The sequence below is a fragment of the Ochrobactrum teleogrylli genome (genome assembly GCF_006376685.1).
Taxonomy (GTDB): Bacteria; Pseudomonadota; Alphaproteobacteria; order Rhizobiales; family Rhizobiaceae; genus Brucella; species Brucella teleogrylli.
This window is the reverse complement of the sequence record NZ_VEWL01000011.1, coordinates 1-115,343: the sequence shown is the minus strand read 5'-3', so window position 1 is coordinate 115,343 and position 115,343 is coordinate 1. Positions and strand designations below refer to the sequence as shown.

Genomic DNA, 115,343 nt, shown 5'->3' with positions numbered 1-115,343 from the left:
AGGATCTTTTGCGTACACTGATTGTGGAATAGTAACCACCCGCTGCTTCCGCATGTGCGTTATCTCCATTCTGCGTCTAAAAAAATTCAATTTAAATCAATGGTTTGATTGGCTTTCAGTGCTGAGCTGAATACAATTGTGCGGTCTGCCCGGTCACCGGATTGACGTTATCCGAATACTGTGATCTTTTGATCAAAATATTCGAGGTCTGAAATGTCTGACTATTTCCTCTATCATTCGATCGGCACTTTCCCCGGTAAGGCGAAAAAGATGGCGGAAGCTTTGTCCGCTTTCTCAGCCGTTTGGTCTGCTGAGGATGATGGTCAATGGCCAGCCGCACTCGCTGCACGTCAGACTTTCATCGATGCCTGGCGGAATGTGATCGATGCGCCAGCGGGTTCGCTGACGACAGCCGAGAATGTTACAACCGCGCTTTACAGCATCATAGGCGGCCTGCCAGCGGAGCGTCTGCGCGGTAAGCGGCTGCTTGTGGCCGCCGATTGTTTCCCGAGCCTGCATTTCATGCTGGCAGGCATCGCGCAGCGCTTTGGTTTTACGCTGGACACTGTGCCGATGCGTCCCGGCGAGGCATGGGTGCGTGATGAGGATTTCATTGCGCGCTGGCAGGACGATGTGGGCGTTGCACTGCTGACATTCGTTTCATCCACCACCTCGCATAAGGTGGATGTTGAAGCCCTTTGCGCCCATGGCCGAGCGATGGGAACACTCGTCGGTGTCGATATCACGCAGGGCGTCGGCGTTCTGCCGTTCTCGGTCAAGACGACCGGGGCTGATTTCGTCGTTTCCACCTCGCTGAAATGGCTGTGCGGCGCTTCGGGCGCCGGGATCATACAGGTCACACCATCGTTGCTGGCCGATTTGCGCCCAGAGCTTCGGGGTTGGTTCAGTCAGGAAAACCCCTTTTCCTGGGATCTCGACGGGTTTTCCTTTGCAGCTGATGCGCGGCGCATGGATCATGGTACGCCAGCGATTCTGGCTTCGGTCGCGTCTCTGCCAGGTATCCAATGGGCAATGGAGCAAGGTGTCGACAACATCCGCGCGAACAATCTCGCTAGCGCCCATGCAATCATTGCGCGCGCACAGAATCTGGGTTGGAAACTTGTTTCCCCGGTCGACGATGCACGGCGCGGCGGCAGCGTGATGCTGACGCTGCCAGCTGATGTCGTTCCGGCAGCGGTTGTATCGGCGCTGCGCGAGCAGAAAATCTATTGCGATGCGCGCGGCAGCACGATGCGGCTATCGCCAGGTTACGTCACGTCCACCGATGCGGTCGACCACCTATTCACCGCGCTTGAACGCATTGTGCCGAAACGAAATGCCTGATGCAGATTACAGGCACGATAAACTATCGATCATAATCAGAGACACGAAGTCCAGAGAGGAACCATGTTTAAAAAAGTCGCTATTCTGACAGCTGCGGCGTTGTCGTTTATGGTTTCGTCCGCCTTTGCGGACGGCAAGATTGTTGTCGGCTCCTATGCGGCCAACCCGCCATGGGAATTCAAGAACGAGAAGGGTGTCTTCGAGGGCTTTGAAGTCGATGTCGCGACCGAAGCCGCAAAGCGGCTCGGCATGGACGTTGAATTCCAGCCTCTCGGTTTCCAGGCGCTGTTTGCCGCCACCAGTTCGGGCCGTATCGATTTCGCCATTTCGTCCATTTCGGTCACGAACGAACGCCTGAAGACGCAGTCTTTCACGCAGCCTTATTACGACAGCGACGGCACAATCGTCGGCAAGGCCGATGCCCCGGTCAAGACGCTGGAAGACCTCAAGGGCAAGGTGATCGGCGTCGTCGCTGGCACCACCGGCGAGAGCTGGGCAAAGGAAAACGCCGAGAAGCTTGGCGTTGCCGAGGTCAAGAGCTATGCGGCTCAACAGGATCTGCTGCTCGACGTGCAGACGGGTCGAATTGTCGGTGGCGCCGGTGAACTGGCCGGCTTCCAGTACGCGATCCAGAAAATGCCAGCCTTGAAGGTTCTCGTTCGTATCCCGACTGGTGAACGCTTTGCCATGATGGCCAAGAAGGATCTCGAAATCCTGCCGAAGGTCAATGATGCGATTTCCAAGATGAAGGAAGATGGCACTCTCGCCGCCATCCACAAGAAGTGGTTCGGTGTTGAACCGGATGCCGGTACTTCGACCGTCAAACCGATGCCGGTTCCATCCGCGCAGTAAACGCGAGCAGCTGCGTCGGAGTGTCTGACGCAGCCGCCTCTCAAACCATCTCAGGATTTCCGGATTGATGCCATGGGTCTGATCGAAACGTTTTTCAATTGGGACATTCTCGTCCGGTCCTTTCCAATTCTGCTGCTCGGGCTCGGGAATACCCTGCTTCTGGGCGTGACCGCCATTTTCTTCGGCAGTCTTTTCGGTCTGCTTCTTTGCTTTGTGCGCCTCTATGCGCCCAAACCGTTTCAGTATATCGCCATCGGCTATATCGATATCTTTCGGGCGTTGCCGGTTCTGGTGGTGCTGATCCTGATCTATTATGCACTGCCTTTCGTCGGCATTTCGTTTTCCTCTTTCACCTCGGCGACGCTGGCGCTTTCCATGGTGCTCGCCGCTTTTACGGCTGAAGTTTGCCGCGCGGGCATCGAGAATGTGCCTAAGGGGCAGTTCGAAGCAGCGGTCTCGCTGGGCCTGCCTTTCTGGCAAGCGATGCGCAAAATCATTCTGCCGCAGGCACTCAAGGTCATGGTGCCCCCACTGACCTCCAATTGTATCTCGACGTTCAAGGATACAGCGCTCGCCTCGGTAGTTGCCATGCCAGATCTGCTCAAGCAGGCCAACGACACGCAAGCGCTGATGGCCAATCCCACGCCTTTGATTGGCGCCGCAATCATCTATTTCGCGTTCCTCTGGCCGATGGTTCGTCTGGTAGGCTATCTCGAAAAGCGCAGCGCCACCGCAAAGACCGCCCGCTGACCTCGCCAGAACTGGTTTCCCCCGATGACCGATAGTATCTCCGTAAACACGTCCGACCGCCCGGCCATCATTATGCGTGGCATCAACAAGTGGTACGGTAATTATCACGCGCTACGCGATGTCACCCTCTCGGTTGCGAAAGGCGAGCGCATCGTGATCTGCGGGCCATCGGGCTCGGGAAAATCGACAACCATCCGCTGCATCAATCAACTGGAAAAGCATGAAAGCGGCTCGATCGTCGTCGACGGCATAGAGCTTAACGGCAAGGGTCCGCAGCTGGATGCCATCCGCCGCGAGGTTGGCATGGTGTTCCAGCATTTCAACCTATTTCCGCATCTGACGATCCTTGAGAACTGCACCATCGCCCCGATGACGGTGAAGAAGATTCAACAAAAGGAAGCCGAAGACCTCGCCCGCAAGTATCTTGAGCGCGTACGCATTGGCCATCTGGCGGATCGCTATCCTTCGCAGCTTTCGGGAGGACAACAGCAGCGCGCAGCAATTTCGCGGTCGCTTTGCATGCAGCCTAAGGTGATGCTGTTCGACGAGCCGACCTCGGCGCTCGACCCCGAAACTGTGGGCGAAGTGCTCGATACGATGATCTCGCTGGCCGAAGACGGCATGACAATGCTGGTCGTGACCCATGAAATGGGCTTTGCCCGTCGGGTTGCCGACCGGGTGATCTTCATGGATCACGGCGCGATTTGCGAGGAAGCCAAGCCGCAAGATTTCTTCACTGCGCCGAAGAGCGAGCGGGCCGCCGCCTTCCTTCGACAGATCATGCACTAGAGCGGTTTCAGTGAAAGTTGAGTCGTTGTAACCGCTCTAACCTTTTGTTTATATGCACATCTTATCCGAAAACCGCTTTGCACTTTTCGGGATGTGCTCTTGCCGCGAAAGCGGTACAGACATTCGTTTGGGAGTATCTCGATGCCCACAGCTTTTGAAAGCGCCGGAGCGTTTCCGGTGGACCGCGTGCGCGCCCATTTTCCGGCTTTATCCCTGCCGGGCAATCCGGTCTTCTTCGACAATGGTGCTGGTGCGCAGGTGCCTCAGGGCGTTATCGACGCTGTTAGCCACCACATGCTGCACCGCATGGTGCAGCGCGGAGGGCGCTATGCATCGAGCCGGGCGGTGGATCAGGCGATAGACGAGGCGCGCCAAAGTGTTGCCATTCTCGTCAATGCCTATGATCCGGTTGAAATTTCCTTCGGTATGAATGCGACCTCCTTTATCCGGCTCGTCAGCCTCGGCATCGCCAGGATGATCGATGAACGCAACGAGATTGTCGTTACCGACATGGATCATGACGCCAATATCTCGACCTGGCTGGCGCTCGAAAGCCAGGGGGTGAAATGCGTCTGGTGGCGGATGCGCGAGGACGGTAACCTGCATGTCGATGATCTGAAGCCGCTGCTCAACAGGCGTACACGTTTGGTGGCCGTCACGGTCGCCTCACATTCCATCGGCTCGCTTGTCGATGTGCGTAGCGTCGCGGAACTGGCGCATGCTGCGGGAGCGGAAGTTTTTCTGGATGCCGTCCATTATGGGCCGCATGGTCTGATCGACGTTCAGGCTTGGGATTGCGACTATTTGGTCTGCTCGGGGTACAAGAATTTCTCACCGCATATGGGCTTTCTCTGGGGCCGGTTCGACCTTCTCAAGGCCTTGCCGACATTCAAGGAAGACTTCATCCCCGACGTGCCTCCACACAAGATCGAAGTCGGCACCTTCACCTATGAAAATGCTGTCGGCATGGGCGCTGCAGTTGATTATCTGGAATCGCTTGGCCGCAACTTCGAGGCGTCGTCTGAAAAATCGCGCCGCGCCAATCTGGTGGCTGGCATGGCGGCTATCAGGGCCTATGAAACGACGCTGTCGCTTTCTTTCCTCAAGGTTCTGAAATCACACGGCGCCATCGTCTACGGCATTGCGGACGAAGCGCGCATTGCCGAACGTGCACCCACTTTCTGCTTCAACCTTCCGGGCAAGCAGCCAGCCGATATTGCTCAGGCCATGGCGGATACGGGTATCATGATCCGCGATGGTCACCTGTTTGCGCCGCGGCTGATGGCACGGCTGGGGCTCAGCATGGAAAGCGGTGCGCTCCGGGCAACCCTGGTGCACTACAATACGGTGGAAGAGATCGCACATTTCGACAGGGTGCTGGCATCAATTCGGAATTGAAATCCGCCTCTGTATAAAGTGGTTGGGAATCTGGTGCGTCTGATCCCGCGACGGTGATAAGCACTGTAAGGCCGCCGCCTTCATTCAACGGCGGCCTTTTCGATTGATTATGCGTTATTTATCTAATCGCTTTCGCCGTGCGAGCATGTTGAGTGCCTCGACGAGCGCCGAGAAACCCATGGCGGCATAGATGTAGCCTTTCGGCACATGGAAGCCCAAACCGTCGGCGATCAGCGTCATGCCGATCATCAGCAGGAAGCTCAGCGCCAACATTACAATGGTCGGATTGGCGGCGATGAAGCGCGATAGCGGATCGGCAGCCAGCAGCATTACCGCCACAGCGGAGAGAACGGCGATGACCATGATGGCGATTTCGTCGGTCATGCCAACGGCGGTAATAATCGAGTCGACTGAGAAAACCAGATCGAGAATGAGTATCTGCACGACGGCAGCGCCCATCGTCAGTTCCGCGACTTTACCACCGATATTTTCCTTACCGTCATTCGGATCGACCGTGTGATGGATTTCCTTGGTCGCCTTCCAGACAAGGAAAAGACCACCCGCAATGAGGATGATGTCGCGCCACGAAAAGCCGTGGCCAAACGCTTCGAAGATCGGTTCTTTGAGCTGCACGATGATCGAGATCGTGAAAAGTAGCGCCAGACGCAATATAAGCGCGGCACCAATGCCGATCCGTCTTGCTTTTGATTGTAAATGAGCGGGGAGTTTGTTCGTAAGGATCGAAATGAATATCAGATTGTCGATGCCGAGGACGATTTCCATCGTCACCAGCGTTATCAGTGCAGCCCAGCCGCCCGGGCTGGATAGAAACGCCAGATGCTCAGTAAGCAATTCCATGTAGACGACCCTTTGCGAAAAACTCGGTCGCACAGAAATAAGCATCCCGGATCGTTGTTCAACTACGCGTGATCAAAGATTTTCCACAACGTTGCCAATTGGCCATTCAAAAGCGCGGCGCGTCGGGCTGGAGGAGAGGTTTGCCTCAAGGTCGCTGAGCGGAAACGAGCGGACATTACGGAAGATTAATTTTACTTTACAGTAAAGTAAAATATGTTGGAAGCGTATATTTGGCTATCGTCCCCTATCAAGTCGGGGTCGGATCTTACGGCCTCGACGGATGAAAAGGCACCGACATATGAAATCTGGGAAACGCGGTTTACTGCTATTTATATTGGGGCTGTTCCTCGTCGGAGCTTATTTCGCATGGCAGGGCATGCAAAAGACCTCAGCTGAGGCGACGACGGCAGCGGCTGCAACAACTCCAGCAAGAGCGACAGCTGTCGAAGCTGCAACCGTGGAAACACGGGATCTGGACAGCATCATCTCGGCAGTCGGCAGCCTTCGCGCCAAAGAATCCGTTACGCTGGCATCGGAAATCGGCGGGCGCGTGGACAAGATTCTGTTCGAAGAAGGCCAGCGTGTTCAAGCGGGCAGCGTCCTCTTCCAGTTAGATACCTCGATCCTGAGCGCTTCCGTACAGTCAGCCCGGGCGGCAAATGTGCTTGCCAAATCCACCTTTGACAGGACGGAAGCCCTATCGAAGCGCGGTATCAGCGCGACGCAGGCTCTGGAGGAAGCGCAGGCAAATCTGCGCAACACCGAAGCTGCTTTGGCACTGGCCGAAGCGCAGCTAGCGCAGACTTCGATCAAGGCGCCCTTCGATGGCGTGGTCGGTCTGCGCTCCGTCAGCGTTGGCGCTTATGTTACGGCTGGATCCACCAATCTGGCCAAGCTGGATCAGATCGATCCGCTTGTGGCTGAGTTCACCTTACCGGAAGTGGCGCTGGCGGATATTACGCCCCAGCAGCAGGTTTCGGTGGTTGCGGACGCGCTGCCAGACCAGCGGTTTCAAGGTCAGGTCTATGCCATCGAACCGTCCATCGACGAAACCGGTCGTTCCATTCGTATGCGTGCGCTTATCGCAAATCCTGATCTGAAGTTGCGACCGGGCCTTTTCGTGCGCGTCAATGTCACGACTGGCACCAAGGCAGATGCCATGCTGGTGCCGGAAAGCGCCATTGTGCCAAGCGGCGAAACACAGACCGTCTATCGGATCAAGGATGACGATACGATCGAGATCGTTACGGTAACTTTGGGCCAGCGTCTGGATGGGAAAGTGGAGATTGTATCCGGGCTTGATAACACGGCGCGGGTGATCACGGCTGGGCAGCAAAAACTGCAGAATGGCAGCAAGGTCAGCGTTCAGGAAGCGCTGGCGGAGGGCTCGGTCTAATGTCCATATGGGAAATGTGTGTCCGCCGACCAGTCTTCGCGACTGTTCTGAGCCTTGTTCTCGTGCTGCTCGGCATCGTATCCTATGAGCGGTTGAGCACCCGCGAATACCCCGATGTTGAAGAACCGACGGTTTCGGTTTCCACGACCTATTCCGGCGCCAATGCCGAAATCGTGGAAAGTCAGGTGACGCAGGTTCTGGAAACGCAGCTTTCCGGCATTGCCGGTATCGACGTGGTGTCATCGACAAGTCGCGCCGAAACCAGCGCTATCACGGTGCGCTTTACCCTGGGGACAGACCCCGAAGTCGCGGCTGCAGAAGTCCGCGACCGCGTGTCCCGCGCAAGGCGCAATCTCCCGGATGAGATTGACGAGCCTATCGTGGCCAAGGTGGAGGCGGATGCCCAGCCCATCGTCTATGTAGCTTTTACAAGCGACCGCCATTCCGGCCTTGAAATCACCGATCTTCTCAACCGCTCGATTGTTGATCGCATCCAAAATTTGCCCGGCGTCTCGGAAGCCCGTGTTTTGGGCGCGCGCGAATATGCGATGCGCGTCTGGATCGATGCTCGCAAGCTGGCGGGTTATGGCTTGACGGTTCAGGATGTCGAAACGGCTCTTGAAAACCAAAATGTCGAAGTGCCCGCCGGGCGTATTGAAAGCAAGGACCGGGAGTTCACGCTTCTCGCCAATACGGCGCTGACGACGCCTGAAGAATTCGCGGATATCATAATCAATGTCGTGAATGGTTATCCGGTGCGTCTGCGTGATGTCGGAAGGACCGAATTGGGCGCCGCCGACGAACGGCGCGCCACCACCAAACAGGGGCAAACGGCGATATCCATCGGCGTTGTCAAGCAGGCGACAGCGAACCCGCTTGATGTCGCGAATAGCCTGCGCGCTGTTCTCCCCGGCATCCAGGAGAGTCTGCCGGATGGGATGCAAGCCGAAATTACCTATGATACGTCGATCTTTATCGACCGTTCCATTGCAGCAGTGTTCACTACGATTGGGGAGGCGATAGTCCTCGTCATCATGGTGATCTTCTTCTTCCTGCGTTCAGTGCGCGCGAGCCTTATTCCCATCGTGACAATACCGGTTTCGCTCATAACGACGCTGGCAATCATGTTTGCCTTCGGCTTCAGTATCAACACACTGACCTTGCTCGCCATGGTACTGGCTATTGGTCTGGTGGTGGATGACGCTATCGTCGTTCTGGAAAACGTGCACAGGCGTATCGAAGAAGGGGAAACCCCGGTACAGGCAGCCATTGCCGGTACGGGAGAAATCGCCTTCGCGGTCATCGCGATGACGCTTACACTGGCTGCTGTCTATGTGCCGATTGCGTTCACGGAGGGCCGGACCGGGCAATTGTTCATCGAGTTTGCCCTGACACTCGCGGGTGCAGTGCTGGTCTCCGGTTTCGTGGCTCTGACGCTGACACCCATGATGTGCGGCAAGCTGTTGCGTCACAATGAAAATCAGGGTCGGATTTCACGCGCCTTGGAGGGGTTTCTCGACCGTCTCAACGAGTATTATCGGCGCGCGCTCGGCCTTGCCATGCGACACAAGCTAATTGTGCTCACGAGCGCTGCGGCAACGGCTGCCTTGGCGGGTTTCCTTTATGTCAATCTGCCAAGCGAACTTGCTCCGGTGGAGGATAGAGGTGTCATCCGCATGGCGGGCACTGCTCCGGAAGGTTCAACGCTTCAGTTTACGCAGCGTTATGGTCAGGTCAGCGAGGAGATCCTTTCCAACATACCCGAGATCAGTACCTATTTTGCCATTTACGGTTTTCCGCAGGTGACCAATTTCAGCGCCTTTGGGCTGCTGAAGGACTGGGACGAGCGTGATCGCAGTCAGCAGGAAATCATTCAGTCCATCGGTCCGCAAATGACGGCGATCCCGGGCGTTCGTGGCTTTGCCTTTAATATGCCATCGCTTTCGACCGCACGTGGCAGCGGGGCAGGCGCCAATAATCCGGTCCAGTTTGTGATCCAGTCTTCCTCAAGCTACGAGGATCTCAATACGCTTGCGAACGCATTTGTCGATAGGATCAAGGAGAATCCAGGACTGGTGAACGTTGAATCGAACCTCGATCTCAACAAGCCTCGTATGGAAATCAACATGAACCGCGAGAAAATCCGCGAGGCGGGTCTACAGGTTTCCGATGTCGGGCGTACGCTGGAAACGATGTTCGGCAGCCGTCAGGTAACACGCATCGACCGGGATGGCGAGCAATCGGATGTTCTTGTCCAGCTTGACGCCAGCGACCGTGCTACACCGGATTCCATCAATATCGTCAATGTGCGTGGCTCGTCCGGCCAGCTTATTCCGTTGTCCAATCTCGTGACCGTCAAGGAAAGCGTCGAACCAGCTAATCTCTATCGTTTCAACCGGCTGCGCTCGGCAACGATCAGTGCGGGTCTGGCTCCCGATTATTCACTGGGCGAGGCGCTGACTTATCTGCAAAATACCGCGAATGAGACCTTTCCAACCTATGCGCAGTACGATCTGGAAGGGGAGTCTCGTGAATTCACCAGCTCCAATTCAAGCATTCTGTTCGTGTTCGGCCTGGCTATCCTGTTTATCTATCTGGTTCTGGCAGCGCAGTTTGAAAGCTTTGTCAGCCCATTCATCATTCTGCTCACGGTTCCGCTGTCGATTGCGGGCGCTTTGCTGGCGCTGTGGCTCGCAGGCGCGAGCATGAATGTCTATAGCCAAATTGGTCTGGTCACACTCGTCGGACTGATTACCAAACACGGTATTCTGATTGTCGAGTTCGCCAATCATATGCGTGACCAGGGGCGGGACGCTGCCGAAGCTGTGGTGGAGGCGGCGGTGATGCGCCTGCGCCCGATCCTCATGACCACAGGGGCAATGGTGCTTGGCGCTATCCCGCTTGCCATCGCGACCGGGGCCGGTGCGCAAAGCCGTCAGGCCATCGGCTGGGTGATTGTTGGCGGTATGTCCTTCGGCACCTTGTTGACCCTCTTCGTGGTGCCTGTGGTCTACACTCTTGTGATGGGCAGGGCCAAATATTCGCAGGAGATACCGAGCAAAGCGTAAACGATGGTGGGCGGATATTTGAGCGCGCTCAGGAAGGAATGAGCGCGCCGGAATTTAGTGTCGGATTCGTCCCGTTCAATGGCTTTGTGCAGCGCGCGTCGGCTCGCGCCGATGAGGCGCTCGCTCTTGTCCCTAATGAGCCAAGGTACCGGAAATTAGCTGTCAGGCGAGTTGCTCTGTAAGGTATTTTGAAACGAAATCCACAAAAGCCCGTACTCGCGCCAGTGGATAGCGGCTTGCAGGCCAAAGAAGATAAAATATCCCGGTATTGTTGGCCGCGCCCGGCAGAACATCGACCAATGAACCATCCCGTATTCTGCTTTTAGCGGAAAAGCTTGGCAGCATGGCGATGCCGTTTCCATCCAAAACCAATTGTATAATGGAATCGACGGTGGTTACGGTGAATGTTTCCGGCGCCCTCAAGGTCTCGTCGTCCTGACCGGCCAGTTCCCAGGGAGCAATCTTACCGGTTTCCGAATAACGGTGCCTGAGGCAGCGATGGTTCTGGAGATCGGCAATGGACTTAGGCGCGCCGCATCGTGCGATATAATCCGGTGAGGCGACGAGACACCACGAAAACTCACCGACCTTCCGGTAAAGCAGGCGACTATCCTTCGGTTTTCCGGTGCGGATCACCACATCGAACCCTTCGTCAATGACATCGGCAAAGCGGTCGCTGATATCCAACTCGAGATCAACTTCCGGATAGGCCTTCATAAAAGCGCTGACGGCTGACACCAGCAGCGTGGATGAAATGGGCAAGCCGATTTTCAGGCGTCCGCGGGTGCCCTGAGATGACTGGGATAACTCTGCCTGCGCCACTTCGAGTTCGCCTAGAACGCGGCGGCACCGTTCAAGAAACAGTTTTCCTTCGGTGGTAAGTGCGATTGAGCGCGTCGAGCGATGAAACAGTCGCACACCGAGTTGCTCTTCAAGCTTTTGCACCGATTTACCAACAGCAGAAGCCGACAGGCCTACAATCTGGCCCGCCTCACGAAAACTTCTCTTTTCGGCAGCATGTACGAATGTCTGGAGTGCGCCGATATTATCCAATTTCAATTTCATTCCGGAAAATCCTTCCACAATGATCCGAATTCAAGCGCTATTAAGCTATCTCGTCAACGCCGATACAAAGGCTGTCAGAAAATTGATGAATGCCAGTTCAGGAGAACCAGAACATGAGCAGCCTTTTCAAGCCGTTTAACCTTTCGGGTCTTGCACTACCCAACCGCATTGTCATGGCGCCAATGACTCGTTCGCGGAGTTTTAGTGGCGCGGCTGACGAGCTGGTTGCGCTCTATTACAGCCAGCGCGCGACAGCGGGGCTGATCGTCACCGAAGGTACGCCGATTTCGCGTGAAGGGCAGGGATATCTTTTCAATCCTGGAATTTTCAGCGAAGAACAAATCAAGGGCTGGCGTCTGGTTACCCAGTCTGTTCACAGCGCAGGCGGTCGTATTTTTGCCCAGCTCTGGCATGTTGGCCGCATTTCCAACCGGTCCATTCAGGAAGACGGCAAGGCACCCGTTAGTTCAACAGGCCGAGTGGCGTCAGGCGCTATGTCTTTTGTTCGTAATGCGAATGGTGAGCCCGATTTCGTGCCGGTCTCGGAGCCGCGTGCCCTTACGACTGAAGAAGTGAAGCGGGTTATCGGTGACTTTGTGCAGGCAGCACGCAATGCCGTCGATGCGGGCTTCGACGGCGTCGAACTGCATGGTGCCAATGGCTATCTGCTGGAACAGTTCATCAACCCACTGGTCAATGACCGCGACGATATCTATTCCGCCAAAACCATCGAAGGGCGCCTGCGCTTTGTGCTCGAAACCGTCGATGCGGTATCGGAAGCCATTGGTGCCAGCCGCGTCGCCATTCGCCTGTCGCCATATGGCACCATTCACGACAATCCACTGTTCCCGGACCTCGAAGAGACTTATGTCGCACTGGCAGCGGAACTGGGCAAGCGCGGCGTGGCCTATGTTCATGTCATGGATCAATCTGGGCAGGTCAAGCTGCCTTATGGCGAACGCCCTGTCAGTGATGCCATTCACGGCTTGATGGAACAATGGCGTCCGTTGTTGCCGAATACGGCACTCATCCTGGCTGGCGGTCTGGATCAGGCGCGTGCTCAGCGTCTGCTTGATGCCGGATTGATTGACCTTGCGGCGTTCGGCCAGCCATTCATCGCCAATCCTGATCTGGCCGAGCGGCTGCGCAACAACTGGCCTCTGGCAGAGCCTGATCGCGCAACATATTACGGTGGCGGACGCGCGGGCTATGTCGATTATCCGCCCTATGCTGGACGTTCGCTGGTCGCCTGATCGTCAGGTTCCCTCCCTTTGGCTTCGGCGTCGCACTCATGAAGCAACTGTAGGCGCACCGGGTCATTCTGCCCGAGATCATTCGTGTCGGGCTTTTTCAAGAAAGGACGAAACCGTGTTTTCCAAAATCCTGTCTGCTGGTGCTTTGCTGAGCGCCACGATGCTATTTTCATCGCCAGTCCTGGCGCAAGAAAACGTTTTGCCTTCCATCAACACGCCGCCGGAAGTTTCCAAGGCGAACCTGGCCAAAGTCAAAGCCGAAAAGCGCGGTCAATATGCCGTTCCTGAGGGGTTCGAAAGCGGCATGGTGGAAACCGACGGTATCCGCCTCCACTATGTGCGCGGCGGCGAAGGCAAGGGCGATCCGATCATCTTCGTGCACGGCTTCGGCTCTACCTGGAAAATGTGGCAACCGGCTCTGGAGAAATTCTCTGCCAACCATCAGGTCATCGCAATCGACCTGCCGGGTTTAGGACAGTCGGAGCCATCGGCCAAGCGATATGACGCAGAGCAGATGAGCGCCTATCTTCTGGGCGCGATCAAAAGCCTGACCGACAATCAACCTTTCACCTATGTCTGCCACGACCTGTGTAACTCGGCATCCTATCCGATGGTCGCTAACAATCAGGATATCATCAAGAAGGTCGTGTTCATGGATTCGCCGATCCCTGACAAGGCGATGTGGAGCTATCCAGGATTGACGCCAAATGGTCCGGGCCTCGGCTGGCATTTCGGCTATTTCTCCTTCGGCGATATTGCCGAGAAAATGGTCTCCACAGATCCGGTGCTGTTCATGAGCTACTTCATCAAGGAATATGCGGGCAAGAGGGACGTCTTCACACCGGAACTACTGGATGAGCTGATCGAACCCTATTCGACCCGCGCCAATCTGCGCGCCGCCTTTGGCTATTATCAGTCACATTCGGACAGCGCCCGCCAGAACGAAGCGCTGCTTGCCGCCGGCAAACAACTGACCATCCCGGTCTATTCGATCAGCGGTGCCAAGGGCGTAAACGACGTTCTGCCGAAGCAACTGGCAGCCCGCTTCGTAAAGGACCCCAGCAAGCTTGGTTCGACCATTCTCCCAGACACCGGCCATTGGCTGCTTGAAGAATCGGCAACTGAAGTCAACGCGCTGCTTGCCGACTTTATCGACCAGTAAGCCAAGGTAATCCTCACCAACGGTTTCGTGATTGCGGCAGCCCATGCAGCGGTCACGAAACCATGTTGGTATTGCAAATGGCGAATATCGTGACTTTGGCTGTTGAAACGAGCAATTGGAGACCCAAATGACTGTATCACTCACAATCCCGATGATGATGGCAATCGCATTGGGAATTGCAACACCTGCCATGGCGGACCCTTTGCTTGGTGATTTCGATTATGGTTGGCCGGTCCAGCACCAAACCATTCTCAGTCAGAACGAGGCCATGACGATGGCCTATATCGACGCCCGCCCGGAAAATGCCAACGGCCAGACGGCCGTTCTTCTGCATGGCAAGAACTTCTGCGGCGGCACATGGGAAACAACCATCAAAGCCCTGACCGGTGAGGGGTACAGAGTGATTGCTCCCGATCAGATCGGGTTCTGCAAATCAACGAAGCCAGCGCGCTATCAGTATGGTCTGCACGCGCTTGCTGACAACACGCGCCAACTTCTGACTGCACTTAACATCGAAAAGCCAGTTCTGGTCGGGCATTCGATGGGCGGTATGCTGGCCATACGCTACGCGCTGCAATATCCGGATGAACTCCAGAAGCTGGTGGTGGTTAATCCGTTGGGGATGGAAGATTGGCGTGCCAAGGGCGTTCCGAATGCGACCATCGATCAACTATACGCCACTGAACTGAAGGTGACGCGGGCAAGCATCAAGGCCTATCAGCAATCGACTTATTATGCTGGCACGTGGAAGCCGGAGTTCGACAGTCCGGTCGATATGCTGGCGTCCATGTATGAAGGGCCGGGCGGAAATATCGTAGCCTGGCATCAGGCTTTAACTGCTGACATGGTGTTCAACCAGCCTGTTGTCCATGAATTCGACAAGCTGCGTGTGCCGACAGTGCTGATGATCGGCCTGAAAGACAATACGGCGATGGGCAAGAACCGTGCGGATCCCGAACTTGCGGCAACGCTTGGCAATTATCCGGTATTGGCAGAGGAGGCTCAGGCGCGCATTCCCAATTCGCAACTGATCACCTATCCTGATTATGGTCACAGCCCGCAGATGCAGGATCCGGAGCGATTCAATGCCGATCTAATAAAGGCGATTGGCTCGCCACGATAGACCGCCGGAGCCTAGGCGGTTCCGTGGTCACCTATCATACGCTGGCCATGATTTTTTACTTGCCGTGGTCTCGGCCGTTATAAGACGCGTATGAAAGCTAATCCGGTTGCGAGGTCTGTTGCGGAAGACGTTCGTGCGCCACCGCGTATTTGCGGTGGCATTTAGAGCCGCAGAGCCCGAAACATCATGAACGCATCAGTATAGATGAGGTTGGCCGCGGGCCATTTCCGTTGTTCATCTTCTCACATATAGAGGGATTCCGTTCCACGGACGCCCGTGACTTTGGAATAGCTGCCTTTGATACTTTACTAAATCCATAGACAATAGGATCTCCAAGGAGTGATTGTATGAAGGTTTTAGGCATCTATGGCAGCGTCAAGCGACCGTCGCGGACGGCACGACTGGTTGACGATATTCTCGCGGGCATCGCCCGCGGCGCGAGTGTCGAGATAGACAGAATTGATCTGGTCGACGCCGCGCCGGTTCTGTTCCGTGCATTGCGCGCCGATCAGCTGGATGCTGCTGGCCGTGCTATCATCGACGCTGTCGAAGCTGCGGATGTGCTTGTGGTCGGCTCGCCCGTCTATCGCGCATCCTATACCGGTGCGCTGAAGCATCTCTTTGATCTTGTTGATTTTCGTGCCTTGCAGGGACGGCGCGTTGTTCTTGCCGCGACGGGCGGCTCACCGCTGCACGGGCTGATGTTGGAACATCAGTTTCGCCCGTTGTTTGGGTTTTTCGGTGCCGTCACCATTCCAACAACGGTCTATGCCGTCGAAGCGGATTTCACTGAATATATTCTTTCCAATCCAGCCGTTGAGGCGCGCATTGAGCGGGCTGTTTCGGAACTATTCGATCTTTCACCTGCCATACCCCGCACCGTTGCGTCGTCGGAAACGGGCGACCGGACGCTTCGCGTCGTGCTGGGCGAAGCCAGTGCGAATTGATGATCACCTAAGGAGTTAAACCATGACAGAACGCAGCAGAAATCCCGTGAAATTTGCCTATTGGGTGCCGAATGTCTCTGGCGGCCTTGTCATTTCGAATATTGAACAGCGCACCAGCTGGACGATTGATTATAACCGCAAGCTGGCGCAGATCGCCGAGGCAAATGGCTTCGAATATGCGTTGAGCCAGATTCGCTTCACGGCGGGCTATGGTGCGGAATTCCAGCATGAATCCGTATCATTCAGCCACGCACTTCTTGAATCCACCAAAACGCTGAAGGTGATTGCAGCCATTCTGCCCGGACCATGGAATCCGGCGCTTGCTGCCAAGCAGATCGCGACGATCAACCACCTCACCAATGGTCGCGTTGCGGTGAATGTCGTCAGCGGTTGGTTCCGTGGCGAGTTCCACGCCATTGGCGAGCCATGGTATGACCACGATGAGCGTTACCGCCGCTCGGAGGAATTCATTCGAGCGCTGCGCGGCATCTGGACCGAAGACAGCTATTCATTCCATGGTGATTTCTATCGCTTCAACAACTATTCGCTGAAGCCAAAGCCCATTGATCCACAACCTGAGATCTTTCAGGGCGGCTCGTCGCGTGCTGCGCGCGATATGGCATCACGGGTTTCCGACTGGTATTTTACCAATGGCAATACGCCGGAGGAAATCGCCAAGCAGGTCGATGACATTCAAACCAAGGCGGCGGAAAACAACCATTCGGTTCGCGTCGGCGTCAATGCCTTTGCCATCGTTCGTGACACGGAAGAAGAGGCAAAGGCCGTTCTCGCCGAGATCATTGAAAAGGCCAATCCCGAAGCGGTCAATGCTTTCGGTCACGAGGTGAAGAATGCTGGCAAGTCCTCGCCCGAAGGCGAAGGCAATTGGGCAAAGTCCAGCTTTGATGATCTTGTCCAGTATAATGACGGTTTCCGCTCCAATCTGATCGGCACGCCGCAGCAGGTGGCTGAACGCGTGGTCAAGTTGAAACGCGCCGGTGCCGATCTTATCCTGCTCGGTTTCCTGCATTTCCAGGAAGAAGTCGAATATTTCGGCAAGCACGTCATTCCGCTGGTGCGCGCGCTGGAAGAAGCGGAAGACAACGCGGCCCTCGCCGCCGAATAGACCAAACCGAATGATGGAAGCGACGGTTATCGCCGTCGCTCCAGCTTAACGCGGACGCAATCGTGTTCGCGAACGGACGGTTACGTCCGTTTATCCGCCAGAATGCCCTGATTGAATTCGAGTAAAACACGGAACGCACAATGTCGGCATTGCATTTCCTGATTGCAGATACTGATGCGGAAGCGAGCGCAGAAACGCGGGCGGCGGCTGAAGCTGCCCCCACATCGCTGCGACGCGATCTTGCACTGGAGCTGCGCGGCATCGGCCTGTCGTTCGGGGGCGTTGTTGCCTTGCAGGATGTTGACCTCAAGGTCCGACAGGGAGAAATTCGTGCGATCATCGGACCGAACGGTGCCGGAAAAAGTTCACTCATCAATGTCATTTCAGGCGTCTACCGGCCCAGTCGTGGGCAGATCGCCATTGGTGGTAAGAGCTATGATCCGGTGCCGATCCAGAAGCTGGCGCATCTTGGCGTTGCGCGTACCTTTCAAAACCTCGCTTTGTTCAAGGGCCTGAGTGTTCTCGACAATGTCGCGTCGGGACGCGCCTTTGCCAATCGTTCGAATTTTCTGAGCCAGATCGTGGGGTTGCCACAGGCTCGCCGCGCGCAGGCGGATGCCTGCGAACGGGCAAGTCGCGTCATCGATTTTCTGCATCTGTCGTCCTATGCCGACCGGCTGGCAGGCACTTTGCCCTATGGTCTGCAAAAGCGGGTTGAACTTGCCCGTGCATTGACCGCCGCGCCGCGTATCCTGCTTCTTGATGAGCCGATGGCCGGTATGACCGCCACCGAAAAGAACGAGCTTGCCGATTACATCCGCCTGGCGCGGGACGAATATGACATTACCGTCGTGCTGATCGAGCATGACATCGGCGTGGTGATGGGCCTCTCCGACCGCATTGCAGTGTTCGATTACGGGCGCAAGATTGCCGATGGCACGCCGCCGGAGATCGCATCCGATCAGCATGTCATTGATGCATATCTTGGCGTGGCGCCGGAAAATGAAGATGGGGAGGGCATCTGATGGCTGATTTTGATTGGATGTTCTTCACGGAAGTGCTGATTGGCGGGCTGTTGTCCGGCGTCATGTATTCCCTTGTCGCGATCGGGTTTGTGTTGATTTATAAAACGTCCGGTGTGCTGAATTTCTCGCAAGGGGCGTTGCTGCTTTTCGCGGCGCTGACTTTCGTCAGTCTCACGGAACGGGGCGTGCCGTTCTGGGCAGCCTTTGTCGTTACGTTTGCCGCCATGGTGATCATCGGTATCGCCATTGAACGCAGTGTACTGCGGCCTCTTACCAACAAGCCGCCGATCACGCTCTTTATGGCGACACTCGGCCTGTCCTACATCATTGAGGGCGCGGCCCAGCTCCTATGGGGCACACAGGTACATGCTCTTGACCTCGGGATCGAAGATGTGCCCTTCGATGTTGGAGGCATTTTCATCAGCCAGTTCGATATTTTTGCCGCCGTTGTTGCGGCTGGCATGGTAGCGCTACTGTCAGCATTCTTCCGCTATACGCGGATCGGCCTCGGCTTCCGTGCTGTCGCTGACGACCAGTTCGCAGCCCTGGCTATCGGACTCAAACTGCCGTGGATATGGGCCAGTGTCTGGGCCGCTGCCGGTCTGGTCGCGCTGGTCGCAGGCCTGTTGTGGGGCGCGCGCCTTGGCGTGCAATTCTCGCTGTCACTGGTCGTGCTGAAGGCTTTACCGGTTCTGGTACTCGGCGGCTTCGATTCCATTCTTGGTGCGATTGTCGGCGGATTGCTGGTGGGAGCGTCAGAGAAGCTAGCGGAGGTTTATATCGGAGAATATTTCGGTGGCGGCATTGAGAGCTGGTTTGCCTATGTGGTGGCACTTGCCTTCCTTCTCATTCGCCCTTCAGGTCTGTTTGGTCAGAAGCTTGTGGAAAGGGTCTGACCATGGCCATTATAGCAGCCAGTTCCTCCAGTCCTGTTGCATCGCCGCGTTACGCCGCTCCGCTTGCGGTGCTGGTGGTTGCCTATCTCATCATACCTTTTATCGGCACGAGCTATCTTTTTGAGGCCATTCTCCTGCCGTTTCTGGCCTTGAGCCTCGCCGGTGTTGGGCTCAACCTTCTGACCGGCTATGCGGGGCAGGTTTCACTTGGCTCGGCGGCATTCATGGCAGTGGGCGCTTTCGCGGCCTATAATTTCAATCTGCGCATGGATGGATTGCCGCTGCTGGTTTCCCTCGTTTTTGCGGGACTAGCGGCGGCGGCGATTGGCGTTGTCTTCGGCTTACCGAGCCTGCGCTTGCGCGGTTTCTACCTCGCCGTTTCTACACTCGCAGCTCAGTTCTTCGTGCAATGGGCGCTGACCAAGTTCGGATGGTTTTCTAACAATTCCGCCTCCGGCGTCATCGATGCTCCGGCGTTGTCCATCGGGGGGATTGCCTTTGAGGGGCCAGTCGGACGCTATCTCTTCGCACTGACAATTGTGGTGGCGGTCACGTTCCTCGCCTATCGCCTGGTGTCGTCGCAGACCGGACGGAATTTCATTGCCGTGCGCGACAATGAAACGGCAGCGCGGATCATCGGTGTGCCGGTGTTGCGGACCAAGCTGCTTGCCTTTGCGGCTTCCTCTTTCATCATCGGGGTGGCGGGTGTGCTATGGGCCTTTGCCTATCTGCGCACGGTGGAACCGGCGGGTTTCAATCTCGACCGCTCGTTCCAGATATTGTTCATCATCATCATTGGTGGCCTCGCATCGATACGTGGCGCCTTTTTTGGCGCAGCACTGATCGTCGTTTTCCCGCTGATCTTGTCGAGGGTTGGGGGACTGTTGCTCGGCGACGTGTTCGATTCCGGCGTGCTGGATATGACGCAGCGCATTGTCGTCGGCGTCTTCATCATCCTGTTTCTGGTCCTTGAGCCCGACGGGCTTGTGTCGCTCTGGGACCGACTGAAAGCGAACTTTACGGCAGTTGTCCGACGGTCGTGATATCCGGAAGCGCCTCACAAAGCTTCCAACAAAGTCCATAAATCCTGAACGAAACCGGGTGGTGATTATCTCACCCGATAGATGGAGTGCGTCCAGAAATGACCCTATACACGAAAATCAAAATCGCGGCTCTCGCCGCTGGTATCGGCCTTGCCTCTTTTGCGCTTCCGGCGCAGGCAGACGAGCAGTATTTCCCGCTTCAAAGCTATCGCGTCGGCCCTTACGCTGCGGGTGGTACTGGCTTCTTTGGTGGTTTCATCGATTACCTCAATTTGATCAACACCCGCGATGGTGGAGTCAATGGGGTCAAGCTGACGTGGTCGGAAGCCGAAACGCAATATGAGGTTGAACGTGGTGTGGAAGCCTATGAGCGTCTGAAAAGCAATCCCGGCATTGCCGCGTGGAACCCGCTTTCCGTGGGTATCGCCTATGCGATGATCGACCGTATCACGCAGGACAATGTACCGTTGATCACCATTAATCACGGGCGCACGGATTCCACCAATGGACGTGTGTTCCCTTATGTCTTTCCACTATTGCTCAATCCCTATTCTGAAACGTCCGGTATCGTGAACTACATCGCCTCCAAGGAAGGTGGTCTTGATAGACTCAAAGGTAAAAAGATTGTGGTACTCTACCACGGCTCGCCTTATGGCAAGGAAACCATCCCGATTTATGAACTGCTTGCGGAGAAATATGGTTTCGAGTTGCAGCAAATCGAGGTTCCTCATCCGGGTAACGAGCAGCAATCACAATGGCTTACGATCCGCCGCGCCAAGCCGGATTATGTCGTGCTGCGCGGCTGGGGTGTGATGAATCCCGTGGCTCTGAAAACAGCAGCGAAAACAGGTTTTCCGGTCGATCGCATCATCGGCAATGTGTGGTCCAACTCGGAAGAAGACGTCATTCCTGCAGGCGATGCGGCCAAGGGTTATACCGCCATCACCACACAGGCATCGGGCGCCGACTACCCAGTGGTCAAGGAAATCGTCAAGACCGTCTATGATGCGGGTAAGGGTAATCTGGAAGACAAGAACCGTATCGGTTCCGTCTACCACAATCTTGGCATTGTCAATGGCATCCTGAACGTCGAAGCTATACGCATTGCGCAGGAGAAATTCGGAAAGAGAACCTTGACGGGCGATGAAGTACGCTGGGGTTTCGAACATCTGCAACTCGATCCAGCGCGCGTCGAAGCTTTGGGTGCTAAAGACCTGTTTCACTCCATCAATGTCACTTGGGATAACCACGAGGGTAACGGCTACGTAACCTTCCAGCAGTGGGACGGCAAGAAGTGGAATGTCGTTTCTGATTGGATCGCGCCTGACTGGGCCTTGCTACGCCCGATCATCGAGAAGTCTTCGGAAGCCTATGCGAAAGAAAAAGGCATCAAGCTTCGCACTGCTGCCGATGCGGATGTTGCGACCAACTGAGGCCATGGGTGGAGCGGGCGGCAACGATGTCGCCCGCCCAGTGACGGCTATGCGGGGTTGGCCCGCCAGAGGAGTTTGGCATGACATTGGAAACCCACAGACTCAAAGCAAACTCGGGAGAAAACGGGCTTCTGTCCGTTGAGGGCCTCCACGCGACCTATAATCATTCCATCACGGCGCTGCATGGGGTCGATCTTTCTATAGATCGGGGGGAAATCCTCGCCATTCTCGGCGCCAACGGCGCAGGCAAGACGACCACATTGAAAGCCATCTCTAACCTGCTACCCGCAGAACGTGGGCAGATCAATGCGGGGCGCATTTTCTTCGAGGGGCGGGATGTCACCCGCGAAACGCCGGCCGGCCTCGTACGGCTCGGTCTGGTGCCGGTGCTCGAAGGACGCCATTGCTTCAAAAGCTTGAGCGTCGAGGACAACCTCGTCACGGGCGGGCTCGGACGCAGCGGTTCGCGGTCTGAAATCGCGACGGACCTTGAGCGAGTCTATACCTATTTTCCACGGCTGCGTGATAAGCGCCGGGCGCTTTCCGGTCTCACTTCCGGCGGGGAACAGCAGATGACTGCCATCGGACGCGCCTTGATGTCACGCCCCCGATTGCTGGTGCTCGACGAGCCGTCGATGGGGCTGGCGCCGCTTGTCGTACAGGATATTTTCCGCACATTGCGCAAGCTTAATCGCGAAGACGGGCTTTCCATTCTTGTCGCAGAACAGAATTCGGCGGTGGCGCTTACCCACGCCGACAAGGCCGTCATTCTTGAAAACGGTGTCAGCGTACTCTCCGGCAGTGCCGGCGATCTCAAAGCGCGTGACGACGTGAAGGCTTTTTATCTCGGACAGAAACCGGTCTCGGGTTCTGTGGCGCTCGCCCATTGAAATTCAACGAAAACGAGGAGACATGCGATGACCATTTCCAATGTGAATACGAAGGACGTGAGCCAGGGCGTGCCCGCTGTACCACGACCGGGCAAACCCGCCTATGTCATTAAAAGCGATGCGGAGGCCATCGAGATTGCGAAGAAGCTGGCGGCAGAAATCGCTCCGGGTGCAGCCATCCGCGACCGCGACCGTATCTGGCCGGTCAAGGAACTGGATTCCTTTTCGCAAAGCGGCCTGTGGTCGATCAATGTGCCGAAGAAATTCGGCGGACCGGAGGTTTCCTATGCTACGCTCGCCCGGGTGATCGAGATCGTCTCGGCTGCGGATTCGTCCATCGGTCAGATTGCGCAGAACCATCTCGGTGTAGTGGCTGCCATCCGCACGGTCTCGGACGAGGCGCAGCAAAAACTGCTCTTTGGCGAAGCCTTGCGCGGCACGCGTTTCGGCAATGCATTTTCCGAATTTGGGTCCAAGCGTGCCGCCGATTTTGAGACGAAATTCGTCGATGCCGGGGATCATGTCGTGGTCAATGGACAGAAGTTCTATTCGTCTGGTGCTTTGTTGGCGCATCTGGTGCCAATCGTCGCGCTCGATGAACAGGGCCGAGCCTGGTATGCAATTGCCGAGCGGGATGCTCCGGGTCTGACCGTTATCGACGATTGGTCATCCTTCGGCCAGCGCACAACCCTGTCGGGCACCGTCATCCTCAATGATGTGAAGGTCCCGAAAACCCATCTGGTGCCGGGTTATAAGGGTTATGAAGTGCCGACTGCCGATGGGGCCATTTTCCAGATCATTCAGGTCGCCGTGGATACGGGTATCGCCAGTGCGGCTATCGCCGAAACGATCTCTTTCGTGCGGACCAAAAGCCGTGCATGGGTGGATAGCGGTCTCGAACGCGCTTCGGACGATCCTTATACGATCCACGCTATCGGCGATCTCACGCTTCGCCTTCATGCGGCTCAGGCGCTGCTCGAAAAGGCGGGTTATGCCATCGATCGCGCCATTGAGAACCCCAACGCAGAGACCGTAGCAGAAGCGCAGATTGTGACGGCTGAGGCGAAAATATTGTCGACGGAAATCGCGATCGCTGCGACCAACAAACTGTTCGAACTTGCGGGTACGCGCTCGACGCTCGCCGAACATCAGCTCGACCGCCATTGGCGCAATGCCCGGACGCATACGCTGCATGATCCGGTGCGGTGGAAATATGCTATACTTGGCAATTATTTCCTGAACGACGAAAAGCCGCCGCTTCACGCCTGGAGTTGATAATTTAGCCCGACGCGTGGAACGCGGTTAGAGGCGTTCCACGCGTTTGGTGTCGAAATGCGACGGCTATCGCACGCCACAAACGTCTGCTCAGTTTCTTATCGTGGTCATGACAATTGAGTTCTGCAGCCTCCTCGCCGGACTGCCAATAACCAGCTTTTCCAACATCTAATCAAAAAACTGCGACGAGCCTCGGCAAGGGCTCAGACATATTTTCACGTAGTCCTTGCAAGTGTATCGCAACTTGTATACTAGAATATATCAGGTCGGAGGGAGTGCTGGCCGTTGTCTGGGAGGAGTGATTTCAATGAAAAAGTTGCTATGGGCAGTTGTGGCCGCCACAGCTATGAATATGGTGTCTCTGCCTGGCATGGCGCAGGCGCAGGAAGTTCCAGCACCCGGTAAGAGTGCGCGTATCGACGCCATCAAGAAGTCGGGTGAATTGCGTGCCGGTGTTCTGGCCAATCCGCCATGGCTTGTGGAAGATACCACCGGTTCCGGCCAGCCATGGCGCGGACCGGCCTGGACGCTTGCGCAGACCTATGCCGAAAAGCTTGGCGTCAAACTGGTTCCGGTTCTCGTTTCCCACGAAACCAAAGTGCCCGTTCTGGCCGCCAATCAGGTGGATATGACGATTTCGCCACTCTCCATGACCAAGCAGCGGCAGGAAGTTGTTGATTTCGTCACCTATTCGCGCACGGCTTTGTGCGTGTTCGGAAAGGCGTCCAACCCCAAGGTTTCGGGTGCCAAGTCGGTTGACGATTTCGACAAGCCGGAAGTGACCATTGCCTATTTCACGGGTGGCGGCGAGGAAAACTGGGTCAAGGAACGTTTCCCCAAGGCCACGCTGCGCGGTGTGACGAGCGCTGGAACGGCGGCTCCGATGGAAGAAATCATGGCGGGGCGCGCAGACGTGGCGCCGATCAATCGCATTCCCTTCGTGGCCCTCAGCCGCAATGTGAAGGGCCTAGAAGCGTTGCCGCGTGAAAATAACTGTCAGGACAGCACTGAGGCCGTCAACGAGATTGGTCTGGCTATCGATAAGAACCAGCCTGAATATCTCGCATGGCTGAAAGCCGTGGCTGAGCCAATGCTTCCAGAACTTCTCAAGGAAGAAGAAGCCGAAGTCTCCAAAATGTAAGCCATATGGACTTTGCGCGCGCTGAATCCGGCGCGCGCAGATCATGTTCTGTTCAGGCAGAACTTTCAGGGTCCCGGATCTCTGGATATTGACACATGGAATTCAATTTCAGCGCTATTTTTGATAGCTGGCAGTTCCTGCTCAGCGGCTTGGTGGTGACGCTTCTGCTGGCCGCCAGTGTGAGCGCGTTGAGCTTTTTTCTGGGGCTGCTGCTCACCGTCGCCCGCCTTTATGGTCCCAACTGGCTGAGCGGCATCACGATCTTCTATATCGATACCATGCGCGCCATTCCGGTTCTGGTGGTTCTTGTCTGGGTTTATTTCGCGCTGCCAATCGCAACGGGGATCAATCTGCCGCCATTCTGGTCGGCGCTGTTCTCGCTGTCGCTGCATCTCGCCGCTTACGTTGCCGAGGTGATGCGCGCTGGCATTCAGTCCGTGCGCCCCGGTCAGGTTCGCGCCGGTCTGGCGCTCGGCATGTCGCAGGCACAGGTCCTGCGCAAGATCGTGCTGCCGCAGGCTTTCGTGCGCATGCTGCCATCCTTCGGCTCGCTGCTGTCGCTCGCGGTCAAGGACACGGCTATTGCCACCGTGATCGCCGTGCCGGAACTCATGCGCCGCGCCGAAGCTATTGCCGGGCAGAAATATGCGCCTGTCGAGGCCTACACCACCGTCATGATCCTCTACTTCATCATCATCTTCCCGCTCACCCGAGGCGTCGACATGCTCTATCGCCGCATTTCCTTCCTGGGGCGCTCATGAGTTTCGACTGGTCTATCATCTGGAAAAGCCTGCCCGCATTGGGGCATGGCGCCTTGATCACCATCGCGCTGACCGTGCTGACAATGCTGTTTGCCACGCCGCTGGGTATCCTGATCGCGGTCATGCGGGAATCGCGCTTCAAAATCGTCGCGCTGATTGCGACCTGTTATGTGGAACTGCTGCGCAATCTGCCGATCATACTGGTCGTCTATTGGGCGTTCTATGTGCTGCCCATGATGAGCGGTCTTGCACTTTCGCCATTTCTGACTGGGCTTCTCGCGCTGGTGGCCAACAATGCCGCCTATAATTCGGAAACGTTCCGCTCTGGCATCCGTTCAATCCGCAAGGGGCAGACCGAGGCAGGGCTGGCGCTCGGAATGAGCGAATGGACGGCTTTCCGCAAGATCGTGCTGCCGCAGGCTTCGCGCCGTGTTTTACCGGTGCTGGCAACCACATGGGTCACGCTGTTCAAGGACACCTCGCTTGTGTCGGTGATTGCGGTTGGTGATCTGGCGCATACGGCGCTGCAAATCCGCTCGCAGACTTTCCGCGTAATCGAACTTCTGACCGCAATGGCCGCGATTTACTGGCTGCTGGGCTATCCGCAGGCCAAAATTGTTGACTGGATTCACCGCAAATACGGGGTTACCGAATGACATCTTCCAACACAGCACCCGTAAAGACCGGCGATGTCGTCATTGAATATCGCAATGTCTGCAAATCCTATGGCACATTTGAAGCTCTCAAGAATGTCAGCCTGAAAGTGCATCGCGGACAGGTCGTGTGTCTCATCGGCCCGTCCGGCTCCGGTAAATCCACACTGCTTCGCTGCACCAATGGTCTGGAAGCAATCAATAGCGGCGAGATCAGGATCGATGGCACCGTGCTAACGCAGGATCCCAAACAGGTTCGCGCCATGCGCCAGCGCATGGGCATGGTGTTTCAGAATTTCGAGCTGTTTCCGCATAAGAATGCGCTTGGCAACATCATGATGGGGCCGACCACCGTTCTGGGCCTTTCGGTAAGGCAGGCAAAGGAACGCGCTCTGGCTTTGCTTGCCAAGGTGGGGCTTTCGGACAAGGCGGAAAATTTCCCGTCCAACCTGTCCGGTGGGCAGCAGCAGCGGGTCGCCATCGCCAGAGCCCTTGCAATGGAACCGGAAGTCATGCTCTTTGACGAACCGACATCGGCGCTCGATCCCGAAACCATCGGCGAGGTGCTCAATGTCATGAAACGGCTGGCGGATGACGGAATGACCATGATTGTCGTGACCCATGAAATGACCTTCGCCCGGCGCGTTGCCGATCAGGTCGTGGTCTTTGCCGATGGGCAGATCATCGAACAGGGACCGCCGGAGCAGATTTTCGAAAATCCGAAAACTGCGCGCACGAAGGATTTCCTGAGCCATCTCGGCTGGGATGGCTGACGCATGGCAGTGCTTCCCGGATCGACCCATAATTCCGAAAAGCCGGTGCCTGGCGCGGGCGCTCCCCCCACAGTAGGGAGCATTCTCGACGCCATTCGTAACGATATCATCACCCTGCGTCTCATGCCGGGCAAACGGGTTTCGGAAAACGAACTCGCCCGACATTTCGGGACGAGCCGCACGCCGGTGCGTGAGGCCCTGTTGCGGCTGGTCGATCAGGGGCTTGTCGAGGTCTGGCCGCAGCGCGGCACCTTCATCATGCCGATTTCACTGGCCGCAGTGCAGCGCGCGCGTTTCGTGCGCAATGCGGTGGAAGTTGCGGTTTTCAAACGTGCCGCCGAAGAAGGGCTTGTTGCATCTATAACGGATGAACTCGACGCCATTATCGCGATGCAGGAAGGCTCAAAGGACTCTCCTGAGAATTTCACCATCGCCGACGATGCCTTTCATCGCACTGTCGCCAATGGAATCCGGATGGGCGACATATGGAGCCTGTTGGAACGCGAAAAAGCCCAGTTTGATCGGTTGCGCTTTCTGAGCCTGCCCAATGTTACCCCCGTGGAATTGCTCATCGAGCAGCACAAGGCCATGCTATCAGCGGTTAAGCGTCGCGATCCGATTGCGGCGGAAGCCGCCGTGCATGTTCACCTTTCGGAAGTTTTGAAAGTCACCGAACATCTGGCCCAGCGTTATTCCGATCTCATTGTCAATGATCTTTGAACGGCCCGATCAACAGGTCTCCGCTTCATGATGTATGGCTGCGACTATGCTATCGGCAAGCATTCGATTGAGACGTGAAACCACCTGTTCGGCAAATAGCCCTTCTTTCAGCTTGGGCGGCATAAGACCCGGCAACGCGGCATAAGCCGCAAATATATCCGATGCGGACTTTGCATTGGCCAGTGCTGCGGTGATTTCGTCACCACGAGGATCATTCAGCGGATATGGCTGGCCATTCTCATGCCGACCCAGACCGTAACGCATCCACGCCGCTGTGGCGAACGCGAAGGCTGTAGTGTCACCGCCTTGTTCCAGCAATTCGACGGCTGGCGCAAAGATGCGCTGCGGCATTTTTTCGGTGCCGTCCATGGCAATCTGGCGTGTTTCGTGCGCGATGGCCGGATTGGCAAACCGGTTAGCCAGAGCCTGCGCATAAGCGTCCAGATCGGTATCCATCGCGGTCAAGGTCTGTGCTGCCGCATGCAAATGGCGCCGCACCAGCCTGTTGAGCGCCGCGTCCGCCATTACATCGCGTACATAGGTCTTGCTCGAGAGAAACCCGGCATAGGCCAGCATTGAATGACTGCCATTGAGCATGCGCAGTTTCATTTTTTCAAAGGGGCGGACGTCTTTCGTAAAGGTGGCACGCATCGCCTCCCATGCCGGACGCCCGGCAGGAAAGTGATCCTCGATCACCCATTGCGAAAACGGTTCTGTCTCGATTGCAGCTTCGTCTTCGCAGCCGATAGCGCGCGCGGCGTCGGCGCGGGTCTGGTCGGTTGGTTGCGGTGTGATCCGGTCCACCATGGTTGCCGGAAACGCGACCTCTTGCGCGATGCGTTTCGCCAGTTCAGGGCCATGCGCGCGCGCCGCAAAATCGATGACCGCAGCGCGTAACAACGCGCCATTGTCCGGCAGGTTATCGCAGCTTAAGACGGTAAATGCGGGCAAGCCCAATTCGAAGCGTCGTTTGAGACCCAATGCGATGAGGCCGAGTACGCCTCGTGGCTGGTCCGGCTTTTGCAAATCGGCCATGACCGCGGGATGTGCGGGATCGCAACCACCGCTGCGCAAAAGGCCATAGCCTTTTTCCGTCACGGTGATGCTGACAATCCGGCAGTTGGGTTCTGTCATAAAAGACAGCGCTTCAGCGCAAGCCGTCGGCCCGGCAAGCACCTGTCTTACTGAGCCGATGACGTGGGCGCGGCTTTCCTCGTCACGCACGATCAGTGTGTAATAGCCATCCTGCGGATTAAGCGCCTCGGCCACGTCGGTTCCACGCAGCGAGACGCCGACGATCCGCCAGTCAGACGGTGTTTGTGTCAGGGCTGCGTCGGTATAGGCGGCCAGATGAGCACGGGCAAAAGCGCCCAGACCCAGATGCAGGATACCTGCATCAAGAGCCTGTGGATCATAAGCGGGCCATGTGGCTCCATCCGTTGGGCTGCTTTTGGCCGACAGTCTCATCACGCGTTTCCTGTCGTCAGGGGATGCTCCAGCGCGGTCATGATTCCCCGCAGTTCCGCCAGACCTTTCAGGCGACCGATGGACGGATAGCCCGGCTGCCCGCGTCGTCCAAGATCGTCCAGAATATCCTGCCCATGGTCGGGGCGGAACGGAATTTGCCAGTCTTTGCGACCTGCTGCCTTGCGGCGGCGTTCTTCGGCCAGAATGGCAGCGACCATCGCAACCATATCCGTGCCGCCTTCCAGATGGCCTGCCTCGTGGAAAGAGCCATACCGGCCCGCATCTTCAATAGTGACATTGCGCAGATGCAGGAAATGGACGCGGTCGCCCAGACGCTGCATCATTCCGGGCAGGTCGTTGTCGCGCCGCGTGCCAAGCGAGCCGGTGCAAAGCGTGATGCCGTTGGCTGGAACATCGACTGCCTCGATGATCTGACGGTAGTCGTCCTCGGTGGACATGATGCGGGGCAGGCCCAACAGTGGGAAAGGGGGGTCGTCCGGGTGGCAGCACAGACGCATACCGAGTTTCTCGGCTAGCGGAGACACTTCCGATAGAAAATCAATAAGATGACGACGCAGCCTGTCCGCGCTGATATTGTCATATTTTGCCAGTTGGTCGCGCACATCGGCAAGGGTAAAGTTTTCGGCTGCACCCGGCAGACCGTAAACGGTATTGGCGGCGAGTTCCTCGCGCCGCGCATCGCTCATCGTTGTAAAGCGCTCTTTTGCGGCAAGCGCCACATCGGCAGGGAAGCTTTCCGCTGCGCCTTTGCGTTGCAATATGTAAATGTCGAAAGCGGCAAAATCGACGAGATCGAAGCGCATGCATGTCGCGCCGCTGTCCAGACGGAAGGCGAGATCCGTGCGCGTCCAGTCCAGCACCGGCATGAAATTATAGCAGATGACCTCTATGCCAGCGCGGCTGAGATTGGTCATGCTGGTTTTCCAGTTGGCGATATGGGTCTTCCAGTCACCAGACTGCCGTTTGATATCTTCAGATACGGGCAGGCTTTCCACCACTTCCCATGCCAGGCGGGAGGGTGCGCCGTCATTCATGCGTCCAATCTGAGCCTGCCGCAGCGCAATTTCGTCCGCAGTCCATACCTCGCCGGTCGGCATGTGGTGCAGGGCCGAAACGACACCTTCCACGCCGGCCTGCCGCATATCGTCAATTGACGTCAGATCCTTTGGACCGAACCATCTCCAAGTCTGTCGCACGTTTTGCCTCCATAGATTATCCTTTAACTAGCAGATGGTAGACTAGTATGGAAGATGAAATGCATCAACGCGAAGCGTGAATCGAGGAAAGTTCTCTGTGGCTGCATGTGAGGGGGCGGTGTTTTGGTGCAGATCAGCCGTCGACCCTGATCTTGTGGGGGCCGCAGGATGGCTATATGCCTGCAGACTCTGCGCGCGCCTATCGAAGCGATCTGCCGGAGACTGAGGTTAATTTTCTGGAACAAGCAGGCCACTGGTTGTTGGAAACCTATTGTGACGAAGCGCTGCCGATCATCCGCGGTTTTCTCGCTCGAACGATGACGGCTGAGAAGCTGTGGCATATTGGTCCCAGCATCACTAAATAAGGTGTTCAGGCGCGTTGATGCTACGAAACTCTTCCTCGGAGGGCCAGAAAGTCGAGAAGTGCCCTCACGCGGGAGGGCAGTGGGCCGCCCTGACCGATATGTATGGCGTGGAAGGATTCCCGATCCCCGGGATTAAATTCCTCCAAAACCGGTACGAGACGTCCACTTGCAATGTCCTCCCGTACGGTGAAGTTCGGCGCGCGGACAAGGCCCACGCCGCTCAGCGCCAGTCGCCGCAGAGCTTCGCCGTCGCTGGCTTGAATACGTCCAACGGTAGGTACGACGACGGTCTCCCCATTCCGCATGAGAGGCCAGCCATCCCCAGAGCGGACATAGCCAAAGCCGAGCCTGTTGTGGCCTTCAAGGTCTTCGATTGTTTTCGGTTCGCCCAATTGGTCGAGATAGGCTGGGGCGGCAACAATCAGCATGGCGGAGTCGCCCAGTTTTCGCGCAACAAGGCTCGAACTCTTCAGCGGTCCCGCACGCACCGCTACATCGGTTCTTTCGGCAAGCAAATCCACGACGGTGTCAGTTTGTATCAGATCAAGCGAGACACCGGGAAATTGCGCCAGAAACTCCGGAAGAATAGGAGCGAGGATATGGGTGGCATAGGATGCGCTGGTGTTGAGGCGGATGCGACCGACGGGCTCTTCGCCTGTGCCTGCGCTCCTCTCGGCGTCGGCGATATCTGCGAGAATTCGCATGGCGCGTTCGTAGAACACGCATCCCTCCGTGGTGAGTTGGAACGCTCGTGTAGAGCGGTTCACCAATCGTGCGCCAAGGCGGGTCTCTAACCGTGTTATCAACTTGCTGACTGCGGACGGCGTCATGCGACAGGCGCGTGCCGCCGCCGAAAATCCGCCCCGCTCGACCACGCAGACAAACACTTCCATTTCACCCGAGCGATTGATTTCAGCGCGCGCCATTTTCTTTCCTTAGATACGTCGACTAGCTGATGAGGGAAGCGCGACGACGGTGGTGCTGGAATTGGTCTTTGAATTCACAAATGATATTACAATGAGCAATCTATATCACTATCGTAACACGATCTATTCTCTCGCGAACGAAACATCGCGAGCAAAATGCATCGCCCAAGCGATGCGCTCGTAACGAGAGGATAAGAAGATAATGTCGCTTCGACTAAACAGCGCGAGCACTGGCCGTCGAGCTGGTCGGAAATTCCTATTTACTGGCTGGATTGCAAGCGCCCTGGCTATGGGGGCCATCCTTCTCGGCCCAGTGCCCGCGATCGCCGATGATGGGCAGTGGGTCGGCACGTGGACGGCCAGTCCACAACCGGTCTGGGGAGGGGATTTCGCCTTCCCGACAAAAATCCCTGCAAGGGTGAAAGATCGTACTTTCCGCCAGATTGTTCGAATTAGTCTTGGAGGCATGAGACTGAGGTTCGTTTTCTCAAACATCTATGGAAAACAGCCTTTGAAAATTGGCGCAGCCAGCGTTGCCCCCGCTGGTCAGCAGGCGGCAGTAGCCCCGTCGACTATCCGAAAGCTCACTTTTGGCGGTAAATCGAGCGTCGTCATGCTGCCCGGCGCACCGGTGGTTAGTGATCCGGTGGATTTGCAAACCGATGCGCAATCGCGGCTCGCGGTTTCCATTTTTCTGCCGGATGAAACGGCTCTGGACACCTTTCATTGGGATGGCCGTCAGACAGCATGGTTCGGCAATGGTAACCTTACTGCGGCGGGCGACTTCCCGGCATTTGACACGACCGATGCACGCATTCTTTTAACAGACGTTCTGGTCGATACCCCTAACGAAGGTGCAGTCGCCATCATCGGCGATTCCATTACCGATGGTAACGGAGCGACAGTGGATGCAGACTCGCGCTGGCCCGATTTTCTTGCAAAGCGGCTTGCGCCCCGACGCATCGCCGTCCTTAACGCGGGTATTTCCGGCGCCCGCCTGCTCGAGGACAAAATGGGTGTTAACGCAGTTGCCCGTTTGGAGAGCGATGTACTGTCCAAGCCCAACGTGAAGGCGCTCATCGTATTCATCGGCATCAACGATATTTCGTGGCCAGGCACTGCCTTTGCTTCGAACTCCAAGCGACCGAGCGTTGAGGCTATGATCGAGAGCTACGGGCAGCTGATCGCGTTGGCACACGCGCACAACATCCGTGTCATTGGCGCAACACTGACACCATTCGAGGGTGCGCTTTCTGGGACCCCACTCGAGGGCTACTACAACGCCGACAAGGACGCGCTTCGCAACGAGATCAATCAGTGGATTCGCAAGAGCGGTGCGTTCGACGCGGTGGTCGATTTTGATGCGCTTCTTCGCGATCCAGACAATAACGCCCGCATCGCGCCAGCTTTCGATTCCGGCGATCATCTTCACCCCGGCGATAAGGGCAATCTGACAATGGCCGAGTCGATTAATCTCGAAACGCTGCTCGGGCGCTGATCGTCAGTGGGGTTCGGGCAGTGCTTCGCGCTCGAGCCACTCCGGGTCGATTTCCGGCAGTGGGATCGCGTCGAGCAGCGCGCGGGTATAGGCTGACTTCGGATCAGCGAAGACTTGTTCGCACGCCCCTGCTTCGACGACCTTGCCGAAACGAAGCACATAGACGCGGTCGCAGATGGCCCGAATGACGCTGAGATCGTGACTGATGAAGGCCATGGAAAGGCCCATATCACGCGACAGGTCTTTCATCAGGTTGAGTACCTGCGCCTGCGTCGAAACGTCAAGGCCGGAGACGATTTCGTCAGCCAGAACGAAATCCGGTTCGAGAAGGGCGGCGCGGGCGATGCCCACTCGCTGGCGCTGACCGCCCGAGAGTTCGTGGGCATTGCGGTCAAGCACGACCTCGGGCAGGGTGAAGCGGTCGAGAATTTTGAGAACCTTCGCCTCGGCCTCAGCGGCGTTGGCCGCCAATCCGTGCAACAGCATTGGCTCCACCAGAATGCGGCGAATGGAATGGCGCGGATTGAGCGATGCCATCGGGTCCTGGAAGATCATCTGCATACGTCGGCGCAGCGGTCGCATCCTGTTATCGGGCAGACTGGTGATATCCTGACCGTCGAACCGGATTTCGCCGGCGGAGATGTCGACGAGGCGCAGCAGCGCCCGACCAAGCGTTGTCTTACCCGAGCCGGACTCGCCGACGATGCCGATCGTTTCGCCGCGCGCGATGTCGATGTCGATGCCATGCAGTACCTTGTGGCCAGCAGACTTGCTGAAAAGGCCACCCGCACCGTAAGCGACTTCTATGCCGCGAGCTGTGAGAAGCATGTTGGTCATCAGCTTTTTCCGATCTCGGCGCGCAGTTGCTCGAATACCGACTGTGGCACCGGCTCCAAGCCACTATTGGGGCGGTCGTAACGCGGGCCAGCCGCCATCAGCGCCTTGGTGTAGATGTGCTTGGGTCGCTGCAGGACATCGGCGGTGCTGCCCTGCTCGATCACCTTGCCGGAGTAGAGCAGCGTTACGCTGTCACAGATTTGGGCAACGACGCCCAGATCGTGCGTCACGAATATGACGCCCGTGCCATGAGCGCGCTGCATGCCGCGAATAAGGCGCAAAATCTGCTTTTGTACAGTCACGTCGAGCGCGGTTGTCGGTTCGTCGGCAATCACCAGCTTGGGTTCGAGCGCAAATGCCGAGGCAATCAGCACGCGCTGGCGCATGCCGCCCGATAGCTCATGCGGATAAGCGCGCAAAACCCGCTCCGGATCGCGGATATGCACTTCCTCCAGCAGGGTCAGCGCGCGCTCACGGGCCGCCTTGCTCGACAGGCCGCGCTTGAGGCGCAAGCCGTCGGTCAGTTGGGCCTCGATACGACGGCCTGGATTAAGCGCCGTCTGCGGGTCCTGCGGGATGAGCGAGATTTCACTGCCCATAATCTGGCGTAATTGGGGAGCCGGTATGGTCAGGAGGTCGCGGCCCTCGAAATTGATGGTGCCGCGGGTAATGCGGACCGTGCGCGGCAGGATACCAAGCAGCGCCTTGGCGATGGTCGATTTGCCGGCGCCGCTCTCACCGACGAGGCCGCGGACCTCGCCGCGCCCGAGTGTCAATGCGACATCACGAAGAATGGGCGAGCCGCCATCCCGATCCGAGACCGCCGACAGGCTGTTGATGGAGAGAAGGGGTTCGGTCATCGGCGCATCATCGGGTCAAGGGCGCGGCGCAGGCCGTCGCCGAGCTGGTTGAAGGCAAGAACGGTCAGGAAAAGCATCACGAGAGGCGCCACCAATACCCACCATCCCTGATAGATGATCTGTCGGCCCTGCGCGATCATGCCGCCCCAGGTTGGCGTGTCGGACGAGACGGAAAGACCGACGAATGAGAGAATAGCCTCGACGATGACGGCGATACCCATTTCCAGGCTGATGAGCGCGATCAGGACCGGGGCGACATTCGGCAGGATCTGGCCGATCAGGATCTTGAAGCGGGAGAAGCCTAGAACTTGCGCTGCCGTTACATAGTCCATCCGCGCCTGCGCCATCGTTTCCGAACGGACGACACGACAGAAACGCGTCCAGTCGATGATGACGATGGCTGCGATGACCGAATGCACGCCCGCGCCGAAGACTGCCACCAGCAGGATCGATAGCAGTACCGGCGGGAACGCCATCCAAATATCGACGAGACGCGAGATGACGGCGTCCACCCAGCCGCGATACCAGCCTGCGAGCAGCCCGAGTGCGGTGCCAACCAGCGCCGCAAGACCTGCGGCGATGAAGGCGACCAGCAAGGCGACGCGCGTGCCGTGGATCAGGCGCGAAAGCACGTCGCGACCAAGATCGTCGGTGCCGAACCAGTAACCGGGTTCGGTGCCAGCATAGCCCGCTGGTGGCAGCGTGGCGAGCATCAGGTCCTGTTCGAGCGGATCCTTGGGCGCGAGCCACGGCGCAAAGATCGCGACCAATATAAGGCAGAGGATAAAGCCGCCGCCGAGAATTACCTTGGGTTCAGAAAGCGCCGCGCGCAGTGACTTAACCATGGCGCAGCCTCGGATTGAATGCGGCGACGAGGACGTCAACCACAATATTGATAACGATGAACAGGGCGCCGAAGACGAGGACAAGGCCCTGAATGAGTGGCAGGTCGCGGTTGATGACAGCGTCGATTGCCATATTGCCGATGCCGGGATAGGCGAAGATACGCTCAACGATGACTGTGCCGCCGATCAGGAAGGTGAACTGCACTCCGGTCAGCGCGATGGTGGGGCCAACGGCATTGCGCAATGCCTCTTGCAACACCAGCCGTAACGAGGACATGCCCTTGAGCTTGGCGAGCAGCACATAGTCCTGCACCATGGCTTCGAGCAGCGCCTCCTTCAGCACGCGGGCGATAATCGCCGCGAGCGGCAAACCGAGCGCCAGTACTGGCATGGTCATATGGGCGGCGATGTCGGCGAACTGCGCGAAGCGCAGGCGTAGCAGGCTTTCGAACAGATAGAAGGGGGTTGCAAAATTGCTCTGCACGCTCGGATCGATCCGCCCGGACAGAGGTAATATGGGGAAGAACACACCCAACACCAACACAAGCGCCAGTGCCCAGACGAAGTCGGGCACAGCCAGCACCACGCCGTTGACGGTATCGATGACGGGTTCGGCAGGGGTGCGGCGCACGAGCGCGCCAGCAATCGCCACGGCAGCGCCGAGCAGAATAGCGAAGATCAGTGCGATGAAGGCGAGCTCAAGGGTTGCTGGCAGGCGTTCGGACAACAGTTCCAGAACATTGCGGCGCAGCGAAATGGAGGTGCCGAAATCTCCTGAAAGCAGTGACGTCAGCCAGATACTGAACTGGCTGAAGATACTGCCATCGAGTCCATAGTTCGCGCGAAGCTGCGCGATCTGTTCGGGTGTAGCGCCCGGCGAAATCATCATTGCGATAGGGTCGCCGGGAACGACGCGCAACAGGACAAAAACCACAACTGCGACCCCAAACAGGGTCACCGCCGCGAGAACCAGACGGTTCAGGATAGAAAGAGCAAGCAATTGCATGGTTATGGAGTCTCGCGCAGGCAGACGTAGACACTATACTGGTGTGTCCGGCCAAGCAGGCCGGACATCAATCAAGCAATGGAAGGCTGGCACAGCGCGTGCCCGGCCAACATGCTATCAAGCCTTTGATACCAAGGTTGGTTGCAGCGCGCCCGAAACGTTCGGGGTGACCTTCAGCATTGATTTATAGACAATCGGCTGTGCGTACTGCAGCAACGGCAGCACGTAACCTTGCTCCGCAATATACTTGCAGACGGCTTTCCAGCCAGCGATGCGCTTGGCCTCGTCTTTCTCACCCCAAAGCGGAGCGATCATGCCGTCCAGATCATCGGTGTTCCATACCGAGTGTGGCGAAGGGCCGAACATGGCGAAGCCCGTTGACGTGGTCGGGTCGCCAATCGCATTGCCCCAGTTGTAGAATGCGGCTGGTGCAAGCTGGTCGGCGGCGCGCAACTCATAGTGCTTGGCTATCTCATAGACCTCGATTTCGGCTTCGATGCCGACCTTGCGCCACATGCCCACAATGGCCTGAACCATTTCATAGTCCTTCGGCTTCAGGCCACGGGTGGTCTGAATCTTGAACTTCACCGGTTTGTCGGTCGAATAGCCGGAGTCGGCCAGCAGTTTTTTGGCGAGTTCGGGATCGTAAGGAACCTTGATTGATGGATCATAGGCCGAATATTCCGGCGCTTCGAGCGTGTCGATTGGTACGCCGTAGCCACGCAGCAGGCGCTTGACGATAGCTTGCTTGTCAACGGCGTGACAGGCGGCCAGGCGCACGTTCTTGTCGTTCATGACTTCGATATTGTTAAGGAAGATCATGCCGATATCCGAGATCGGAGTCGCGACGCCTGCCAGACCGTTCTTTTCCTTCAGGCGGTCGAATTCTTCATACGGGATTTCAAGCGTGACGTCGGACGAGCCGGATTCGATCTCGGCAACCCGGCTGGTGCCATCCGGCACGAACTTGAAGATCACAGTTTCGAAAGCTGGCTTGCCGCCCCAATAATTTGGGTTGGCCTTCAGGCGCAGGAAGGCGTTGCCTTCATAGGCGTCAACCATATAGGGGCCTGTGCCGACAGGCTTCTTCTCGAAGCCCTCCGCGCCCACTTTCTCATAATAGGCTTTGGGCAGGATGTAGCCTGTGAGGAAGGCCATCCACATGAAATAGGTGGGTTCGAAGCGCAGCACATCGCCAGTGATCTTGTTGCCTTCGATCTTGTAGTTGCCGACAGTGGACCAGACAAACTGGATCGGGTTGCCGGTCTTTTCGTCGGCGGCGCGCTCCAGCGCCCAGACCACATCTTCCGGGGTGAACGGCGAGCCGTCATGCCAGGTCACACCCTCGCGAACATCCATCCAGACCTTGGTCTTGTCGTCGTTCCAGCCCCAGCCTGTCAGCAGGCCCGGAACGAATTTGAGGTCGGGGTCCTGGCCGATATACTGGTCGAAAATCGAGCGGTAGATTGCCTGAATCGTCGGATTGACCGCCGACGGACCGACGGTCGGATCGAAGGACGGAAGATTGACGTTGAAAGCGATGGTAAGCGTGTCGGTTTCTGCCGCCTGCACCGGCACACGCCCTGCCAGAATGCTCGTCAAAAAGGCAGCAGCGCCCATACCCAACGTCTGGCGACGGGTGAATTCAGTCATGTTTTGCTCCGCGTTCCCCTGATCCCGGCTTTTTTGAGCGTTCCCGCGCTCGCCAAGGTTATTTATTGGTCGGAATATTTTAATCTTAAAATAGCGGCGTTTGACTGGCAAGCGAATTGTACGGTCAGGAAACAATTTTAGGTCGAACTATATGCTTGCGCATATTATTTCGTTATCAATTTAGCCCTTTGCCCTAAGTAAGTACAAGCTCAAACAGTCCTTATTTGCAGTTTTACGAACTTGAAGAGCCAGAAATATGATTCTGCATGGGTTCAAAGATGCAGTCGCAGATGCGACCGCACCCGTCTAACGACAATTCTATTTCAGCGAGGCCGCGAGCAGCATGCCGGAGCCTCCTCCCAAGCCGGGGCCGGGATGGGTCGATGCGCCGATATGATAAAGACCGGAAACGTGGGTGCGGTGGTTGACCGATGACTTGAACGGACGCCAGATGAAAAACTGATCGACGCCGCAGAAGCCGCCATAGGGGTCGCCCCCCACGAGGTTCATATTCATGGATTCAAGATCGGCTGGTGAATACGCCTTGCGGGCGATGATCGTCTCGGCAAAGCCTTCGATGTGCTGGGCGAGGATGCGTTCGACGCGGTCGGCATAGTGTTCGCGCAGTTCGTCGGTCCAGCGGCCATCGGCAGGCGTGGCGAGTTCTCCGGCAGCATCGCCTTCGATGTGTCGCGGGGCTTCAGGCAATTGTAGCCAGAGGATCGCCTGGCCTTCCGGCGCGCGGGATGGGTCGAGCGCGGTCGGCTGGCCGACGCAGATGGTCGGCACCGCTGGTAGCATGCCCCGGTCACATTCATTGGCCGCACGAGACACACCGTTGAGGCCCGGTGTAAGATGCAAAAGCGCTACTTTCGACAGGTCCGCGCCACCCTTCCAGCGCGGCGGTGACTTGAGCGCGTAGTGTATCTGCATGTCGCCCTTGCCATAGCGATAAGTTCGCAGTCCATCGGCAATATCTGAGGGCAGCGGCCTGCTGGAGCCCTTCAGCAGGCGTCCATAAAGCTGGTTGGGCGTGACCGATGCAATGACACCCTTGCCTGCCTCCAGCACCTCGCCATCGGTAAGCTTAACACCCGTGGCCTGTCCTTTGTGGTCCTCCAGTATTGCATCCACATCCGCGCCGGTGCGAATGGTGCCGCCCTGATCCGTAATGAGCTGCGTGAACGCCTTGACGAGATTTTCGGCGCCGCCTTTGACAATCGGACAACCCGCCAGTTCGATGGCAAAACCGATGACCCGGAGCATTGCCGCAGAATAAGTGCTTTCGGGATTGAGCCCGCAATGGAGGACCCAAGGGGCAAAGAGCCCGCGCATCACATCCGACTGATAGGTGGTTTCAAGATGATGGCGGCCATTGACGAGCGCCTCGCCGAACCATGCCGCGAGATTGCGGGGGCCGCGTTTCCAGGCTTCCTTCAGCACGGTTTTGAATATGCCGCCGGACCAGAGCGAGCCGCCTAGCAGCGAGAACATGAAGGGTGCGTCGGCACCCATCCGGTCCATCTCACGGGCAAAGGACTTGCCGTCGCCCTCGGCGAGCGCGTCGAAGGCAGCGATGTTGGCTTTACGGTCTTTGGACAGGATTGCATGTCGCCCATCCGCCAGTACGACGCCGGTGGGCAGGTCTGCGTGGGCGAATTCGAGGCCTCGCGCCTCCAGATCCTTGCCAAGCGCAGCATAGGCGGGCGAGGTCAGGAACAGCACCATGGTTGTTGCCATGACGTCGTGACGGAAGCCCGGTGCAGTGATCTCTTCGGTACGCAGGCAGCCACCGAGCCGGTCATTGCGCTCGAGCAGCAGAACCTTTTTGCCCTTTTTGCCAAGCATGGCGGCCGCTACCAGTGCGTTTATGCCGCTGCCGACCACGATATAGTCATGTGCCGTCATAGTGTCGTCGCTCCCCGAAAAATAGCCTCGCGCTGGCTCGATTCCGATTACTTTATTACCCGTGTTAGCGCGCGTATCGGCGAGCCTGTTCACTCGAGTCCAACTGAGAATTTTGCGACATGGCGCCCCTCATTCGCTTCTTAAAAAAGCTTGATATGGATTTTCTTGAAGCTTAAAAGATATCATATGTGAATGCAACGAAATGCCTGCTCTCAAAGGTGAACTTTACAACATATCGGGCCTTCAATATCCGCGATGACCTGATGATTTAAATCTGCGAGGTCAGAAGCCTGCCGAGATCGATCTACACTATTATATGCATTTGAAAATAATGGGGGCCTGAATGAGTGGACATGACGTTGAGTTCGATGCGGTGGTCGTAGGCGCGGGGCATAATGGCCTCGCTGCGGCGGTGCATCTGGCGGCAAAGGGTTGGCGTGTTGCTGTTGTCGAAGCGGCAGCTTCTCCTGGCGGGGCGGTGAAGACCCTGGAGTTGACAGAGCCGGGCTTCCGTCACGACTGGGCTGCCATGAACCTTTCGATGTTCGCTGGCTCAGCTTTTCACGCAACCTATGCCGCGGATCTTGCTGCACAGGGTCTCGAATTCGTACCGGCGCAAAATTGTTTTGCCAGTGTCTTTCGCGACGGTACTCATCTTGGCGTTTCCAGCGATGTGACGGTAACGAATGCAAGGATTGCGGAACTGTCGCCCGTCGACGCCGAGGCGTGGGCGACTATGCTTTCTGATTTCGAGCGCAATGCGCCGCATATTTTCGGCCTGCTCGGCTCGCCGATGCCTTCCCTGTCAGCGGTAAGGACAGTCTGGAAGGCCTACAGGTCGCTCGGCATGGATAATCTCTGGCGTATCGCGCAGCTTCTGCTGGCGACGCCACGTGATTTTCTTGACGCGAATTTCGAAAGTCCCAAACTCAAGGCCATGATGGCCGCTTGGGGTCTGCATCTTGATTTCGCGCCCGACGTTGCAGGCGGAGCACTGTTCCCCTATCTCGAGTCAATGGCAAATCAGGCGTTCGGCATGGTTATTGGCAAGGGAGGCGCAGATACGATCATTCGCGCGATGGCGGGTCTCCTGCACGAGAAGGGGGGACAACTCATTCTGGGCCAGCGTGTCGATAAGATCAGTCTCGACAAGGCCGGAAGAGCGACGGGCGTGGTGTTGTCCGACGGACGCACTTTGAGTGCGAAGCGGGCGGTGATCGCCAACCTCAATCCCAAGGTGCTGTTTGACAGTGGCATGTTGCCCCAGTCGGCGGTCCCGCAAAAAGTCCACAAGGCGACGAATGCTTTTCGGGCCGGACCCGGCACGATGATGATCCACCTCGCCATGGACGAGTTGCCAAACTGGACTGCGGGCGCTGAACTCAAGCGCTTCGCTTATGTTCATATTGCCCCGGACCTTGCCATGATGGCGCGGGTTTACGCGGAAGCTATGGATGGATTGCTGCCTGGAGAACCGGCCCTCGTGGTTGGCCAGCCCACGGCCATTGATCCATCGCGTGCACCGGAAGGCAAGCATGTTCTCTGGGTGCAGGTCCGTGTCCTCCCGGCGGAGATCAAGGGCGATGCGATGGGAGAGATCGCTGTTGCGGATTGGAACAGTGTGAAGGACGCCTATGCCGATCGGGTCATCGGAATCCTTGAGCGCTATGCGCCCGGGATCAGCGGCATGATCCGGGCGCGCTCGGTCTTTTCACCCGCAGACCTTGAACGTGAGAACGCCAATCTTATCGGCGGTGACAATTTGAGCGGCTCACACCATCTCGATCAGAATTTCCTGTTCCGCCCCATTGCAGGATACTCGCGCTACAAAACGCCCGTCCGCTCACTTTATATGTGCGGCGCCTCCACCTGGCCCGGTGCTGGCACCGGCGCCGGCTCTGGCTTCATGCTTGCAAAGATGCTTGCCGGAAACTGATGGGTGGCGGGGTCAGGTTCTGACTCCCAATCCGACTATGTTGAATATCGCGCCAACGCGAACTGTTCTATTGACCAGGACGGTTGGCGCAATTCTACCAGATCCGCGATAATACGAGCCATGCCCGGACCTATGCCGAAACCGTGGCCGCTCATTCCTGTGGCAATCGTAAGCCCGCTTATGCTGGCTTGATCCACGACGGGCAACACGTCTGGCATGGTGTCGATCATACCAGCCCAACTTCGTATAATGCGCGGTGTCCCGATCTTCGGAAATGCCGCAGCGAATTGCTTGAGAACCCGGCCGAGCTCTTTCTGGTTGGGCTTCGGATCCAGTACACGGCACCGCTCAAACGGCGTTTCGTCTATTTTCGACCAGCGTCGGCGCGTTCGCCATGCATCTGGATAATTCTGCGGAGCGGAAAGCCGGAACCGCGTGCTTGTAAAGTCCTCACGCAACTGCGGAATATAAGCTGAAAAGTTTCTGAAGGCATCCGGACCGATGAAGAAATCATGTGTGGACCAAGGTGTTAATGTGTAGCTCCCGTCAGTGCGACGCCGGAACGCGATGCGGTCATCGGCGGCAGCGGCATCGTGCGGCGCTGTCGCCAGTTCTATCTGCAAGGCAGAAGATAGGACGGACAGTTGGGGGAGATGAATATCGTGCCGTTTCAAAAACAGGGCGCTCCACGCGCCAGCCGCAACTACCACTCTCTCACATTTTACATAGCCGCTCTCAGTGGCGACACCTTGAATGTGATTGCCTGTAATGTCCAATGTGCGAATGGCGCAGTTTTCGCGAATGATGACACCGTCTTCAGCGGCTGCCTGAGCCAATGTCGGGACCGCAACGAACGGTTCAGCCATAGCATCGGACGGTGTGGTCATGCCGCCAATCCAGCCTCTACCTTCGGATATCATCGCGCCAACTTCGCGTTGGGATAACATGCGCGTATCGACGCCGTATTGGCGCGCACCGTCGAGCCATTGCTCGAATTTTGCGAGCTTGGCTTTGCTGCGTGCGAGATAAGTGATGCCTTTCTGGCGAAAGCCGATCTGCTCGAGGATCTTCTCGTTTAAGCTTTTCCAGAGAGGGATCGTGTCCATCATGATGGGCAGTTCTGCGTAATCACGACCCTGTTGACGGATCCAGCCCCAGTTTCGGCTGGATTGCTCGCCAGCGATGCGACCTTTCTCGCAGAGAAGGACCTTCAATCCACGTTTCCGCAGTTCCCAGGCCGCCATAACTCCGATGATGCCACCGCCGATGATTGTTACGTCAACAACATCAGGAAGGGGGCCATCGAATTGCGGAGTGTTATCAAGATTAATAGGAAATGCAGACATCGGATTTCAGAATCTCGTGGGGCTGTATGGTGTAATATCGATAGCAGGCGTACGTTCGCCGACCAGATCAGCAACAAGCTGGGCGGTTATAGCGGAGAGAGTCACTCCCAGATGCCCGTGTCCGAACGCATAGATCACGTCGCGGCATTTATGGGCTCGACCGATCACCGGTAATGTGTCGGGCGTTGAGGGTCTATGGCCCATCCATTCAGATGTCGGGCGCCAGTCCTTGAGGGCTGGTACGGCCATCATAGCCTCCGGCAGTAGCGCGCGAATGCGCTTGTAGTTTGGTGGTGCTTTCAGTCCCGCCAGTTCATCGCCGCTTATCAGGCGCAACCCGTCATGCATTGGAGACAAAACAAAGCCTTTGCCGGGAATGACGACCGGACCACGTAACAATGACTGGGACCCTTCACCGAAGCTGATGTGGTATCCGCGTTCGCTCTCAAGCGAAACCTTGTCTCCAAGTTGCCTTGTTAAAATGGAGGACCATGCACCCGCTGCAATGACCACACGATCAAAGTGCTGCTCTCCGGAGAAAACCCGGAGCGCGACGCCGCCCCGTTCTGAAGGTCGAACTGAGCTGACGTGCTCGCGAACGAAGGCCGCACCAAAAGTATGTGCTGTTTCCAGATAGACGCTTGCGAGTTTCTTCGGAAAGCGGACATTTCCTGCTTTCGGCTGATAGAGGCCCTTAAAACACGAAGCGGGATTGAGCGCCGGTTCAAGATCCAGAAGCGAGGATTGGCTAAGGATTTTGTGGCAGACGTCGTGACGTTCCATAAGTTGGCGTTCAAGTGCAGAGCTTTGGAAATCCTTGGCGCTGTCATAGACTTTCAGCCAACCTTCTTGCGTGATCAGATCCTTGACTGCAGCAATCGCCGTCAGTTCCTGATGCGCGACCAGAGCTTGGGAAACGAGAGGATGCATCGCTGCAGCAATGCGATCAACCGCTGTTGTGGTGCCCGCCGCGATGAAGCGCTTTATCCAAGGCAGCGCTTTCGCGGTATGATGAAGGCGCAAGACTGCCGGAGAGTTGCGGTTAAATATATAGGTTGGCAGAGAGCGGACCACCGCGGGTGTTGCGGTGGGCGTAATCGAACCCGTGACAATAGCGCCCGCGTTTCCATAGGAAGTCCCGGCCCCCGGCTCCTCATCACCAAAAACCGTGACGCTGTGACCTTCTTTGGCAAGAGTGAGTGCGGCGCTACATCCGACAATTCCTGCGCCTATGATGGCAACAGAAAGTCGTTCACCGTTTTGCTGACGATGCTGCATGAGGATCGATCTATCTCAATTGTGCGACGAAGGTCGCGTCAGTGGTGGAGGACTTTGCTCAGGAAATCGCGCGTGCGCTCATTTTGCGGGTTCTTGAAGAAGTTTTCCGGTTCGCCGCTTTCAATAATCGAACCACGATCCATGAATACGACACGATCCGCAACGCTTCGGGCGAAACCCATTTCGTGGGTGACAACCATCATTGTCATGCCTTCTTTGGCAAGGCTGACCATGACATCCAGCACCTCGTTGATCATTTCAGGATCAAGCGCTGACGTAGGTTCATCGAACAGCATTATCCGGGGCTGCATGCAAAGTGAGCGCGCAATGGCGACACGCTGCTGTTGACCACCCGACAGCTGGTTCGGATAATTATTCATGCGGTCGGCGAGGCCTACTTTGGCAAGCAGTTCCCTGCCGCGTTTCTCGGCTTCGGCTTTTGATAATCCACGCACATGAATGGGAGCGAGGGTTACATTCTCAAGTGCTGTCTTGTGCGGATACAGATTGAACTGCTGGAAGACAAACCCGACTTCCATGCGCAACTCACGCAAGGCAGCTGCCTTAGAACTCAGATCAATGCTGTCTACGACAAGCTTTCCAGACTGAAAGGCTTCCAGTCCATTGATACATCGGATCAGAGTGCTCTTGCCGGAGCCGGAAGGTCCGCAAACCACGACGACTTCGCCCTTGCTGACTTTCAGATCGATATTGTTGAGCACATGAAGCGCGCTGCCGAACCATTTGTTCAGACCCTGAAATTCAATCATTAGACCTGTCCAATTACAAAATAGGAGATTGCGTGCCGCGTTCGATGCGACGTGAAAGATAGATCATCGGATAGCAGACGATAAAGTAACCGATACCGACGACGCCAAAGACCAGCAGACCGTTAGGAATATTCTGTACGATCATCCAGCCGGAGCGGGTGAGGTCCATGATACCGATCGCGGAAACAACAGAGGAATCCTTGACGAGCAGGATGAATTGTCCAACCAGAGAAGGACGAACAATACGCAAAGCCTGCGGCATGACGATCAACCGAAGCTGTTGAGCATAGGTGAAGCCCGACGCAATTGCCGCCTCGGTCTGCCCGCGCGGAACCGCCTTGATGCCGGAAGCAACGATTTCACCGATAAAGCACGCTGACAGATTCGAAAGTGCTATCACGCCCGCATTGAATGCAGAGAGTTCAATCCCAATCGTTGGCAGAATGAAGAAGCAGATGAAAACCTGAACCAGAAAGGGCGTGCCGCGAAACAGATCGATATAGAACCCGGTTATCGCTGATAGCCATCGATTTCCGCCGGCGCGGAGTACTCCAAGGATCAGTCCAAACACCATCCCGATGACGAGGGACAGGAGTGACAGCGCAACGGTCATCCCAAGGCCCTTCAGCAGAACGGGCCAGAAGTTCAACAAGCGTTCGACTTGAAACCAAAACATATGCGCCTCCTGTTAGCGTTCCGGCATGCGATTGAAACGCGACCAGGTGCCAGCCATTGCCTTGAGCAGATAATAGATCAGCAGGAAGCCCGCAGCTGTCGCTGCAAGCCCTTCAACGGGCATGAAGCGATCAAGCGCGATCTGTTGCCCGACGCGGGTAAGCTCAACGACGGAAATCAGAGAAAGAAGGGACGAATCCTTCACAAGTACGATTGCCTGTCCGATCATCGGCGAAATTGTCGGTCGCACCGCCTGCGGCAGAACGATAAGGCGCATACGCTGCATATAGGTGAAGCCAGAACTTAAAGCCGCTTCGAACTGGCCGCGCGGAATGGAAAGGATGCCCGAGCGAATAATCTCAGCAACATAAGCACCGGAATTGATTGACAGGGCTATGATGCCGATGACCATTTCCGGCAGGATGATGCCTAGACGCGGCAGCCCGAAATAGAGAAAATAGAGTTGTGCGAGCAGCGGAGTCGCCCGGATAAGATCGATATAGGCAATGCCGATCGTACGCAGCCAGCGGGTGGGCTGGATGCTGAGCGCACAAGCAACAATGCCTATGATCATTGCGCCGGTGAACCCGGCTGCCGACAACATCAATGTATTCAGAAAACCCTGCCAGAGATCTGGGAGATATTCCGAAATGACCCGTATGTTCAGATTGCCAAACATGTCTCACCGGTTGGATTCAATTTTTGATCAAAGGTGCGGAACGGAATGGTTCCGCACCTCTGTCGGTATCAGTGGTCAGCTTGCCACTTGTTTGAATTGACCCAATAATCCATGTTTTCTTTCAAACGGCCATCGAGCGTCACGTTGTCAAGAAACAGGTTCGTCCAGATCATCAGGTCCTGAGAGTCGTAGCGCACTGCATAGGCAAGCGGCTCTGCGCTAAGCATTTCCGGAAAGACTTCGAATGTGCCTTCAGGATAGTTTTGCACTTGGGCCGCGACCGCCGTGTTGTCGTTTACACCGCATTGGGCTTGGCCGGATGCAACCGCGTCAAGAACCACCGTGCCGCCGCCCTTGAACGCCTTCACGGTCGCTTCTGGGAAGTATTTCGGCATGTTCTTTTCCGCAGTCGATCCGAGAATGACAGCGACTGTCGTTCCAGGCTTTTTGCAGTCTTCCACACTCTTGAAGTCGCCGCCTGCAGCGGTGAAAGCGACAGTGCCGACGTGAATCCATGGCTTGGTGAACGCAACCTTGGTCGCACGGCTCATCGTGGCGGTCATGTCTGCTGCCAATATGTCAGCCTTACCGGAAAGGAGCGCCGGGATGAGTCCATCCCAATCGAAATCGAGATATGTTACCTTAACGCCCATTTCCTTGGCCATCAGTTCGGTCAATTCAATGGCGCTTCCTGTCCGCTTACCGTTCCTGTCCATGAAGGAATAGGGTGGGCCTTGGGTTTGAACCGCAACGCGCAGTTCGCCGCGGGCGAGGATATCGTCAAGTGTTCCAGCGTGCGCTGTCGTGGTCTGCGCAGCTGCTCCCATGAGCGCAACAAACATTGCAGACGCCATGAGTGCATTGATTTTCTTCAACATTTTGTTTCAGTTCTCCCTCGTTAGGCAATAGTCGGTCGTCTCCGCGCAAGGCGGCCAAATAGAACGGTCCTTTTGGTGGCGGATTATTGAGCCTGCTTGTCGCTCTCTTCGTCTTCCCATACACCGCGCGGCAGGCTCAGCCACTTATTATGGGATTTCATGACAACGAAGGTCTCGCTGCCTTGAATTGTTCCTGGCTCTGCCAGTCCGGGCAGCAACTCACTCGTCACCCGGTATAATTCTTCCATATCTCCCTCGAACATCACTTCGCAAAGAATGTCGTATCTGCCGGTGACGATACTGACGGAAGTGACGAAAGGCAGCTCGGACATCTTTCGCGCGATTTCGTCGAGACGGCCCTGTCCATTAGCGTGAATGCCCATCATCGCGACGACAAGCTCGGGACGCTCCGAAACGTTCACAACGCCGGAAATCTTGAAAAGCTTATTCTCGATAAGGTTTTTCAGCCGTGCCCGAATTGTGGGTGGGCTGAGCTCAAGCCGCTCGGCGATCTGGTTGGCGCCATCGCGTGCGTCGTCTGACAGAAGCTTGACGAGCTTCCGGTCGATTTTGTCCAGCAATGCACGCATTTACCTAACGCCCCTCTTATTTCGTTGAGGCATAGATATTTCAATATGATGTGCGGCGTCAACAGAAATTTTCTAATAGAAAAAAAATCAGGTCGATTATTTTGGTTTTGGAAAAGCGCAAGGCCATTCAGTTCGGCGGCTTGCCCCATCCCGTTTCATGCGTTGTGGCAGAGATCGAGATGGGGAAGTGCTGATTTTTGTCTGACAAAGCGCGTGTCAGATCATCGAACGACTGAGGCCCCCGTCGATTGGCAATGCCACACCGTTGACATAGCTTGCCGCCTCGCTGGCAAGGAACGCCACAACCTCGCCGAATTCCTCCGGTGTGCCATAGCGTCCGACGGGAATTTCTCGCTGGCTCTCGGCAGCAATGACCGCTGGATCTACACCGCGCTCGGCGGCATCCAACTCGTCCAGACGGGTTGTACGCCCGGTCGCAAACCGACCCGGCATGACGACATTGACGGTTACGCCATCTCCAGCCACTTCAGTGGCAAGTGTCTTGGCCCATCCCGCGAGGGCTGATCTTAAGGCATTGGATGCAGCCAGATTGGGAATGGGTTCCCGGATGCTTGTCGAGGATACAGCGATGATCCGACCGAAATGACGTTCCCGCATGGCTGGCAGATAGTGAGCGGCGATCTCGATCTGGCTGAGGAACATGCTTCTGATCTGCGTGCTCCAGTAGGCTTCATCATATCGAGAGGCTGCGATCGGGGCGGGGCCGCCGCCGTTCAGAAGCAGGATATCGATGCTGCCAATGGCTTTGTCTACATTTTCCATCATTCTGGTGACACTGGCAGCATCGGTCAAATCGCAGGTGAAAGACGTCACCGAGCCAGCATGTGTGCCAAGGCGCTCTTCCGCTGCGCGCATGGCGACCTTGTCCCTGCCGACGAGTGCAACATTCACGCCGCGCCTTGAAAGAGCCTCTGCAACGCCCAAGCCGAGTCCTTTGTTTCCACCCAGAAGAAGTGCAGTCTGCTTTTTGTGATTCATTTTGATACTCGAACTCTGGAACTGGTGATTGATCTGACTGCATTGACGATCACGGCGATATCTTCATCGGTAGTGCTCAAATGTACGGAGGCTCGAAGTAGTTCCGAAATCCCGCGTATCGACATGTCGTAAGGCGTGTAGCCCGGTCCGTTCATGCCGACGTTGATGCCCAGATCAGCGAGATGTTGTTTTACAGTCGCGCAAGGAAAGCCATCAATTACAAAGGTGACGGCAGCGCCTTTACTGTCTCCAAGATCAAGCAAATGGACGCCCGGTATTTCAACAAGTGCCCGACGAAGAACGCTCGCTTTGTGATCCAGATCCAGTCGGATACGGTCCACACCCAAAGCGAGGGTTTGTTCTATTGCTTTCCCGAGGCCCAGTTTGAGGGCCACCGATTCCTCACCAAACTCAAAAGCCCGAGCGCTGTTTGCCACCACAACGTTTCCGGTGCTCAAGGTTGAGGACAGGTTGTCGATGCTACGCGGCACTATTTCTGCTGCAAGGCGGGGAGAAATATAGGCCAATGCCGTTCCGCGCGGCCCGCGTAGAAATTTCCGCCCGCACGCGATCAGAGCATCACAGCCTAATTCGGCAACATTGATCGGCACCTGTCCAATTGCCTGACTGGCATCGATGATAAAAAACGCTGATGAACCGGCCTCACGAATGGCGGCGCCAATCGCGGCCGCAGGATTGATCAATGCACTTCCTGCTCCAATCCAGGTAAGAGCGACAATGCGCACCTCCGATGAGAGGTTTTCAAGGAGCGCAACGGGGTCCACAGCGCTCGTATCATCCGAAGTCATCAAGGAGAGCGAAGCGCCGCTCAAATCTGCGGAGCGTTGCAGGCATAAAACATTGCCAATCCATTCCTGACGGCTGACAAAAATCTTGTCGCCGGCAGATAGCGGTATCGAAGCAATCAGGTTGCCATAAAGCTGACCATGGCTGGTTCCGAAGGCGACATCCTGTGGCGAGCAGCCCAGCAGTTGTGCTGCCGCCTGATAGGTGTTCTGGATGGCATCGGATGCAAACGCACCAGCCTCCATTGGACCGCGTTCCGCTTCGACGCGCAGATGATCAACGACCGCTTGAACCGTTTCGGCGGATGGCAGCCCCGCGCCGCTATGATTGAAATGCACGACGGACATTTGCAGGTCCCTTGATCAACGAATGTGAAAAACGGCTTCAACTTCGACTGGCACGTTGGCTGGCAGCCCCGCCACGCCAATGGCAGAACGCGCATGCTCGCCGCGTTCGCCGAAAACCGCGTTCATGACCTGCGAGGCGCCATTGCCGATCTGCGAATAGGCGGTGAACCCAGGTACGGCATTGACGAAGACCGTAAGCTTGGCCAGCCGGACGACGCGATCAAGATCGCCATCGAGTGCTGCATTCGCCCAGAATATGACATTCGCGGCGCAAAGTTTCGCGCTCTCGAGTGCGGTTTCTATATCAATATCGCGACCGACCTGACCGACATAAGCAATGTCGCTGCCCTTTTCGGGTATCTGGCCTGAAACATAGAGAAAATTATCGACTTTCGTTGTTGGCGAGAAGGGCAAATCAGGCCGGGCTAGATTGGGCCAGTCGATACCGCAAGCAGCCAATTTATCTTTATAGTGGGACATGTGATGCTCCATTTCCTGGTTTCTGGTGTGATATTGCCAAAGGCCTCGCCCTTCGTGTACCCTTATAATTATTAGTAAGGTATAAGGATTCATTATGGACGCGAGTTACGATCTCAGACTTCTCAGGATGTTCATCGCCGTTGCCGAAACGGGCGCCTTGAGTAAGGCAGCGGATCGTCTTGCGCGCACACAGGCTGCCGTCAGCATGCAATTGCAGCGGATAGAAAAGGAGCTGGACAGGGAACTGTTCACGCGATCCTCGCGCGGGGTTTCTCTGACTGAGGCTGGAGAGGCCTTTCTGGCTTATGCGCGGAGGGTCATTGCACTCACGGAGGATATGCAGCGTGGATTGGTCGATAAGAAACTGGTGGGTCGTATTCGGCTGGGTCTCTTCGAAGATCTCGCTGTCACGCGTCTTCCAGGCGCGATTGCCCAGTTCCGGCAAAAGCATCCGTCGGTTGACATTGAGCTCAGTTCATCCAATTCGGCACAGCTTGCGCGATCCTTTCATGAAGGGCAAACCGACATTGTTGTCGCCGATCCCGCTCGGTTCGCTCTGCCGCCGCTCAGTTTCATATCCTATCAACTGGTCTGGTGTGCAAGCCGATTGCTCGACGTGGACGAGAAGAGCCCGCTTCCTGTCGTTCTTTTTGAAACATCCTGTTCGTGGCAGGACCGGATGATCGCGTCCCTCGCAGAAGCAGGCATTGCATGGACCGTTGGCTGTCGCGTGAAAAGTTTACCCGCTATGTTAACGGCTTTGCGGGGAGGATTGGGCGTTGGGGTGCTGTTTTCCGAAGCAGTCCCATCAGATTGCCAGACGATCAATGGAAGATACAACCTGCCCATAGCGCCGGTCGCCGAATTTGGCATATACACAGTCGATGCCCCTTCACCGCTCGTCAGCGAACTCGCGAAATCGCTGGAGACGCTATCATAACGTCTCGAAGCTGAAAGCCCGGCGGAAGGATAACGCAATATCACGCCTGACGGCTGTCGAACTCTGCCTGGAGATGCCGGATTGTATCCATATGCTCAACCGTCCAGTGATAGAGGCTCGCGAAGGGTGCCTGTAGTGAACGCCCCAGTGGGGTCAGAGCATATGCTAGCAATGAAGGAATGGGGGAAAAGCTACATCGAAGAGAGACACATCGTGTCCTAGACTAACCGCAATCATTTGATTTGGAGGACTACCAGAATACAAACATTGCGACGGCAGCTGCCGCCATCGCGACGGTCGCAATCCATCCGAACAATCTTGTTGCAAAACCTATCGTGAATTTGCCCATTTCATCACGCCTGCTCGCTACGATCATCATGGCCGCCATTATTGGAACCACGACGATACCGTTGACAACCGCACTCCAAAATAATGCAGCAATAGGGTCGATGGGAGAAATCGCAATTGCAACTCCCACCAGGAAAGCCAGTGCGATTACGCCGTAGAATCCAATCGCTTCCCAGGGCTTGTTCGCCAGACCGCATTTCCAACCTTGGGATTCGCCAAAGGCGTAGGCGACCGAGCCCGCAAGCACAGGTAACGACAAAAGCCCAGTTCCAATAATCCCCAAACTGAATATGAGGAAAGCAAAATCTCCTGCCAATGGCTTGAGGGCTTCGGCGACCTCGGCTGCGGAACTAACTTCGGTCTTTCCGGACGCATGCAGGGTTGCCGCTGTGCTCATGATGATTGCGATTGCCACAATATTAGAAACAGCCATGCCAGCGAAAGTATCGATACGAATACGTTTCAGTGCCTTCGTTGCTTCTGTGGGATCTCTACGAAGCGGCTGCTCATCTTTTGAATTGTCGATTTCTTCTACCTCCTGAGAGCTTTGCCAAAACAGGAGATATGGGCTTATGGTCGTTCCGAAAATTGCAACGATCATCGTGAGGCTTTCGCCTTGGAGCGGAAAGTTTGGCCAGAAAAAGCCTTTTAAAGCTGCCCACCAGTCGACATTCGACACGAACAATACTGCGACATATGCAAGTAGAACAAGCGTGAGCCATTTGAGATAGCGAGCGTAAGTTTCATAGGTTATGAAGAGCTGCAATCCGAGCGATAAAACCCCAAAAGCCAACGTGAACACGACGGGAGAGCCGTTTGTCACCAGACTGGCGGCTGCGCCCATGGCAGATAGATTGGCACCCATATTGATGGTGTTGGCGATCAGTAGCAGCGCAACAAGCGAAAGCAGCGCCCAACGGGGAATGATTTCGCACAAATTTGCAGCGAGCCCCTTACCGGTAACTCTACCAATCCGGCCGCTGACCAGTTGGATCGCCGTCATAAGTGGAAACGTAAACAACATGCTCCACAGCATGTTGTATCCGAACTGGGCACCTGCTTGCGAATAGGTTGCTATGCCGCTCGGGTCGTCATCCGCTGCGCCGGTAATGAGGCCAGGACCCAGCTGCTTGAAAAGCGCTGCGCGACGCCAGCGTGGGAGTGTTTGATTGATGTCCGAAGATGAATCATCACTTGCGTCTTTGGGCACGACCATATCCTAATCCATGGACACCATAGGAATCCTATGATTTTCGCTGGGTCGAACAATTGGCGGGCAAATTTGTTCCAATGCCGGATCGCTTGTGATGCCATGAACATGCAGGAACAAAGGCAATCGCTTGCGGTTGGGAAGAGCGGCTTTGAGCCGCTCTGACGTGACGTCTGCGGTACATGCGAGATTGAGGCATATAGGATTGAGCCACGAAGAACTGGATATAATTGCTGAGAAAGCGCGTGTTCGCTATCTAAAAGCTCGCAATCTTCTTATTCTGGAAGCAGCGATTTCGGCTCTGTTGGACACCGAAACGCCCCATGAAGCTGCCGCTATTTTGCGGGAGCAGGCTGATCTGCTGACCCGCTATCTATAACGTATCCCACAATTTGTTGTCGATTATCCGGCTGAGGAGATAACTCAGATTTTCCATTTGTGTTGATTCAGAAAACCAGAATGGCTGTTCGTCCGGAATCTCTTGATAAATCCGAAGCCTATGGCAAATCCTTGGTGGCGGAGAAGTCAATTTATCGGGGCAATGTCGAATGGGCGATTTGAGACAGCTGAAGTTCGGTTTTCTCAGACAATGCGTTTTCGGTGCAGAGACGGCGTCAACCAAAATCGACTGTGGCAAACGTCGGTTGGCGAGTACAACCGCGCTCGGTCGGATTTTCTGCGCGCTCATGGTTTCTGCGACAGTTATCGGTTCGCCCTTGATGGTCAGAAATGCTGATGCACAACAGCAATCCGGGACTGGTGGGGCAGGTGGAGCTGAAGGTACGCCGCCGTCGCATTACGATGCGAAAGGCAACCCGGGTGGGCAGGGATTGGGCGCTTCCGCTACATCGGGCGGTGGCGGTGGAGGAGGAGGGGCCGGTGGCGCCGCGGGCGGTGTTCATAATGGCAATCATGCTTCCTCGACAAGTGGCGGCGCCGGTGGCGAGGGTGCAAGAAAAGCTTACGGCGGCGCTGCGGGCATCAACGGTATTTTCGGATATTCAGGAGTTTTAGCGCCCGATTTTCTCGTGGTGCACGGCTTCGATGGCGATAGCGGCAAGCCCGGCGAGGGTGGGAAAAAGGGGCAAGGCGCTTTCGCCACCGGTAATGGCGCTTCGGGCGGCGGCGGTGGTGGCGGTGGGGGTGGTGGGAACGGCGCGATCTTCACCGATTCCGTGACGACGCTTTCCGGCCAGACCTTCATCGGCGGCGCGGGTGGGGCTGGTGGTGGTGGCGGGCAGGGTGGCGATGGCGTGACGGTATGGAACGTTTTCACCGTTACGCCCGGCGAGGGTGGCAGTGGCGGTGGCGGTGGCGGCGGTGGTGGTGGGGGTATCGGCATTTCCACATCGTCCGACCTCACGGTCAGCAACGGCAGCACCATTATGGGCGGCAATGGTGGGGCAGGTGGTGCAGGCGGGATTTCTGGCATGCACGCCGACGAAAACACTAGTGGCAGCGTGATGGTTTGCGAGGACGATGAGGGCGAAATTGAATGTTCAAGCCCCATATCGCTCCCATCTGCTCCCTACGATACCCTGACAACAGGTGGCGGACGTAGCGGTAATGGCGGCGGAGGCGGTGACGCTATCAGCTCCTTCGGCCAGTCTACGATCGCGATCGAAACAGGTGTTACCGTAAAAGGCGGCGATGGCGGAAACGGCGGAGCGAGCCTTCCGGGTGGCAATACAGCTTCTGATGGTGGCGATGGCGGTCGTGGTGGAAATGGTGTTACCGCGACGGCAACGGCTGCTGCGGTTTCGAATGCGGGCACGATTACAGGTGGAAACGGTGGTGATGGCGGTCGCGGCGGCGGCGGTGCAGACACTGGTGGCAATGGCGGCCGTGGAGGTGATGGTGGCATTGGCGTTTCCATGGCCGCGGGGGGCACACTGACCAACAGTGCCGGTGCAAATATTACGGGCGGCAATGCAGGGGCGGGCGGAAAAGCGCCTTCCACGCCGTCATCGCCACCTTCCTGGTGGTATAATGGAACCGACGGACAATCTGGTGCTGCCGGTGTTGGGGTCTATTTCTTTTCGGGCGACGCAACCCTTTTTAATGCCGGAACGATTTCCGGCGGTGTCAATCAGGACGGTTCGCGTGCCGTCGCCGTGCAATTCACCGGCAGCAACAATACGCTGGTTCTGGGGGCCGGTTACGCCTTCAACGGCAAGGTCGTCGCGGATAAGAACGGCCAGAACACTTTGGTTTTTGGTGGGGCTGGTGCGGCCCAGTTCGACCTGACCGGTTTTGAAAAAAGGTTTCAAGGATTCGATGCGCTCGAAAAGCGTGATACCAGTGCGTGGACTTTGACCGGGTCGCCCGAAACATTCAACGGAAACCTCGGCATTCATGGCGGCACGCTCGCCCTGACTTCGGGCGCGCAACTGAATGCCGAGAATGTTGTTGTAGGGTCTGCTCAGGGCGAAACGGCATCCGGGCAAGTAAGCGGCATCGGCACTAGTCTTAATGTCAGCGGAACATTGTCGGTGACGGGCTATGGCAACGACTCACTTGGCATAGCGAATGGCGGCAGGGTGAATGTTGGTGGAGACGTCGTTGTGGGCGACACGCCATCCGTTGTTGCCGGCCCAGAAAACTCGTTGACTGTCAGCGGAGCAGGATCAAGCCTTCATGTCGGTGGCGCCGTCAATATCGGTGATCTGTTTTCCATCACTGAGGGCGGCGTGGTGTATGGCGGTCAATTGATGCTTGGGGCAGGCGATCCCGGCAGCAACACAGCGCGGGTCCTGGTGGACGGGGCCGGTTCGCTTCTGAATATCGCCGAAGTCAATGTGGGCTATGTCGGTAATGGAACACTGACCGTTTCCAATGGTGCACGCATTGGCTTGGCGGCAGGCGGCAGCATCGTGCATGTTGGACAGAACGGAGCGCAGGGCACAGTGAATATTGGCGCGGCTGCGGGCGAGACAGCGGTCGCAGCCGGAACGATCCACAGCACCGTAGTGCTCGGTAGTCAGGGAACGCTCAACCTTAATCATGATACCGCTGGCTACCGCTTCGATACAACGGTGCAGGGCACTGGCACAATCAATTTTCTGGGCGGTGGAACCACAATCACTGGTCCGGGATTGGCCCAGTTCGCCGGTCAGTCGACCGTTTCCAACAGCAGTGTCGTGCTGACAAGTTCGGCTGTTGTCGGAGGCACGATCACAGTCAATGCGGGCGGGACGATCAGCGGTTCCGGCACTTTGGGCAACACCACGATCAACAATGGTGGCAAGATCGCACCGAGCTTGCAATCGCAGTTGACGGTCAATGGCGACCTGACGCTTCAAAGCGGTGGGACATTTGTCTACGGGCTTGGCGCTTCCAATGCGGAGAAGGCGGCGTCCATTCAGGTTAACGGCGATCTGGCGTTGAACGGCGCGACGCTGAAAGTCGATGGAAGTTCGACCAGCTCGCTGCTCGGTTATCATCGCATGATTTCCTATAGCGGCGCCCTAACGGAATCCAATGGCGGTTTGATAGTCGGCGAGACGCCGGCTACCGGTCCCATCGCGTATAATTATAGCATTGAAAGCGCGCCAAACGCCGTGGACCTTCTGGTCTCAGCCAACGGCCTCAATATTCTTCAGACCTGGGGCGATACCGGCACATGGTCCGCAACAGAACAGAACTGGTACGATCCTGTCGGCGGTAATCCTTCGCTTCTTTCCCAATGGGGAAGCGGCTACGCGGTTTTCCGCGGTACTGGGGGCACGGTCACGCTGGATGGAACGCAAACAGCCGTCGGGCTCCAGTTCGCAGGCGGTGACTATACGATCACGGGTGGCGCGGCCCTCAATCTCACCGGCTATTCGGACAATGTCATAACCATAGCCGTGCCGGAATTGCGTGTGCTGGCCGGTGAAACCGCAACTATCGCATCGACGATTACAGGCAGCGACGGGCTGGAGAAAACCGGCGACGGCCTGCTTGTTCTGTCGGGTTCCAACAGCTATTCCGGTGATACGATCATCAGTGCGGGAATATTACAAGTTTCTGCCGCGAATAATCTGGGACAGGCCACCAATGGACTGACGATCAACAATGGCACGCTGCAGACGACTGGCGCACTCTCGCTCGCCAGCTTCGTGTCATTGGGCGGTGAAGCGGCATTCGACGTGGCGTCAGGGACCCAACTGCAACTGAGCGGAAGTATTTCCGGCGCGGGTTCGCTGACCAAGCAGGGCGATGGAACATTGCTCGTCGGAAATGCGGCGAATAGCTGGTCCGGCGGCACGCTGATCGAGGCTGGCACGCTCCGTATGGCGGCCAATACACCCGGCGCGCTGCCGAACATGACCGAGTATCTGATGACAGGCGGCACGCTCGACCTTAACGGCAATGTGCTCACCATGCGTTCCTTGTGGGGAAGCGGCGGCACAATCTCCATCGATAATGCGAGCCTCACCGTCAATCAGGATGAGGATACGGTTTTTGCGGGCGACATCACCGGCGCGGGCGTCAATAGCAGCCTGACCAAGGATGGAGACGGCATTCTGGTCCTGACAGGCAGTAACGGTTTTCAGGGCGAGACCAATATTCTCGGCGGCACGCTTGCCATATATGAAGCGCAGAATATCGGTACTGGTGCAGCGGCCATCCAGATCAGCGATGCGGCGCTTGCCACGCTCGGCAACATCACGCTCACGCGGGACGTCGAATTGTCGGGAACGGCAACCATCGACACCTTGCTTGCGACGGCACTCAATCTGACCGCCGATGTGTCTGGCAATGGCGCATTGTACAAGGAGGGGGCGGGTTCGCTCATTCTCAGTGGTGACGCCACCCATGGTGGAGGCACGACCGTTGCCAACGGCTTCCTCCAGATTGGCAATGGTGGCGCAACGGGTTCAGTTGCGGGAAATATCGTCAATAATGGCGGTCTCGTATTCAACCGGCAGAACAGCTACACCTATTCGGGTATGGTTTCGGGTGCAGGCGCGCTGATTCAGGCAGGCGTGGGTACGACGGTTCTGACCGGCGACAACAGCTATACCGGCAATACGTTCATTTCTGATGGCACATTGCAGATCGGTGACGGCGGAACGACAGGCTCCATCATCGGTGGGATTTTGAACGAAGGTGTTCTGGCAGTCGACCGCTCGGACAGTTACAGTATCGAAGGCCTTATCGTCGGAACTGGTTCGTTCGTGCAGGCCGGGTCCGGTACGACCATCCTTGCAGCCGACAACGCCTATTATGGCGGAACGACGATCGCCAATGGTGTGCTGCAACTCGGCACAGGTGGCAATTCCGGCTGGATCGAAGGCAATGTCGTGAATGATGGCGCACTTGTCTTTAACCGTTCGGATGCGGTGCTTTTCTCCGGCGATATCAGCGGTAGTGGTGGGGTAAACCAGATCGGGTCAGGCGCCACAATCCTGTCAGGTGACAACAGCTATACGGGCGGCACCTCTATCACCTTGGGTGCGCTGGTTATCGGCAATGGCGGCACAACCGGCTCCCTTATGGGCAATATCAGCAATAACGGCATTCTGGGCTTCAACCGCTCCGACACAATGACCTTTGCAGGTGCCATCAGCGGTACGGGTAGCGTGCAGCAGATCGGCACAGGCACAACCATTCTGACTGGCAGCAACACCTATACCGGTGCGACGACGATTACCGCCGGTCGTTTGCAGATCGGTGATGGGGGTACGTCCGGCTCGATCACAGGTCACGTCATCAATAACGGAACACTGGCGTTTGATCGGTCCGACACCGTGACATTCGACGGAATGGTGTGGGGTGACGGCAAACTGGAGCAGGTGGGCAGCGGCGCTCTCGTTTTGACGGGCCGCAACCAGTATGGCGGCGGCGTCACCGTATCCTCCGGCACACTGCAACTGGGCGATGGCGGTGAAAACGGCACGCTTGCGGCAAATGTCGAGAATAACGGGCAGTTCGTCGTTAATCGTTCCGGAACGGTTGTGCTGAAAGGCGATATTTCCGGCTCGGGTTCGTTTGAGCAAATCGGCAGCGGCGTGACGGTGCTAGCCGGCAATAACAGCTATGGCGGCGGAACTACGGTGAAGGCCGGTATGCTGGTGGTCGGACTTGGCGAAACGGGAAGCATTGCCGGTAATATCGTCAACAATGGCACGCTCGCCTTCAATCGCTCCGACAATTATGCCTTTTCGGGAGCCATTTCCGGGTCTGGCGCGTTCTGGCAAATCGGTGAAGGCACAAGTGTTCTGAGCGGTAACAACAGCTATTCAGGCGCGACGGAGATTTATGCCGGTCGTCTTGCGGTCAACGGCTCGATTGCGTCTTCATCGCTGGTCACCGTCCATGCAGGCGGTGAACTTGGCGGAAACGGCATGGTTTCCACCACGCATATTGACGGTGGCACGCTTGCGCCCGGCAATTCCATCGGCACGCTGACGGTCAACGGCGACTTGAGCTTCACCGGCGCATCGACCTATGCCGTGGAGGTTTCTGCATCGGACGCCGACCGGGTCAATGTCAGCGGTCAAGCCGATCTGGGCGGGGCGATGGTGGCCGCGACTTTCGCGCCCGATAAATATGTCATGCGTCGCTATACGATTCTGAACGCGGAAGGCGGAATTGGCGACAGCCGGTTCGGCACGGAATTGACGACGGATCTGCCTCGAAGCTTTACCTCTAACCTGAGCTACGATGCCGATAATGCCTATCTTGATCTGACCTTGAACCTGACGGGCCTCAACGTGAACCAGCGCAATGTCTCTGCGGCGCTGGTCGACTATTTCAATCGGGAAGGTCAAATTCCGCTGGCTTATGGTGGGTTGGATGCGGAAGGCCTGACAGTCACATCGGGCGAACTGGCGACCGCCGTACAACAGACAACCGTGGATGCGATGAGCCAGTTCATGACGACGCTGACCGATCCGTTGGTGGCGGGTCGAGCGACTTCAGCTACGCGCGATACGTCCGACCCGTTTATGGGACGATGGAATCTGTGGGGCGCGGGTTATGGCGCTTCGCGTTCGCTGGATGGCGACAGCATCATCGGTTCGCATGATCTGCGCAGCAAGATCAACGGTGTGGCCGTGGGTGCGGACTACCGGCTGTCACCCGACACCTTGCTCGGCTTTGCCGTGGCTGGCGGACATGGCAGTTTCAGTCTCTCCGATGGTCTGGGCAGCGGTGATTCCGATCTGTTCCAGCTTGGCCTTTATGGCCGTCAGACTGTCGGAAACGCTTATTTCAGCGCGGCGCTTGCCTATGGCTGGCAGGATATAGAGACGGAACGCGCCGTCGCATTGAATGGCGTGGATACATTGCAGGCCGACTATAATGCCAATACATGGTCAGGCCGTTTGGAAACTGGCTATCGTTTCGATACGCCATGGATCGGGATTACGCCCTATGCCGCTGGGCAATTCGTCAACTTCAACCTGCCGTCCTATGCCGAAAAGCTCAACGGCGGTCGGGATAGCTATGCGCTGGATTATGCATCGAAACACGAAACAGCCGGTCGCAGCGAACTGGGTTTAAGAGCGGATAAATCCTTCGTGCTCCCTGACGGGGTTCTCACCCTTGCAGGCAGGGCTGCGTGGCTGAGAAACTTCAATAACGACCGTGCCATGACGGCTGTATTTGCAGGATTGCCGGGAGCCGGTTTTGTCGTGAATGGCGCAACCATGCCCCGCGACACCGGGCTCGCCAGTGTTTCAGCGGAAATGCTCTGGAACAACGGGCTGTCATTGGGCGCTGCATTCGATGCCGAATTTTCCGGCAATAGCAGTAACTATGCCGGAAAAGGTATGCTGCGCTACCATTGGTAGCACCGACGGTCGGGATGTTTTATGAACGCGGGGCCTTGGTCCAGTGGCCCGCGCCACCTGTATTGTAGAAATCAATGTCAAAGCCCTGCACTTGCCCCTGATCGAGTTTGAAGACGATGGAGGCCAGCGAACCGACCAGTTCGGCCTCTCCGACCGGGACAAAGGCGAAAGTGTCGCCGTCCCAATGTTGTAGTGGGAACTGCATTTCCTTCGGACCGAGCACCAGCGTCAGCGTTCCGTTGATCTCCCTGATTTCCGTCTTGCCGAAATAGGCGTTGCCGAAGCTGCCGGTATAATCCTGCAAGGTTTTGGCCGGGACTGGTTGGGCCGGCTTTTCCTTGAAGGACAGGTCGCCTTGCGGTTGGAAAAAGCCTTTCATGACGCCATTATAGGCGGCAAACCAGTCGCGAGAGGATTTGCCGTAAAGTGCAGTGTCGGTGAACTGCGCCACGACAGATTCCGCAGCGCCCACCGGTGCGCCATTCGTCAGGACAATAATGCCGATATCGGCTGACGGCACGATCTTGAAGGCGGTGCCTGCGCCGAGCAGGAAAGCGCCGGAGTGTCCCATGGATGGCCGTCCGCCCAGTTCCGTATTGACGTTGAAGCCATAGCCGTAAAAGCCGGAACGCGCGCTGGTGTCATGTGCCCGCGCGCTGAACGACTGCGGCGAAAGTGCTGGCAAGAGCGCGTCTTCGGTGATCATTCGCTTGCCCTTGTATTCGCCATTGGCGAGCAGCAGTTTCAGCCACTCCGCCAGATCAATGACATTGGATGAGACACCGCCAGCTGGCGCCTGTTCATCCGCATTGCGTTGCCCGAGCGGCAAAAAAGCGTCATTTTGATAAACATGCAATGCGGCGCGGTTGGCATGCGCCGTATAATCGGCATAGCGATAGCTGGTCGATTTCATGCCAAGCGGCTTCAGCAGCTGCTCATCGGCGAGTTTTTCCCACGGTTCACGCGCCGCTGCGGCAACGGCTTCCGCGCCGATGGTCGTACTGAAATTCGCATAGTGATAAGAGGTGCGGAACGGATCGAGCGGCAATTGCTGCAAGCGGGCAATGACATCGTTGCGCTTGAAGCCCAGGTCTTCCAGATCGTCACCCGCCGTACCCGGCAGGCCACTGCGGTGTGCAAAGAAATCCCCGATTGTTCCGTTTTCAGAAACATAGTCATTGGCGAGCTTGAAGCCGGACAGGTGTTTTGCCACCGGGTCGTCCCATGCAACCGTGCCCTTTGACACTTCAATGGCGGCGACCGTCGCAGAAAGCGACTTGGAAATAGAGGCAATCTGGAAAACAGTCTCGGCATCGACCGCGGCCTCTTTGCCGACCTCGCGTTTGCCATAACCCTTGGCGAAAACGGTCTTGCCGCCGCTCACGACAGCAACCGCCATGCCGGGAACGTGGCTGCGTTTCATGATGTCGGCAACAATCTGTGGCAGGGCCTTGAGGGCTTTCTCTGTGCTGCCCTTTGGAATCTGTATCGCGTCGGCAGCCGGATTTGGCTGGTTCTGTATGGAAACCGACTGCGACAGGGCTGCTGTCGAGCAGCCAAGTGCAAGCAGGAAGGCAAGGATGATGGACGATGTTCTGGTTCTCATGACTGCCTTAAAACCCCGTTTGATAAGCGATGCGGAAAACGCCCTGATTGATATTCAGCGACTGGTCGCGCTGATGAACCAGTCCTGATTGCAGAATGATGCCGATGGGCGTGACATAAGTGACCGTGCCGGCTGCGCCCCAGTCCCAATCGGATTGAAGCCCGTATTGCGCCAGCTTTTCATCTTCGCCGGATAGTTTGCGCAGCGCGGTTGTCGCCGTGAACTGCCAGCGGTCATAAGACAGCGAGAGAGATGTCACGCCATTGCCGTTGGAAACCGGCGCGCCACGAAAGGCGCTTGAAAAGGTCGCCTCGTTAAACCAGCTCAGGTTCCACTTATCGGTGAGCGCCGTGTCATAGCGCAGCCGGGCTGAAATCGTATTGGCGCTTTCGCCATAGCCCGGTTCAGCCTCCAGGCGTCCGATATCGACACCGCCGGACGTTTTCTTCAGGCCGGGGAGATTGCGGAAGTCATAGGACAGGATGAACGAGTTCAGATCGTTACTGAGCGCTGGCGATTGTCCGCGCGTGGGCGAGATAAAACCGTCATCGAAGGTGAGGCGGCGGCTAAGAGCCGAATCGTCCCGTTTGAACACCAGACCGGCGAAGGAATGCGCGCCCATATTCTCTGTGTTGAACGTGTAGCGCGCGCCAAGCCCGATCGAGCCGTTATATTGAAAGTCGTCGGTATAACCGTTGTAGAGTCCGTCAATCGCATGCCAGCCGTCACCAAAACCCATATCCATCTTGCCGCCATAGAGCGCAAAATTATCGGACGTATAGGACGCAAACAGGTTTTTCAGCGTGAAGCCGAGATCGGAGAAAGCGTTGTCCTCCGTCGCCTCGACGGAGGAATCGAAGGTGATTTTCGACAGAACGGAAAACCGCTGTGACAATTGCCAAACGAGTGCGGCTTCCGCTGTCGGCTGAACACTGTTCCAGTGCGAACGCGGAATCTGGCCGTTCTCGTCCTTGATGCCAAAATAGCCGGTATAGCCAGTCATGAACAATAACTGACCGTTAAGCTTCGGATAATCACCCGCAGCATCCGCATCGCCCAATTTGCTATAGGGCGTGAGAAATATCTCTGTCTTGAAGATATCCCGTTTCTCTTGAGCAAAAGCCCCCGGCGCTCCAATGCCGAGAGCAAATGCAGCGCCGAGCAGCGCGCAGCGCGCGTTCATCATCGCGCCAGTTCGGCTGCCAGTTCGCGTACTTGCGAATGGATATTCTCGAACATGGCGAAGTTCACGCGGCTGGCCACAACAAATATGCCGAGCTTGCGGTTCGGCGACAGAACCACATAGCTCATAAAGCCGCCGAGACCGCCACTTTTGCCAAGCAGGAACGGAGTTTGGTTGCTAGGTAGGGTGGCGACCCAGCCAAGACCCATGCCATCGCCAGCAGTGACTTCGGTGCCCACCACATGCTTCAACCCGTCATAGGGAAGCCACAGTGTATGATCGAGCAGGGCGTCTTCTCGCAACTGACTGGCACCATCGAGATGCCAGCGCATCCAGCGCACCATGTCTTCGGCGGACGTGTAGATACCGGCGCTTGCATACATGATGTCGGGAACAGGGCTGTTCGCGTCCGGCTTGTCGAGCGGATCAAGCCCCGTCATCAGGCGTTTCTTCTGCTCGTCGCTCAGCACATTGGTTGTGTCGGTAAGGCCAGCCGGTTTCAGCACTTCGTTGGCGAGAACCGTGGAATAATCCGCACCGCCAGCCTTAGCGAGTGCGTCACCCAGAAGGCTGTAACCGAGATTCGAATAAATCGTCGTGGTTCCCGGCGCATAGGCAGGCTGATTGCTGCCCATCCACTTCCAGTAATAATCGCGATCGAAAGCGGCGAACGGGTTATCTGTGATTTTGGTGTCCGGGTTCGGCAGTTCGCGCGGCAAACCTGCCGAATGCGTGGCAAGGTCCAGCAGCGTGATCGGACGGCCATTGACTCCGACCTTGGCGCCCTCAGGTGCATATTTTTGCAGCGGGTCGGTCAGTTTGAGTTTGCCCTTGGCGGCAAGCGCGGCCAGCAGATCGCCCGCGAAAACCTTGGAGACGGATGCAATGCGGAAGATCGAACGCGCGTCCGGTTCAGTATCGTTGCCCGGCGCAGTTTCACCATAGGCCTGAATGACGCTGTCGTCGCCCTGTACGACCGCAATGATCAGGCCGGGTGCACCAGAGTTCAGAAAAAGCTGCATGCCCGCCATGGAGACGGCATCTTTCAGGGCGAGGTCTTCTGCCTTCGCCTTGCTGCTGTCGGTGAAGATAAGACTGGTGGCGACCAGCGAGACAGTTGTGAAATAGGCTAGCATCCGTGACGACATGCGGGAACCCTCATAGAACCGTTGGGGAGGACGTTCTGATGCATGCACCATCCAAGAAATTGCGGGAATGACAATATTCCAAGGACGAAACAACGTGCCGGTTTGACGAATGACATGTCGTCAAAAGCGTAACGGACACAAAGCGCTAGGCGCTATATTCCCATGCGTTCACGCAGTTGTCTTCGGTAGGAGCGCGAGACGGGCCATGCCTGATCGACAGCGCGCATTCTGATCTGCCATTTGTCGATTTTTCTGCGATCCACATCGACAACATGCAGCGTGTTGACGAAGGCGGTTCTGTGTATGCGAAGAAAGATTTTCGACGGCAGCAGGCTGGACCACATGCCGAGCGAGCGTGAATCAAGCAGCATAGACCCGTCTTCGAGCCATATTTCGCTGTAATTGCCCGCCGAGCGCACCCCGACGATGATTTCCGGCTGGACGCCGCGCACGACGCCGCGATTGCTGAGATAGACGAGGGGTGCTGTGCTTTCCGCAGCGATTGATTTTTCGGACGCTCGATTGGTCGAATATTTGGCTTGCCCAATCAGATTGGCGCACTGAAAGAGGGCGTTGACTTCGCTTGCCGACCAAATCTTGTTTGCGACGGTCGTATCGAAGCCGATGATGCCCCGCAGTTTATCATCGTAAAAAACCGGCACGCTGAGCACACTTTTGTTGCTCTGGCGCAGGAATTCAACCTGAATCGCCCGGGCGGTCCGGGGCAGGTCGGTAACATCGTGGACGGCAACTGCATGTCCCAGCATCAGATATTTGTGCAGCCAGGCAATGAGGGTGGTCGGTGTTTCCTGAAGCTCAGAAATATAGGCTTTTGTCTGGCCCCGGCACCATTCATGGGTGTTGCAGAAGCGGAGCAGGTCGGGCCGATATTCGATCATCCAGGCCCGGTCGGCGTTCGATGCATTGCCCATCAGGGCGAGTTGCTCGGATATGGCGTCGTTGACGGGATATTTGAGCAGGCTCATGCCGCAAAGGTAAGGCCAGTCCAGAGTTGCACTACGCGCAAGATCAGCCTTTACGTGTATCCTGTAGGAGCCCGTTACCTCTGACAATTCAGTATGAAGCATGGACTTCCCTCCGCGTAGCCGGGAATCAAGTGAAATACCAGTACAGGATCTGGCTATCCGACCCAGTCGTCGAAACTGTTGGTGGGCAAACAGCGCTTTTCCATCCGAGACGACTAAATCAGCTAACCTTATCATTACTGAAAAGCCATTGCCAAGTTGCTAAGACTGTACAGTTGGGGTGTGTCACGAGCGAAAAAACATTATCTCGTGAGACAGTGGATTTCAGCACGTCGAACGTCTATTGAGAGAGTTCCTCCGACCAGATAGATCACGCAATGAAGATCGCTTTCCATTCGCCGTTGAAATCGCCGTACCATCCTGTTCCTTCCGGAGACCGGCTGATGGCCAGGCTATTAATCGCGGCTCTGGAGCGTGCAGGACATGAGGTTGAAGTTATATCGGAACTCCGCAGCTTCATGACGACCCCGTCACTCGAAGTCCTTGCGGAGCTGGAAAAACAGGCCGAGCGGGAGATCGCAAGGATTTCAGCACTTTGGAGACGTGGTTCTTTGCCTGATCTATGGCTCACATATCATCCTTACTACAAGGCTCCCGATTTGCTCGGACCGACACTTTCAGCGTCCTTCGGTATACCTTATGTGACAGCAGAAGCATCGTATTCTGCAAGACGTAACACGGGGCTCTGGACGGAGATACAGCAAGGGCTGCTGAAAACTTTTGAACAGGCCGCAGTCAATATCTGCCTGACCAACCGCGACCGGAGGGGATTGCAAGAGGTGTTGCCCGGAGCCCGCTTCGCGATGCTGGCGCCATTCATCGATTGCGCGATGTTTACAGAAACGGTGCCCTGTCCAAAGCCGGATAGGCTGGTAACGGCGGCGATGATGCGCAGCGGCGACAAAATGGACAGCTATCGGATGCTGGCAAGGTCGCTGTCACTGCTTGATGATATTCCGTGGTCACTCTCCATTGTCGGCGATGGCGCCTGTCGGGCAGAGGTCGAGACGTTGTTTGCTCATTTCGCGCCGGAAAGAATCCAGTGGCACGGGAAACTGGAACCGTCTGACATTGCAACATTGTTCGCGCAGAGCGCTCTGTACGTGTGGCCGGGATGCGGCGAAGCTTATGGGCTTGCTTATCTGGAAGCACAGGCGGCTGGCTTGCCCGTTATCGCTCAGGCTATTGCCGGGGTGCCTGAAGTCGTGCGCGATGGGCGCACCGGCGTTCTCACGCCACCGGGCAACATTGACGCCTATGCTGACGCGATACGCTTAGTGCTGGCGAATGCCGCGATGCGCAATGATATGGCTTTTGCAGCGCGACAGTTCGTGCGGGACGAGCGGTCGCTGGAAGTGGCGTCCCGCCGTCTTGACGATATTCTCAAACAGCATGTGGGCATTTTATAATGGTGACTGACATCTGGGAGCCGCTGAACCGCGAGTTGGATCGATGGTATGAAGCTGGCAAAGTCGCAGACTTTTGGCTGCGTGATGACGATGCCGTCGCTCCCACACCGGCCTTGACGCAACTGCTTGATCTGAGCGCACGCCATTCGGTTCCGGTCGCGCTGGCCGTGATCCCCGAAACCACTGGACAGCCGCTTGCAGAGTATCTTGGCAACCGGCCGCTGGTGACGGTGGTTGTTCACGGCTGGTCGCACAGCAATTTTGCGGGCGACGGTGAGAAGAAGCAGGAACTTGGCCCACACAGGCCAATTGAAGTGGTCACAGCGGAATTGACGGCTGGTTTAACCCGTCTTGAGGCACTCCATGCTGGACGCTTTGTCCCCGTTCTGGTGCCGCCATGGAACCGCATTGCGCCGTCCTTGGTGGACATACTTTCCGGTCTTGGATATTGCGCCCTTTCGGTTTTCGGAGCGGAGAAAGAAGGTTCACTGCCGATGATCAACACCCATGTCGATCTGATGGACTGGCATGGAACACGGGTCGCCCGTGATCACGCGGCGCTGATTGACGATATCGTTCGTCGTCTGCAGGTGATGTTCGACGGTGGTGGGAGCATGGGCTTTCTAACCCATCATCTGGTCCACGATAAGTCCGCTTGGCAGTTTATCGAGGCGTTACTCGCACAAACAGCATCTCATCCTGCCAGCCGCTGGATTGCACTACGGGATATGCACATTCTGCTTCAGGCTTAGACGTCGAAAGCCTGGCCTTCCCGGGCCGAGAAGGCGCCAGCAAACTCACTCGCGGCCTGTCGATCAATCGCCTCGAGTTCCGCGTCTGTACGCAGCGGCGAATGGTGGATGAAAGCAACGTTTTTTGCGCCCGCTGCTTTGGCGAGCCGGATGGCATGCTGCCAGGAAGAGTGCCCATAGCCAACATGCCGCGGCATTTCCGCGTCGGTATAGGTGGTGTCGTAGAGGAAAAGGTCTGCGCTCTGGATCAGATCCAAAACGGCGGGATCAAGAATGCCGGGTTCATGCTCTGTATCGGTGATCAGCGCTACCGAACGACCTCCCCATTGCACCCGATAACCGATGGCACCGCCGGGATGATTGAGCCTTCCGGTCTTAATCTCAACACCGGGATGGGGCTGCAGAATGTCGCCGGGTTTAAAATCCCGGCAGATCATTTTCGCGGGACAGACATCTATTTCAACGGGAAACCAGGGGGGGCGAATAAATTCCGAGACAATCTCGCTTGTGTTCATCTTGCCATACATATGCCCGGACCAGAGTTCCACCGCAGAGCCGGCATCAAAGAGTGGAGCGAAATAGGGCAGACCGATAATGTGGTCATAATGACAATGTGAAAAGAACAGATTGAAATTGGAAATGCCGTCCGCGAGCAATGATTTTCCTGCGGGTAGCAGGCCAGATCCGGCATCGAACAACAATCTGTGTTCACCGCATTGCATCTCTATGCAGACAGTATTGCCGCCATATCGCTGGAAATCCGGTCCGGAAACCGGAAGGCTGCCCCGCACTCCCCAAAAACGCACCCGAAACACTGTATCCCTCTTCTTTCCGCCGTCGTGCAATTCATGGCATGTTAGCCATGCGGCGAAGCATATGCGAGTACCGAATCTACGTTACTACGAAATATCTAGCACTCTTGTCAGTGATATGAAGCGTGAGACGATGGAAAGGAAATTTCTAGAGGATGGCATCCGAACTACCGCCTATCGCCGTGATTGCCGACGCGCATTTTCACGATATTTTTGGCGACTATGGCAATGCTGGGGTCACAGTGAGCGAACGGGCTATGGCGTTGCGCCCATTCGCCAACACGGTGCGTTCGACACGAGTGTTCAACGAGAGTTCCGCAGCATTGCCCTACGCGTTGGATGATATAGCTGCCCGAGGAATCCGCCACGTTGTCCTTCTGGGCGACTATTCGGATGACGGCCAGCTGGTGACGATGGCAACGCTGCAGAAACTTCTTGACGATTACGCAAGGCGCTTCGGTATGCAGTTCTACGCAGCGCCCGGCAATCACGATATTTTTGGCCCCGGTGGGAGGCATCGGTCAAAACGCTTTTTGAATGCTCGCGGCGGCCATGACTTGGTGACCAGCAATCCGGCGCGCAGGGCCGCTCCTGATGACGATGCGGTGATTATCAGCGAGAGCATGTATTGCGCTGGCTATCCAGTCGGTCTGCGTTCGTTGGGTGATGTCGGGTTCTTTCGAAGGCCCGACTATCTGCATTGGGAGACCCCTTTTGGCATTAACGATCATCCATCGGCGAGAGAGTTCGAAATCTGCTCGCCTGATGGCATGACGGTTCGCAGGCTGATGGACGCTTCCTATCTTGTCGAGCCATTCGACGGTGTCTGGATGCTGATGATCGACGCCAATGTGTTTGTGCCGGTGGATGGAGAAATCGGCGATGATGAGGGAGCGTTCGCGGATAGCACCGATGCCGGTTGGAATGCCATGCTGGTACACAAACGCTTTATTCTGGACTGGATACGATCGGTCACGGATCGGGGTCGGACACTGGGAAAGACGGTCATCGCATTTTCCCATTATCCGGTACTTGATCCACTGGACGGCACGGGTGACGACGAACTGGCCGTGCTGGGGCAGACGAGCCTTATGGGACGCATCCCGGAACCGGAGGTCGGCGATGCCCTGATTAATGCCGGTGTCCGCCTGCATTTCAGCGGGCATCTGCACGTCAACGATACTGCTCGCCTTCGAAATGCCGATGGCTTTCTGTTCAATGTGTCCGTTCCCTCGCTGGTCGCTTTCCCCGGCGCCTACAAGATCGTCCACATTGAGCCCAATCGGCTGCACATAGAGACGATTAGCATTGACGATATGGCGCTGGACGCTAGCATCACCAGTCAATATGCAGCCGAAGTAGAAAGGGAGAAGATTAATCCCGGCGCGTTGCTTAGTGCCGTCAATTACGGGGATTTCCTGTCGAAGCATCTGGCGCATCTAGTCGGCAGGCGATTTTTGCGCCGGGAATGGCCGGAGGCGCTCGCGGAAGCCGTGAAGACCCTTGGACTATTGGATCTGGCAGCTCTGGCGCTGGTCGAACGCCCCATCTCCGCCTGTGCGCTTGCCGATATTAAGGCGGCCATTGCTGACCGTGATATCCGGCAACAGCTGGCGATCTCCGCCACGGGACATGGACTTGATTTCACCTTGCTGTCGCGGATTGAGGTCATGACTTTTCTGGGCGACTGGTATCGCGTCCGGATGGGGAGTGAGCTTGGACTGGACGCCATATCAGAGCCACGTCTTGCCGCATACAAATGGGTGTCGGTCATTTATGCCCGCCGTATCGATGCAATGGCAGCTGGAACGATACAGCAATCCTTCGGGAGGCTCTTTCGGATGTTTGATCGTTTCATCTCCGGTTTGCCGTCACGAAACTCTGCCATTGATCTCACAACGGGCGAGATACAGCCTATATGACCAGCGCATTTCTGTATGCAAACCAGCCATAGGAATTGACCAGCAATAAATGTCTGGCCTACAACATATTGATGATGGATACACTCGGCGCTAACGCGACTACCACCGACTGGCATGAAAGCGCATTTGATATTCTGCGTGGCGTTGCCGCATACACTTCAAGCCCGTTGATCAAGGGTTTGTCGAAGGTCCTTGCCGACCACCCGGAGGCGGACCTCGGCAATGCCTTCAACCACAAGCAGGTGGGTTGCAAGATATGGGCGCGGCAGTCGCTGTTCGAGACCTTTGGCGGGAGATTCAATCGCATCGCTATACTTGGCGGCTGGTACGGTGTTCTGGCCGCGATGTTTTTCGAAGACCAGCGCTTTGATATCGAAGCGATAGACAGTTTTGATATTGATCCTGATGTCGGCGCTGTCGCTGAAACTTTGAACAATGCATGGAAGGATCGGTTTCGGGCATTGACCGCTGATATGTATCAGCTTGCCTATCCTGAACTCGGGGCCGATTTGGTTATCAACACCAGTTGCGAACATATTGCGGATTTGCCCGCCTGGCTGTCGCTATTGCCCAAGGGGACCCGCGTTCTCCTGCAGTCGAACGACTATTTCAGCGAGCCCACCCATGTGAATTGCGTGGCTTCGCTCGATGAATTCGTCGCTCAGGCAGCGCTGGAAACAACAGCGTTTGCTGGCGCGCTGCCGATGAAGAAATATACCAGATTCATGCTGATCGGTACTGTCTAACGCACATCCCGAAAAGTGTGAAACGGTTTTCGGACAAGATGTGCGTGAAAACAAAAAGCTAGCGCGCCGCCAGAAGTCCATGCAGAATCTCTGCCGTGCGATGCGCGCCATCGAGATCAAGATTGTGAGCGGGCAAACGAGGTGCGGCAAGCGCCTTGGCGATGGCGTCGGTCATGCTATCGACGGATAGCTCGTCTTCTGTGAGAACCGATGCGAGGCCCAGCTTTTGCAGATGGCGTGCGCGTGCGGTCTGTTCGGTTTCGCCACCCGCCGTAAATGGAATGAGCAGCGCTTTGCAGTCCGCACGAAGGATGTCGCAAACCGTATTATATCCGGCCTGCGAGACGGACAGGCGCGCATCGAGCAACAGGCTCGGAAAATTCTGCAGGAAGCGGAAGATGCGGGCATTATTCGGTGCTTCTGCAGTGATTTCGTCAAAATCTGATTGCTGCAGATTGGGACCGGTCACAATGCACCACGACAGGTCGGGCGACAGGCGCTTTGAGGCCTCAAGTGCTGCGCGGATGAGCAAGGCGCCGACTGCACCGCCTCCAGCCGATACCACGATATTGAAGGTTTCCGATGGTGGCGAGGGCGCTGGCGCGGCGACGAGACCGGTATAGATCACCTTGTCGGCAATATCCGCATGCAGCGGAAAACTGTCCTCCAGACGCGCAAACTGCGGGTCGCCATGAACCAGCACGTGATCGAAATAGCGCTGTACGAGGGCGACGCTTTCCTCGTCGCGACCGGGCTTGGCGCGCTCCTGCAGGATGTCGCGCAATGAGGTCAGCACCAATGGCCTTTGTGTCATCCTGCTGATTTCATCGAGCAGGGGGATTAGTTCGGAACGAACTTGCCGACGCCCGAAGGGAAACGCCTCGATAATGACGATATCGGGTCTGACATCGCGAAAGATGGCAAGCAGTTTGTCCCGGCGTTCCGCTTTGAATTCTTCGGTCACCGGATTGCCGAAGGCGTCGGCAAGGCCCGAAAAACCGGCGTCGCCGGAAGCAATCGCCGGTAGCGCCACATGGTTGACTTCCGGTCCCGGAAATCCGGAAACAGGCATGCCGCCGGTGACCACGGTGACGTCGAAGCCATCTTGGGTCAGCGCACGGGCAATGCGGCTGGCGCGCGCAAGATGACCGATGCCGAGCAGATGCTGAACATAGAACAACACCCGTGGGCTTGTCGTCGACTGCCTCATTTGCTTCGCTGCCATTCCGTTTCGAACAAGGACCTCAATTGACGGATACTGTTGTGGAAGTTGAACTCTGTTCGCACCCGCTTTTCGGCAGCGCGTCCCAGACGATGGCGGAAATCCGCATCGCGGATCGCAGTTTCCATAGCAATCGCTAGCGCCTCCGGGTCCTCAGGTGCAACAAGCAGGCCATTTTCTCCATCCACCAAGAGTTCGGGTACGCCAGAGATGTTGGTGGAAACCGATATCAGGCCCTGGCTTGATGCTTCCACCAATACGTTGGGCAAGCCATCCCTGTCGCCATCCGTAGTGATCCGGCAGGCGAGTACGAAAATATCGGCGGCTTGATAGCCAGCAAGGACTTCCTTTTGGTCGAGCGCGCCCTTCCATACGATTTTGTCGGCAATGCCGAGCTTGTCTGCAAGCGCTTTCAAGCTGGCGATCCTGTCGCCATCACCGATATGCTCGAACCGCCATTGGAGGTCTTTGGGCAGCAGGCTGAGTGCTCTCAGCACGATGTCATAGCCCTTTTTCTCAACGGCGCGACCGACGCTCAGGATTCTGACCGGATCGTCCGCGTCGCTGCCGTTGCGCAGTGAACGGTTGCCCTCAAAAGGCCCGAACCGGTCAAGATCGAGGCCGTGATAGCTTAGATGTACGCTGGATGAGGGCCCTCCAAGCTGACGGAGATGATCGAAGCCCGAATGTGTGCAGGTCACCGTCCATCGCGTGCTGGTGAGCTTGCCCTGCAGTTCCCAGTCTGGCGAAGTCCAGATATCCTTGGCGTGAGCGGAGCACGTCCATCCAATGCCGGTGATCTGGCTGGCATAAGCGGCAACGGATGCGGGCGTGTGGATAAAATGCGCGTGAATCCATCCCGCGTCATCGGGCCATTCCGCTGCCAGAACTGCGGCCTGTCCGAAACGCCTGATACGATTGCGCGTCGGGTCTTTCCGAAAGTCCTTGAGCACAGTTACCAAGCCTCGCCAGAAACCGGGGCGCGGCATACAGGCGATCAAGGCCGATAGAACACGGCGCGGTTCTTCGCGCAGATATTCAGGCAGGTAATGGACTGGCGCACGAATTTCGTCGTGCACCGGATGCGTTTTCTTGTCCGTCGGTCGCCGCAATGCCACGAGAACCAGATCAAAACCCGATTGTTCCAGCCCAAGCAATTCCTGAGCAATGAATGTTTCGGACAGGCGCGGATATCCCTTCAGCACCACCACAATTTTCCGGCGATATGACAATTGATTATCCCTTGACGAGCGACAGGTGGTTCGGCTGACGTCGATCCATCAGATCCCCGACAATTTGCGAGATATGCGGTAAGCCTTCGAGCCTGAAACCTTTGGGCGCGCTCTTCGAGGGCGCTGGCCTGCTGGGCAAGGCCTTGAGTGCACTGGCCATGCGGACAGGATCTTCGGATTCGCTGGGAAGCAGCATGTCAATCAGCCCGAGTTCCGCAGCGCGCCGGGCGCGGATCAGCTGTTCCTCACGTGGAAGGATGCGGGGAACGATCAATGCCGGTTTGTCGAAGGAGAGAATCTCGCAATAGGTGTTGTAGCCGCCCATGGCAACGACAGCCTTCGCGCCCGCCACCAGTTCTTCCATCCTGTTATCGAACTCGATGACCTCGATATGGGGGATCGCCTGGCTCTTGCTTATCATCTTGCGGCGCTTCTTCGCGGGCATGTAAGGTCCGAGCACGACCAGCGCCTTATGCTGGAGCGTATGATCGTGCTGGTAGGCCCGTACGACATCGTTGACGAGATCGGCGCCATCGCCGCCTCCGCCGGTGGTGACAAGAATATAGTCGCCCTTGGGGCGATGGTCCGGGACTTCCTGATTGGAAACGCTGCGCTGCAGGAAGCCGACGAAATTCATCTTGTCGCGGACACCCTTCGGGACGTCGAGACCCACGAGCGGATCGTAGAAATCCGGCGGCCCATAGACCCAGATAGAGTCATAGAACCTGTCGATCTTATCCATCACGTTTTTGCGCTTCCACTCGGCATCGAGCAAATGCGGCGCATCCATGACTTCGCGCAGGCCCAGAATCAGTGTTGCTCCACGGGTCTTGAGATAGGTGAGCGTCTCCTCGACTTCGCCCTTCATGCCCATCGGTTCCTTATCGACGATAAAAATATCGGGTTGGAACGTTTCGGCGGTATGGCGGATAATCGATTGGCGCATCTTCAGCGTGTCATGAAGATCGGTGTGCCGTTCCATCGACTGGTATTCGCCATTGCGCAGCTTGATTACGCTTGGAATTTTGACGAAATCGACGCGCGCGCGGTAGTCAAAGGCGCCGGCGATCGTGGCGCCCGATATGATCATGATGTTGAGGCCGCGATAGTCCTCGACAAGCGAATGGGCAATCGTTCGGCAGCGGCGCAAATGGCCCAGCCCAAACGTGTCGTGGCTGTACATCAGGATACGGACATGCTCCAGGCGGCGCGTCATGATGCGAACCCCGCCGTAATGTGGTGACGCAACCCGCGATACAGGAAATTTTTCAGCATGCGAACATCCATCTCAACTATACGGATCAGCGACATCGCGAAGACCGTCACCTAGAAAATTGAAGGCCAGAACCACCAGAATGACCGGAATGATCGGAAACAGCAGCCAGGGGTAGAAGACAATAACACTTACACTTCGGGCTTCCGTCAAAAGGATGCCCCAACTGGTTATTGGCGCCCGTAACCCCAGGCCGAGAAAGCTCAACGCAGTTTCACCCAGGATCATACCGGGAATAGACATGGTTGCAGTTGCGATCAAGTGCGACATGAAGCCGGGAATGAGATGCCGTCCGATAATGCGGGGACTCTTTGCGCCCATCAGCTGGGCCGCTAGCACGTAGTCTTCCTCGCGAAGTGAAAGCAACTTGGAACGCACGGCGCGCGCCAGCCCAGTCCAGTCAAGCAGTCCAAGGATGGCGGTAATACCGAGGTAAATCAGCATCGGGCTCCATGTAATCGGCATGATGGCCGCAAGGGCCATCCACAGTGGAATGCTTGGAATAGACTGCAGTACCTCTATGATTCGCTGGACGATGAGGTCGAAAACGCCACCATGGTAGCCGGCAAGGCCACCGATAACAATTCCGAGAGTAAAGCTGATGACAATGCCGATCAGACCGATTGTCAGCGAGATTCGAGCGCCATAGAGGATGCGGGATAGCACGTCTCGCCCGAGTCGGTCTGTGCCGAGAAGGAACAGCTCGCCGCCCTTTGCAGGGCAGACCAGATGTAAATCCGTCGAGAATATGCCCCAGAATTTATAGGGATCGCCCGAGCAGAAAAAACGCAGCGGTTCGATCTGGTCTTTCTGATCCACATAGACCCGTCGCAGCGTGTCCATATCGAGCGTCATCTTGCGGCCATAGACGAACGGCCCGATGAAATTGCCGTTGTCAAAAAGGCGGACCACCTGCGGCGGTGCATAGATGAAATCGACATTGCGTGTATGAAGATTATAAGGCGCGAGGAATTCAACGAAGGCGATCATCACATAAAGCGCGCCGAGGAAGATGGCGGAGGCAAGCGCCAGCTTATGCTTTTTGAATTTCCACCACATCAGCTGGAGCTGAGACGCCCGATAAAAGCGGCTCTGCTCTTCGGTCATGACATCGACCGAATGCGGATCAAAAGGCTCTGTCGAAACAAAGTGAGGCAGGCGTGCGCCCGGTTCGGGGAGGGGTGATGATGTCACTTTGTGCTCCCCCCCTGCAATCTGATACGTGGATCAAGAAACGCGAGCGCAATATCGGAGATCAACACGCCTATGACCGTCAGCGTTGCGAGAAACATCAGGAACGAACCTGCAAGATACATATCCTGGCTCTGCAAGGCCTTTATGAGCATTGGCCCTGTCGTTTCCAGCGAAAGAACGATTGCGGTGATTTCAGCACCGGAAATGATCGCGGGCAGGATCGAACCGATATCCGAGATGAAAAAATTGAGCGCCATGCGCAGGGGATATTTTACCAGCGTGCGAAAAGGATGCAGACCCTTGGCGCGCGCCGTTACCACATACTGCTTTTGCAACTCGTCGAGAAGATTGGCGCGCAAACGCCGGATCATCCCGGCAGTGCCTGCGGTGCCGACGATCAGCACGGGTATCCAAAGATGGGACAGGATAGAGGACGCCTTGGCCCAGCTCATTGGTTCGGCCAGATATTTCTGGTCCATGAGATGTCCAATCGAGGTGCCGAACCAGATATTGGCAAAATACATCAGGATCAGCGCGAACATGAAGTTCGGGATCGCAATGCCAAGCAGGCCGATCAGCGTCAGCCCATAATCCGCCCAGCTATATTGATGCGTCGCCGAATAGATGCCGATCGGGAAAGCAATCAGCCATGTGAAGATGATCGTGAAGAACGATACCATCACTGTCAGCCAAAGCCGGTCGCCCACAACGTCACTGACGGGTAGCTGATACTCGAACGAATAGCCGAAATCCCCCTGCAACATCCCAGCAACCCAGTGAAAATAGCGCAGAACCGGCGGCTTATCGAAGCCGTACTGGACGCGTAGCTCCTCGATTTCCTGCATGTCCACCGCTTCGCCCTGTGCGCGAAGCTCCGACACATAGCTTTCGAAATAGTCGCCCGGCGGTAGTTCGATGATGGTGAAAACCAGAGCGGAAATGATGATGAGCGTGGGGATCATTGCTGCGATGCGCCAGAGAATATATCGCAGCATGGTCAGGCGTCCTTTCCATACCAGAACGCATCCGGCATAAAAACGCCGAGAAAGCTGGTCGGGTCGAAGCCGTAGAGCCCTTTCTCCGGTACATTCTGGAGGCTGGCCGCGCGCAAGACGGGCTGGGGGGTGCTGTTGACGATACCGATGGAAAACACCTGCTGCGAATAGATATCCAGCATCTGCGTCCAGATAGTGGCCCGCTCGGCTATGTCGCTGGAGTCCCGCCATTGGCTGAGAAGCTCGATCAGCTGCTTTACTTCGGGAATTTCCGGAGGATGGCCCTTCATTCCGTTCGACATGTAATACATGCCCCAGACCGGCCATTGCAATTGGTCGTCCGAGGTTGGGGCGAGCTCGCCCGGGTTCATATCGGCGGTCGGTATGCCGTTATCGAGCCCCGACCACATGGACATCATGATTTCGCCACCCATGGCCCGGCTACGGAAAACGTCACGCTGGGATGTCCGGATGAACAGCGAGATGCCGACCTTTGCCCAGTGATCTGTGACAAGCTCGAGGATATCTGTCTCCAACGTGCTTTCACCGGCGGTTTCTACCACGATCTTTGCTGCGCGCCCGTCGGGCAACAGGCGCATCCCGTCCTCGTCCCGCCGTTGCAGGCCAGCCGCGTCCAGCAGGACGTTCGCTTGTTCAGGATCATGGGCGCTCCACGCCGTTTTATATCCTGGTTTGTAGAGCGGGCTTTCGGGCAGGATGGAGTTGGCGCTGTCAACGGCAAGACCGTAGAACACCGCCTTGTTGATTTCGGTCCGGTCGATTGCGAGCGATAGGGCGCGGCGCACGCGCACATCCCAGAAGAGCGCCCGCCAAATGGCGTCCCCGGCATTGAGGTTGGGCATCAGGCTCACCCGCGCACCTTCCGTCCGCTTCCACAAGCTGACCCTGACCGGAAACCGCTTTTCGGAATCCTTCAGAAAGGCGTAGTCAGAAAAGTCGATGCCGTGCGCCTGCAGATCGCTTTCACCAGCGCCGGTCTTGGCGGCAATGATTGTCGGGGAGCTGATATTCAGGATCACTTTGTCGACATAGGGCAATTGCACCCCGTTTTCATCGACGCGGTGGAAATACGGGTTGCGCTCGAAAACAAACTGCTCGGCAGGCGACGCGGTTGTGTTTCGCCATGGATCGAGGGTCGGCAGTTCCGGGTTTTCGGGCCGATAGCTGCGCGCCATATTGAAATGAAGGTCAGTCCATTTCTTGACGCGGTATTGCTTCATCAGGGCCGAGAGCCGGAAATTGTCCTGATAGGTCTTGTGAAATTGTTTCAAATACTGCGACGGCAGAACAATCGTCAGCGCCTGCGGCGCCGCCAGTTGCGGCAGGAAATCCGGATTGGGCGCGTCCCAGCTGTATCTGACTGTCAACTCGTCAATGACTTCGAAACGCGGCGGCCTTCCATTGACCAGCAAGACCCTCGGCGGACCGCCTCGCTTCAGCTCCGTGTTGAGCATCACGTCTTCCCAGCAATAGCGGAAATCCTCCGATGTCAGATAGGAACCATCCGACCAGCGGTGCCCCGGGCGGATTTTGAAGGTAAAAGCCCTGTCCTCGACTGTCTCGAAACTTTCGAGAATATCCGCATGCATGTTGAGCTTTTCGTCATAGCCCACCAGACGGGAATATCCGTAGAGCGTCATCAACCGGATGTCTTTCTGGTTGCCAATCAGGGTGCGGATGACACCTCCGTTGACGCCGGGTTTGCGACCAAGCGCCGCCATGTTGACGATCCTTGGTGTTTTGGGGAGACGGTCGGCCAGATCGGGCAGCGCGCCCGGCTGCGGCAGTGAATAGTTCGGCAAAGGCGGATCCGCCCGCGAAACACCAGGTAGAAAGCAGGAAGCAAGCATGCCCAGTGTCGTTCGCCGATTGATCAAGGCTTCAACTCCCGCATGTCTGCGGTCTTGCGCGCAAGCACAAGGTGCCCGTCGCCCAGATCCATTGGCGTCAGCATGTCGTCCGGTCCGTCGTTGCGGAACTGAATACCCCAGTTGCGTTTGTCGGATGCACCGCTGGCACTGAGCTTGCCGAAGTCAAGTGGACGGTCGAGATCGGGAAATGGAACGGCGGCAAGCAGCGATTTCGTATAGGGATGGACAGGCGCCCGCATCAGGGTGCGACGTGGAGCGATTTCGACAATCCGCCCGCCACACATCACGGCGATCCGGTCGGCCATATAATCCACCACCGCCAGATTGTGCGAAATGAAGACGTAAGTAAGCCCGAGTTCCTTCTGCAAATCTTTGAGAAGGTTGAGGATTTGCGCCTGTACGGATACATCGAGCGCCGATACGGGTTCATCGCACAAGATGAGTTCTGGACCGAGCGCCAGAGACCGCGCGATGCCGACGCGCTGGCGCTGGCCGCCCGAAAGACCGTGCGGATAGCGATTGAGATAGCGGCGGTTCAGGCCGACCACGTCCATCAGGTCGGCAACCTTGTCCAGTCGGGATTTGGCATTTCCGCGCCCGTGAATTTCCAGCGGTTCGCTGAGAATATTCTGGATGGTCATGCGCGGCGACAGCGACGATACCGGGTCCTGAAACACCATCTGGATTTTGGTGCGTAACGCCTGCAGGTCGTTGCCGCTGGCGTCTAGGATGTCAATCGGGCCTGTGTCGCCGTTGAAAATTACGGACCCTGCGTCCGGCGTGACGGCGCGCATCAGGATTTTGCTCAGTGTGGTCTTGCCGCAGCCGCTCTCGCCGACGAGGCCGAAACATTCGCCGCGCAATACGTCGAAACTGACGTCATTGACTGCCCGCGTCGGCGGCCCGCCATCTTTTGCGAAAAGGGTTTTGCGGGCTGCGAAGGTCTTGGATACATCGCGCACGGAGAGCAGCACATTGTTGCGATCCGTATGGACGGCTTTGCTCTTGCCCATCAACTTGGCGACATCGACTGGCACGTCGCGTAAGGATTTCAGACGTTCGCCCGGCTTCATGTCGAAATGCGGCACGGCGGCCATCAAACCCTTGAGATAGGGATGGGCTGGTTTGCGGAAGATCGTTTCAACTGGTCCCGATTCCATGATCTCGCCGTGATAGATGACGACCACCTCGTCGGCGACATTGGCGACAACGCCCAGATCGTGCGTGATGAGCAGCATTGCCATGTTGAGCTTGGCTCGAAGCTCGCCGAGCAGTTCGAGAATTTGCGCCTGAATGGTTACATCAAGCGCCGTGGTCGGTTCGTCGGCGATCAGCAGGGATGGCTTGCATATGAGCGCCATGGCAATCATGGCGCGTTGGCGCATACCACCGGACAGTTCGAACGGATATTTGTCATAGGCCTGGGTCGGGTTCTTGAAGCCGACGAGGCCAAGCATCTCCTCTGTCTGCTCACGCCGCTCGGCTTTTGTATCCCTGGTATGGATCGACAGTACTTCCGAAATCTGGTTGCCGATCGTGTGGAGCGGCGACAGCGATGTGAGCGGCTCCTGAAAAATCTTGCCGATGCGATTGCCACGGAGCGCCCGTATCTCTGGACCGTCAGTAGGCAGGCTGAGAATGTCGATAGGCGGCTGGCCGGGCATGTCGGTGTCTTGGAAAAGGATTTTGCCACTCGCGGAAGCAGTGCGCGGCAGAATTCCCATAACCGATTGACTTATAACAGACTTTCCAGAACCAGATTCGCCGACAAGGGCGGTGACTTTGCCTGGCAGGACACGGAGATCGGCTTTTTTCACGGCCATGATCTTCCCACCAAGCAAGGTGAAGGAAATGCTCAGATTTTCGATCCTCAAGAAATCTGTCCCTGAGATCATGCTTGCAGGCCTTCACTGTTGCGTGTCCCCGGTGCGGGCACCCCCGACGTGAACGCTAGCGCACGAATGCCTATGAGTCCATGACTAGATTTCACGCATCCAGCAGTTGTCACGCCCCTGCGCGAAGATACGCGCGGGACAATGCTTTCAGCCCGGAAGGATTACTTGATGAGGTCACATGCGTTGCTGTCGCGAAGAACGTCCTTGCAGTTGGCTGACCTACGGAAATCATCATAAAACAGCGACCATTCGCCGGTTCCAGCCGCACGATATGGCCCGAACTTGAAGTACTGGTTCTTGCCCAATCCGGGATCGTTGTGGCCGATATAGCCTTTGATTGTCGAGATCCAGAGACCGTTGGCGAAAATCTCGATATGGCCGGTTCCGTCCGGGCCGGGTTTCGTCATGATCGCAAAGTCGATCCATCCGGAATCGGGAGAGGGAAGGCTGTTGCCGCGTGGCGTGATAGTGATTTTGTCGGTGCATGCCGAGAAGCGGCCGCCATCTTCCGCGACCCAGTTGTCGTCGGTCGCGACAAGCGCCCGCATCTGGTTGGTTTCGGGCCGCAACCAAACCGGGGTTGACCCTTTATCGCATGTCGCAGCTGTGCCCTTGGTCCCGGTGGAGACTGGCGGGTGATAATTCGTTTCCACAGTGATGAAGAGCTTGCCCTTGTTGAGCCGCACCGCCAGAAACGGGCTGAAATCGCCTTTTGTCCCGGGGCCGATCTCGCGCTTCCATTGCGCAATCACATAGCGATGGTCGTCTTGTGGGATGGGTTCGGCGAACTTTACTGCAAAACCATACCAGACGGCTTGGTCGTAAGGAACGCGAAGCTCGGTTTTTTCCCAGATCTCCGCCCTTTCGCTGCAGTTTTCCGTTGTTGCCTTGCAACCGGATCGCACGCTCAGTTTCAAAGCGCGCGGTCCGGTGCGGGTGACCGCACTCTGGAACTCGACCGTTCCCGCTTTCTGTTCATCATTATCGCGGTAATAAAGCCCGCCGGTGGGTGAAAAATCTTCACCATCGAAAGTATCGAAAAGAGGTGTGCTCAATGGATCGGCAATCGCTGAGACTTGGACAAACACGGTGGATAGAAGCAGTGCCACAGCACATGTCTTGATCATTGAAGAAGGTTCCCCTCAAGCTTCGGGGGCTTCCGGTCGCGGGAGTTGCGGAAAAGCAGCATCACTTGCTCGGCTTCGGAGCCTGCATCCGGCTTGTTCCTTCCGGTTGCCTCAATACTGCTCATCTTCAGGTTTTCCCCACCCGGCGCCAATATCGTCACCTTGTCCTGTACGCCCCGCAATTTCTTCGCACCCAGCGTCACCCAGTCACCACCGCAATAGTTGGTGAACGCCTCGCTGGCGATAATCGGATGATCTGGATAGAGCCTCGTCAGCCCCTGCAACCGCGACACTTCATTGACGGCGCTGCCGAATGTGGAGAACGTCAATCGGTCCTTAAGGCCGACATTGCCGAACATCACGTTGCCGACATGTAGGCCCATTCCATAGCGGACCTCGTCGAGGCCCTTCTTTTTCCGCTCGTTGTTCATGTCGGCCATGGCTGCCGTTGCCTGCCGTACCGCCGCCATTGCCGCGCGCGCCGCGATCTGCGACGGCTCCCGGTGACGACCACAGGGATAGACTGCGAGGAACCCGTCTCCGACAAAACTCGTAATCTCGCCGCCATTCTTGTTGAACGGCGCGGCGATTGCATCGAAAAACTCGTTGAGCGTGTCGATATAGACCTGCCTGCCCGCCTTTTCGGCAAGGTCCGTCGATTGTCGCATGTCGCCCATGACGAGCACAGCGCGAATGGTCTCTCCATCCCCGCGACGAATCTGGCCGGATAACACGCGCTTGCCAGCATTGCCGCCAAGATAGGTGGTGACCATATTGTCTGCGAGCTTGCCGAGCACCGCCATCTTTGCGGCGATTGCCAGGCTGTTCTGGATATTCAGCAATGTCTCCACCACGTCGTCACCGAAGCCGCCGGGGATATCTGTGGTCCAAGAGCCGACCATACCCTGACTGTTGCCATCGCCGAAGGATTGCACGAAGGCGAGATAATCGGTGGCTCCGATTTCCTTCAATTCATCGAAAACCGGGAACTCCGATGGCGCAGATGGGTCGATTTGACGACGCAGATACTGCAGGTTGTTGCTAAGCAGATGGAAATAGGGGCTGGTCAGAAACCGCTCTGCATCCTTCTCGCTGGTGGAAGCACGAAAACCCTCGATTTCCATGCCCTTGCCGCGTATCCAGGTGAAGCCGAGCGCGTCGTAAAGCGGATGCAACATCGAAAAACTTAAATGGACGCGCATCAGCGGCACGCCAGCCGCCGCCAACCTTTCACAAAATCCTTCGGCCAGAGTTTCGAGGCTTGCGCCATTGAGCGCAGATTGTTGTAGCCAGTGTAAAACCGGGCTGAGCAATGTTTCGGAAATAGGAATCCGGGGGACATCCATCGCTTGTTATTCTTTCTAGCCGTCAGCCATGTCATGGCCGGTCGTCAGCAAATCATTGCGACCAATATAGCGTGTTATCGTGGCAAAGCCAGTTTCACTAAAGTAAAATCGCTCGGTTTCCGGTGAACATATAGTTACCCATCGGCGGCATCCTTGACAGCTGGCCCGTAAATCCGCCACTGAAGGATATCAATTGCCGGAGAGCTATGATCTTGACCGACTCTGCCCCGCTTCATGGGAACCTGTTTTCAGCTATCGCCAATCGCTCGGCGCGCGTGGGGGTTATCGGCCTCGGCTATGTCGGCTTGCCTCTGGCGATGACCATCGCCAATAGCGGTTTCCGCGTCATAGGGTTCGATATCGACCCCGGCAAGATCGTCATGATAGACGATGGCAAATCCTATATCGAAGCCGTGTCCGATACGGTGCTGGGGCGTCATGTTGGTGAAGGCCGTTTCAGTGCGACGACTGACTTTTCAAGTCTCGGCGATTGCGATGTCATCATCATTTGTGTTCCGACGCCGCTGACCAAGCAGCGGGACCCCGATCTGTCATTCGTCGTCAAAACTTGTGACGCGATTGCCCGAACCTTAAAAGCTGGTCAGCTGATCGTGCTGGAATCCACCACCTATCCCGGCACCACCAATGAGGTAGTGCGGCCTGTTCTGGAAAACACGGGCCTGCGTTCCGGCGTGGATTTCTTCCTCGGCTTTTCGCCAGAACGCGAGGATCCCGGCAACCGCGATTTCCAGACCTCAAGCATCCCGAAGATTGTCGCCGGTGATGGCCCAGAGGCTTTGCAACTTATGACCGTCTTTTACGGAGCCGCGGTCAAGACTGTCGTTCCGGTCTCATCCAACGCAACCGCCGAGGCGGTAAAGCTGACGGAAAATATCTTCCGGGCAGTCAATATCGCTCTCGTCAACGAATTGAAGGTCGTCTACGAGGCCATGGGCATCGATATTTGGGAAGTGATCGAAGCCGCAAAGACTAAGCCGTTTGGCTACATGCCGTTTTATCCGGGGCCGGGACTTGGCGGTCATTGCATTCCCATCGATCCGTTCTACCTGACCTGGAAATCGCGCGAATATGAATTGCCGACGCGTTTCATCGAACTTGCCGGTGAGATCAATTCGGCTATGCCGCGTCATGTCGTCGACCGTCTTGCCGAAGCGCTTGATCGCCGCCACGGAAAAGCCGTCAGCCGCTCGCGCGTGCTGATAATCGGCCTCGCCTACAAGAAAAATGTTCCCGATATCCGCGAAAGCCCGTCGCTTAAACTGATCGAACTGATTGAGGCCCGTGGCGGAACGACCGATTATCACGATCCCTTCGTCTCAACGATCCCGCCGACGCGCGAATATATCGAACTTCGCGGTCGCGCCTCGGTCGAGCTGACCGAAGAGGTTGTCAGAAATTTTGACGCTGTGCTGATCGCCACCGATCACGATCAGATCGACTATCAGGCGCTGGCCAAATGGGCGCCGTTGATCGTTGATACCAGAAATGCGTTCGGACGCCGCGCCATCAGCGGCGATAATATCGTCAAGGCATAGTCACCCTCAGGTCGGGTCGCAGCCGTGCATCATCGGTTGCGGTCGACTTTACGTCCGCCGTTGTGTAAGCGGACGTCTCGGACATTTGCAAATTGAAGAACAGATCATGAGTCGTCTCGACAGTTTCATCCGCCGTCTTTGCGCCCAGCGCGATATCCTGAACAGCATTGCAGACGATGTCCGCGAAATTCCCGGTGCGATCATGGAGCTTGGTCTCGGTAACGGCCGCACATATGATCATATCAGGGAGCTATTTCCGGATCGCCGGATCATCGCTTTTGATCGGGTGGCGCGTTCTTTCGAACGTTCGACACCTCAGGGCGACAATCTGGTGGTCGGTGAGATCAAGGACACGATTGGCGATTATCTCGGCATCGAGGCAGCGCTCGTGCATGCCGATATCGGCACTGGTCATGAAGATCTGGATGCGCTGACCCTAACCTGGCTCCCCGATGCCGTGGCGTCGCTCCTGAAACGCGGTGGCATAGCTGCCTGCGGATTGCCACTCGAACATCCTGAATTGACGCCGATGCCTCTGCCGCAGAGCGTGGCCGCGAACCGCTATTTTCTTTATCGCCGTCGTTAGCAACGTTAAAGCTGCGCAGTTTGCGGCACTAAGTTCTCTCAACCATTGTTATCCCGCTTTTAAGTGACGCGAGATACTTCCATTTTGTTGCAAACGCACTACAAATATACTGGCAAAAGCGGAGGAGGTTTCGCGAATGCATAGGTATAGACAGAGCGATTGACCGCGTTGGCGCGATAGCAGCACGGCCCGGCGGGCCATCGATCTCAAAACGGGACTTCATGGAAAAGAACCTCGCTCGCTATATCTGGTCCACGACACGCGCCCAGCAAGCCTGGATTCTCTTTGTCGTCGCCGTCTCGATGATCCCCTATTTTCTCTCGTTCGATCTGCCCAAGCAGATCATCAACGGCCCCATTCAGGGCATAGGGTTCGAGAAGCCGGGCGCCACACAGACTTTCATGCGCATCACCTACGATTTCCCGATCCTGGGCGAGGTGGTGTTCTTCAATGGGCTGCAGCTTACCCGCATCCAGATGCTGATCGGCCTCAGCATGGTTTTCCTGCTGCTGGTCGTGATCAACGGGCTCTTCAAGCTCTATATCAATACCTATAAGGGCAGGCTTGGCGAACGGATGCTACGCCGCATCCGTTTCGAGCTGGTGGACCGGGTGCTGCGTTTCCCGCCATTCCATTTCAAACGCGTCCGCTCGGCGGAAATCGCCACCATGATCAAGGACGAAGTCGAGCCGCTTGGAGGCTTTACCGGCGACGCCTTTGTGCAGCCGGCGCTTCTCGGCGGGCAGGCCCTGACGGCGCTCGTCTTCATCCTGATGCAGAATTTCTGGCTCGGCATGATTGCGGCGATCATTGTTGCCGCGCAGGGCATTATCATTCCCCGGATGCGAAAGCGGCTTCTGGAACTGGGGCGCCAGCGTCAATTGTCGGCGCGGGAACTTTCGGGCCGCGTCGGCGAGATCGTTGACGGCATCAGCGCCATTCACAGCAACGATACGTCGAATTTCGAGCGGGCCGATATCGCCAACCGGCTGGGGCACATCTTCTCTATCCGCTATGATCTTTATCAGTGGAAATTTCTGGTCAAGTTCATCAACAATTTTCTGGCTCAGGTCACACCGTTTCTGTTCTACATGATCGGCGGTATTCTGGCGCTTCAGGGTAGGCTCGATATCGGCCAGCTTGTTGCCGTCATCAATGCCTATAAGGACCTACCGGGTCCACTCAAGGAACTGATCGACTGGGACCAGAACCGCCAGGATGTGCAGGTCAAGTATGCACAAGTGGTCGAGCAGTTCAGCGTCGATAATCTCATCGCCCCGAAGGTGCAATCGGTCCACTATGACACTGTTCCTGCGCTCGATCAGCCGGTCGTCATCAGCAATGTCACGGTGCAAGACGACAGCGGCGCGCCGATTCTGGAACATGTCAGCCTGGAGCTGAAGCCGACCGAGACCGTCGCGCTGATCGGGCCTGCGGGCAGTGGCAGCGATGTATTTGCCGAACTGTTGGGTCGACTCGTCTGGCCTGCAACCGGGCGGGTCGCCATCGACGGTCATGATCTACTCGAAATGCCTGAATCGGTCACCGGGCGGCGCATCGCCTATGCGTCGGGTGATGGCTATTTCTTCAGCGGTTCCCTACGCGACAATCTGCTTTACGGGCTCAGACATGCGCCCCTGACCAAGGTTGCCTATGAAGGCGATGACGCGAAAAAACGGCAATGGCAAATTGCCGAGGCGCGCCGGGCGCGAAATCCCGATTTCGATCTCAATAGCGACTGGGTGGATTACGCGGCGATGGGCATTTCGGGACGGGACGGGCTCTACGCCGTCGTGCGCCCCATCCTCGACGCAGTGATGGTCACCCATGACATTTTCGATATAGCGCTTCTGTCGAAGGTCGATACGGTTGCGCATCCGGAATTCATCTCCCGCATCGTGGAACTCCGGCAGGCGTTACGTAAGCGGCTTGACGGCGGTGATATGGCGGCGTTGGTCATTCCCTTTGAGCCGGATGTCTATAACGCGCAGGCGACGGTGGGTGAAAATCTGCTGTTCGGCGTGCTCGACCGCTCCTCCATGACCATCCGGCAACTGGCGGCGCATCCGTTTTTCCGCGAGGTAATCGGCGAGGACGATCTTCTCGCCGATCTTTACGCCATGAGCCTCGAAATCGCTGAAAACGCTATCGAGCTTTTCCGCGATCTGCCGCCCGACCACCCGTTCTTCCAGCAACTGACATTCATGCGTCCGGAAGACATTCCCGAATATGAGACGCTTTTGCAGCGGGTGAAGGGGCTCAGTGTTGATGCGGTTTCGGACGAAGACCGCGTCAACATCGTGCGTCTCAGCTTCTCCTATATTGAGCCACGGCATCGTTTCGGCCTTCTGACCGACGCGTTGAAGACCAAGATTCTCAAGGCAAGAACACGCTTTCTGCGCGATACGCCGGACGACCTGCGCGCCGTGATCGAGCCTTACGAACCGGACCGCTTCATCAAGCACGCCACGCTGCTCGACAATCTGCTGTTTGGCAAGATCAGCTATGGACAGATGAATGCGTCGGACAAAATCCGGTCGATCCTCATCGATCTCTTCGAGGAAACGGGCCAGCAGCGCACAATCCTGATCATCGGGCTTGATTTTGATGTCGGCTCGGGCGGCAAGCGACTGACCAGTGTGCAGCGCCAGAAAATCAATATGGCGCGAGCGCTGCTTAAACATGCTGATTATGTCGTGTTTAACCGGCCGCTGCCATCACTGGATCAGCGTATCCAGTTTCAGATCGCTGGAAATATTATGCATACGCTGCATAAAGAAGGTCATAAACCCGCAATAATATGGGCGTTGAGTAATTTTTCTCTCGCCAGAGATTTCGACCGCGTTATCGTGTTTGATCATGGGCGGGTGGTTCAGGATGGCACCTATGAGGCGCTGATGCAGGAGGATGGACCGCTTAAGGATTTGCTGTCGTAAGGCGGGATGAAAGGGAAGATCGATGTTGTTGAAGGATGAAGTCGAAATGCTGCGGCGCATGCCGTTCTTTGCTGGAATAGAACCGGCGAAGCTAAAGCTTCTCGCCTTCACCTCTGAGCGCGTGACTTTCAAGCCCGGTGAAACGCTGTTCCATCAGGGCGACATATCCGATGCCGCCTATGTGATCCTTCTGGGTGGCGCGGATATTCTTGTCGATTCACCAAGCGGGCCCATCAAGGTTGCCGATGCACAGCCCAATTCCATCGTTGGAGAAATTGGCATCTTGTGCGATATGGGGCGCACCGCGACGGTGAGAGCAGCGACGCCTTTGGAGACCTTGCGCATCAGCAAGGAGCATTTCACGAAAATCCTCGGTGACTATCCGGAAATGGCCATCACGATCATGCGAGAATTGGCGAAGCGGCTCGGCCAGACCACCGCAGAACTGACGCAGGAGCGTAGCCGCAACCAGAATATGCACTAATTGAAAGAAGGTTTTGGCGCGATGCTGGCGGTCCGAAACATCGCTCTGTTCATTTGGCTGTCGCGGAGTTGATGATAATTTAATCCGCTGGCGGACGATGATTGTATCGTGGAATAAGCTGGCTTTGTTAAATCCCTTTCGTAAGTTACTATCGAGTGAGCCAGCCGCGTTCTGAAAAACTTCTTTGTTAGATGAGTAGGAACGCCTAAGCCAAACGCTGAAAAGCATTTGTCAAATGTGCCAGCGGACTAAACTATTGAAAAGCTTTTACTTCATCATTGAATGCAGCGTTGCGGGGGAGTTTTATGAGGCCGTTTCGCGCAGTTGTACTGGTATTTTCGGTGGTTGTGGGATGTGCCGGGCCTCGCGCTGTCACTGGACTGGGGACGGCTGAGCAGTCGTATTCGCGGTCAGGCGATGTGGTTCCTCTCATGGTTGCTACGGTTCGGGATCGTTCAGACGACCCAGAAATCGCCTATACACGCGCGCGTTCGGATGTGCTGATGTTCTCCACCATAGATGTTCGCATTCCACACAATCACCGGCCCGGATCGGTGGAAACGTCTGCGTCCAGGCCAGATCCCCGACGGCAGTTCAGCGCAACCAACTATTTGAGCCTTTCAAATGGAGAGGCCATGGTTCGTGAAATCAACCGGAGATTATCCGAGCGGCCTGCATCGCAGCGCGAAGTGTTTATCTTCGTTCACGGCTATAATAACAATTTCGCAGAGGGGCTTTTTCGCAACGCCCAGATCGTGCATGACTATGACGTTGGGTCTTTGCCCGTTTATTTTTCATGGGCTTCAGCCGGTGCACTGACACGTTATCTGTATGATCGTGACAGCGCGCTCATTGCCAGAGATGGACTGGCTGAGACGCTTCAACTTGTGGCGCGCTCAAAGGCGACCGGGATCATTGTCGTCGGTCATTCAATGGGAGCGGTTGTCGTGATGGAAGCGCTGAGAACCCTTTCCATCCGGGATCAGAGAAAGGTGCTTCAGCGGATCAAGGGGGTGCTTCTTGCTGCGCCAGACCTCGACCCTGATCTCTTCAGGAGCCAGGTGAATGATATTAGTCATTTGCCGCGACCTTTCACTATCGTTGTTTCGCGTCGGGACCGCGCCCTCGATATTTCGCGCCGATTGACCGGAGGTGAGCCTCGTGTTGGGAGCGGAGCTGATATAGGGTTCCTGCAAAACAAGGACATTCAGGTTCTTGATGTCTCGCAGGTGGATCGTGGCGGGCACACCCTGTTCGCCAGTTCTGACACCCTGATCAAGCTTCTAGGATCGGGTAACTTCTTGCGTCAGTTCTTGACTGATGAATATGCAAGTATGGACGATGCATTTGCCGTGGCGGGGCAGGGAACACTGGAACAAGCTTCGCTGGTGCTTTATCTGCCAGCCAGGATGATCAAGCGCCTCGCCAATCGATAGAAGAATTTGGAGGGACGCCGCCAGAGCTTTTATACGCTCTTGAAATTAAAATGAATTGCAGCTGCGAACTCAATTTTCATACACTGATATTTAAATTGGCGGTCGCCATGAGTGTCGATAACTTTAAACTTGTAGCAGTCATGGCACCTTGTTATTATCGACTTACTTTACTGCCTTGCCCAGTTTTTACCTCATGCGTCAACAGCGCAATTAAGTTCTCCAATAGCACAGAGGTGGCTTTTGTAGATGAACAAGGGTTGGCATGCAGAGCTTGAACTTCGGTTTGAGCATAATCGTGAAGTGACGCGGCTGATGCGGCGGCGCCATGTGGGTCCCCTTGCGGTTCAACAGCCTTTTTATCCTGAGAAAGACGGCAGCGCGCATGTCTATCTCCTTCATCCGCCGGGTGGAGTTGCAGGGGATGATATTCTTGATATTTCGTGCTTTTTGGGTCGCAAGGCCAGAGCTGTTCTGACAACACCGGGCGCCACGAAATTCTATCGCAGTGAGCGAGGCCAGAGCGCACAGACGACTAGGATCGATGTGAGTGAAGGTGGCATATGCGAGTATCTCCCGCAGGAAACAATCGTTTTTGACGGCGCCAGAGCATCCATAAGCACGCATGTCTCCCTGAGCGGTGATGCAGTCTATCTGGGGTGGGACATTTTCAGTCTGGGGCGTCCTGCCTGTCAGGAAAGCTTCGACAGGGGCGAAGTCCGGCAACGGGTCGAAATATTCAGGGACGGAAAGCCAATCTGGTTCGAACAATTTCGCCTTCGTGGTGCCGCACCAGCAGTGAATGCGGCTTATGCATTTTGCGCCAAACCAATTGTTGCCACGATGGTTTATGCCGGTCCGGCTGCGGAAAACGCACTTCAGGCCATTCGCGAAGCGGTGGGTGACACAGCCAGAAATCTGTTTTCAGCGTCGCGGCTGGAAAGGGTGATTGTCTGCCGCTATCTCGGCGGGCGGATGTCGGAAGCCAAGGCGCTATTTCGCAGGGCGTGGGAGGTTCTACGCGAAATGGGATTAGGAAAACCGGCCACTGCACCGCGCATCTGGGCCACATAACTGACTTTGGAGAGGGTCTACCGATGGAACTATTGCCACGTGAAAAGGACAAACTTCTGATTTTCACTGCAGCATTGGTTGCGGAGCGACGCCGAGCCAGAGGGTTGAAACTGAACTATCCAGAGGTTGTGGCTTACATCTCCGCTGAAATTCTGGAGGGTGCCCGCGACGGTAAAACGGTCGCGGAACTCATGTCCTACGGGGCCACGCTTCTCAGCCGGGATGAGGTGATGGAGGGCGTGCCTGAAATGATCCACGACATTCAGGTGGAAGCCACTTTTCCAGACGGCACCAAACTTGTGACCGTTCACAACCCGATTCCTTAGTGCGTTTCTGAATGACCGAAATTGCTCTTGCTTTTGGTTCTGCCCGCATCTTGTACCGAAAACGCTTGGCGCTTTTCGGTACGCGCTTCAGGAGACGATCATGATACCGGGTGAATATTTCATCGAAGACGGGTCGATCGACCTCAACGACGGTCGCGAAACCTGCACCATTGCTGTCGAGAACACCGGCGACAGGCCGATACAGGTTGGCTCGCATTATCATTTCTATGAGACCAATGAGGCGCTCGTCTTTGATAGGGAGCGAACGAGAGGTTTCAGGCTCAATATTCCCGCGGGGACTGCCGTGCGGTTTGAGCCGGGACAGGATCGTGAAGTCGAACTGGTTGCGCTTGATGGCGACCGGGAAGTCTATGGCTTCAACGCAAAAATCAACGGGAAACTTTAGGAGGGACAGATGGGGAGGATATCAAGGCAGGCCTATGCCGAACTCTATGGCCCGACAAAGGGCGACCGTGTGCGTCTGGCAGATACCGAACTCATCATCGAGGTCGAGGATGACCGTTGTATCTATGGCGAGGAAGTAACCTTCGGCGGCGGCAAGGTTATTCGCGATGGCATGGGGCAGGGCCAGCGGCCTTCAGCCGAAACCGCCGATTTGGTGATCACCAATGTCATTATTCTCGACTATTGGGGCATCATCAAAGCCGATGTAGGTATCAAGAATGGTCGTATCTCGGGGATCGGTAAGGCAGGTAATCCCGATATCCAACCCGGTGTCGACATCATCGTTGGACCTGCAACCGACGTAATTGCGGGCGAGGGCAAGATCCTCACTGCAGGCGGCATCGATACGCATATTCACTTCATTGCGCCACAGCAGGCGGAAGAAGCGCTGGCCAGCGGCACCACCACTTTGGTTGGCGGTGGAACGGGACCAACGGTTGGTACGCTTGCAACGACGGTTACGCCTGGTCCATGGGCTATCCATCGTATGCTGGAGGCTGTAGAAGCGCTTCCGATCAACGTGGGTTTGTTGGGCAAAGGCAATGCAAGCAAGCCTGAACCTCTGCGTGAACAGATCAGGGCCGGTGCTGTTGGCCTAAAGCTGCACGAGGATTGGGGAACCACCCCTGCCGCCATCGATAATTGTCTTAACGTCGCCGACGAAGAAGATATTCAGGTGGCCATTCATACAGACACGCTGAACGAGAGCGGGTTCGTCAAGGATACTTTTGCTGCCATGAAAGGCAGGACCATTCACAGTTTCCATACGGAAGGTGCCGGCGGCGGGCATGCTCCCGACATCATTACGGCGGCGGGCGAAGAAAATATTCTGCCGTCCTCCACCAATCCGACCCGTCCCTACACCATCAATACGGTCGATGAGCACCTCGATATGCTGATGGTCTGCCACCATCTCAGCCCGAAAATTCCGGAGGATGTGGCATTTGCGGAATCCCGCATTCGGCGCGAAACGATTGCAGCAGAAGACATACTCCATGATCTGGGTGTGTTTTCGATGATGTCATCGGATTCTCAAGCCATGGGTCGCATTGGAGAGACAACGCTTCGCTGTTGGCAAACCGCCCATAAAATGAAGGTGCAGCGCGGCCCCCTGAGTCAGGATAGCGGCCGGAACGATAATTTCCGCGCCAAGCGGTACGTCGCGAAGTATACGATTAACCCGGCGATTACGCATGGATTCGCTCATGAGATTGGGTCTGTCGAAGTTGGAAAGCGGGCTGATCTTGTATTGTGGAAGCCGGAATTCTTCGGCGTGAAACCCAGCCTTGTGATGATCGGCGGTATGATTGCGATTGCGCCGATGGGCGATCCCAACGCATCGATCTCGACGCCCCAACCGGTCCATTACCGTCCAATGTATGGTGTGTTGGGGCGGGCGCTTGGCTCCACAGGCGTCACATTTGTTTCCAAATCAGCGCTTGATGATGGTATCGGCGAAAAGCTGAAACTCAGCAAGCAATTGGTTGCGGTCAAAGGGATTAGAACGGTCCGCAAGAAGGACATGATCCACAACGGTCTTACGCCCAAATTGGAGGTCGATCCGCAAACCTATCAGGTGCGGGTGGATGGCGAATTGATCACCTGTGAACCAGCCGATGTTCTGCCGATGGCGCAACGCTATTTCCTGTTTTAAGCGACTGACGGGGGTTAGCGAAACCAAAGCGATAGAGCATTTCCTCATTCTTTAGAAACGGGGATGTTTACCGGTACATGAAGGAACAAAATATGCAGTTCAATGCGATGCGGGATCATCCTTCTCTGGGGTTTATCGATTGGACGCTGCGCGGTATCGGACAAGTGGTGTTCCAGAACAACCCGCTTTCCGGGCTGGTCATTTTGTTCGCCATTCTGGTCAATTCCTGGATTTATGCCCTTATTTGTGTGGTGGGTGTGGTCGCCAGCACACTGACGGCAATCATACTGAAGGCCGACAGGGGGCTTATTCGTGATGGCCTGTTCGGATTCAATGGAGCTTTGGTCGCGCTTGCGCTGATCGCATTTACCAGTGCCGATTTTCGCAGCGGCGCGCTGCCGTCACCGGCCATGACGATCTATCTCATCTTTGGCGCAGCTTTTTCCACAATGGCTTTCGCGAGTATCGGAGCGCTTCTGGGCCCGCACAAGGTTGCGCCTCTAACAATGCCATTCGTGCTTGTCGGTTGGCTGTTTCTGTACGCAATTCTCAAATTTGATGCCATCGATGCGGGGCCAATGGCGAAACCGGTGTCACCGGAACAGTTTTCCTACGCTGTCCCTTATGTACTCCCAACCTGGTATATGGGGATCGGCACCGCCATCGGACAGATATTCTTTCAGGATAATTGGATCACAGGCTACATTATCCTTGCTGCTATCGCGATCCATTCCCGGATAAGCGCCCTGATGGGCCTTTTGGGAGCTATAACCGGAGCTTTGATAGCTGCCGCATTCGGCGGACCGGAAGGGGCCATTCGCGATGGGCTTTTCGGTTACAATGCCGCGTTAACGGCAATTGCGCTTGGCGGCTTCTTCCTTGTTTTCAGCTGGAGCAGTTTTCTTTACGCGATCTTCGGCGCTGTCGTGGCCACATGGCTTTGGGCTTCGGTAGCCATCTTCCTGAAACCGATTGGAATGCCGGTGCTGACTTCGACATTCGTCCTCGTCACTTGGGTCATGCTGATCGGTCAGTATGCTTTCAAGGCATTGGTGCCCGTCCCTCCGGCTGATGCAAGTTCGGCAGAGGAAAATCTCGAGCGATATCGCGAAACGCAACGCTTACGACCGGAATAGTCGGCTGTATTGCGTCTCATGCCAGGCACTGGCCATAGCCAGTGCGGGCGCTGTATTGCCGATTTTGTCGTCTTCGAGCGTGCATGCTTTCTCGACGGCCCGCTCGATCTTCTCTGCTCCAGCAATAAGCATCTTCTGGCCTGCCGTGTGGCCGAGCGGAACGAGCCGGATTGCCGCCATGACCTGGCTTTCCACCACGCTCCACATAAGGCCGCGCAGTGCATCGACCGGCTCTATATTCCAGTTAAGCGCCGCGATGGCGAAGGCTGCGGGGTAGGTTGCCCGTTGTTCCGAAGCGAAGTTGCGCGCCCGCTCGACACCAAGTTCCGACAGCAGCGTAAGCAAGCTTTCGCCCATGCGGCGATCCTCAAGCTCGAGTTCGCTGCTTTCTCGACTTGCCCCGAGCCAGTCGTTCAAGCGGCAGAATTCGGCATCGTCGCTTCGCGTCAGTGCCGAAAACATTCGCCAGAAAATCGCCCCGTCAAGCGCAGCGTAGCTGTGTTCCAGAAGGCCGAACACCCATCCGGCACAACTTTCCTCGTTCGTAACTGTTCCCGCATGCACGGCCCATTCAAGACCACGCGAATAGGAAAAAGCGCCAACAGGCTGGCTGGGACTGACAAGTCGCATGAGATGCAGCATAGGCAGAGCCGGAGAGTGCACGGGCAAGCCCGGTTCCGGCCCGGCATTATTACCATCAACTTCAGCGTGTCTCTTCGAATGATCCAGCAAGATGCGGCTCACATCATCCGGCCATCAGGTAAAGCCCGCTGAGCGCGGCAAAGCCGCCCGCCGCCCGCATTATCATCTGCCCCGTCCGACCTTGCAGGATGCGGCCTGCTGCAAGGCCCGCACCAATACCTGCTGCGTGGAGCAATGCCGTCGCTAGCGCAAACCCAACACCATAGGAAAGAAACGCCGCGCTGCCGATTTCCCCACCATGGGCATAGCCATGAAAGAATGCGAAGAAGCCGACGACGAGCGCTGCAGTCAGGGTCGATGCGTGGAACGCCATGGCGACAATGAGGCCAAGCACAATTACCGATGTAAGGATGACTGGTTCGACATAGGGAAGAGTTATCCCACTGAGTGCCGCCATAAATCCCAGCAGCATGACGCCGACAAAGCTTAGCGGAACGACGACAAGCGCGCGCCCACCGAGCATCGAAGCCCAAAGGCCAACGGCAACCATTGCAAGGATGTGGTCGGCGCCCGAAAGAGGGTGAGAAAACCCAGCGGCGAAAGAACCATGCTCGGCTAGGTTGAGATGTGCGAATGCGGGGCTCGCCATCAAGGAGAGCAGGACGGCAATCAGGAGAGATGTCCTTTTCATTTCAACTTCCTTTCAACAACAATGGCCATGCTCAGAAGGAGCCAAACATTGAACCCAGCACGAAAACCGCCGCGAGCGAGATAATCACGCCGACAATCACAGTCATGACCATGTCAAAATAGCTTGATGCATGGGTTTGTTTGCTGATCTGAAGGAGCAGAAGCACCGTACCATTGTGCGGCAGCGCATCCAGTGTACCAGCGCTGATGACCGTCAAACGGTGCATGAGATCAGGATTGATCCCGTACTGGATCGCCAATCGCATATATTCGTCGCCCAGCGCATTGAGTGCGATGGCCATGCCGCCGGATGCTGTTCCGGTGAGGGCTGCCAGCGCATTCATGGCGACAACCAGAGAGACAAGCGGACCGCCCGGCACCTCAAGCACCGCATCGCGAACCACGGAAAAAGCAGGCATCGCTGCCACAACTGCACCGAACCCGACGAGGCTCGCTATGGTGAGAATGGGCAGAACAGAGGAGTTTGCGCCTGCGTCGAGGCTTTCGCGGATCGCCCGAAGGCGGCGAAAATTGACCGCTATCAGGGTCAAAATGGCGGCCGCTAGTGCAATAAGCACCGCCCACAAACCTATTGATGATCCGACATCGATCCCCCAAGGCTCCTGCTCCAGAAATGAGAAATCAATACGGGGCAGGATGATGAGCGCCATCAGGAAATTGACGACGATGACGACAAGCAGGGGCAGGACCGCGAAGAAAAAAGGCGGCTGGTGGTCGGCTCGTGCGCCGTGTTCGAGTTCTGCGGGGTCGAAATCACCTGAAAGCGTCGATTGTTCTCTGACCTTTTCCGTAATCTCCAGTTCGCCGGTGTCATCGACATAATTTTCACCTGCAGCCCGCGCCTTGGCTTCCGCGCGTTGCAGCCACCACATGCCGAACACTAGTGTTATGATGGATGCAATGATCCCCAGTCCCGGCGCTGCAAAGGTCGTGGTTTCGAAATAGGGCATCGGAATGGCATTGTTTGTGGAAGGCGTGCCCGGCATTGCCGACATGGTGAAGGTAAAGGCACCAAGCCCAATGGCCGCAGGCATCAGACGGGCTGGTATATTGGCTGCCTTGAACATCTCCCGCGCCATGGGCACGAGAACGAAGAAGGCAACGAATACGCTGACGCCCCCATAGGTGACGACTGCCGATGCCAGCACGACGGATAGCATCGTGCGTTTTACGCCGAGTTTTTCCGTCAGATATCGTGCAATCGAGGTGATGGAGCCGCTATCGTCCATCAGCTTTCCAAAAATACCACCCAGGAGAAAAAGTGGAAACCACCGTCCCACGAAACTGGCCGTCCCGCCCATGAAGGTCGATGTCCAGTTTGCCAGAAGAGGCTCCCCCGAAATGAGCGCGGCGAGAAGAGCAGCTACAGGAGAAAGCAGAAGCACACTCCAGCCGCGATAGGCAAACCACATGAGTAGCGCTAGTCCCAGCAGTATTCCAAGCAACCCCATGCTATCTGACCCCTCAGCCGATGTTGGAGAGAATGCATTCGGAATTCTTGAATGAAACTACTTTAGACGGAATATATCAAGAAAATAATGCTTATATCGAATTCTTAAAAATTTGACGGGTCTAAGTTCTCTAATTCTACTTGAGTATTTTAAAATAGTAGACGTCTATGAACCTTCCTCTCACATCGTTATCGACACGTCCTCGGATTTCGATTTGATCTTTTCGACCTATTTTTCTGCCTCGCCAAATTTCTCGTTCGATGCGGACTCTTGTCGTTCCAGTGTGATCTTGAAAAATATAATGAGCTCTTCTCATATTGCCCTTGATCGAACCGGTGAGCACAACGCGAGTTCCGATGGGAGTTCTGCTTACAACACTGGCGGTTATTCCATTACCGGCTTTGACGGAATCCAGAAACTGAGCGTATGAAACGCTGCCAGAGCCTAACAAGAAAAGGCTCAATAAGAGTGCCAACTGATGAAAGCGCTGTTTTACAGAGTTCATGGGTTCAACCTCCTCATGGCGATGATCGAGCTTTTCACCGTATGCTTGCCGGAATGAAAACAACTGCTGCGCCGTGACGCTTGCGATACAGTTCCGTCATTGATCACGGCGGTTTCCTAAACGCTCGGTTATTCGTTGCACAATGAAATACAAACCCGGTGTGAGTAACAGACCAATCGTCGTTGCTGCGACCATCCCTCCAAAGATTGTCACACCCACGGCCTGACGAGCGCCCGCACCCGCGCCGGAAGAAACGATCAAAGGGATGATGCCCAGAATGAAAGATACAGCTGTCATCATCACGGCACGGAAGCGTTGCTCAGCTCCCGTCCGTGCCGCTTCACTCGCCGACAGACCTGCTTCCCGCTTTTCTTTTGCAAATTCCACAATCAGAATTGCATTCTTGGCGGCAAGGCCGATCAACAACACCATCGCAATCTGCACATAGAGGCTATTTTGCAGCCCGAAGATTTTCAGGGCTGCGACTGCTCCAAGCAACGCTGCGCCCAATGAAACAATCACCACCGCAGGCAAGGCCCAACTTTCATACTGAGCAACCAGAAAGAGATAGGCAAAAAGAAAGGCAAGGGCAAAGACGATGCCTTCCTGACCGCTGCTTCTGCTTTCCTGAAAGGATAGGCCCGACCACTCATAACCATAGCCATCAGGTAGTTTTTGGGATGCCACAGTCTCCATTGCCGCCATCGCCTGGCCACTGCTCGCACCGGGAGCCGGAACCGCATTGACCTGTGCTGAGACCGAAAGGTTATAACGCGTAATGACGAAAGGGGCCAGAACGGTGGTCAAGGACACGACACTGCTCAACGGGACCATTGTTCCGTTTCGGTTTCTCACGTGGAGCTTCAAAATGTCTTCGCTATGCGCGCGAAAATCGGAATCCGCTTGCAGATTCACCTGAAAGACGCGCCCATTAAGCGTAAAGTCATTGACATAGCGTGAGCCAAAATTGGCGCCGATCACCGCGTAAATATCAGACACACTGAGCCCCAGCGCTTCCGCACGGGAACGGTCAACGTCGACATAGATTTGCGGTACATTCGCATTGAAAGTCGTCGCCGCCCCGCCGATCTCGCCGTTCTGGTTAAAGTAGCCAAGCAATGCATTTGTAACCTGTGCAATTTCCTCCGTAGACTGTCCTTGCAATGCCTGGAGGCGGAAATCGAGCCCGCCAACGGACCCGATACCGGCTATCGCCGGTGGCGCAAAAACTGAGACAATAGCGCCGGGAATCTGGGAGAATTGAGACCGGAGAGTGCCGATAATATTATTAAGCCCCAGCTCTTCTTTTTCCCGGTCTTCCCAGGGCAGCAATGCGGCAACGGCCATGGCGCCATTGGGCGTGCTCGTCGATTGCAGAATACTGAAGCCCGCAACCGTGATCACATCCTGAACCCCGGCGGTCTCGTTTAGCACCTTTCTGACATTCTCAACGATGCGATTGGTGCGGTCGAGCGAAGCCGCACTTGGCAACTGGATATCAACGAATAAAGCTCCCTGATCCTCGTCCGGCAGGAAAGTGGCGGGTAGATTGACAAAAATGAGATAGGCACCGGCAAAGCAGGCCACAATGGCTGCAAGCGGCACATACCAATATTTGACGAGAATGCCCACGCCCCTGCCGTAAGCATCACGGCTTCGTTCCATGATGTTAGTAAACCACGCCAGTGGTCCTCTCTTGAAACCGCTTTGCCCGCGCTTGAGCAGCAACGCCGCCAATGCCGGACTTAGCGTGAGGCCAACGAACGACGAAATGACCAGCGCCGATGAGATTGTCACTGCGAACTGGCGGTAGAGCTGTCCGCCAATACCCGCGAGAAACGCTGTGGGTGTGACCACGGCGAGAAGCACGAGCGTCGTTGAGATTATCGGTCCGGTGATCTGAGACATCGCCTTGCGCGTCGCATCGACAACGGTGATGTCGGGCGTGTCGTGCAGAACGTGTTTGACGTTTTCCACGACGAGAATAGCGTCATCGACGACAAGCCCGATAGCGAGAACCAAGGCCAGCAACGAAATCATATTCAACGAATAGCCTACCGCCAATAGAACCGCGACCGCACCAAGCATGGAAACCGGTATGGCAAGGGCCGAGATCAGTGTCGCGCGCCAGTCTTGCAGGAAGATAAATGTCACCGCGAGCACGATTGCAAAGGCTTCAAACAATGTGCGCGTCGTCAATTGCAAGCTAGCGTCCACAAACCGCGTTGCGTCATAAACCACGTGATATTGCAGACCTGCCGGAAATCTGGCGGAGAGCCGCTTCAGTTCGGCCTGAACGGCTGTCGCAGTCTGTATCGCATTGGCACCGGGCGACTGATTAATCTGCAGCATCGCCGATTCATGACCAGCAAAACTGGCTCTTGAAGCATAATTGCGTGCACCAAGTTCAAGACGGGCTATGTCGCGGAGAAATACCTTGGCTCCGTCGGCGCCGGTGCGAATGACGATAGCTCCAAATTCGTCGGCATCTCGCAACCTCCCCTGTGCGACCAGCGTATATTGCAGTTCCGTTCCAACCCGCATGGGCGGCGCACCAGACTGCCCGAGGGTAGCCTGGATATTCTGACGTTGGATTGCCGCGGAAACCTCATCAATGGTTATCCCGAGCGCATCCATTCTTTGAGGATTGAGCCAGACTCGCATCGAATATTCAGACGCGCCGGTGACACTAGCCTCACCGACACCTGCCACGCGTGAAATCGCGTCGACAATGGTCGTCGTGGTGAAGTTGGTGATCTCAAGCGCGCTCAAACTGTCATCGGGAGAATAGAAAGCGATGCCCAGCACAAAATCGGGTGAGCGTGATCGAACAGAAACGCCCTGTTGTGCGACAGCGGCAGGCAATCGCGAGATTGCCAGTTGCGCACGGTTTTGCACATTGATCTGCGCAAGCTCCGGATCAGTTCCCACTTCAAAGGTGACTGATAATGAATATTGACCGGCATTCGAGCTCGTGGATGACATATACATCATATCATCCACGCCATTGATGGCTGTTTCCAGCGGACCGCCCACAACGTCGGCAATCACTTCCGCACTCGCGCCGGGATACATCGCCGAAACAGAAACTGTTGGAGGGGTGATCTGCGGATATTGCTGGATGGGCAGTGAGAAAACGGCGATGGCGCCAGCAATGGAGATGAGAAGCGAGATAACGATTGCGAGGCGCGTTCGTCGGATGAAGGTTTCCGAAATCATTGAGCGGCCCCCGGTTCATCCGGTGACGATTCCTGAGGTGATACGGACTGCCCATCCGCAATTCTTTGCAAGCCTTCGATGACTATCGTTTCTCCCGCCCTGATCCCGTCTTTGACGGACCAATCGTTGCCGATGCGTATGCCGGTCACAATCTGCCGCCGAGTGACAGTGTTATTGTCGTTCAACACAAAGACGAACTTGCCCTCGCGGTCCTGCAGAACAGACGCCATTGGAACAATCGGCAATGTTTTTGCCGTTTCATCCAGCAGGCTGACAGCGACGGTCTGGCCCGGAACCAGAATATGGTCCGGGTTTGCAAACAGCGCGCGTACAGCAATTGTGCCCGTTTGCGGATTGACCTCGTTGTCGATGAACTGGATGTTACCTTTGGAGCCATACTGCTTGCCGTTGGCGAGGGTAAGCGTTAGTTGGAATCTGTTCAGATCAACGGTTCCACCTCGCGCCTCTTTCTGGCGAATGGCGATGAGCGTTCGATCGGTAATGGAAAAAACAACGCGGACAGGATCGAGCTGAACAATACGCGCCAGGGACCCGGCGCTGGGGCCGACCAGATTTCCAACCGTAAACAAAGACCGGCCGATTGTGCCGTTGATCGGTGAACGGATCTGCGTGTAAGAAAGGTTCAGTCGGGCTGTATTCAGCGCAGCCTCTGCGCTTTGAACGTCTGCGGAAGCGATATCGAACGCTGCCTGAGCATCATCCAGAGAGGCTTGTGAAGCGGTGTTCCGGTTCGCCAGTGTGCGTGTTCGCGTCAGGGTCTGTCGGGCAGCATTTTGGGCCGCCTGTGCGCGAGCGACCTGCGCTTCTGCTGAAGTCACCGCCGCCCGCATTTGGTCTGGTTCGATCTCAAAGAGGAGATCGCCTGTCTTGACTGCGCTTCCCTGTTCAAAGCTCTTCACTTTGAGAAAACCCGTAATCCGGGCCTGAATGTCAACGGCTTCTATTGCTTCGACTTGTCCATTGAATTGGAGCGGGGCCGTGGAAGGCGCCGAGCCCGCCTTTCTGACGACCACCGATGGCGCGGGCTGGGTTGTTGTGCTTTGCTGGGCGGCGGCAGGAGGCATGAAAGACAGCAAAAGCAACCCGGAAAGGGCGACATTCGCGGAGTAATAACCGAGGGTCTTAATCAATGTCGGGTCCTCCCTGCGGTCATGCAATGACCTGTCATTCATGCATTTCGAGTACTCAGAGCTATTGCGACATAGGCAAAACCGGCAATCAGCAGGGCAATTCCAGCGATTGATCCCGATGCGAGTTCACGCGTCAAAGGCCATTTCAGGAAGAGTGCGGCGCTGGCTATCCAGGCGATGAACCCGGAGACCGCGAACCAGTACCAGCCTTTTGTGGGATGGATTTTGAACGACAAGGCAATCTGCAGAAATCCATGCACAAAAACCACAATCGCGATCAACAGTGTTATCGCAAGCGCGCCTTTGAGTGGATTGAGATAGATCATAATTCCGCCGACCAGTTCCACCACACCCGTCAATTCTTGCCAGACAAATCCCGCCCAGCTTTTTACCCTAAGCGACTGGATGATCTTCAAGAGACCAATTGCCATAAGGACCACACCGAAGACGGTGCTTGCCGCAAATTCCGAAAAGACCGGTAGAAACAGACAGAGCGCGCCTCCAGCTAACAGGAGGACGCCAATGCCAAGAAACCCCTTCCATTTCTTCTGTTCGATTGCTTTGCGCTCCAGATGGCTTAATTCGTGAACTTCCATGCGTAAGCCCTTCTCTTCACGAAGTAATTCAAAGAGCATCCCCGGCTATAACCGTGTTATCAGCGACGCCATCTCACAGTGCGGACGTTGGTTATGCGTCCATCACGCGCGCGCACCGTTACATCGTAAGTTCGTCTGAAACGATCTCCACGATAGAGGAAATGACTTCCCCTGCAGTCTATTGCGCGAACATTTCGGAAGCCCCGTATTCTCAACAGTCTGGCGCCCTCCGAACAGCGGATTCTGTGGCCGTTATTTATTCTGGTGCCGACCAGAGCGGATTGGTTCTGGCTGAATGCAGGAGCCGGCTCGGCAATAGAACCCACGATGGTTAAGGCTAGCAATGCAAGGATAGCGGCAATGGATCGAAACATGTTTTCCCTCCCAAGCCTTCATCGAGACGTTCTCAACTCGCTATTGATGCAAGCCTCATCGACAAGGCGCTTCAAAGACGCGACCGTGCTGATCGCGATAGCGACAATATTGAACGCCGTTTCGGGTCTGGGCGACACCAACCAAGGTTCCGGCCGCAGCACCGATTGCAGCGCCGGTGAGCGCTCCGCGCGTATTGCCGCCAATCGCAGCACCGGCGAGCCCACCGACTGCAGCGCCGCCGACACCATATCCGGCAGTTCTCTGTTCAGACGACGTACAAGCGCTCGTTCCCAAGCTGACAGCGGTAACAACCAACAAGCTGAACATATATCGGTTCATGATATCCTCCATCTGAAGCAGTAAGCGTCAGAAATAATTGCAAGTTAAGCAAGACAAAGTCAGAAAACGAAAGCGATGAGCGACGGGCCAAAACCCACGGCTAATTAACCCACCATGCTTAATTTCAGAGATCCAAATTCTGCTTTTGAATCTGGGGCAGGCGACGAAAATACTATCTGCGGTGGGGTCTGTGCCACCGATCAACGCGCACAACGCGTCCATCACGCGCCCGAACCTCAACCCGCAAGGCCTGTTGATTACGCACGCCCCGGATAACGTAGTTTGGTCTCCGGCAATCGATTTCCCGGACATTGGTAAGGCCACGCATTGCAAGACGCCGGGTAGCTTCTCTGCAAGTCAAAGATCGCCCGTTGTTCAACTCCGTACCGACAACGACGCTTCTGGGAATAGGACGCGCGTTCGCGTCAATGGAGAAAAAAAACGTAGATAACGCTGCCAGAAGGATTGCGGCTTTCGATACAGAAGCAAATGCATACATCTGTGACCCTCCATTCTGCTATGGATAATTACAGTATAACTACATTTAAAAAATAACAGCAATCGTTTTTATATAATAAGTAGCCTGTCTTGGATTCAGACTATCTTTAACGCGTTGATCGGGGAAGCCCCCCCGGAGTGCATCGCGCCTGCCCAGGTATTTCACTATGCAGCTTCCTGTAAGTGAGGCGAAGGCCTCTACCAGGAGCATGCCCGAAGCTTTGGATGAACGCCCCCGCGCGCAAAATCCTTTCTGTTCTTGTCGTCAATCAAACAAGAACGGATTTGCTATGTTGAAAACGTTCGACCTTAGAGCCTGTTCCAAAAGTCGCCCTGTGTAGCTGCAAATGGCAATTTTCTGCGTTCCAGTGCTCACGTACCTTGAGTACGCTCCGCTCCGGTACTCGAAAATCACATTTTTGCACACACATGCCGCTTTTTTGAATCAGGCTCTTAGCGCCGCGAGAAGGCGCGCGCTTATTCGTAGAGCTGGCGGTAGCGCTCCCGCAGGATATTCTTTTGCACCTTACCCATAGTGTTTCGAGGCAGCTCGTCTACAAACAGAATTCGTTTCGGCAGTTTGTAGCGCGCCAGTCGTTCGCTCAAAGCCGCCAGCACTTGGTTTTCCTCTAACGAAGAGCCAGGTTTTTTAACAACAACAGCTGTGGTGGCTTCGCCAAAATCCTTATGTGGCAGGCCAATAACTGCGCTCTCAAACACGCCATCCAACAGATCGATTTCGCTCTCGATTTCTTTTGGATAGATATTATAGCCACCCGATATCACGAGGTCCTTGCCTCGACCCACAATGTGAATATATCCCCTCTCATCGATAAGACCGAGATCGCCTGTGATGAAGAAGCCATCGTCTCGGAATTCCGCCTTGGTCTTTTCCGGCATATTCCAATAGCCTTTGAATACATTCGGCCCTTTGACCTCCAGCATCCCGGTCTCTCCGTCCGGGAGTGCCGTGCCACTTTCCATGTCTACCACGCGAATATTCACACCGGGCAGGGGAAGGCCCACGGTTCCTGCTACTCGATCTCCGCGATATGGATTGGAGGTGTTCATGTTGGTTTCCGTCATGCCATAGCGTTCCAGAATGGCATGCCCTGTATTTTCGAAAAAAGTCTGGTGGGTCTCGTTCAGAAGAGGAGCGGACCCCGAGATGAAGAGCCGCATACGTGCGGTGCTTTCACGATTTATGCGCGCATCCTGCGACAAGCGCACATAGAACGTCGGAACCCCCATCAACACGGTTGCTTTGGGTAGGCGAACGACGATTTGGTCCGGGTCGAATTTTGGCAACAGAAACATCGATGCGCCGGAGATCAAGGTTACGTTGCTTGCAACAAACAGGCCGTGCGTGTGAAAAATCGGCAACGCGTGGATGAGCCGGTCTGCCGAGGTAAAGTGCCAGCTATCGCGCAGCGTCAATGCGTTGGAGAGCAGATTGCCATGACTGAGCATCGCGCCCTTTGAGCGCCCAGTCGTGCCTGACGTGTAAAGAATGGCGGCAAGATCGTCCGGTCCGCGATCGACATCGCTAAATTGTGGCTCGGCATCTTCTGCGCGGTCCACCAAAGAGCCGCCGCCCGTTTCGTCCAGCGTTTCAAGAACTGCGCCGCAGGCGCGGACCGTTTCGGCAAGCTTTTCCGCATTCTGCGGTGAGACGACCACAACGGCTGGCTTGGCGTCGTTAAAAAAGTAATCAAGTTCGGCGACCGTATAGCCGGTGTTTAGCGGCAGATAGACGGCGCCGCACCGCAAGCAGGCCAGATAAAGCATTAAAGCTTCAGCGCTTTTTTCAACCTGAACGGCGATACGGTCGCCGGGTTTAACGCCGCGCTCGACCAACACATTGGCAAGACGTGCGGATAGCGCCAGCATATCCCCATATGTCCAGATCTTTCCCGCTTGTGTTTCTATGAAGGTCGCGTCGGTGGTGGAAATTGCGCTGCGAATAGCGTCAAACAGGTGATTAGGCATATGTTGTTCCCAAGGAATTTTTGGTTGCTTTTAGAGGAGGCTGAACCGATGGTGATTTATGGATGTTCGCAGAGGCGCCGACCTCTCCTCTTTCGGCATAGGCTTCATGATTGCGCTCGATTTCATCAAGCTTATAAAGATAGTTGACCATCAACCCATGGGATTCTGGCATAGTTTTGGCGGAAACATCTCCATATAATTCAGGCGCTCCAGTCGGGCGTCATTGCCAAGGTGGAAGCGGGCGACCGGGTCGATAAGCCGTCCGTTAGCCGTGCGTGCGGGCAGCAAATAATGCACGGCCGCGCGCAAAAACAGCGGTCGGATTTCTGCTAAGCGGTAGTCAACGGCTGAACGCGGCCTTGCTGGTGGCGGCTTCTGCGTGAAATCTATCGGCGCGAGGGCAATCCTGTCGCTCGCGCGCTGCCTGGTCAGCAGAATTGTTCAATGTTGCGCGCCGTTAATCTTCGACCCACCGGCGTTCGGATGCCGCAAGATGGGCATGCATGGCGGCTTGCGCTGCAAACGGGTCTTTTGCCCTGAGGGCAGTCAAAATCGCGCGATGTTCTTCAACCGCCAACCGCCAGGTATTCGGCGTCTCCGTATGCCTTTGCATGCGTTCGGAGATTGGGCTGTGTCTCTCATCGAAGAGCTTGATCACCAGATTGGTCAGAACGCTGTTTCCCACTGCCGATGCAAGGCTGATGTGAAACCTTCGATCATGTTCCAAAGGCTTTCGATTGATATCGATATCCCGCAACATCGCTTCAAGGATATTCTCCAGTTCTGACAATGCCGGCTCGCTGATGCGTGCCGCACATTGCGCGATCAAGCCACATTCTATCAAAACGCGCGCCTGCATCAATTCAGCAGGGCTTTCACCCAACGATTGCTCGTTCAGCTCCGAACCGGCGGGATTCAGGACATAGATGCCTGATCCTGATCGAATGTCGATGACCCCCTCGATTTCGAGCGCGATAAGCGCTTCGCGAAGTGACGGGCGTGAGATTCCCAATTGCTGCGCAAGTTCCCGCTCAGCCGGTAGCCTTGATCCCGCCGTGAGTGAGCCGGCGTCGATAAGTCCGCGGATCTGGTCGGCGATCTGTTGATAGACACGTCTCGTTTCAAGCATGCGGTAAGACCAAATTTGTTAATAACGGACAGGTTCATGTGCTATTTTCCTGATTTTGCCGCTACTCTCAAGAAATTTCAATAAAGTGGCTTGACCAGATTTCTCTTTTCCCCCTATCAAATGACAACTTTTTTCAGAGCACCAGGAGGAGGAGCGCGATGAGAGGTCATTCTGCAAAGAAGCCATCTGAAATGGCTCGCGTGCTGCTCACGCTCGAACATGTGTCGAAAGAATTTCCGGGCGTAAAGGCTCTATCGGGCGTTAGCTTCGATCTGCGCGCCGGAGAGGTTCACGCTGTCTGCGGAGAAAATGGCGCTGGCAAATCGACGCTGATGAAAATCATCAGCGGCGTATATCAGCCAAATTCAGGTTCGATCACCTATAAGGGAGCGCCGGTTCAGTTCGCTTCGACGCTGGAGTCGGAAGCAGCTGGCATCGCTATCATCCATCAGGAACTCAACCTCGTACCGCATCTGAGCGTCGCGGAGAACATCTATCTCGCACGTGAACCCCGGCGGGGCTTTCTGGTCGATCGAAAGAAGTTGGTCGCAGATGCCAAGCGCTGTCTGGATCGGCTTGGGGTTAATATCGATCCAAACGTGCAGGTGCGGACGCTGTCGGTTGCCCAGTGTCAGATGGTCGAAATCGCGAAAGCGCTTTCGCTCGACGCGAATGTGCTGATTATGGACGAACCCACCTCGTCTTTGACGGAACAGGAAGCGCAGCTTCTCTTCAAGGTGATCCGTGACCTGAAAAGCCAGGGCACCGGCATTATTTATATTTCTCACCGGCTGGATGAGATGAAGGAAATCGTTGATCGCGTTACGGTTTTGCGCGATGGGCGATATGTTTCAACGGACGATTTTGCCGACCTCACCGTCGATGAAATCGTTGCGCGCATGGTTGGGCGCTCGCTGGAGGACAAGTTTCCGGAGCCGACCCGTCAGCCTGCTGATGAAGTCATATTCTCCGTAAAAGGCCTCACAAGACGCGATGTTTTTGAGGATATCAGCTTTGATATTCGTCGTGGCGAGATTCTCGGCTTTGCAGGGTTGATGGGTGCAGGGCGAACCGAAGTGGCGCGCGCAATTTTCGGCGCCGATCCGCTTGATGCGGGCACGATCATGCTCGACGGCAGTGAATTGAAAATCACAGATCCACGCAGTGGTATCGATGCGGGCATCGCTTACCTGTCTGAAGATCGGAAAGCTCAAGGTTTGGCCATCGCGATGCCTGTCGATGCCAATCTGGTCATGGCACGCATGCAGGCGGTTAGTAACAGTCTCGGTGTCATCGACCGCAAGCAAGAGCGGGATGCGAGCCAGCATTATGTCGATCTCCTGAGCATCAAGACACCGAGCCTCCATCAGCCGGTTCGTCTTTTGTCGGGTGGCAATCAGCAGAAAATCATCATTGGCAAATGGCTGTTTCGTGAGCCGCGGGTCATGTTTTTCGACGAGCCGACACGTGGCATCGACGTTGGAGCGAAATTTGCGATCTATCAGATCATGGATGAGCTTGCGGCGCGCGGTATCGCTGTCGTTTTGATAAGTTCCGAATTGCCGGAAGTGCTTGGGATGTCTGATCGCATCGTTGTCTTCCATGGCGGGCGTATCGCTGCGACTCTCAAAACACGCGACACCAATCAGGAAGAGATCATGCATTACGCGTCCGGCAGTGGTCGACGCGGCGAATAAGGATAATCAGCATGACGGAAGTAACCAACGGTAAACCGGTAGAGCAGGGCCAAGTTTCGGCAGATAAGGGACGACGCCTTAGCGAGCGGCAGAAGGATATCATCCAGAAATTTGCAGCACTTGGCAGTCTTGTCGTGCTTGCTGCAATCTTCTCCGCGACGAGCAGCGCCTTTTTCTCCGTCGGCAATGGCATGACAATTGCGCTTCAGGTCACGTCGATTGCTTTGCTCGGTATTGGTGCGACCTATGTGATCATTACGGGTGGTATCGATCTTTCCGTTGGCTCGGTGCTCGCGCTCGCTGGCGTTGTCGCTGCACTTGCCGTCAAGGAACTGCAGCTTCCCATCTGGATTTCGATGCTGCTCGGCATTTTGACCGGGTCGCTTTGCGGCCTGATCAACGGTCTCGCTGTCACCAAGTTGCGGCTGCCTCCTTTTATCGCCACGCTCGGCATGATGTTGATTGCCCGTGGCGTTGCCTTGCAGATCACTGGCGCCCGCGCCGTGTCGGGACTGGGAGAAAGCTTCGGTGTTCTGGGTAACGGTTCGCTGTTTCGGATGGAGTCGATCGATGAACAGGGGTTCCCGGTCGTCACTTTTCCGGGCATCCCGTATCCCGTTGTCCTGATGATTGTGATCGCCATCATTGCCGCGTTTGTTCTCAATCGGACCGTGTTTGGCCGTCATATTTATGCCATCGGTTCCAACGCCGTTGCAGCGCGTCTGTCGGGCGTCAACGTCTCCCGGATCACGATCTACACCTACCTGATTTCCGGCACATTGGCCGGGCTGACCGGTTGTGTGCTGATGTCGCGACTTGTCACCGCGCAGCCGAATGAAGGCGTCATGTACGAACTTGACGCCATCGCCAGCGCAGTCATTGGCGGGACATCATTGATCGGCGGGGTCGGTACGATCTCCGGAACCTTCATCGGCGCATTCGTCATCGGCATTTTGCGTAACGGTTTGAACATGAATGGCGTCTCCGCCTTCACGCAGCAGATCATCATCGGCCTTGTCATTCTGGTCACCGTCTGGATCGACCAATTGCGCAATCGTCGCTGAAGAGGAGGACGGGAAGGGTAGGGCCTTCCCCCGTTTCGAACTCCGGTCGGGTTCGGTTAGTTGGAGGAAATTATGGGTAAATTTAAAACTGCGCTTCTCGCTTCGGTCATGGTCTTCGGCGGTTTGTCCACTGCTTCAGCCGGTGAAATTGCGGTTATCGTCAAAACGGTCAATTCGACCTTCTGGCAGAACGTTCAGAAGGGCGCCGATGCCGCCATTGCCGAGGCAAAGGGCGAGCACACAATGACGTTTCAGGGACCAGCATCGGAATCCGCTATTGCTGACCAGGTCAACATGGTCGAAAATGCCGTCAACCGCAAAGTCGACGCCATTCTCCTTGCACCGTCTGATCCCGATGCGCTCGTACCAGCCGTGAAGAAGGCTTGGGAAGCGCGTATCCCGGTTGTCATCATCGACAGCCAGCTCGCCAGCGGTGCCGAGAAATACTATCAGTCCTTCTTGGCGACGGATAATAAGAAGGCTGGCGAACTCGCCGCGAAGGCTCTGATCGATAAGGTCGGAACGACGGGCAAGATAGCCGTCATGTCCTATGTTGCTGGCGCCGGATCGGAAATCGGCCGTGTGGGCGGCTTTACCGACTACATCAAGGCCAATTCGAAGCTGGAAATCGTCGGCCCATACTATTCGCAGTCGCAGATGGCTACCGCGCTTAACCAGACGACCGATGTTCTTGCTGCCAACAGTGACCTGAAGGGTATTTTTGGCGCAAACGAGCCGACCGCAATCGGTATGGGCCGGGCGATCAAGCAGGCCGGCAAGGCGGGCAAGGTTACTGCAATCGGTTTCGACGGAAACCAGGATTTGCAGGAATTCGTCAAGGACGGTACGCTGGCGGCAACCGTTGTCCAGGGTTCCTACCAGATGGGTGATATCGGCGTTGCAACGCTGCTAAAGCTGCTCAACAAGGAAAAGGTCGAAAAGACGATTGATACTGGCGTCGTTGTTGTCACAAAGGACAATGTCGACAAGCCGGAAGCGAAGAACGTTCTTTACTAAGTCAAAGCCAGCGCGCGGAGCATATCCGCGCGCTCTTTTTCGGTCAGATTGGGAATTCAGCACATCATGAAGGTTTCAGACAGACGCAAATTGCGCAATCGTGAAGTCTCGTTCACGCTTATGGGTCTTGGCTGCGCCCAGATGGGCAATCTCTATCGGGTGACGAATTATCAGGAATCTCTGAGTGCTTTCGATGCAGCTTGGAATGCTGGTATCCGTTATTTCGATACGGCGCCTTTTTATGGCTATACGCGTTCAGAGCGCCGCCTTGGCACGATGGTGACGGAGCACAAGCGCGACGAGTATGTGCTTAGCACCAAGGTTGGGCGCATCATGGTGCCGGATGAGACGGTCGGGCCGGAAGAAGACGCTTACGTCGAGCCGCTGCCTTTCCGACCGAATTATGATTACAGCTACGATGCAATCATGCGTTCCTTCGAAGCAAGCCGCCAGCGCATTGGCGTGTTTGCTCCTGACGTGCTGTATATTCACGATATTGGACGCGCCACCCACGGCGATCGTCATCAGCACTATTGGGACCAGCTGACCAAGGGCGGCGGGTTCAAGGCGCTTGGAGAACTGCGTTCTGCGGGCTTGGTAAAGGCCGTTGGTCTGGGCGTCAACGAATGGCAGGTCGTTTCCGACACGATGCAGGAATTCGACATCGACGTTTCGATGCTTGCTGGCCGCTACACCTTGCTGGAGCAGGACAGCCTTGCACTTCTCGACCGTTGCCACCGCGACGGCGTTGGTATCGTCGTGGCCGGTGCTTTCAATTCCGGCCTTCTGGCGGGCAATCGGAAGTTCAACTACGCCGAGGCGCCGACCGATCTTCTGACGCGTGTCGATGCAATCCAGGCGGCATGCGAATCCGAGGGTGTTACCATGCAAGCCGCGGCGTTAGCCTTCCCGACACTGCATCCAGCTGTGGTCACGGTTGTTTCGGGTGCCCGCAATGGCGAGCAGATGAAGGCAAATGTCGATTGGTTCGAGCAGGAAATTCCCGCCACCTTCTGGGCTCGCCTGAAGGACAAAGGCGTCATTTCCGCCGACGCACCGATCGGTAACAATTAAGCAGGTCAGTACCTGATGCGCTCTGGTGGTTTTCATATCAGAGCGCATAGGCTGGGCTCGAAAATTTGTCATCTGGCTAAAACGCGTCGCATTTATTCGGCCTCATACCCAGCAGCCTTAAAGAAGTTCTGGCATTGATTGATGGAGAAGAGACTGATGATATCGCCAAGTGCTTTTGAGATGGCGTCGAAGCTGCGTGCTGCTCGCTTTCTCAGAAGTGCCTTGAGTTTAGAGAAAGCCATTTCGATTGGGTTCAGGTCCGGCGAATAGGGCGGCAGGAAGAGAAACCAAGCGCCCTTTGCCTTGACCAGTTGCTCATCCTTCTGGCTTTTGTGGAAGCCGACATTGTCGAGGATGACTATATCACCGGCTGACAGTGTCGGCACAAGCTGTGTCTCGATCCAGGTTTCGAAGATGCGGCTGTTCATCGGTGCATCGACGATCCATGGCGCGGTCAGGCCATGGCAGCGCAGTCCGGCAATGAAGGTCTGTGTCTTCCATTTTCCGAAGGGCGCATAGGCGGCAAAGCGCCTGCCTTTGGTAGACCATCCGGTGCGTTTTGTCAGGCGCGTATTCGTGGAAGTCTCATCGATAAAGATGAGACGCGACAAGGCCTTGTTGAAGAACCGCTTTCGGCGATTGATCCAAAGATCACGCGCCTTGGCGATCTCTGGTCTACGCTGCTCGCTTGCCTTGAGGCTTTTTTTTATTACTCAGCCCAAGTCGGTGTAGAAATCGCCCGACCGTGGCGCGGTGGACTTCAATACCGCGCTCCGCGAGCGCAACGCACAGTTCGTCCAAAGTCGTTTCGCCACGGGCGGACATCTGCTCGCGGACCCAATCACCATGAGCCAAAAGCTTCACACTACCAGGCGGGTGGCCCTGCCTGGCGGCGGCCAGACAGCCGGATGACCGATGCAGGATCATCATGTTGTTGACGAACCGAGGCGAAACACGGAAATGCCGAGCGGCTTCCCGGTGACTATTGCCCTCATTCACAAACGCAACGACACGCTCACGCAACTCAATCGGATGCGGCTTGCCCATGGTGCATCTCCTTCCATGAGACAAGTGAACCACAGATCAAGCCAAACGGGAATCCCGAATCCGGTTAACAGCGACATGCCCTAGGGTCAAAACCCAATCAGAGTGTTGATCATATTGGCCTGGCGTGATTCACTGCCTTTTACAGCAGGAGTTTTGGACCATGGCAGGAGAATTCTGGCTTGATGACCAGCAGTGGGCGGTGATTGCTCCATTGCTTCCGACCAACCAGCCTGGCGCTCATCGCACCGACGATCGCCGGGTGATCAGTGGGATTATCCACGTTCTGCGATCGGGGTTGCCGATGGCAGGATTGTCCAGCCTGCTACGGACCTCCAACAACCGTCTACAACCGCTTCCATCGCTGGTCAGCCAAAGGAATATGGCGTCGGTTGTTTGAAGCCTTGGTGCAATCGACCGATCGGGACATCCATATGATCGACAGCACCACCGCAAAAGCACACCGCTCTGCTGCTGGCGGAAAAGGGGGGCCGATGCCGAAGCAATCGGTCGCTCGCGAGGCGGCAGATCGACAAAAATCCATGCTGTTGTCGATGGTTGCGGCCGTCCAGTCGCGTTGCGAATAACGCCTGGGCAACGCGGAGATGCCCCTGTTGCCATTCCACTGCTCGAGCCTTTACCTTGGACACGCCTCTGTGCGGCTGACACGGCTTACGACAGCGACGCTTTGCGAGACTTCCTTGCAACGCGTGGCACGCAACCGGTCATTCCCAACAATCCAACCCGAAAGCGGATCAAGCCGTTCGACCCGATCGCCTACCGACGGCGAAATATCATCGAACGCACCTTCTGCCGTCTCAAGGATTGGAGACGTGTCGCGACACGATATGACAAGCTTATGATTAACTTCGCCGCGACATGATACATCGCAGCCATCGTCACATGGTGGATCAATTGAGTCTGGAGCCTAGCACTACTTTGGCAGTTTAGATTCTCGGGCGTGTGCCAGCAGCTTCTGACAGTGCGGGCATCTGCCGGGTGGCG

Annotated in this window: 97 protein-coding genes and 3 pseudogenes (1 of these 100 running past the window's edge); 51 read left to right on the top strand and 49 right to left on the bottom strand. The window is 56.1% G+C overall.

Translation table 11 applies throughout. The features are described from left to right. From FIC94_RS16780 to FIC94_RS16755, 6 genes are all read left to right on the top strand, one after another. Positions 1 to 32 carry the 3' end of a GntR family transcriptional regulator gene (locus FIC94_RS16780; RefSeq protein WP_121537611.1) on the top strand. The gene continues 658 nt to the left of window position 1, outside the view, so the window shows 32 of its 690 coding nt (coding positions 659-690); its start codon lies beyond the left edge, outside the window; it ends in the stop codon at positions 30 to 32. 181 nt (positions 33 to 213) lie between these two features. After that, on the top strand, positions 214 to 1,344 hold the full coding sequence (locus FIC94_RS16775) for an aminotransferase class V-fold PLP-dependent enzyme (RefSeq protein WP_140025623.1): 1,131 nt from the start codon (positions 214 to 216) through the stop codon (positions 1,342 to 1,344). Between the two features lie 63 nt (positions 1,345 to 1,407). Continuing rightward, on the top strand, positions 1,408 to 2,196 hold the full coding sequence (locus FIC94_RS16770) for an ABC transporter substrate-binding protein (protein WP_121537615.1): 789 nt from the start codon (positions 1,408 to 1,410) through the stop codon (positions 2,194 to 2,196). Positions 2,197 to 2,268: 72 nt separating this feature from the next. Further along, positions 2,269 to 2,946 carry an amino acid ABC transporter permease gene (locus FIC94_RS16765; protein ID WP_109366193.1) on the top strand — a complete coding sequence of 226 codons (678 nt, stop codon included), beginning with the start codon at positions 2,269 to 2,271 and terminating at the stop codon, positions 2,944 to 2,946. Positions 2,947 to 2,970: 24 nt separating this feature from the next. Then, complete coding sequence (locus FIC94_RS16760; RefSeq protein WP_109366192.1) at positions 2,971 to 3,735, top strand: amino acid ABC transporter ATP-binding protein; 765 nt, start codon at positions 2,971 to 2,973, stop codon at positions 3,733 to 3,735. Positions 3,736 to 3,876: 141 nt separating this feature from the next. Beyond that, positions 3,877 to 5,133, top strand: a complete 1,257-nt coding sequence (locus FIC94_RS16755) for a cysteine desulfurase-like protein (RefSeq protein ID WP_140025622.1) — start codon at positions 3,877 to 3,879, stop codon at positions 5,131 to 5,133. A 114-nt stretch (positions 5,134 to 5,247) separates the two neighbouring features. Here the strand turns inward: FIC94_RS16755 and FIC94_RS16750 are convergent, their stop codons facing one another. After that, positions 5,248 to 5,991, bottom strand: a complete 744-nt coding sequence (locus tag FIC94_RS16750) for a TerC family protein (protein ID WP_140025621.1) — start codon at positions 5,989 to 5,991, stop codon at positions 5,248 to 5,250. A gap of 376 nt (positions 5,992 to 6,367) precedes the next feature. Between FIC94_RS16750 and FIC94_RS16745 the strand changes: the two genes are divergently transcribed. After that, a complete protein-coding gene (locus FIC94_RS16745) occupies positions 6,368 to 7,387 on the top strand; it encodes an efflux RND transporter periplasmic adaptor subunit (protein ID WP_180918023.1) in 1,020 nt (339 codons plus the stop codon). After that, complete coding sequence (locus tag FIC94_RS16740) at positions 7,387 to 10,455, top strand: efflux RND transporter permease subunit (protein WP_140025619.1); 3,069 nt, start codon at positions 7,387 to 7,389, stop codon at positions 10,453 to 10,455. Before FIC94_RS16745 ends, FIC94_RS16740 begins: the two co-directional genes overlap by 1 nt. A gap of 162 nt (positions 10,456 to 10,617) precedes the next feature. Here FIC94_RS16740 and FIC94_RS16735 read toward each other — a convergent pair whose 3' ends face one another. Further along, complete coding sequence (locus tag FIC94_RS16735; protein ID WP_235892039.1) at positions 10,618 to 11,538, bottom strand: LysR family transcriptional regulator; 921 nt, start codon at positions 11,536 to 11,538, stop codon at positions 10,618 to 10,620. A gap of 95 nt (positions 11,539 to 11,633) precedes the next feature. Here FIC94_RS16735 and FIC94_RS16730 point away from each other — a divergent pair, with 95 nt between their 5' ends. The 16 genes from FIC94_RS16730 to FIC94_RS16655 all read left to right on the top strand — a co-directional run bounded on the left by FIC94_RS16730 (position 11,634) and on the right by FIC94_RS16655 (position 27,741). Beyond that, entirely contained in the window at positions 11,634 to 12,773 is a 1,140-nt protein-coding gene (locus FIC94_RS16730; RefSeq protein ID WP_140025618.1) for an alkene reductase, read from the top strand. 115 nt (positions 12,774 to 12,888) lie between these two features. Then, the gene (locus tag FIC94_RS16725; protein WP_210237299.1) at positions 12,889 to 13,935 is read left to right on the top strand and encodes an alpha/beta fold hydrolase; all 1,047 of its coding nucleotides are present in this window, start codon (positions 12,889 to 12,891) and stop codon (positions 13,933 to 13,935) included. A gap of 127 nt (positions 13,936 to 14,062) precedes the next feature. Further along, on the top strand, positions 14,063 to 15,058 hold the full coding sequence (locus FIC94_RS16720; RefSeq protein WP_140025617.1) for an alpha/beta fold hydrolase: 996 nt from the start codon (positions 14,063 to 14,065) through the stop codon (positions 15,056 to 15,058). A gap of 347 nt (positions 15,059 to 15,405) precedes the next feature. Further along, positions 15,406 to 16,005, top strand: a complete 600-nt coding sequence (msuE, locus tag FIC94_RS16715) for an FMN reductase (RefSeq protein WP_140025616.1) — start codon at positions 15,406 to 15,408, stop codon at positions 16,003 to 16,005. Between the two features lie 22 nt (positions 16,006 to 16,027). Beyond that, positions 16,028 to 17,131: a dimethylsulfone monooxygenase SfnG gene (gene sfnG / locus FIC94_RS16710; protein ID WP_121537629.1), complete on the top strand. Its 1,104-nt coding sequence runs from the start codon at positions 16,028 to 16,030 to the stop codon at positions 17,129 to 17,131. Positions 17,132 to 17,271: 140 nt separating this feature from the next. After that, positions 17,272 to 18,156, top strand: coding sequence for an ABC transporter ATP-binding protein (locus FIC94_RS16705; RefSeq protein ID WP_140025615.1), 885 nt, complete (start codon positions 17,272 to 17,274; stop codon positions 18,154 to 18,156). Then, positions 18,156 to 19,052: a branched-chain amino acid ABC transporter permease gene (locus FIC94_RS16700; RefSeq protein WP_140025614.1), complete on the top strand. Its 897-nt coding sequence runs from the start codon at positions 18,156 to 18,158 to the stop codon at positions 19,050 to 19,052. Before FIC94_RS16705 ends, FIC94_RS16700 begins: the two co-directional genes overlap by 1 nt. Positions 19,053 to 19,054: 2 nt before the next feature. After that, entirely contained in the window at positions 19,055 to 20,095 is a 1,041-nt protein-coding gene (locus tag FIC94_RS16695) for a branched-chain amino acid ABC transporter permease (protein ID WP_140025613.1), read from the top strand. A 98-nt stretch (positions 20,096 to 20,193) separates the two neighbouring features. After that, complete coding sequence (locus FIC94_RS16690) at positions 20,194 to 21,528, top strand: ABC transporter substrate-binding protein (RefSeq protein WP_140025612.1); 1,335 nt, start codon at positions 20,194 to 20,196, stop codon at positions 21,526 to 21,528. 80 nt (positions 21,529 to 21,608) lie between these two features. Beyond that, the gene (locus FIC94_RS16685) at positions 21,609 to 22,418 is read left to right on the top strand and encodes an ABC transporter ATP-binding protein (RefSeq protein ID WP_140025611.1); all 810 of its coding nucleotides are present in this window, start codon (positions 21,609 to 21,611) and stop codon (positions 22,416 to 22,418) included. A gap of 27 nt (positions 22,419 to 22,445) precedes the next feature. Then, positions 22,446 to 23,693 (top strand): SfnB family sulfur acquisition oxidoreductase, encoded by a 1,248-nt coding sequence (locus FIC94_RS16680; RefSeq protein ID WP_140025610.1) that lies wholly within the window; start codon positions 22,446 to 22,448, stop codon positions 23,691 to 23,693. 307 nt (positions 23,694 to 24,000) lie between these two features. Beyond that, positions 24,001 to 24,834, top strand: a complete 834-nt coding sequence (locus FIC94_RS16675; RefSeq protein WP_140025609.1) for a substrate-binding periplasmic protein — start codon at positions 24,001 to 24,003, stop codon at positions 24,832 to 24,834. 95 nt (positions 24,835 to 24,929) lie between these two features. Beyond that, the gene (locus tag FIC94_RS16670; RefSeq protein WP_140025608.1) at positions 24,930 to 25,595 is read left to right on the top strand and encodes an amino acid ABC transporter permease; all 666 of its coding nucleotides are present in this window, start codon (positions 24,930 to 24,932) and stop codon (positions 25,593 to 25,595) included. After that, positions 25,592 to 26,251, top strand: coding sequence for an amino acid ABC transporter permease (locus tag FIC94_RS16665; protein ID WP_109366176.1), 660 nt, complete (start codon positions 25,592 to 25,594; stop codon positions 26,249 to 26,251). The genes FIC94_RS16670 and FIC94_RS16665 overlap by 4 nt, the downstream gene beginning before the upstream one ends. Next, a complete protein-coding gene (locus FIC94_RS16660) occupies positions 26,248 to 27,021 on the top strand; it encodes an amino acid ABC transporter ATP-binding protein (RefSeq protein WP_140025607.1) in 774 nt (257 codons plus the stop codon). Before FIC94_RS16665 ends, FIC94_RS16660 begins: the two co-directional genes overlap by 4 nt. Before the next feature lie 3 nt (positions 27,022 to 27,024). Continuing rightward, positions 27,025 to 27,741 carry a GntR family transcriptional regulator gene (locus tag FIC94_RS16655; protein WP_140025606.1) on the top strand — a complete coding sequence of 239 codons (717 nt, stop codon included), beginning with the start codon at positions 27,025 to 27,027 and terminating at the stop codon, positions 27,739 to 27,741. 9 nt (positions 27,742 to 27,750) lie between these two features. Here the strand turns inward: FIC94_RS16655 and FIC94_RS16650 are convergent, their stop codons facing one another. Both FIC94_RS16650 and uxuA read right to left on the bottom strand, forming a co-directional pair. After that, a complete protein-coding gene (locus FIC94_RS16650) occupies positions 27,751 to 29,208 on the bottom strand; it encodes a mannitol dehydrogenase family protein (protein WP_140025605.1) in 1,458 nt (485 codons plus the stop codon). Next, positions 29,208 to 30,425: a mannonate dehydratase gene (gene uxuA, locus FIC94_RS16645; protein WP_140025604.1), complete on the bottom strand. Its 1,218-nt coding sequence runs from the start codon at positions 30,423 to 30,425 to the stop codon at positions 29,208 to 29,210. Before uxuA ends, FIC94_RS16650 begins: the two co-directional genes overlap by 1 nt. Positions 30,426 to 30,601: 176 nt before the next feature. Here uxuA and FIC94_RS16640 point away from each other — a divergent pair, with 176 nt between their 5' ends. Beyond that, the gene (locus FIC94_RS16640; RefSeq protein ID WP_140025603.1) at positions 30,602 to 30,790 is read left to right on the top strand and encodes an alpha/beta fold hydrolase; all 189 of its coding nucleotides are present in this window, start codon (positions 30,602 to 30,604) and stop codon (positions 30,788 to 30,790) included. A gap of 20 nt (positions 30,791 to 30,810) precedes the next feature. On the opposite strand, the gene FIC94_RS16635 is transcribed toward FIC94_RS16640, so the two are convergent. After that, entirely contained in the window at positions 30,811 to 31,716 is a 906-nt protein-coding gene (locus FIC94_RS16635) for a LysR family transcriptional regulator (protein WP_140025602.1), read from the bottom strand. Positions 31,717 to 31,918: 202 nt separating this feature from the next. Here FIC94_RS16635 and FIC94_RS16630 point away from each other — a divergent pair, with 202 nt between their 5' ends. After that, positions 31,919 to 33,214 (top strand): SGNH/GDSL hydrolase family protein, encoded by a 1,296-nt coding sequence (locus FIC94_RS16630; RefSeq protein ID WP_140025601.1) that lies wholly within the window; start codon positions 31,919 to 31,921, stop codon positions 33,212 to 33,214. Positions 33,215 to 33,217: 3 nt separating this feature from the next. Here FIC94_RS16630 and FIC94_RS16625 read toward each other — a convergent pair whose 3' ends face one another. The 6 genes from FIC94_RS16625 to FIC94_RS16600 form a co-directional block, all read right to left on the bottom strand. Next, complete coding sequence (locus FIC94_RS16625; protein ID WP_140025600.1) at positions 33,218 to 34,051, bottom strand: ATP-binding cassette domain-containing protein; 834 nt, start codon at positions 34,049 to 34,051, stop codon at positions 33,218 to 33,220. Next, a complete protein-coding gene (locus tag FIC94_RS16620) occupies positions 34,051 to 34,911 on the bottom strand; it encodes an ABC transporter ATP-binding protein (RefSeq protein ID WP_140025599.1) in 861 nt (286 codons plus the stop codon). The genes FIC94_RS16625 and FIC94_RS16620 overlap by 1 nt, the downstream gene beginning before the upstream one ends. Continuing rightward, positions 34,908 to 35,756, bottom strand: a complete 849-nt coding sequence (locus FIC94_RS16615; RefSeq protein WP_140025598.1) for an ABC transporter permease — start codon at positions 35,754 to 35,756, stop codon at positions 34,908 to 34,910. The genes FIC94_RS16620 and FIC94_RS16615 overlap by 4 nt, the downstream gene beginning before the upstream one ends. Continuing rightward, positions 35,749 to 36,756: an ABC transporter permease gene (locus tag FIC94_RS16610; protein WP_371830928.1), complete on the bottom strand. Its 1,008-nt coding sequence runs from the start codon at positions 36,754 to 36,756 to the stop codon at positions 35,749 to 35,751. The genes FIC94_RS16615 and FIC94_RS16610 overlap by 8 nt, the downstream gene beginning before the upstream one ends. 123 nt (positions 36,757 to 36,879) lie before the next feature. Continuing rightward, a complete protein-coding gene (locus FIC94_RS16605; protein ID WP_140025596.1) occupies positions 36,880 to 38,415 on the bottom strand; it encodes an ABC transporter substrate-binding protein in 1,536 nt (511 codons plus the stop codon). Positions 38,416 to 38,733: 318 nt separating this feature from the next. Further along, positions 38,734 to 40,323 (bottom strand): phytoene desaturase family protein, encoded by a 1,590-nt coding sequence (locus FIC94_RS16600; protein ID WP_140025595.1) that lies wholly within the window; start codon positions 40,321 to 40,323, stop codon positions 38,734 to 38,736. A 343-nt stretch (positions 40,324 to 40,666) separates the two neighbouring features. Between FIC94_RS16600 and FIC94_RS16595 the strand changes: the two genes are divergently transcribed. Continuing rightward, on the top strand, positions 40,667 to 42,259 hold the full coding sequence (locus FIC94_RS16595; RefSeq protein ID WP_140025594.1) for a phytoene desaturase family protein: 1,593 nt from the start codon (positions 40,667 to 40,669) through the stop codon (positions 42,257 to 42,259). 35 nt (positions 42,260 to 42,294) lie between these two features. On the opposite strand, the gene FIC94_RS16590 is transcribed toward FIC94_RS16595, so the two are convergent. From FIC94_RS16590 to FIC94_RS16545, 10 genes are all read right to left on the bottom strand, one after another. After that, on the bottom strand, positions 42,295 to 43,605 hold the full coding sequence (locus tag FIC94_RS16590) for an NAD(P)/FAD-dependent oxidoreductase (protein ID WP_140025593.1): 1,311 nt from the start codon (positions 43,603 to 43,605) through the stop codon (positions 42,295 to 42,297). 6 nt (positions 43,606 to 43,611) lie between these two features. Then, the gene (locus FIC94_RS16585) at positions 43,612 to 44,883 is read right to left on the bottom strand and encodes an NAD(P)/FAD-dependent oxidoreductase (protein ID WP_140025592.1); all 1,272 of its coding nucleotides are present in this window, start codon (positions 44,881 to 44,883) and stop codon (positions 43,612 to 43,614) included. Positions 44,884 to 44,921: 38 nt separating this feature from the next. Beyond that, positions 44,922 to 45,653 (bottom strand): amino acid ABC transporter ATP-binding protein, encoded by a 732-nt coding sequence (locus tag FIC94_RS16580; RefSeq protein ID WP_140025591.1) that lies wholly within the window; start codon positions 45,651 to 45,653, stop codon positions 44,922 to 44,924. 13 nt (positions 45,654 to 45,666) lie between these two features. Then, entirely contained in the window at positions 45,667 to 46,329 is a 663-nt protein-coding gene (locus tag FIC94_RS16575; protein ID WP_140025590.1) for an amino acid ABC transporter permease, read from the bottom strand. 12 nt (positions 46,330 to 46,341) lie between these two features. Then, a complete protein-coding gene (locus FIC94_RS16570) occupies positions 46,342 to 47,007 on the bottom strand; it encodes an amino acid ABC transporter permease (RefSeq protein WP_140025589.1) in 666 nt (221 codons plus the stop codon). A gap of 68 nt (positions 47,008 to 47,075) precedes the next feature. Next, positions 47,076 to 47,885: an ABC transporter substrate-binding protein gene (locus tag FIC94_RS16565; RefSeq protein WP_171317717.1), complete on the bottom strand. Its 810-nt coding sequence runs from the start codon at positions 47,883 to 47,885 to the stop codon at positions 47,076 to 47,078. 83 nt (positions 47,886 to 47,968) lie between these two features. Beyond that, a complete protein-coding gene (locus FIC94_RS16560) occupies positions 47,969 to 48,475 on the bottom strand; it encodes an Lrp/AsnC family transcriptional regulator (protein ID WP_109366156.1) in 507 nt (168 codons plus the stop codon). Positions 48,476 to 48,691: 216 nt separating this feature from the next. Next, positions 48,692 to 49,474 carry an SDR family oxidoreductase gene (locus FIC94_RS16555; RefSeq protein ID WP_140025588.1) on the bottom strand — a complete coding sequence of 261 codons (783 nt, stop codon included), beginning with the start codon at positions 49,472 to 49,474 and terminating at the stop codon, positions 48,692 to 48,694. After that, a complete protein-coding gene (locus FIC94_RS16550) occupies positions 49,471 to 50,628 on the bottom strand; it encodes an aminotransferase class V-fold PLP-dependent enzyme (RefSeq protein ID WP_140025587.1) in 1,158 nt (385 codons plus the stop codon). The genes FIC94_RS16555 and FIC94_RS16550 overlap by 4 nt, the downstream gene beginning before the upstream one ends. Before the next feature lie 15 nt (positions 50,629 to 50,643). Next, positions 50,644 to 51,108, bottom strand: coding sequence for a RidA family protein (locus tag FIC94_RS16545; protein ID WP_171317715.1), 465 nt, complete (start codon positions 51,106 to 51,108; stop codon positions 50,644 to 50,646). A 94-nt stretch (positions 51,109 to 51,202) separates the two neighbouring features. On the opposite strand from FIC94_RS16545, the gene FIC94_RS16540 reads away from it, so the two are divergent. Beyond that, the gene (locus tag FIC94_RS16540; protein WP_140025585.1) at positions 51,203 to 52,048 is read left to right on the top strand and encodes a LysR family transcriptional regulator; all 846 of its coding nucleotides are present in this window, start codon (positions 51,203 to 51,205) and stop codon (positions 52,046 to 52,048) included. 250 nt (positions 52,049 to 52,298) lie between these two features. On the opposite strand, the gene FIC94_RS16535 is transcribed toward FIC94_RS16540, so the two are convergent. Beyond that, positions 52,299 to 53,612, bottom strand: coding sequence for an Nramp family divalent metal transporter (locus tag FIC94_RS16535; protein ID WP_140025584.1), 1,314 nt, complete (start codon positions 53,610 to 53,612; stop codon positions 52,299 to 52,301). A 199-nt stretch (positions 53,613 to 53,811) separates the two neighbouring features. Between FIC94_RS16535 and FIC94_RS22485 the strand changes: the two genes are divergently transcribed. Both FIC94_RS22485 and FIC94_RS22760 read left to right on the top strand, forming a co-directional pair. After that, on the top strand, positions 53,812 to 53,985 hold the full coding sequence (locus FIC94_RS22485) for a hypothetical protein (RefSeq protein ID WP_180918021.1): 174 nt from the start codon (positions 53,812 to 53,814) through the stop codon (positions 53,983 to 53,985). A gap of 265 nt (positions 53,986 to 54,250) precedes the next feature. After that, positions 54,251 to 61,387, top strand: coding sequence for an autotransporter-associated beta strand repeat-containing protein (locus FIC94_RS22760; protein ID WP_180918019.1), 7,137 nt, complete (start codon positions 54,251 to 54,253; stop codon positions 61,385 to 61,387). Positions 61,388 to 61,406: 19 nt separating this feature from the next. On the opposite strand, the gene FIC94_RS16515 is transcribed toward FIC94_RS22760, so the two are convergent. The 4 genes from FIC94_RS16515 to FIC94_RS16500 form a co-directional block, all read right to left on the bottom strand. Next, positions 61,407 to 62,993, bottom strand: a complete 1,587-nt coding sequence (locus tag FIC94_RS16515) for a serine hydrolase (protein ID WP_140025581.1) — start codon at positions 62,991 to 62,993, stop codon at positions 61,407 to 61,409. Positions 62,994 to 63,000: 7 nt separating this feature from the next. Beyond that, positions 63,001 to 64,179 (bottom strand): hypothetical protein, encoded by a 1,179-nt coding sequence (locus FIC94_RS16510; protein ID WP_235892038.1) that lies wholly within the window; start codon positions 64,177 to 64,179, stop codon positions 63,001 to 63,003. Then, entirely contained in the window at positions 64,176 to 65,324 is a 1,149-nt protein-coding gene (ampH, locus tag FIC94_RS16505; protein WP_235892037.1) for a D-alanyl-D-alanine-carboxypeptidase/endopeptidase AmpH, read from the bottom strand. Before ampH ends, FIC94_RS16510 begins: the two co-directional genes overlap by 4 nt. Positions 65,325 to 65,476: 152 nt before the next feature. Continuing rightward, positions 65,477 to 66,412: a LytTR family transcriptional regulator DNA-binding domain-containing protein gene (locus tag FIC94_RS16500; protein WP_180918017.1), complete on the bottom strand. Its 936-nt coding sequence runs from the start codon at positions 66,410 to 66,412 to the stop codon at positions 65,477 to 65,479. A 275-nt stretch (positions 66,413 to 66,687) separates the two neighbouring features. On the opposite strand from FIC94_RS16500, the gene FIC94_RS16495 reads away from it, so the two are divergent. Both FIC94_RS16495 and FIC94_RS16490 read left to right on the top strand, forming a co-directional pair. Next, positions 66,688 to 67,779, top strand: coding sequence for a glycosyltransferase family 4 protein (locus FIC94_RS16495; RefSeq protein ID WP_140025580.1), 1,092 nt, complete (start codon positions 66,688 to 66,690; stop codon positions 67,777 to 67,779). Next, on the top strand, positions 67,779 to 68,531 hold the full coding sequence (locus FIC94_RS16490; RefSeq protein ID WP_235892036.1) for a polysaccharide deacetylase family protein: 753 nt from the start codon (positions 67,779 to 67,781) through the stop codon (positions 68,529 to 68,531). The genes FIC94_RS16495 and FIC94_RS16490 overlap by 1 nt, the downstream gene beginning before the upstream one ends. Here FIC94_RS16490 and FIC94_RS16485 read toward each other — a convergent pair. Continuing rightward, a complete protein-coding gene (locus tag FIC94_RS16485; protein ID WP_235892035.1) occupies positions 68,528 to 69,346 on the bottom strand; it encodes an MBL fold metallo-hydrolase in 819 nt (272 codons plus the stop codon). The genes FIC94_RS16490 and FIC94_RS16485 overlap by 4 nt on opposite strands. A 179-nt stretch (positions 69,347 to 69,525) precedes the next feature. On the opposite strand from FIC94_RS16485, the gene FIC94_RS16480 reads away from it, so the two are divergent. Both FIC94_RS16480 and FIC94_RS16475 read left to right on the top strand, forming a co-directional pair. Continuing rightward, positions 69,526 to 71,265: a metallophosphoesterase family protein gene (locus FIC94_RS16480; protein ID WP_180918015.1), complete on the top strand. Its 1,740-nt coding sequence runs from the start codon at positions 69,526 to 69,528 to the stop codon at positions 71,263 to 71,265. A gap of 71 nt (positions 71,266 to 71,336) precedes the next feature. Then, complete coding sequence (locus FIC94_RS16475; protein WP_235892034.1) at positions 71,337 to 72,011, top strand: class I SAM-dependent methyltransferase; 675 nt, start codon at positions 71,337 to 71,339, stop codon at positions 72,009 to 72,011. 58 nt (positions 72,012 to 72,069) lie between these two features. On the opposite strand, the gene FIC94_RS16470 is transcribed toward FIC94_RS16475, so the two are convergent. From FIC94_RS16470 to FIC94_RS16430, 9 genes are all read right to left on the bottom strand, one after another. After that, on the bottom strand, positions 72,070 to 73,221 hold the full coding sequence (locus FIC94_RS16470) for a glycosyltransferase family protein (RefSeq protein ID WP_140025578.1): 1,152 nt from the start codon (positions 73,219 to 73,221) through the stop codon (positions 72,070 to 72,072). Further along, positions 73,218 to 74,465, bottom strand: coding sequence for a glycosyltransferase family 4 protein (locus tag FIC94_RS16465; RefSeq protein ID WP_121537686.1), 1,248 nt, complete (start codon positions 74,463 to 74,465; stop codon positions 73,218 to 73,220). The genes FIC94_RS16470 and FIC94_RS16465 overlap by 4 nt, the downstream gene beginning before the upstream one ends. A 4-nt stretch (positions 74,466 to 74,469) precedes the next feature. Then, entirely contained in the window at positions 74,470 to 75,681 is a 1,212-nt protein-coding gene (locus FIC94_RS16460; protein WP_109366141.1) for a glycosyltransferase family protein, read from the bottom strand. 72 nt (positions 75,682 to 75,753) lie between these two features. Then, complete coding sequence (locus tag FIC94_RS16455) at positions 75,754 to 76,932, bottom strand: ABC transporter permease (protein WP_140025577.1); 1,179 nt, start codon at positions 76,930 to 76,932, stop codon at positions 75,754 to 75,756. Beyond that, positions 76,929 to 77,927, bottom strand: a complete 999-nt coding sequence (locus FIC94_RS16450) for an ABC transporter permease (RefSeq protein ID WP_109366139.1) — start codon at positions 77,925 to 77,927, stop codon at positions 76,929 to 76,931. Before FIC94_RS16450 ends, FIC94_RS16455 begins: the two co-directional genes overlap by 4 nt. Before the next feature lie 2 nt (positions 77,928 to 77,929). After that, complete coding sequence (locus FIC94_RS16445) at positions 77,930 to 79,825, bottom strand: ABC transporter substrate-binding protein (protein ID WP_371830926.1); 1,896 nt, start codon at positions 79,823 to 79,825, stop codon at positions 77,930 to 77,932. Continuing rightward, complete coding sequence (locus FIC94_RS16440; RefSeq protein WP_140025576.1) at positions 79,822 to 81,714, bottom strand: ABC transporter ATP-binding protein; 1,893 nt, start codon at positions 81,712 to 81,714, stop codon at positions 79,822 to 79,824. The genes FIC94_RS16445 and FIC94_RS16440 overlap by 4 nt, the downstream gene beginning before the upstream one ends. Before the next feature lie 161 nt (positions 81,715 to 81,875). Next, positions 81,876 to 82,841, bottom strand: coding sequence for a polysaccharide lyase family 20 protein (locus FIC94_RS16435; protein ID WP_140025575.1), 966 nt, complete (start codon positions 82,839 to 82,841; stop codon positions 81,876 to 81,878). Beyond that, on the bottom strand, positions 82,838 to 84,187 hold the full coding sequence (locus FIC94_RS16430; RefSeq protein WP_109366135.1) for an adenylate/guanylate cyclase domain-containing protein: 1,350 nt from the start codon (positions 84,185 to 84,187) through the stop codon (positions 82,838 to 82,840). Before FIC94_RS16430 ends, FIC94_RS16435 begins: the two co-directional genes overlap by 4 nt. Positions 84,188 to 84,399: 212 nt before the next feature. Between FIC94_RS16430 and FIC94_RS16425 the strand changes: the two genes are divergently transcribed. From FIC94_RS16425 to FIC94_RS16380, 10 genes are all read left to right on the top strand, one after another. Continuing rightward, positions 84,400 to 85,743 carry a nucleotide sugar dehydrogenase gene (locus FIC94_RS16425; RefSeq protein WP_371830925.1) on the top strand — a complete coding sequence of 448 codons (1,344 nt, stop codon included), beginning with the start codon at positions 84,400 to 84,402 and terminating at the stop codon, positions 85,741 to 85,743. A gap of 106 nt (positions 85,744 to 85,849) precedes the next feature. Then, a complete protein-coding gene (locus FIC94_RS16420; protein WP_140025573.1) occupies positions 85,850 to 86,329 on the top strand; it encodes a class I SAM-dependent methyltransferase in 480 nt (159 codons plus the stop codon). Positions 86,330 to 86,550: 221 nt separating this feature from the next. After that, entirely contained in the window at positions 86,551 to 89,265 is a 2,715-nt protein-coding gene (locus FIC94_RS16415) for an ABC transporter ATP-binding protein (RefSeq protein ID WP_140025572.1), read from the top strand. Positions 89,266 to 89,287: 22 nt separating this feature from the next. After that, entirely contained in the window at positions 89,288 to 89,749 is a 462-nt protein-coding gene (locus FIC94_RS16410) for a cyclic nucleotide-binding domain-containing protein (RefSeq protein WP_140025571.1), read from the top strand. 431 nt (positions 89,750 to 90,180) lie between these two features. Continuing rightward, entirely contained in the window at positions 90,181 to 91,185 is a 1,005-nt protein-coding gene (locus FIC94_RS16405; RefSeq protein WP_235892033.1) for an alpha/beta hydrolase, read from the top strand. A gap of 246 nt (positions 91,186 to 91,431) precedes the next feature. Beyond that, complete coding sequence (locus FIC94_RS16400; protein ID WP_140025569.1) at positions 91,432 to 92,256, top strand: urease accessory protein UreD; 825 nt, start codon at positions 91,432 to 91,434, stop codon at positions 92,254 to 92,256. A gap of 23 nt (positions 92,257 to 92,279) precedes the next feature. Beyond that, positions 92,280 to 92,582 carry an urease subunit gamma gene (ureA, locus tag FIC94_RS16395; RefSeq protein ID WP_109366128.1) on the top strand — a complete coding sequence of 101 codons (303 nt, stop codon included), beginning with the start codon at positions 92,280 to 92,282 and terminating at the stop codon, positions 92,580 to 92,582. Between the two features lie 100 nt (positions 92,583 to 92,682). Then, positions 92,683 to 92,988 (top strand): urease subunit beta, encoded by a 306-nt coding sequence (locus tag FIC94_RS16390; protein ID WP_109366127.1) that lies wholly within the window; start codon positions 92,683 to 92,685, stop codon positions 92,986 to 92,988. A gap of 9 nt (positions 92,989 to 92,997) precedes the next feature. Continuing rightward, on the top strand, positions 92,998 to 94,701 hold the full coding sequence (gene ureC / locus FIC94_RS16385) for an urease subunit alpha (protein WP_140025568.1): 1,704 nt from the start codon (positions 92,998 to 93,000) through the stop codon (positions 94,699 to 94,701). Positions 94,702 to 94,793: 92 nt separating this feature from the next. Continuing rightward, on the top strand, positions 94,794 to 95,837 hold the full coding sequence (locus FIC94_RS16380) for an urea transporter (RefSeq protein ID WP_140025567.1): 1,044 nt from the start codon (positions 94,794 to 94,796) through the stop codon (positions 95,835 to 95,837). Here the strand turns inward: FIC94_RS16380 and FIC94_RS16375 are convergent. The 11 genes and pseudogenes from FIC94_RS16375 to FIC94_RS16320 form a co-directional block, all read right to left on the bottom strand. Next, positions 95,823 to 96,581 carry an urease accessory protein UreF gene (locus FIC94_RS16375; protein ID WP_140025566.1) on the bottom strand — a complete coding sequence of 253 codons (759 nt, stop codon included), beginning with the start codon at positions 96,579 to 96,581 and terminating at the stop codon, positions 95,823 to 95,825. The two genes, FIC94_RS16380 and FIC94_RS16375, sit on opposite strands and share 15 nt — an antisense overlap. Before the next feature lies 1 nt (position 96,582). Beyond that, on the bottom strand, positions 96,583 to 97,170 hold the full coding sequence (locus FIC94_RS16370; RefSeq protein WP_140025565.1) for a HupE/UreJ family protein: 588 nt from the start codon (positions 97,168 to 97,170) through the stop codon (positions 96,583 to 96,585). Positions 97,171 to 97,201: 31 nt separating this feature from the next. Next, positions 97,202 to 98,641, bottom strand: coding sequence for a GntP family permease (locus FIC94_RS16365; RefSeq protein WP_140025564.1), 1,440 nt, complete (start codon positions 98,639 to 98,641; stop codon positions 97,202 to 97,204). 136 nt (positions 98,642 to 98,777) lie between these two features. Then, the gene (locus tag FIC94_RS16360) at positions 98,778 to 99,146 is read right to left on the bottom strand and encodes a YgiW/YdeI family stress tolerance OB fold protein (protein WP_140025563.1); all 369 of its coding nucleotides are present in this window, start codon (positions 99,144 to 99,146) and stop codon (positions 98,778 to 98,780) included. Positions 99,147 to 99,242: 96 nt separating this feature from the next. Continuing rightward, entirely contained in the window at positions 99,243 to 102,365 is a 3,123-nt protein-coding gene (locus FIC94_RS16355) for an efflux RND transporter permease subunit (protein WP_140025562.1), read from the bottom strand. Continuing rightward, entirely contained in the window at positions 102,362 to 103,516 is a 1,155-nt protein-coding gene (locus FIC94_RS16350; protein ID WP_235892032.1) for an efflux RND transporter periplasmic adaptor subunit, read from the bottom strand. Before FIC94_RS16350 ends, FIC94_RS16355 begins: the two co-directional genes overlap by 4 nt. A 38-nt stretch (positions 103,517 to 103,554) precedes the next feature. Then, entirely contained in the window at positions 103,555 to 104,112 is a 558-nt protein-coding gene (locus tag FIC94_RS16345) for an HdeD family acid-resistance protein (protein WP_140025561.1), read from the bottom strand. 429 nt (positions 104,113 to 104,541) lie between these two features. Then, positions 104,542 to 104,826 (bottom strand): YMGG-like glycine zipper-containing protein, encoded by a 285-nt coding sequence (locus FIC94_RS16335; protein ID WP_124915387.1) that lies wholly within the window; start codon positions 104,824 to 104,826, stop codon positions 104,542 to 104,544. 975 nt (positions 104,827 to 105,801) lie between these two features. Continuing rightward, the gene (locus FIC94_RS16330) at positions 105,802 to 107,313 is read right to left on the bottom strand and encodes a malonate--CoA ligase (RefSeq protein WP_140025559.1); all 1,512 of its coding nucleotides are present in this window, start codon (positions 107,311 to 107,313) and stop codon (positions 105,802 to 105,804) included. Then, positions 107,306 to 107,640: pseudogene (locus tag FIC94_RS16325) on the bottom strand (malonyl-CoA decarboxylase domain-containing protein); the annotation flags it as partial. The gene FIC94_RS16330 and the pseudogene FIC94_RS16325, both read right to left, overlap by 8 nt. A gap of 130 nt (positions 107,641 to 107,770) precedes the next feature. Beyond that, positions 107,771 to 108,442, bottom strand: coding sequence for a FadR/GntR family transcriptional regulator (locus FIC94_RS16320; protein ID WP_140025558.1), 672 nt, complete (start codon positions 108,440 to 108,442; stop codon positions 107,771 to 107,773). 158 nt (positions 108,443 to 108,600) lie between these two features. Here FIC94_RS16320 and FIC94_RS16315 point away from each other — a divergent pair, with 158 nt between their 5' ends. From FIC94_RS16315 to FIC94_RS16300, 4 genes are all read left to right on the top strand, one after another. Then, positions 108,601 to 110,139 (top strand): sugar ABC transporter ATP-binding protein, encoded by a 1,539-nt coding sequence (locus tag FIC94_RS16315; RefSeq protein WP_235892031.1) that lies wholly within the window; start codon positions 108,601 to 108,603, stop codon positions 110,137 to 110,139. Between the two features lie 11 nt (positions 110,140 to 110,150). Beyond that, positions 110,151 to 111,203 carry an ABC transporter permease gene (locus FIC94_RS16310; RefSeq protein ID WP_109366112.1) on the top strand — a complete coding sequence of 351 codons (1,053 nt, stop codon included), beginning with the start codon at positions 110,151 to 110,153 and terminating at the stop codon, positions 111,201 to 111,203. Between the two features lie 72 nt (positions 111,204 to 111,275). Next, on the top strand, positions 111,276 to 112,220 hold the full coding sequence (locus FIC94_RS16305) for an ABC transporter substrate-binding protein (protein WP_109366111.1): 945 nt from the start codon (positions 111,276 to 111,278) through the stop codon (positions 112,218 to 112,220). 66 nt (positions 112,221 to 112,286) lie between these two features. Continuing rightward, positions 112,287 to 113,294, top strand: coding sequence for an aldo/keto reductase (locus tag FIC94_RS16300; protein WP_140025557.1), 1,008 nt, complete (start codon positions 112,287 to 112,289; stop codon positions 113,292 to 113,294). A gap of 92 nt (positions 113,295 to 113,386) precedes the next feature. Here the strand turns inward: FIC94_RS16300 and FIC94_RS22670 are convergent, their stop codons facing one another. Next, a complete protein-coding gene (locus FIC94_RS22670; RefSeq protein ID WP_328592144.1) occupies positions 113,387 to 113,938 on the bottom strand; it encodes an IS630 family transposase in 552 nt (183 codons plus the stop codon). 31 nt (positions 113,939 to 113,969) lie between these two features. Then, entirely contained in the window at positions 113,970 to 114,341 is a 372-nt protein-coding gene (locus FIC94_RS22665; RefSeq protein ID WP_011982874.1) for a winged helix-turn-helix domain-containing protein, read from the bottom strand. Positions 114,342 to 114,501: 160 nt separating this feature from the next. Here FIC94_RS22665 and FIC94_RS22895 point away from each other — a divergent pair. The 3 genes and pseudogenes from FIC94_RS22895 to FIC94_RS22820 all read left to right on the top strand — a co-directional run. Then, a pseudogene (locus tag FIC94_RS22895) lies at positions 114,502 to 114,630 on the top strand (transposase); the annotation flags it as partial. Then, a pseudogene (locus tag FIC94_RS22890) lies at positions 114,608 to 114,694 on the top strand (IS5/IS1182 family transposase); the annotation flags it as partial. The pseudogenes FIC94_RS22895 and FIC94_RS22890, both read left to right, overlap by 23 nt. 56 nt (positions 114,695 to 114,750) lie before the next feature. Next, entirely contained in the window at positions 114,751 to 115,221 is a 471-nt protein-coding gene (locus FIC94_RS22820) for an IS5 family transposase (RefSeq protein WP_371830927.1), read from the top strand. The last annotated feature ends 122 nt before the right edge of the window (positions 115,222 to 115,343 follow it).

What these genes read in the sequence shown, in the direction of transcription:
- FIC94_RS16775 (WP_140025623.1), top strand. Translation starts at nt 214, where the DNA reads ATGTCTGACTATTTCCTCTATCATTCGATCGGCACTTTCCCCGGTAAG.
- FIC94_RS16770 (WP_121537615.1), top strand. Translation starts at nt 1,408, where the DNA reads ATGTTTAAAAAAGTCGCTATTCTGACAGCTGCGGCGTTGTCGTTTATG.
- FIC94_RS16765 (WP_109366193.1), top strand. Translation starts at nt 2,269, where the DNA reads ATGGGTCTGATCGAAACGTTTTTCAATTGGGACATTCTCGTCCGGTCC.
- FIC94_RS16760 (WP_109366192.1), top strand. Translation starts at nt 2,971, where the DNA reads ATGACCGATAGTATCTCCGTAAACACGTCCGACCGCCCGGCCATCATT.
- FIC94_RS16755 (WP_140025622.1), top strand. Translation starts at nt 3,877, where the DNA reads ATGCCCACAGCTTTTGAAAGCGCCGGAGCGTTTCCGGTGGACCGCGTG.
- FIC94_RS16750 (WP_140025621.1), bottom strand. Translation starts at nt 5,991, where the DNA reads ATGGAATTGCTTACTGAGCATCTGGCGTTTCTATCCAGCCCGGGCGGC.
- FIC94_RS16745 (WP_180918023.1), top strand. Translation starts at nt 6,368, where the DNA reads ATGCAAAAGACCTCAGCTGAGGCGACGACGGCAGCGGCTGCAACAACT.
- FIC94_RS16740 (WP_140025619.1), top strand. Translation starts at nt 7,387, where the DNA reads ATGTCCATATGGGAAATGTGTGTCCGCCGACCAGTCTTCGCGACTGTT.
- FIC94_RS16730 (WP_140025618.1), top strand. Translation starts at nt 11,634, where the DNA reads ATGAGCAGCCTTTTCAAGCCGTTTAACCTTTCGGGTCTTGCACTACCC.
- FIC94_RS16720 (WP_140025617.1), top strand. Translation starts at nt 14,063, where the DNA reads ATGACTGTATCACTCACAATCCCGATGATGATGGCAATCGCATTGGGA.
- msuE (WP_140025616.1), top strand. Translation starts at nt 15,406, where the DNA reads ATGAAGGTTTTAGGCATCTATGGCAGCGTCAAGCGACCGTCGCGGACG.
- sfnG (WP_121537629.1), top strand. Translation starts at nt 16,028, where the DNA reads ATGACAGAACGCAGCAGAAATCCCGTGAAATTTGCCTATTGGGTGCCG.
- FIC94_RS16705 (WP_140025615.1), top strand. Translation starts at nt 17,272, where the DNA reads ATGTCGGCATTGCATTTCCTGATTGCAGATACTGATGCGGAAGCGAGC.
- FIC94_RS16700 (WP_140025614.1), top strand. Translation starts at nt 18,156, where the DNA reads ATGGCTGATTTTGATTGGATGTTCTTCACGGAAGTGCTGATTGGCGGG.
- FIC94_RS16695 (WP_140025613.1), top strand. Translation starts at nt 19,055, where the DNA reads ATGGCCATTATAGCAGCCAGTTCCTCCAGTCCTGTTGCATCGCCGCGT.
- FIC94_RS16690 (WP_140025612.1), top strand. Translation starts at nt 20,194, where the DNA reads ATGACCCTATACACGAAAATCAAAATCGCGGCTCTCGCCGCTGGTATC.
- FIC94_RS16685 (WP_140025611.1), top strand. Translation starts at nt 21,609, where the DNA reads ATGACATTGGAAACCCACAGACTCAAAGCAAACTCGGGAGAAAACGGG.
- FIC94_RS16680 (WP_140025610.1), top strand. Translation starts at nt 22,446, where the DNA reads ATGACCATTTCCAATGTGAATACGAAGGACGTGAGCCAGGGCGTGCCC.
- FIC94_RS16675 (WP_140025609.1), top strand. Translation starts at nt 24,001, where the DNA reads ATGAAAAAGTTGCTATGGGCAGTTGTGGCCGCCACAGCTATGAATATG.
- FIC94_RS16670 (WP_140025608.1), top strand. Translation starts at nt 24,930, where the DNA reads ATGGAATTCAATTTCAGCGCTATTTTTGATAGCTGGCAGTTCCTGCTC.
- FIC94_RS16665 (WP_109366176.1), top strand. Translation starts at nt 25,592, where the DNA reads ATGAGTTTCGACTGGTCTATCATCTGGAAAAGCCTGCCCGCATTGGGG.
- FIC94_RS16660 (WP_140025607.1), top strand. Translation starts at nt 26,248, where the DNA reads ATGACATCTTCCAACACAGCACCCGTAAAGACCGGCGATGTCGTCATT.
- FIC94_RS16655 (WP_140025606.1), top strand. Translation starts at nt 27,025, where the DNA reads ATGGCAGTGCTTCCCGGATCGACCCATAATTCCGAAAAGCCGGTGCCT.
- FIC94_RS16650 (WP_140025605.1), bottom strand. Translation starts at nt 29,208, where the DNA reads ATGAGACTGTCGGCCAAAAGCAGCCCAACGGATGGAGCCACATGGCCC.
- FIC94_RS16640 (WP_140025603.1), top strand. Translation starts at nt 30,602, where the DNA reads ATGCCTGCAGACTCTGCGCGCGCCTATCGAAGCGATCTGCCGGAGACT.
- FIC94_RS16635 (WP_140025602.1), bottom strand. Translation starts at nt 31,716, where the DNA reads ATGGCGCGCGCTGAAATCAATCGCTCGGGTGAAATGGAAGTGTTTGTC.
- FIC94_RS16630 (WP_140025601.1), top strand. Translation starts at nt 31,919, where the DNA reads ATGTCGCTTCGACTAAACAGCGCGAGCACTGGCCGTCGAGCTGGTCGG.
- FIC94_RS16625 (WP_140025600.1), bottom strand. Translation starts at nt 34,051, where the DNA reads ATGACCAACATGCTTCTCACAGCTCGCGGCATAGAAGTCGCTTACGGT.
- FIC94_RS16620 (WP_140025599.1), bottom strand. Translation starts at nt 34,911, where the DNA reads ATGACCGAACCCCTTCTCTCCATCAACAGCCTGTCGGCGGTCTCGGAT.
- FIC94_RS16615 (WP_140025598.1), bottom strand. Translation starts at nt 35,756, where the DNA reads ATGGTTAAGTCACTGCGCGCGGCGCTTTCTGAACCCAAGGTAATTCTC.
- FIC94_RS16605 (WP_140025596.1), bottom strand. Translation starts at nt 38,415, where the DNA reads ATGACTGAATTCACCCGTCGCCAGACGTTGGGTATGGGCGCTGCTGCC.
- FIC94_RS16600 (WP_140025595.1), bottom strand. Translation starts at nt 40,323, where the DNA reads ATGACGGCACATGACTATATCGTGGTCGGCAGCGGCATAAACGCACTG.
- FIC94_RS16595 (WP_140025594.1), top strand. Translation starts at nt 40,667, where the DNA reads ATGAGTGGACATGACGTTGAGTTCGATGCGGTGGTCGTAGGCGCGGGG.
- FIC94_RS16590 (WP_140025593.1), bottom strand. Translation starts at nt 43,605, where the DNA reads ATGTCTGCATTTCCTATTAATCTTGATAACACTCCGCAATTCGATGGC.
- FIC94_RS16585 (WP_140025592.1), bottom strand. Translation starts at nt 44,883, where the DNA reads ATGCAGCATCGTCAGCAAAACGGTGAACGACTTTCTGTTGCCATCATA.
- FIC94_RS16580 (WP_140025591.1), bottom strand. Translation starts at nt 45,653, where the DNA reads ATGATTGAATTTCAGGGTCTGAACAAATGGTTCGGCAGCGCGCTTCAT.
- FIC94_RS16575 (WP_140025590.1), bottom strand. Translation starts at nt 46,329, where the DNA reads ATGTTTTGGTTTCAAGTCGAACGCTTGTTGAACTTCTGGCCCGTTCTG.
- FIC94_RS16570 (WP_140025589.1), bottom strand. Translation starts at nt 47,007, where the DNA reads ATGTTTGGCAATCTGAACATACGGGTCATTTCGGAATATCTCCCAGAT.
- FIC94_RS16565 (WP_171317717.1), bottom strand. Translation starts at nt 47,885, where the DNA reads ATGTTGAAGAAAATCAATGCACTCATGGCGTCTGCAATGTTTGTTGCG.
- FIC94_RS16560 (WP_109366156.1), bottom strand. Translation starts at nt 48,475, where the DNA reads ATGCGTGCATTGCTGGACAAAATCGACCGGAAGCTCGTCAAGCTTCTG.
- FIC94_RS16555 (WP_140025588.1), bottom strand. Translation starts at nt 49,474, where the DNA reads ATGAATCACAAAAAGCAGACTGCACTTCTTCTGGGTGGAAACAAAGGA.
- FIC94_RS16550 (WP_140025587.1), bottom strand. Translation starts at nt 50,628, where the DNA reads ATGTCCGTCGTGCATTTCAATCATAGCGGCGCGGGGCTGCCATCCGCC.
- FIC94_RS16545 (WP_171317715.1), bottom strand. Translation starts at nt 51,108, where the DNA reads ATGTCCCACTATAAAGATAAATTGGCTGCTTGCGGTATCGACTGGCCC.
- FIC94_RS16540 (WP_140025585.1), top strand. Translation starts at nt 51,203, where the DNA reads ATGGACGCGAGTTACGATCTCAGACTTCTCAGGATGTTCATCGCCGTT.
- FIC94_RS16535 (WP_140025584.1), bottom strand. Translation starts at nt 53,612, where the DNA reads ATGGTCGTGCCCAAAGACGCAAGTGATGATTCATCTTCGGACATCAAT.
- FIC94_RS16515 (WP_140025581.1), bottom strand. Translation starts at nt 62,993, where the DNA reads ATGAGAACCAGAACATCGTCCATCATCCTTGCCTTCCTGCTTGCACTT.
- FIC94_RS16510 (WP_235892038.1), bottom strand. Translation starts at nt 64,179, where the DNA reads ATGATGAACGCGCGCTGCGCGCTGCTCGGCGCTGCATTTGCTCTCGGC.
- ampH (WP_235892037.1), bottom strand. Translation starts at nt 65,324, where the DNA reads ATGTCGTCACGGATGCTAGCCTATTTCACAACTGTCTCGCTGGTCGCC.
- FIC94_RS16500 (WP_180918017.1), bottom strand. Translation starts at nt 66,412, where the DNA reads ATGCTTCATACTGAATTGTCAGAGGTAACGGGCTCCTACAGGATACAC.
- FIC94_RS16495 (WP_140025580.1), top strand. Translation starts at nt 66,688, where the DNA reads ATGAAGATCGCTTTCCATTCGCCGTTGAAATCGCCGTACCATCCTGTT.
- FIC94_RS16490 (WP_235892036.1), top strand. Translation starts at nt 67,779, where the DNA reads ATGGTGACTGACATCTGGGAGCCGCTGAACCGCGAGTTGGATCGATGG.
- FIC94_RS16475 (WP_235892034.1), top strand. Translation starts at nt 71,337, where the DNA reads ATGATGGATACACTCGGCGCTAACGCGACTACCACCGACTGGCATGAA.
- FIC94_RS16470 (WP_140025578.1), bottom strand. Translation starts at nt 73,221, where the DNA reads ATGAGGCAGTCGACGACAAGCCCACGGGTGTTGTTCTATGTTCAGCAT.
- FIC94_RS16460 (WP_109366141.1), bottom strand. Translation starts at nt 75,681, where the DNA reads ATGACGCGCCGCCTGGAGCATGTCCGTATCCTGATGTACAGCCACGAC.
- FIC94_RS16450 (WP_109366139.1), bottom strand. Translation starts at nt 77,927, where the DNA reads ATGCTGCGATATATTCTCTGGCGCATCGCAGCAATGATCCCCACGCTC.
- FIC94_RS16440 (WP_140025576.1), bottom strand. Translation starts at nt 81,714, where the DNA reads ATGATCTCAGGGACAGATTTCTTGAGGATCGAAAATCTGAGCATTTCC.
- FIC94_RS16435 (WP_140025575.1), bottom strand. Translation starts at nt 82,841, where the DNA reads ATGATCAAGACATGTGCTGTGGCACTGCTTCTATCCACCGTGTTTGTC.
- FIC94_RS16430 (WP_109366135.1), bottom strand. Translation starts at nt 84,187, where the DNA reads ATGGATGTCCCCCGGATTCCTATTTCCGAAACATTGCTCAGCCCGGTT.
- FIC94_RS16420 (WP_140025573.1), top strand. Translation starts at nt 85,850, where the DNA reads ATGAGTCGTCTCGACAGTTTCATCCGCCGTCTTTGCGCCCAGCGCGAT.
- FIC94_RS16415 (WP_140025572.1), top strand. Translation starts at nt 86,551, where the DNA reads ATGGAAAAGAACCTCGCTCGCTATATCTGGTCCACGACACGCGCCCAG.
- FIC94_RS16410 (WP_140025571.1), top strand. Translation starts at nt 89,288, where the DNA reads ATGTTGTTGAAGGATGAAGTCGAAATGCTGCGGCGCATGCCGTTCTTT.
- FIC94_RS16405 (WP_235892033.1), top strand. Translation starts at nt 90,181, where the DNA reads ATGGTTGCTACGGTTCGGGATCGTTCAGACGACCCAGAAATCGCCTAT.
- FIC94_RS16400 (WP_140025569.1), top strand. Translation starts at nt 91,432, where the DNA reads ATGAACAAGGGTTGGCATGCAGAGCTTGAACTTCGGTTTGAGCATAAT.
- ureA (WP_109366128.1), top strand. Translation starts at nt 92,280, where the DNA reads ATGGAACTATTGCCACGTGAAAAGGACAAACTTCTGATTTTCACTGCA.
- FIC94_RS16390 (WP_109366127.1), top strand. Translation starts at nt 92,683, where the DNA reads ATGATACCGGGTGAATATTTCATCGAAGACGGGTCGATCGACCTCAAC.
- ureC (WP_140025568.1), top strand. Translation starts at nt 92,998, where the DNA reads ATGGGGAGGATATCAAGGCAGGCCTATGCCGAACTCTATGGCCCGACA.
- FIC94_RS16380 (WP_140025567.1), top strand. Translation starts at nt 94,794, where the DNA reads ATGCAGTTCAATGCGATGCGGGATCATCCTTCTCTGGGGTTTATCGAT.
- FIC94_RS16370 (WP_140025565.1), bottom strand. Translation starts at nt 97,170, where the DNA reads ATGAAAAGGACATCTCTCCTGATTGCCGTCCTGCTCTCCTTGATGGCG.
- FIC94_RS16365 (WP_140025564.1), bottom strand. Translation starts at nt 98,641, where the DNA reads ATGGGGTTGCTTGGAATACTGCTGGGACTAGCGCTACTCATGTGGTTT.
- FIC94_RS16360 (WP_140025563.1), bottom strand. Translation starts at nt 99,146, where the DNA reads ATGAACTCTGTAAAACAGCGCTTTCATCAGTTGGCACTCTTATTGAGC.
- FIC94_RS16355 (WP_140025562.1), bottom strand. Translation starts at nt 102,365, where the DNA reads ATGATTTCGGAAACCTTCATCCGACGAACGCGCCTCGCAATCGTTATC.
- FIC94_RS16345 (WP_140025561.1), bottom strand. Translation starts at nt 104,112, where the DNA reads ATGGAAGTTCACGAATTAAGCCATCTGGAGCGCAAAGCAATCGAACAG.
- FIC94_RS16335 (WP_124915387.1), bottom strand. Translation starts at nt 104,826, where the DNA reads ATGAACCGATATATGTTCAGCTTGTTGGTTGTTACCGCTGTCAGCTTG.
- FIC94_RS16330 (WP_140025559.1), bottom strand. Translation starts at nt 107,313, where the DNA reads ATGCCTAATCACCTGTTTGACGCTATTCGCAGCGCAATTTCCACCACC.
- FIC94_RS16320 (WP_140025558.1), bottom strand. Translation starts at nt 108,442, where the DNA reads ATGCTTGAAACGAGACGTGTCTATCAACAGATCGCCGACCAGATCCGC.
- FIC94_RS16315 (WP_235892031.1), top strand. Translation starts at nt 108,601, where the DNA reads ATGAGAGGTCATTCTGCAAAGAAGCCATCTGAAATGGCTCGCGTGCTG.
- FIC94_RS16310 (WP_109366112.1), top strand. Translation starts at nt 110,151, where the DNA reads ATGACGGAAGTAACCAACGGTAAACCGGTAGAGCAGGGCCAAGTTTCG.
- FIC94_RS16305 (WP_109366111.1), top strand. Translation starts at nt 111,276, where the DNA reads ATGGGTAAATTTAAAACTGCGCTTCTCGCTTCGGTCATGGTCTTCGGC.
- FIC94_RS16300 (WP_140025557.1), top strand. Translation starts at nt 112,287, where the DNA reads ATGAAGGTTTCAGACAGACGCAAATTGCGCAATCGTGAAGTCTCGTTC.
- FIC94_RS22665 (WP_011982874.1), bottom strand. Translation starts at nt 114,341, where the DNA reads ATGGGCAAGCCGCATCCGATTGAGTTGCGTGAGCGTGTCGTTGCGTTT.